Origin of the sequence: Thauera sp. K11 (assembly GCF_002354895.1) — a bacterium.
In the GTDB taxonomy this organism is placed as follows: domain Bacteria; phylum Pseudomonadota; class Gammaproteobacteria; order Burkholderiales; family Rhodocyclaceae; genus Thauera; species Thauera sinica.
The window spans coordinates 4,559,472-4,674,211 of the sequence record NZ_CP023439.1 but is presented as its reverse complement, the minus strand read 5'-3'; the positions used below and the strand labels follow the sequence as shown (position 1 = coordinate 4,674,211).

At 66.7% G+C, this 114,740-nt stretch carries 94 protein-coding genes, 1 tRNA gene and 3 pseudogenes (1 of these 98 only partly in view); 43 read left to right on the top strand and 55 right to left on the bottom strand.

Going from position 1 to position 114,740, the window contains the following annotated elements; translation table 11 throughout:
* The 4 genes from CCZ27_RS20460 to CCZ27_RS20445 form a co-directional block, all read right to left on the bottom strand.
* On the bottom strand, positions 1-944 hold the 5' portion of the coding sequence (locus tag CCZ27_RS20460; RefSeq protein ID WP_198363209.1) for a CaiB/BaiF CoA transferase family protein. The gene continues 238 nt to the left of window position 1, outside the view; the window shows 944 of its 1,182 coding nt (coding positions 1-944); the start codon lies at positions 942-944; its stop codon lies off the left edge, out of view.
* Between the two features lie 81 nt (positions 945-1,025).
* The gene (locus tag CCZ27_RS20455) at positions 1,026-1,595 is read right to left on the bottom strand and encodes a hemerythrin domain-containing protein (RefSeq protein WP_096451285.1); all 570 of its coding nucleotides are present in this window, start codon (positions 1,593-1,595) and stop codon (positions 1,026-1,028) included.
* Positions 1,596-1,690: 95 nt separating this feature from the next.
* Positions 1,691-2,938, bottom strand: coding sequence for an NAD(P)/FAD-dependent oxidoreductase (locus CCZ27_RS20450; RefSeq protein ID WP_096451283.1), 1,248 nt, complete (start codon positions 2,936-2,938; stop codon positions 1,691-1,693).
* A 9-nt stretch (positions 2,939-2,947) separates the two neighbouring features.
* Entirely contained in the window at positions 2,948-3,274 is a 327-nt protein-coding gene (locus CCZ27_RS20445) for a non-heme iron oxygenase ferredoxin subunit (protein ID WP_096451281.1), read from the bottom strand.
* A 328-nt stretch (positions 3,275-3,602) separates the two neighbouring features.
* On the opposite strand from CCZ27_RS20445, the gene CCZ27_RS20440 reads away from it, so the two are divergent.
* Entirely contained in the window at positions 3,603-4,103 is a 501-nt protein-coding gene (locus CCZ27_RS20440) for a methyltransferase family protein (RefSeq protein WP_096451279.1), read from the top strand.
* 122 nt (positions 4,104-4,225) lie between these two features.
* Here the strand turns inward: CCZ27_RS20440 and CCZ27_RS20435 are convergent, their stop codons facing one another.
* From CCZ27_RS20435 to def, 12 genes and pseudogenes are all read right to left on the bottom strand, one after another.
* Positions 4,226-4,729, bottom strand: a complete 504-nt coding sequence (locus CCZ27_RS20435) for a TlpA family protein disulfide reductase (protein ID WP_096451277.1) — start codon at positions 4,727-4,729, stop codon at positions 4,226-4,228.
* Between the two features lie 8 nt (positions 4,730-4,737).
* On the bottom strand, positions 4,738-6,120 hold the full coding sequence (locus CCZ27_RS20430) for an FAD-dependent oxidoreductase (RefSeq protein WP_096451275.1): 1,383 nt from the start codon (positions 6,118-6,120) through the stop codon (positions 4,738-4,740).
* A 289-nt stretch (positions 6,121-6,409) separates the two neighbouring features.
* The gene (locus CCZ27_RS20425) at positions 6,410-6,802 is read right to left on the bottom strand and encodes a DsrE family protein (RefSeq protein WP_096451273.1); all 393 of its coding nucleotides are present in this window, start codon (positions 6,800-6,802) and stop codon (positions 6,410-6,412) included.
* Positions 6,792-7,268, bottom strand: a complete 477-nt coding sequence (locus CCZ27_RS23765; RefSeq protein ID WP_157748665.1) for a glycine cleavage system protein H — start codon at positions 7,266-7,268, stop codon at positions 6,792-6,794. Before CCZ27_RS23765 ends, CCZ27_RS20425 begins: the two co-directional genes overlap by 11 nt.
* Before the next feature lie 226 nt (positions 7,269-7,494).
* Complete coding sequence (selA, locus tag CCZ27_RS20415) at positions 7,495-8,928, bottom strand: L-seryl-tRNA(Sec) selenium transferase (protein ID WP_096451269.1); 1,434 nt, start codon at positions 8,926-8,928, stop codon at positions 7,495-7,497.
* Positions 8,929-8,940: 12 nt separating this feature from the next.
* Positions 8,941-9,963, bottom strand: a complete 1,023-nt coding sequence (fdhE, locus tag CCZ27_RS20410; protein ID WP_198363208.1) for a formate dehydrogenase accessory protein FdhE — start codon at positions 9,961-9,963, stop codon at positions 8,941-8,943.
* Positions 9,960-10,586, bottom strand: a complete 627-nt coding sequence (locus tag CCZ27_RS20405; RefSeq protein ID WP_096451267.1) for a formate dehydrogenase subunit gamma — start codon at positions 10,584-10,586, stop codon at positions 9,960-9,962. Before CCZ27_RS20405 ends, fdhE begins: the two co-directional genes overlap by 4 nt.
* Positions 10,583-11,476 (bottom strand): formate dehydrogenase subunit beta, encoded by an 894-nt coding sequence (gene fdxH, locus CCZ27_RS20400; RefSeq protein ID WP_096451265.1) that lies wholly within the window; start codon positions 11,474-11,476, stop codon positions 10,583-10,585. The genes CCZ27_RS20405 and fdxH overlap by 4 nt, the downstream gene beginning before the upstream one ends.
* 10 nt (positions 11,477-11,486) lie before the next feature.
* Positions 11,487-14,558, bottom strand: a complete 3,072-nt coding sequence (gene fdnG, locus CCZ27_RS20395) for a formate dehydrogenase-N subunit alpha (protein WP_157748664.1) — start codon at positions 14,556-14,558, stop codon at positions 11,487-11,489.
* Positions 14,559-14,791: 233 nt separating this feature from the next.
* Positions 14,792-15,636 (bottom strand): annotated as a pseudogene (gene htpX / locus CCZ27_RS20385) (zinc metalloprotease HtpX).
* A gap of 61 nt (positions 15,637-15,697) precedes the next feature.
* Positions 15,698-16,654 (bottom strand): methionyl-tRNA formyltransferase, encoded by a 957-nt coding sequence (gene fmt, locus CCZ27_RS20380; protein ID WP_096451259.1) that lies wholly within the window; start codon positions 16,652-16,654, stop codon positions 15,698-15,700.
* A gap of 51 nt (positions 16,655-16,705) precedes the next feature.
* Positions 16,706-17,209 carry a peptide deformylase gene (def, locus tag CCZ27_RS20375; RefSeq protein WP_096451256.1) on the bottom strand — a complete coding sequence of 168 codons (504 nt, stop codon included), beginning with the start codon at positions 17,207-17,209 and terminating at the stop codon, positions 16,706-16,708.
* A 213-nt stretch (positions 17,210-17,422) separates the two neighbouring features.
* Here def and CCZ27_RS20370 point away from each other — a divergent pair, with 213 nt between their 5' ends.
* From CCZ27_RS20370 to CCZ27_RS20355, 4 genes are all read left to right on the top strand, one after another.
* Positions 17,423-18,457 carry a LysM peptidoglycan-binding domain-containing protein gene (locus CCZ27_RS20370; protein WP_096451254.1) on the top strand — a complete coding sequence of 345 codons (1,035 nt, stop codon included), beginning with the start codon at positions 17,423-17,425 and terminating at the stop codon, positions 18,455-18,457.
* A 20-nt stretch (positions 18,458-18,477) separates the two neighbouring features.
* Complete coding sequence (gene dprA, locus CCZ27_RS20365; RefSeq protein WP_096451252.1) at positions 18,478-19,629, top strand: DNA-processing protein DprA; 1,152 nt, start codon at positions 18,478-18,480, stop codon at positions 19,627-19,629.
* 81 nt (positions 19,630-19,710) lie between these two features.
* A complete protein-coding gene (locus CCZ27_RS20360) occupies positions 19,711-20,181 on the top strand; it encodes a Smg family protein (RefSeq protein WP_096451250.1) in 471 nt (156 codons plus the stop codon).
* Between the two features lie 117 nt (positions 20,182-20,298).
* Complete coding sequence (locus tag CCZ27_RS20355) at positions 20,299-22,872, top strand: DNA topoisomerase III (RefSeq protein WP_096452834.1); 2,574 nt, start codon at positions 20,299-20,301, stop codon at positions 22,870-22,872.
* A 251-nt stretch (positions 22,873-23,123) separates the two neighbouring features.
* On the opposite strand, the gene CCZ27_RS20350 is transcribed toward CCZ27_RS20355, so the two are convergent.
* Positions 23,124-23,594 (bottom strand): Dps family protein, encoded by a 471-nt coding sequence (locus tag CCZ27_RS20350; protein ID WP_096451248.1) that lies wholly within the window; start codon positions 23,592-23,594, stop codon positions 23,124-23,126.
* 146 nt (positions 23,595-23,740) lie between these two features.
* Complete coding sequence (locus tag CCZ27_RS20345) at positions 23,741-24,679, bottom strand: hydrogen peroxide-inducible genes activator (RefSeq protein WP_096451246.1); 939 nt, start codon at positions 24,677-24,679, stop codon at positions 23,741-23,743.
* A gap of 181 nt (positions 24,680-24,860) precedes the next feature.
* On the opposite strand from CCZ27_RS20345, the gene CCZ27_RS20340 reads away from it, so the two are divergent.
* Together CCZ27_RS20340 and CCZ27_RS20335 are read left to right on the top strand one after the other, a co-directional pair.
* Positions 24,861-26,888 carry a TonB-dependent receptor plug domain-containing protein gene (locus CCZ27_RS20340; RefSeq protein WP_232516480.1) on the top strand — a complete coding sequence of 676 codons (2,028 nt, stop codon included), beginning with the start codon at positions 24,861-24,863 and terminating at the stop codon, positions 26,886-26,888.
* Positions 26,889-27,029: 141 nt separating this feature from the next.
* Complete coding sequence (locus CCZ27_RS20335; RefSeq protein ID WP_096451244.1) at positions 27,030-28,523, top strand: DegQ family serine endoprotease; 1,494 nt, start codon at positions 27,030-27,032, stop codon at positions 28,521-28,523.
* A 106-nt stretch (positions 28,524-28,629) separates the two neighbouring features.
* Here the strand turns inward: CCZ27_RS20335 and CCZ27_RS20330 are convergent, their stop codons facing one another.
* On the bottom strand, positions 28,630-30,252 hold the full coding sequence (locus tag CCZ27_RS20330) for a methyl-accepting chemotaxis protein (protein ID WP_096451242.1): 1,623 nt from the start codon (positions 30,250-30,252) through the stop codon (positions 28,630-28,632).
* 232 nt (positions 30,253-30,484) lie between these two features.
* Between CCZ27_RS20330 and CCZ27_RS20325 the strand changes: the two genes are divergently transcribed.
* Positions 30,485-30,949, top strand: a complete 465-nt coding sequence (locus tag CCZ27_RS20325) for a c-type cytochrome (RefSeq protein WP_096451240.1) — start codon at positions 30,485-30,487, stop codon at positions 30,947-30,949.
* A gap of 107 nt (positions 30,950-31,056) precedes the next feature.
* Here CCZ27_RS20325 and CCZ27_RS20320 read toward each other — a convergent pair whose 3' ends face one another.
* Positions 31,057-31,755 (bottom strand): cytochrome b/b6 domain-containing protein, encoded by a 699-nt coding sequence (locus tag CCZ27_RS20320; protein ID WP_096452830.1) that lies wholly within the window; start codon positions 31,753-31,755, stop codon positions 31,057-31,059.
* A gap of 49 nt (positions 31,756-31,804) precedes the next feature.
* Positions 31,805-37,441, bottom strand: coding sequence for an excinuclease ABC subunit UvrA (uvrA, locus tag CCZ27_RS20315; RefSeq protein ID WP_096451238.1), 5,637 nt, complete (start codon positions 37,439-37,441; stop codon positions 31,805-31,807).
* A 169-nt stretch (positions 37,442-37,610) separates the two neighbouring features.
* Between uvrA and CCZ27_RS20310 the strand changes: the two genes are divergently transcribed.
* Together CCZ27_RS20310 and CCZ27_RS20305 are read left to right on the top strand one after the other, a co-directional pair.
* The gene (locus CCZ27_RS20310) at positions 37,611-39,275 is read left to right on the top strand and encodes a magnesium transporter CorA family protein (protein ID WP_096451236.1); all 1,665 of its coding nucleotides are present in this window, start codon (positions 37,611-37,613) and stop codon (positions 39,273-39,275) included.
* A 197-nt stretch (positions 39,276-39,472) separates the two neighbouring features.
* Complete coding sequence (locus tag CCZ27_RS20305) at positions 39,473-39,727, top strand: type II TA system antitoxin, ParD family (protein WP_096451234.1); 255 nt, start codon at positions 39,473-39,475, stop codon at positions 39,725-39,727.
* Between the two features lie 209 nt (positions 39,728-39,936).
* Here the strand turns inward: CCZ27_RS20305 and efp are convergent, their stop codons facing one another.
* The 3 genes from efp to CCZ27_RS20290 all read right to left on the bottom strand — a co-directional run bounded on the left by efp (position 39,937) and on the right by CCZ27_RS20290 (position 42,799).
* The gene (efp, locus tag CCZ27_RS20300; RefSeq protein ID WP_096451232.1) at positions 39,937-40,494 is read right to left on the bottom strand and encodes an elongation factor P; all 558 of its coding nucleotides are present in this window, start codon (positions 40,492-40,494) and stop codon (positions 39,937-39,939) included.
* Positions 40,495-40,561: 67 nt separating this feature from the next.
* Positions 40,562-41,731 carry an elongation factor P maturation arginine rhamnosyltransferase EarP gene (earP, locus tag CCZ27_RS20295; protein ID WP_385961078.1) on the bottom strand — a complete coding sequence of 390 codons (1,170 nt, stop codon included), beginning with the start codon at positions 41,729-41,731 and terminating at the stop codon, positions 40,562-40,564.
* A gap of 342 nt (positions 41,732-42,073) precedes the next feature.
* On the bottom strand, positions 42,074-42,799 hold the full coding sequence (locus CCZ27_RS20290) for a pseudouridine synthase (protein ID WP_096451228.1): 726 nt from the start codon (positions 42,797-42,799) through the stop codon (positions 42,074-42,076).
* Between the two features lie 60 nt (positions 42,800-42,859).
* On the opposite strand from CCZ27_RS20290, the gene CCZ27_RS20285 reads away from it, so the two are divergent.
* Together CCZ27_RS20285 and CCZ27_RS20280 are read left to right on the top strand one after the other, a co-directional pair.
* On the top strand, positions 42,860-43,333 hold the full coding sequence (locus CCZ27_RS20285; protein ID WP_096451226.1) for an SRPBCC family protein: 474 nt from the start codon (positions 42,860-42,862) through the stop codon (positions 43,331-43,333).
* 72 nt (positions 43,334-43,405) lie between these two features.
* Positions 43,406-44,398, top strand: coding sequence for a recombination-associated protein RdgC (locus CCZ27_RS20280; RefSeq protein ID WP_096451224.1), 993 nt, complete (start codon positions 43,406-43,408; stop codon positions 44,396-44,398).
* 377 nt (positions 44,399-44,775) lie between these two features.
* On the opposite strand, the gene CCZ27_RS20275 is transcribed toward CCZ27_RS20280, so the two are convergent.
* From CCZ27_RS20275 to CCZ27_RS20260, 4 genes are all read right to left on the bottom strand, one after another.
* A complete protein-coding gene (locus CCZ27_RS20275) occupies positions 44,776-46,383 on the bottom strand; it encodes a peptide chain release factor 3 (RefSeq protein WP_096451222.1) in 1,608 nt (535 codons plus the stop codon).
* A gap of 155 nt (positions 46,384-46,538) precedes the next feature.
* The gene (locus CCZ27_RS20270) at positions 46,539-46,958 is read right to left on the bottom strand and encodes a PAS domain S-box protein (protein ID WP_096451220.1); all 420 of its coding nucleotides are present in this window, start codon (positions 46,956-46,958) and stop codon (positions 46,539-46,541) included.
* Positions 46,959-46,975: 17 nt separating this feature from the next.
* Positions 46,976-48,382, bottom strand: a complete 1,407-nt coding sequence (ccoG, locus tag CCZ27_RS20265) for a cytochrome c oxidase accessory protein CcoG (protein WP_096451218.1) — start codon at positions 48,380-48,382, stop codon at positions 46,976-46,978.
* Positions 48,383-48,626: 244 nt separating this feature from the next.
* On the bottom strand, positions 48,627-48,866 hold the full coding sequence (locus CCZ27_RS20260; protein ID WP_096452828.1) for a YMGG-like glycine zipper-containing protein: 240 nt from the start codon (positions 48,864-48,866) through the stop codon (positions 48,627-48,629).
* Between the two features lie 226 nt (positions 48,867-49,092).
* Here CCZ27_RS20260 and CCZ27_RS20255 point away from each other — a divergent pair, with 226 nt between their 5' ends.
* The 7 genes from CCZ27_RS20255 to CCZ27_RS20225 all read left to right on the top strand — a co-directional run bounded on the left by CCZ27_RS20255 (position 49,093) and on the right by CCZ27_RS20225 (position 56,392).
* On the top strand, positions 49,093-50,043 hold the full coding sequence (locus CCZ27_RS20255) for an AEC family transporter (protein ID WP_096451216.1): 951 nt from the start codon (positions 49,093-49,095) through the stop codon (positions 50,041-50,043).
* 159 nt (positions 50,044-50,202) lie between these two features.
* Positions 50,203-52,011 (top strand): bifunctional diguanylate cyclase/phosphodiesterase, encoded by a 1,809-nt coding sequence (locus CCZ27_RS20250; RefSeq protein WP_198363207.1) that lies wholly within the window; start codon positions 50,203-50,205, stop codon positions 52,009-52,011.
* A 181-nt stretch (positions 52,012-52,192) separates the two neighbouring features.
* Positions 52,193-52,277: transfer RNA gene (locus tag CCZ27_RS20245), tRNA-Leu, on the top strand.
* A gap of 225 nt (positions 52,278-52,502) precedes the next feature.
* Entirely contained in the window at positions 52,503-54,740 is a 2,238-nt protein-coding gene (locus CCZ27_RS20240; RefSeq protein WP_096451212.1) for an NADP-dependent isocitrate dehydrogenase, read from the top strand.
* Between the two features lie 155 nt (positions 54,741-54,895).
* Positions 54,896-55,432, top strand: a complete 537-nt coding sequence (locus CCZ27_RS20235; protein WP_096451210.1) for a flavin reductase family protein — start codon at positions 54,896-54,898, stop codon at positions 55,430-55,432.
* A gap of 79 nt (positions 55,433-55,511) precedes the next feature.
* Complete coding sequence (locus CCZ27_RS20230; protein WP_232516479.1) at positions 55,512-55,898, top strand: DUF6152 family protein; 387 nt, start codon at positions 55,512-55,514, stop codon at positions 55,896-55,898.
* Between the two features lie 20 nt (positions 55,899-55,918).
* Complete coding sequence (locus CCZ27_RS20225) at positions 55,919-56,392, top strand: hypothetical protein (RefSeq protein WP_096451208.1); 474 nt, start codon at positions 55,919-55,921, stop codon at positions 56,390-56,392.
* Here CCZ27_RS20225 and CCZ27_RS20220 read toward each other — a convergent pair.
* From CCZ27_RS20220 to CCZ27_RS20195, 6 genes are all read right to left on the bottom strand, one after another.
* Positions 56,383-57,057, bottom strand: a complete 675-nt coding sequence (locus tag CCZ27_RS20220; RefSeq protein ID WP_096451206.1) for a hypothetical protein — start codon at positions 57,055-57,057, stop codon at positions 56,383-56,385. The two genes, CCZ27_RS20225 and CCZ27_RS20220, sit on opposite strands and share 10 nt — an antisense overlap.
* A gap of 124 nt (positions 57,058-57,181) precedes the next feature.
* A complete protein-coding gene (locus CCZ27_RS20215) occupies positions 57,182-58,678 on the bottom strand; it encodes an AarF/UbiB family protein (protein ID WP_096451204.1) in 1,497 nt (498 codons plus the stop codon).
* Between the two features lie 130 nt (positions 58,679-58,808).
* On the bottom strand, positions 58,809-60,647 hold the full coding sequence (locus CCZ27_RS20210) for a PHA/PHB synthase family protein (RefSeq protein WP_332460885.1): 1,839 nt from the start codon (positions 60,645-60,647) through the stop codon (positions 58,809-58,811).
* Positions 60,648-60,685: 38 nt separating this feature from the next.
* Positions 60,686-61,825: an ABC transporter permease gene (locus tag CCZ27_RS20205; protein ID WP_096451202.1), complete on the bottom strand. Its 1,140-nt coding sequence runs from the start codon at positions 61,823-61,825 to the stop codon at positions 60,686-60,688.
* A 15-nt stretch (positions 61,826-61,840) separates the two neighbouring features.
* Positions 61,841-64,612: a ribosome-associated ATPase/putative transporter RbbA gene (gene rbbA / locus CCZ27_RS20200; protein ID WP_096451200.1), complete on the bottom strand. Its 2,772-nt coding sequence runs from the start codon at positions 64,610-64,612 to the stop codon at positions 61,841-61,843.
* The gene (locus CCZ27_RS20195) at positions 64,609-65,673 is read right to left on the bottom strand and encodes an HlyD family secretion protein (RefSeq protein WP_096451198.1); all 1,065 of its coding nucleotides are present in this window, start codon (positions 65,671-65,673) and stop codon (positions 64,609-64,611) included. Before CCZ27_RS20195 ends, rbbA begins: the two co-directional genes overlap by 4 nt.
* Before the next feature lie 155 nt (positions 65,674-65,828).
* Here CCZ27_RS20195 and CCZ27_RS20190 point away from each other — a divergent pair, with 155 nt between their 5' ends.
* The 6 genes from CCZ27_RS20190 (at position 65,829) to CCZ27_RS20165 (ending at position 71,753) form a co-directional block, all read left to right on the top strand.
* A complete protein-coding gene (locus CCZ27_RS20190; RefSeq protein WP_096452822.1) occupies positions 65,829-66,494 on the top strand; it encodes a TetR/AcrR family transcriptional regulator in 666 nt (221 codons plus the stop codon).
* Positions 66,491-67,624: an MlaE family ABC transporter permease gene (locus CCZ27_RS20185; RefSeq protein ID WP_096451195.1), complete on the top strand. Its 1,134-nt coding sequence runs from the start codon at positions 66,491-66,493 to the stop codon at positions 67,622-67,624. The genes CCZ27_RS20190 and CCZ27_RS20185 overlap by 4 nt, the downstream gene beginning before the upstream one ends.
* Positions 67,621-68,409 (top strand): ABC transporter ATP-binding protein, encoded by a 789-nt coding sequence (locus tag CCZ27_RS20180; RefSeq protein WP_096452820.1) that lies wholly within the window; start codon positions 67,621-67,623, stop codon positions 68,407-68,409. Before CCZ27_RS20185 ends, CCZ27_RS20180 begins: the two co-directional genes overlap by 4 nt.
* A gap of 1 nt (position 68,410) precedes the next feature.
* A complete protein-coding gene (locus tag CCZ27_RS20175; RefSeq protein WP_096451193.1) occupies positions 68,411-69,352 on the top strand; it encodes an MlaD family protein in 942 nt (313 codons plus the stop codon).
* A complete protein-coding gene (locus tag CCZ27_RS20170; RefSeq protein ID WP_096451191.1) occupies positions 69,349-70,011 on the top strand; it encodes an ABC-type transport auxiliary lipoprotein family protein in 663 nt (220 codons plus the stop codon). The genes CCZ27_RS20175 and CCZ27_RS20170 overlap by 4 nt, the downstream gene beginning before the upstream one ends.
* 101 nt (positions 70,012-70,112) lie before the next feature.
* Positions 70,113-71,753, top strand: a complete 1,641-nt coding sequence (locus tag CCZ27_RS20165) for a methyl-accepting chemotaxis protein (RefSeq protein ID WP_096451189.1) — start codon at positions 70,113-70,115, stop codon at positions 71,751-71,753.
* A gap of 10 nt (positions 71,754-71,763) precedes the next feature.
* On the opposite strand, the gene CCZ27_RS20160 is transcribed toward CCZ27_RS20165, so the two are convergent.
* Positions 71,764-72,849, bottom strand: coding sequence for an FUSC family protein (locus CCZ27_RS20160; RefSeq protein ID WP_096451187.1), 1,086 nt, complete (start codon positions 72,847-72,849; stop codon positions 71,764-71,766).
* 190 nt (positions 72,850-73,039) lie between these two features.
* On the opposite strand from CCZ27_RS20160, the gene CCZ27_RS20150 reads away from it, so the two are divergent.
* A complete protein-coding gene (locus tag CCZ27_RS20150; protein ID WP_096451183.1) occupies positions 73,040-74,125 on the top strand; it encodes a toll/interleukin-1 receptor domain-containing protein in 1,086 nt (361 codons plus the stop codon).
* Positions 74,126-74,163: 38 nt separating this feature from the next.
* On the opposite strand, the gene CCZ27_RS20145 is transcribed toward CCZ27_RS20150, so the two are convergent.
* Positions 74,164-75,030 carry a methylated-DNA--[protein]-cysteine S-methyltransferase gene (locus CCZ27_RS20145; protein WP_232516478.1) on the bottom strand — a complete coding sequence of 289 codons (867 nt, stop codon included), beginning with the start codon at positions 75,028-75,030 and terminating at the stop codon, positions 74,164-74,166.
* Positions 75,031-75,197: 167 nt separating this feature from the next.
* Positions 75,198-75,842 carry an RluA family pseudouridine synthase gene (locus CCZ27_RS20140; protein ID WP_096451181.1) on the bottom strand — a complete coding sequence of 215 codons (645 nt, stop codon included), beginning with the start codon at positions 75,840-75,842 and terminating at the stop codon, positions 75,198-75,200.
* A 230-nt stretch (positions 75,843-76,072) separates the two neighbouring features.
* On the opposite strand from CCZ27_RS20140, the gene gpmI reads away from it, so the two are divergent.
* A complete protein-coding gene (gpmI, locus tag CCZ27_RS20135) occupies positions 76,073-77,713 on the top strand; it encodes a 2,3-bisphosphoglycerate-independent phosphoglycerate mutase (RefSeq protein ID WP_096451179.1) in 1,641 nt (546 codons plus the stop codon).
* Positions 77,714-77,865: 152 nt separating this feature from the next.
* A complete protein-coding gene (locus CCZ27_RS20130) occupies positions 77,866-78,255 on the top strand; it encodes a hypothetical protein (protein ID WP_096451177.1) in 390 nt (129 codons plus the stop codon).
* 66 nt (positions 78,256-78,321) lie between these two features.
* Here CCZ27_RS20130 and CCZ27_RS20125 read toward each other — a convergent pair whose 3' ends face one another.
* The 5 genes from CCZ27_RS20125 to CCZ27_RS20105 form a co-directional block, all read right to left on the bottom strand.
* Positions 78,322-78,786, bottom strand: a complete 465-nt coding sequence (locus CCZ27_RS20125; RefSeq protein WP_096451175.1) for a bacteriohemerythrin — start codon at positions 78,784-78,786, stop codon at positions 78,322-78,324.
* 181 nt (positions 78,787-78,967) lie between these two features.
* The gene (locus CCZ27_RS20120) at positions 78,968-79,228 is read right to left on the bottom strand and encodes a hypothetical protein (RefSeq protein ID WP_096451173.1); all 261 of its coding nucleotides are present in this window, start codon (positions 79,226-79,228) and stop codon (positions 78,968-78,970) included.
* Positions 79,229-79,826: 598 nt separating this feature from the next.
* The gene (locus tag CCZ27_RS20115; RefSeq protein WP_096451171.1) at positions 79,827-80,585 is read right to left on the bottom strand and encodes a class I SAM-dependent methyltransferase; all 759 of its coding nucleotides are present in this window, start codon (positions 80,583-80,585) and stop codon (positions 79,827-79,829) included.
* 364 nt (positions 80,586-80,949) lie between these two features.
* Positions 80,950-81,468, bottom strand: coding sequence for a GNAT family N-acetyltransferase (locus tag CCZ27_RS20110; protein ID WP_096451169.1), 519 nt, complete (start codon positions 81,466-81,468; stop codon positions 80,950-80,952).
* Positions 81,465-81,746 (bottom strand): type II toxin-antitoxin system TacA family antitoxin, encoded by a 282-nt coding sequence (locus CCZ27_RS20105; protein ID WP_096451167.1) that lies wholly within the window; start codon positions 81,744-81,746, stop codon positions 81,465-81,467. Before CCZ27_RS20105 ends, CCZ27_RS20110 begins: the two co-directional genes overlap by 4 nt.
* 206 nt (positions 81,747-81,952) lie before the next feature.
* Between CCZ27_RS20105 and CCZ27_RS20100 the strand changes: the two genes are divergently transcribed.
* A complete protein-coding gene (locus tag CCZ27_RS20100) occupies positions 81,953-82,717 on the top strand; it encodes a fimbria/pilus outer membrane usher protein (protein ID WP_096451165.1) in 765 nt (254 codons plus the stop codon).
* A 520-nt stretch (positions 82,718-83,237) separates the two neighbouring features.
* On the opposite strand, the gene CCZ27_RS23760 is transcribed toward CCZ27_RS20100, so the two are convergent.
* The gene (locus tag CCZ27_RS23760) at positions 83,238-84,164 is read right to left on the bottom strand and encodes a DUF6236 family protein (RefSeq protein ID WP_157748663.1); all 927 of its coding nucleotides are present in this window, start codon (positions 84,162-84,164) and stop codon (positions 83,238-83,240) included.
* Positions 84,165-84,369: 205 nt separating this feature from the next.
* Positions 84,370-84,990 (bottom strand): tyrosine-type recombinase/integrase, encoded by a 621-nt coding sequence (locus CCZ27_RS20095; RefSeq protein ID WP_096451153.1) that lies wholly within the window; start codon positions 84,988-84,990, stop codon positions 84,370-84,372.
* A gap of 490 nt (positions 84,991-85,480) precedes the next feature.
* On the opposite strand from CCZ27_RS20095, the gene CCZ27_RS20090 reads away from it, so the two are divergent.
* Entirely contained in the window at positions 85,481-85,921 is a 441-nt protein-coding gene (locus CCZ27_RS20090; protein ID WP_157748662.1) for a hypothetical protein, read from the top strand.
* A 958-nt stretch (positions 85,922-86,879) separates the two neighbouring features.
* On the opposite strand, the gene CCZ27_RS20085 is transcribed toward CCZ27_RS20090, so the two are convergent.
* The 8 genes and pseudogenes from CCZ27_RS20085 to CCZ27_RS20055 all read right to left on the bottom strand — a co-directional run bounded on the left by CCZ27_RS20085 (position 86,880) and on the right by CCZ27_RS20055 (position 92,742).
* A complete protein-coding gene (locus CCZ27_RS20085; protein WP_096451161.1) occupies positions 86,880-87,317 on the bottom strand; it encodes a response regulator in 438 nt (145 codons plus the stop codon).
* Between the two features lie 2 nt (positions 87,318-87,319).
* Positions 87,320-87,667, bottom strand: a pseudogene (locus CCZ27_RS24790) (ATP-binding protein); the annotation flags it as partial.
* Between the two features lie 67 nt (positions 87,668-87,734).
* On the bottom strand, positions 87,735-89,513 hold the full coding sequence (gene tnpC, locus CCZ27_RS20075; protein ID WP_096449805.1) for an IS66 family transposase: 1,779 nt from the start codon (positions 89,511-89,513) through the stop codon (positions 87,735-87,737).
* A 22-nt stretch (positions 89,514-89,535) separates the two neighbouring features.
* Entirely contained in the window at positions 89,536-89,895 is a 360-nt protein-coding gene (gene tnpB, locus CCZ27_RS20070; RefSeq protein WP_096449807.1) for an IS66 family insertion sequence element accessory protein TnpB, read from the bottom strand.
* Positions 89,895-90,212 carry an IS66 family insertion sequence element accessory protein TnpA gene (gene tnpA / locus CCZ27_RS20065; protein ID WP_096449809.1) on the bottom strand — a complete coding sequence of 106 codons (318 nt, stop codon included), beginning with the start codon at positions 90,210-90,212 and terminating at the stop codon, positions 89,895-89,897. Before tnpA ends, tnpB begins: the two co-directional genes overlap by 1 nt.
* Positions 90,213-90,291: 79 nt before the next feature.
* On the bottom strand, positions 90,292-90,654 hold the full coding sequence (locus tag CCZ27_RS23755; protein WP_157748661.1) for a histidine kinase: 363 nt from the start codon (positions 90,652-90,654) through the stop codon (positions 90,292-90,294).
* Entirely contained in the window at positions 90,641-91,543 is a 903-nt protein-coding gene (locus tag CCZ27_RS20060) for a restriction endonuclease (RefSeq protein WP_096451157.1), read from the bottom strand. Before CCZ27_RS20060 ends, CCZ27_RS23755 begins: the two co-directional genes overlap by 14 nt.
* Before the next feature lie 248 nt (positions 91,544-91,791).
* Entirely contained in the window at positions 91,792-92,742 is a 951-nt protein-coding gene (locus CCZ27_RS20055; protein ID WP_096451155.1) for an IS5 family transposase, read from the bottom strand.
* A gap of 232 nt (positions 92,743-92,974) precedes the next feature.
* On the opposite strand from CCZ27_RS20055, the gene CCZ27_RS20050 reads away from it, so the two are divergent.
* From CCZ27_RS20050 to avs3b, 3 genes are all read left to right on the top strand, one after another.
* A complete protein-coding gene (locus CCZ27_RS20050; protein WP_096451153.1) occupies positions 92,975-93,595 on the top strand; it encodes a tyrosine-type recombinase/integrase in 621 nt (206 codons plus the stop codon).
* Positions 93,596-94,335: 740 nt separating this feature from the next.
* The gene (gene avs3a, locus CCZ27_RS20045) at positions 94,336-100,638 is read left to right on the top strand and encodes an AVAST type 3 anti-phage nuclease/ATPase Avs3a (protein ID WP_198363205.1); all 6,303 of its coding nucleotides are present in this window, start codon (positions 94,336-94,338) and stop codon (positions 100,636-100,638) included.
* The gene (avs3b, locus tag CCZ27_RS23750) at positions 100,604-101,299 is read left to right on the top strand and encodes an AVAST type 3 anti-phage protein Avs3b (RefSeq protein ID WP_157748660.1); all 696 of its coding nucleotides are present in this window, start codon (positions 100,604-100,606) and stop codon (positions 101,297-101,299) included. The genes avs3a and avs3b overlap by 35 nt, the downstream gene beginning before the upstream one ends.
* A 380-nt stretch (positions 101,300-101,679) precedes the next feature.
* Here avs3b and gyrB read toward each other — a convergent pair.
* The 3 genes and pseudogenes from gyrB to dnaA form a co-directional block, all read right to left on the bottom strand.
* Positions 101,680-104,180: pseudogene (gene gyrB / locus CCZ27_RS20035) on the bottom strand (DNA topoisomerase (ATP-hydrolyzing) subunit B).
* 82 nt (positions 104,181-104,262) lie between these two features.
* Positions 104,263-105,372 (bottom strand): DNA polymerase III subunit beta, encoded by a 1,110-nt coding sequence (gene dnaN, locus CCZ27_RS20030; RefSeq protein WP_096451147.1) that lies wholly within the window; start codon positions 105,370-105,372, stop codon positions 104,263-104,265.
* Between the two features lie 45 nt (positions 105,373-105,417).
* Positions 105,418-106,914 carry a chromosomal replication initiator protein DnaA gene (gene dnaA, locus CCZ27_RS20025; RefSeq protein ID WP_096451145.1) on the bottom strand — a complete coding sequence of 499 codons (1,497 nt, stop codon included), beginning with the start codon at positions 106,912-106,914 and terminating at the stop codon, positions 105,418-105,420.
* 283 nt (positions 106,915-107,197) lie between these two features.
* On the opposite strand from dnaA, the gene rpmH reads away from it, so the two are divergent.
* The 10 genes from rpmH (at position 107,198) to CCZ27_RS19975 (ending at position 114,576) form a co-directional block, all read left to right on the top strand.
* The gene (gene rpmH / locus CCZ27_RS20020) at positions 107,198-107,332 is read left to right on the top strand and encodes a 50S ribosomal protein L34 (RefSeq protein WP_002926183.1); all 135 of its coding nucleotides are present in this window, start codon (positions 107,198-107,200) and stop codon (positions 107,330-107,332) included.
* A complete protein-coding gene (gene rnpA, locus CCZ27_RS20015) occupies positions 107,271-107,696 on the top strand; it encodes a ribonuclease P protein component (protein WP_443081516.1) in 426 nt (141 codons plus the stop codon). The genes rpmH and rnpA overlap by 62 nt, the downstream gene beginning before the upstream one ends.
* Complete coding sequence (gene yidD, locus CCZ27_RS20010) at positions 107,693-107,902, top strand: membrane protein insertion efficiency factor YidD (protein ID WP_096451141.1); 210 nt, start codon at positions 107,693-107,695, stop codon at positions 107,900-107,902. Before rnpA ends, yidD begins: the two co-directional genes overlap by 4 nt.
* Before the next feature lie 33 nt (positions 107,903-107,935).
* Positions 107,936-109,600: a membrane protein insertase YidC gene (gene yidC, locus CCZ27_RS20005; RefSeq protein ID WP_096451139.1), complete on the top strand. Its 1,665-nt coding sequence runs from the start codon at positions 107,936-107,938 to the stop codon at positions 109,598-109,600.
* Positions 109,572-110,924 (top strand): tRNA uridine-5-carboxymethylaminomethyl(34) synthesis GTPase MnmE, encoded by a 1,353-nt coding sequence (mnmE, locus tag CCZ27_RS20000; RefSeq protein WP_096451137.1) that lies wholly within the window; start codon positions 109,572-109,574, stop codon positions 110,922-110,924. The genes yidC and mnmE overlap by 29 nt, the downstream gene beginning before the upstream one ends.
* A 346-nt stretch (positions 110,925-111,270) precedes the next feature.
* Complete coding sequence (locus CCZ27_RS19995) at positions 111,271-112,575, top strand: tyrosine-type recombinase/integrase (RefSeq protein WP_096451135.1); 1,305 nt, start codon at positions 111,271-111,273, stop codon at positions 112,573-112,575.
* 17 nt (positions 112,576-112,592) lie between these two features.
* Entirely contained in the window at positions 112,593-112,913 is a 321-nt protein-coding gene (locus CCZ27_RS19990) for an immunity protein CdiI family protein (RefSeq protein ID WP_157748659.1), read from the top strand.
* 87 nt (positions 112,914-113,000) lie between these two features.
* Positions 113,001-113,279 (top strand): hypothetical protein, encoded by a 279-nt coding sequence (locus tag CCZ27_RS19985; RefSeq protein WP_096451131.1) that lies wholly within the window; start codon positions 113,001-113,003, stop codon positions 113,277-113,279.
* Positions 113,280-113,321: 42 nt separating this feature from the next.
* Entirely contained in the window at positions 113,322-113,774 is a 453-nt protein-coding gene (locus CCZ27_RS19980) for a hypothetical protein (protein ID WP_096451129.1), read from the top strand.
* Between the two features lie 94 nt (positions 113,775-113,868).
* Positions 113,869-114,576, top strand: coding sequence for a hypothetical protein (locus tag CCZ27_RS19975; protein ID WP_096451127.1), 708 nt, complete (start codon positions 113,869-113,871; stop codon positions 114,574-114,576).
* The last annotated feature ends 164 nt before the right edge of the window (positions 114,577-114,740 follow it).

The following is a 114,740-nucleotide window of genomic DNA, read 5'->3' as shown; positions in this document are numbered from 1 at the left end:
GCCTCGATCATGTCCAGCACGGGCGTGCAGCAGGCATCGCTGCCGTCGAAGACCGCGGCCCATTCGTCCCGCGTCTTTTCCATGAAGCGGCCTGCGATCCGCGTCCTGGTGTCCTGCCAGGTGTCCTTCCGCCATTGGTCCGACGGGGACACGCAGCCGATCTCCAGCAGGCCGAGGAATTGCCTGTAGAAGGGGGGCTCTATCGCCCCCACCGCCATGAACCTGCCGTCCGCGCAGCGGTACGTGCAGTAGAACGGCGCGGCGCCGTCGAGAAAATTGGCCTGGCGTTCGTTGCGCCAGTGATCGGCGCCGAGCATGGCGTAGATCGGACTCATCAGCAGGGCCGCGCCATCCGTCATCGCCGCATCGAGAACCTGCCCCCGCCCCGAACTGCGCGCCTCGAGCAGGGCGCAGACGATGCCGTAGGCCAGGAGCATTCCGCCGCCGCCATAGTCCCCCACCAGGTTCAGCGGCGGCGCCGGGGCGCGGTCGGCATCTCCCATCGCGTGGAGCGCCCCGCTCAGGCCGATGTAGTTGATGTCGTGCCCCGCCGCGCTGGCCAGCGGCCCCGTCTGGCCCCAGCCGGTCATCCTCGCGAAGATCAGCGCCGGATTGATCCGCCGGCAGGCTTCGGGACCGAAGCCCAGTTTCTCGGCGACGCCGGGGCGAAAGCCCTCGATCAGCACGTCGGCCCTGCGTACCAGCCGCATGAGGACGCCGATGCCGGACTCGTGGCGCAGGTCGATCGAGATGGATTCCCGCCCCCTGTTCACCGGGCCGTCGGAGATGTCCTGCAGGCCGTTTCCGGTCCCTGCGGGCGGGCGGTCGACGCGAATCACGCGCGCGCCCATGTCGGACAGCAGCATCCCGCAGAACGGCGCGGGGCCCAGCCCCGCCAGTTCGACGACCGTGATGCCGTCGAGCGGCTTTTTCGTTTCGTTCAATGTTCTTGCCTCTTTCAGCAGATTCCGGGGAGATCCCTCGACCGGAGGAACCGGAAAATCGTCCACAGCCGGCCGGATTCGTCAGCCGAGCCCGATCGGCCCGGGTGCCGTCGACACGATCAGCCTGAACATTTCATCGAACCTGGACTTGTTGTCCCCCCGGAAGCGGGGGTCTCCGTTTTCGCCGAATGCTTCGGCGATGCGGTTCCAGTCGGCGTCATCCAGATGTTTCTCCGCGAGCGGAAGGAGCAGCCGTTCTTCCTCCGCCATGTGCCGCCACTGGAGATCGGCGAAACGATCCACGCTTGCGCAAAAGCGCTCCGCCGCCCCTTCGGCGCCGGCTTCGAGGTCCTGCAGTTGCGCTCGCAGGCTTGCGGTCAATGCCAGGTCGTCGGCATGTTGCGCGTTCAGATTCTCGATCAGGGCGCCGGCTTCCGGGCTTCGCGCGCGCAGGGCGGAGAAGATGTATTTCTCTTCCTTGATGTGATGGAGCTTTTGCGGAAACTGCTCGATGTAGTCGAGCATCGTCCGGAGCAGCGGAAGGCTGGGCGCTTGCCGGCCGGCTTCCCTGGCGAAGTGGAGCAGCCCGTGGACGACGGCGCCTATCGCGCGGTGCTCTTCATGGATCTGCAGAATCGCGGTGTTCTTCATTCTTCGCGGTACCTTTCAGGAGAACGATCTGCCATCGGCCGGACGATGGCTTTCATCGAACGGCGAGGCTCCCTGGAACGGGCCGTTTCGGCCTGCTAGCGCAGCAACGATTTGAGTTCGAACCCGGCGTCCCGGAGCATGTCGTCGGGAACGGGAATCCTTCTTGCGATCAGCCGCTCGACGGTTCGCCTTTCCCTGCCCATGTTGACGAGGGTCGCGGCCGCCAGCGCGTCGCCATCCTTCTCGAAGAGGGCCCACTTCCCGTCGGCGGGATCGCCTCTCGTCACCTGGCAGTTCCGATCGGAGGTATGGCCGAGGAACTGGACGTTGAGGTCGTATTGATCGGTCCACACCCACGGCACCTCCTGATGGCGCTCGTCCGCACCGCACGCGTTCCGGCCCGCGATCCCGCCCATCGTGCGCGCGGCCTGCCAGTGCTCCATCCTCGCCGTCCGCGGCACGCCGGCCTCCGCCATGCACGCCACGTCGCCGACGGCGTAGATCGACGGATCGCTCGTCCTGCAGCATCCATCCACCAGGATGCCGTTCGCGCAGGCAAGCCCCGCCTCGTGCGCGAGCCCGTCGTTGGCAATGGTCCCGATGCCCACGACGATCGCATCCGCGGGCAGGGATTCTCCGTCGGCAAGCGTGACCTGCAGCCCTGCCCCGACGCGCGCGATCCCGGCTGCCTGGGCCTGCAGGAGGAATCTGACGCCCTCGCGCTCGTGGCGCTGCCGGAGGAATTCGGCCACGGGCCCGGATGCGCCTCTTCCCACCACCCTGGGGCCGGCCTCGAGGACGGTGACATCGCAGCCGCACCGGATCGCGGCGGCGGCGACCTCGAGCCCGATGAACCCCGCGCCGATGATGACGAGGCGCAGCGCCTCGCCCTTCGCCAGGCTCTCTCTCAGGGCCAGGGCATCGCCGAGCGTCCTCAGGTGGAAGACCGCGGCCGCCGGCCCTGCATCTAGGATCGCCGGGTCCAGCTCTCGCGCCCGGGAGCCGGTGGCCAGGATGAGGCTGCGGTAGCCGACGACCGAATCGTCCGACAGGCGCACCGTCTTGTCGTGCCGGTCGATGCCGGCGGCTTTCGTCCCGTTGCGCATGGTCAGCCTGGCGTTCGCCCGGACCTGGTCCGCCAGCAGGCCGATCTCTTCCGGCTGCGCCCGGGAAAGCAGCACTTCCTTCGACAGCGGAGGACGGTCGTAGGGCAGCCATTCCTCTTCGTTGATCAGGAGGATGGTCCGTGCGTCGTCGCATGACAGGACGGCTTCCGCCGCGCTCGCTCCCCCGACGCCGGCGCCGATGATGATCACGTCGTAAATTGCGGTCGGTATGCTCATGATCTTCGATCAGCCTTCCGGGAAAACTGTGTAGAGGGCGCCGCCGTCTTCGATGGCCTCGTAGGTCTGCAGCTTCTTCACACAGGGCCGGTCGACGGCTTCCCCCGTCCGTATGTCGAAGGAGCCCGCATGGAAGGGGCAGATGACGAGGCCGCCTTCGACGTCGCCGTCGCACAGGGATGCGTTGCCGTGAGTGCACGTGTCGTCGGTCACGAAACATCGTCCCTCGAGGCGGAATACGGCGAGCGGCGGACGCTCGGGCAGGACCACCTGCAGCGCCCCGCCGTCGGGAACGTCTTCGATGGCGCAAAGCCGCGTAAGTGGATGTCGGGACATGGGTTCCTCCGCTGCAGGGCGCGAGTACGGTGATCTCCATGCGGAGCCGTCTCCGCAGGGCCAACGCTTTATATCAAGCAAGCGCTTGATATAAAGCTTAACAAACCCGAACCCCGTTCGCAATGCTTCGGTAGCGACCCGGCGTGAGGCGGGCAGGCGGCGCGCAGCCGAACGGCCCGCCCGCCGGGTCGCCCGGGTTGCCGCGGTGCTCCCCGAAGGCAGACTTCGTCCGCGGGCTCTACCATGTGGGAGAGAAAGCGGGCGACGCGGTGCGGGATCGCGCCGCCGACCCGCAACGTCGACCGCCTCTTGCAGATGGACCCGGACCATGAACGACCAACCAACCCGCCACCCGTGGTGGAAAGGCCGGCGCGGCGAGTGGTACGTCGCCGCGCAGGGCCTGCTCTTCGCGCTGGTCGCGTTCGGCCCGCGCAGCGCCTCCGGCCTGCCGCCATGGCCCGAGCCGGCCGCCGCCCTCGCCACCGCCGCCGGCATCGGGCTGCTCGTGCTCGGGGCGGCGATCTGCGCCGCCGCCGCACTGCATCTGGGCAGCAACCTGACGCCGCTGCCGCACCCCAGGGACGATGCCACCCTCGTCACCACCGGCCTGTACCGCTACGTCCGCCACCCGATCTACTGCGGCGTGCTGCTGCTGGCCTTCGGCTGGGCGCTGTTCGTGCAGGGCTGGCTGACGCTGGCCTATGCCGCCCTGCTGTTCGCGTTCTTCGACCTCAAGTCGCGCCGCGAAGAGACCTGGCTGATGGCGCGCTTTCCCGACTACGCCGACTACCGGCGGCGGGTGCGCAGGCTGATCCCCTTCCTGTACTGACCGGCACGGCGCGCGCGGCCCGCATCGAACCCGCGCCGCCGCGCCCTCCGTTCCCCGCCCGGGCGATCTCCTTCGCCGTCAGCGCGTATCCGGGTCCAGGCTGTCGAAGCGCCGGCGGCGGTTCATTCGGTTCGTCCTTCCGATTCGCCGGCGGCGAGGGCGCGCACGCGATCCTGCAGGGCGGCGTCGCGCCAGTCGGCCTCGCCGACCACGCGGTAGCGCGGCTGGTGGCGGGCGTCGAGCACATAGGTGGTGGGGATCATGCGGGCGTTCCACGCCCGCGCGATGCCCTGGTCGGGATCGGGAACGACGACGGTGTTCCCGATCAGGTGGTCGGCGAGAAAGCGGCGGGTGTCGGCGGCACGGTCGGCCACCGCGACGGTGACCAGCGCCACGCCGGGCTCGCGCTCGTCGAGTTCGACCAGCGCCGGCATCTCCTTGCGGCAGGGCTCGCACCAGCTCGCCCAGAAATTCACGATCACCGCCTTGCCGCGCACCGCGTCGAGCACCTGCTGCAGCGCGGGCGGGGCCGGCGGCAGCCCGGGCGCGGGCTCCAACCCGGCGGCCGAAGCTACGGGCACGGACGCCGCCAGCGCCGCGCCCAGCAGCGCGGCGCTGGCATGCATGGCCGCTCTCACGCGAACATGTCTTCGTAGATCAAGCGCGCCCAGTTGAAGTCCTCGCCCACGGTTTCGGGCTTGCGCTCGTTGTAGTCGATCTGGGTCTGTTCGATGACGCCCTTGCCATTGACCTTGTAGTCGAACTGCACCGAGATGCCGACCTGCGGGTTGCTGTCGACCATCATGAAGCACAGGTTGTCCGGCAACTGGTAGGTCGGTTCGCGGCCGGCCTCGCGTTCGGCGATGTACCTGGCAACGATGCGCGCGTGGCGGTTGGCGACATGGCCGGCCTTCGGGTAGAAGGCGAATTGCTCGGACACGAAGCCCACCGCGTCGCCGATCACGAACACGTCCTTGTCCTTGCGGTCGTGCAGGAACAGCGGATCGACGTCGGCCCAGCCGCCGCCGGGCTTGCCCTGGCCGGGCGGCGGCACCACGCCGGCCTTCCACGCGAGGTCGCCGGCCTGGTGCGGCGCCATCAGGATGGCGTGGTCGAAGTCGAAATCGCCCGCCTCGGTGCGGATGTGCTTCTTGAACGGGTCGATCTCCTCGACGCGCGCATTCGGCACGTAGGTGATGATGTCCTTGTACAGCTCTTCGAACGCGGCGCGGAAGCCGGGGCCGATCGGGCGCACGCCGTCCTTGTGGTCGAGGATGGTGATCCGGCCGGGAATCTTCTTGTTCCTGAACATCGACGCGATCAGGCAGGCGCGCTCGTAGGGGCTGGGCGGGCAGCGCTGCGGCGGTGGTGGCAGCGTCATGACCAGGTGCCCGCCCCTGAAGTCCTGCAGCGCGCGCTTGAGGTGGAAGTGTTCCGCGCTCGGGATGTAGGCCGCCGGAAAGCGTGCGCGCGTGGCTTCGGCCATGCGGCGGTCGTTGGCGAACCAGGCTTCGTAGTTGTAGCGGATGCCGGGCGACAGGATCAGGTAGTCGTAGTGCAGGCCGCCGGCCGCGGTGACGACCTGCTTGCGGTCGCGCTCGATCTCCAGGATCTCGGTCTGGATGAAGCGGTAGCCGTACTTCTCCGACACGCCGAGGTAGTCGTGGGTGAGGAACTGGGTGTCCACCACGTCGACCAGCCACTTGTTGCTCATCGGGCAGGAGAAGAACACCGGGTTGCGCTCGAGCAGCACCACCTCGAGGTGGGGGGCGAGCCGGCGTAGGTACTTGGCCGCGGTGACCCCGCCCCAGCCGCCGCCGCAGATGACCACCCGCGGCACCTTGCCGCGCGGGATCAGCGTGTCGGTGGAACGGCCGATCAGGTAGGGCAGCCCGCCGGCCGCGGGCGGATTCGGCGCCGAGCCCTGGGCGAGTGCCGGCGGGGCGGCGGCCCCGGCAGCCAGTGCGCCGGCCGACGCCAGAAAGCGCCTGCGCGAGGCGCTGTGGTCGTGTGTCATCGATGTCTCCCGGTCAAACACAGCCGCCCCGGTGCGGGATGCCGCCGGGGCTTAAGCACCCGGCCTCGCGGCCGGGCTGATGGGTGGCGGATGAAGACCGCCGGTCCGGACGGCCGATATGCGAATCGGCACCCTGTGTCCGGGTATTCGGGTGGCGCGGCGCGGACGGGCTGCGCCTGCCTGGCGGGGCCGAGGTCCGCACGACGGGGAGCGGACCGGCGCCCCGCGCCGGATCAGACTACAGGCGACCTGTTTTGTCCAGGGTAGCGTCCTCCGGACGAAGGCGCGCTCAGAAGCCCAGGGTTCGCCATGCCGTATCCAGGGCCCGGCCGAGGTAGGCCGCCGCGCCGGCCTGCCCCGCGACTTCGGGGATCAGCTCCGCGTCCGCGATGCCGTGGCTGACCATCGCCGCGGGGCAGGCATACAGGCGGACGCCCAGGGCCAGCGCGTCGCGCCGGAAATCGGCCACCGACCTGCCGCTGCCGGCGGCGGCTTCGATCGCCTCCGCGATGCCCTTGCGCAGCAGCTCGACCGAACGGGCGGTGAAGTACATCTCCACCTCGGCATCCATCGCCGCCGCCGCCGCGGCGAAGTAGAAGGGCGTAGCGCACAGTTCCGGCCGGCCGGGGTCGGCGGCCCATACGAGGATGGCGAGCTTTTCGGCGCGCGTCTCAGAAGTCACGGTCGTCCTCGTGGAACAGCGGCGCGGCGAAATCGGCGAGGTCGCGGAAGGCGTAGCGGTCCATGATCCGCTCGATCTGCGCACGCGCCTCGGGCCAGCGCAGCAGCAGGTCCTGCGGCAGCGGGGCGAGGCTTTCGAGGTCGACGAGCCACGCGGCGAAGGGGTCGCGGTTCATCTCCCGCGCGGACGGATCGAGGGCCGCATTGGCGCACGCCAGCCGCGCGGCGAAGGGGGTCTTGACCGGAAAGACCGTCTTGCCGGCCTCGAGCAGGCCGAAGCCGCGCCCCGCCGCCAGTTCGACGCCCACCGGCTTGGGGGTGAACAGCAGAATCTCGCCCGACAGGGCGACGCCGAAACGGGTGACGCCAACCCGGAAGCGCCCGGCGCCCAGGGGCGCGAACCACAGGTGGCTCTCCGGGCGGTAGAGGAGCCGGTCCGGAAACTCGCAGCCGCGCAGCAAGGGCATGGGGATCGCTCGAGGTTGAAAGCCGCAATCTACCGCAGCAAGACCGCACCCGACTGGCGCCCGCCGCGACGGCCGGGACCATGAGCGCCTCCGCCCGGTCGCCCGCAGGAGGCACTCCGCTCCCTCCGGGAGGGTGACGCAGGAATCTCGCGGAGCATCGGTCCGCACCTGCAAGACGGCCCGGCGATGCAAAGCCGGCCTTCCGTTGCGCAGCAGCGAAGGGCCGTCAGCATGGTCCGATCCCGGCGCGGAACTGGGCGACGAAGGCAGGCTCGTCCTCCGCCTGCAGGCAGCGCAGGTCGAGATGCAGCGCATTGTCGGCAACGCGGCCGATGACCGGCAGCGGCAGGCCGCGCAATGCCGCCTCGAGCCGGTTCAGCACCCCGCCCTTGCGGCCCGCCGGGCGGAAGACCAGGCCGGCGGACGGCAGGCGATCCACCGGCAGGCTGCCCGAGCCGATCTGCGACAGCATCGGCTCCACGCCCACCGCGAGCGGCCAGCCGGCCACCGCCGCGGCGACCGCCGGACGCAGCCGCTCGGCCTGGGCAAGGATCTCGTCGCACGGCCGGGTGAGCAGGCGCAGCGTGGCGAGGCGCTGCGGCAGGCTGTCCGGGTCGCGGTACAGGCGCAGCACCGCCTCCAGCGCGGCGAGCGTGATCTTGCCCACGCGCAGTGCGCGCTTCAGCGGATTCTTCTTGATCTTCGCGATCAGGTCGCGGCGCCCGACGAGGATGCCGGCCTGCGGGCCGCCGAGCAGCTTGTCGCCGGAAAAGCTCACCAGGTCGGCACCGGCGGCGATCGCCTCGCGCGGCGTGGGTTCGTGCGGCAGCCCCCAGCGAGTGAGATCGGTGAGCGTGCCGCTGCCCAGGTCCTCGACGAAGGGCAGGCCGCGGGCATGGGCGATGCGGGCCATGTCGGCCGCGGCGACGCTGGCGGTGAAGCCCTCGATCGCGTAGTTGCTGGTGTGCACCTTCATCAGCAGGCCGGTGCGCGGGCCGATGGCGTCCTCGAAATCGCGCGCATGGGTGCGGTTGGTGCAGCCGACCTCGACGAGGCGGGCGCCGGCGCGCTTCATGATGTCGGGCACGCGGAAGGCGCCGCCGATCTCGACCAGTTCCCCGCGCGACACGATGACCTCCCGGCGGGCGGCGAGCGTGTTCAGCAGCAGGAAGACGGCGGCGGCGTTGTTGTTCACCACCGTGGCGGCCTCCGCGCCGGTGAGTTCCCGCAGCAGTTCGACGACGACGTCGTCGCGGTCGCCACGCCCGCCGGAGTCCACGTCGTATTCGAGCGCGCAGGGCGAGCGTGCTGCCTCCACCATCGCCGCGATCGCTTCGTCGGGCAGCACGGCGCGGCCGAGGTTGGTGTGGAGCACGGTGCCGGTGAGGTTGAAGACGCGCCTGAGGCGCGGCGCGGCGCGGGCGGCGAGGCGGGCCTGGGCATCCTGCAGCAGGGCGGCATCGTCGGGGCAGGCCGCTCCCGCGCCGATCCGCTCGCGCGCCGCGGCCAGCGCTTCGCGCAGCGCGCGGGTGGTTTCGTCGTGCCCGTGGGTCTCGACCAGCGCCCGTGCCGCGGCGAGCAGGCGGTCCATGCCGGGCAGGGCGCGGTAGGCGGTGTTGTCGTCGGCTGCGGACGTGGTGCCATGGACCATGGACGCCATCGTTGAACGCTCCTAGGGCATGAACAGGAACAGGTTTCTGCCGGCGCGGTGGAAGCCGGCTTCGTCGACCAGCATGTCAAGCGCGAGGGTGGCGAGGTCGTCGGCGAAAGCGTCCGCCATCGGGTCCTTTTCCATCGACACGATCTTGAGGCTGCCGCGGCATTCCGGACAGGTCTCGGCCTTGACCGCCGGATGCAGGGCGCCGGCTCCGCCTTCGAGGTTCAGGTAGGCGATGCCGCGGGTGTTGTGGCAGGGCACGCACTTGATGCGGGTGACGTGCCATTCGCAGGCGCACAGGCTGCAGGTGGCGTAGCGCACGCCGTGGCCGGCGTCGCCGATGCGCACGATGGAGGCGACCGGGTGCGAACCGCAGGCGGGGCACAGGCTGTCCTCGAAGCCGGCGGGCAGGTCGCCGGGCTGCAGCGCCAGCGCACGCGCCGTCCACAGCACCTGCAGCGCGGCGCCGGCCAGCGGCGCGAGCGCCAGTTCGAGCGGATCGGCCAGTTGCTCGTCGGCGCGCAGGATGGCGCGGGCCAGCGCCTCGATGCGCGCCGCCGGCACGGCGCGCAGTTCGCCGACGGCCTGCTGCAGGCCGGCCGGCGCGTGCGGCGCGGCCTCCGCCGCCAGAGCCAGCAGGACGTCGCGCCAGTCCGCCGGCAGCGGCGCGCCCTGCGCGTCGAGGGGCGGCATGCCGTGCTGCCGGCAGCGTCCCAGCCAGGCGGAATCAGGAGGCGCCGCGGGCGGCCGCCGGTCCAGCAGGGTTTGCTGGGCCTGGGCCAGGCGCGCCGCGAACAGCAGGAAGTCGCCCATCGCATGCCCTTCCGCCAGGGTGCGCAGGCGCGCGGCACGGTCGGCGAAGACGCGCGCGGCGGGCAGGCGGTTGGTGCTGCCTTCGCCGCTCGCGGAGACGGCGATTTCTTCCGGGGAGAGCAGTTTCTGCATGTCGGTCCAGAAAGACAGGGCCTCGCCGGCCCTGTTGCGGGGAAGGTCCTGCCTGCCCGCCGGTACGCGGGCGGGCAGGCCGTCGGCGCTCACTTGCCGGTCATCTGGCGGTACCAGGCGCGGTGGTGCTGCTTCGCCCACGCCCGGGTGACGGTGCCGTACAGCATGGCGCGGATGGTGCCACGGACCCAGATCGCGGCATACACGTGCACGATGATGGCGATGATCATCAGCACCGCGAATGCCGCGTGCAGCACGGCGCCGAGGCGTACCGCGCCGATCGGGAAGTAGGCCGAGAAGTAGGCGCGCCAGATCACGATGCCGGAGACGAAGAGCACCAGCATCGCCAGCCCGAGGAACCAGAACAGCAGCTTCTGGCCGCCGTTGTACTTGCCCTGGATCGGCATGTTGTGGTCGTCGCCATCGACCATCTCCCTCGCCCGCTTCACCCATTCCCAGTCGGTGCCGGTCATGCGGTTGAGATGCCGGAAGCGGAAGAACATCACCACGAAGAACAGCATCATCACGACGCCGATGAAGGGGTGCAGGATGCGCGTCCACGTCCCGCCGCCGAACAGGTAGGTGAGCGGAAACAGCGCCGGATGGAACAGGGCCAGCCCGGACAGCGCGAGCAGGATGAAGCAGATGCCCACCACCCAGTGGTTGGCGCGCTCCGAAGCGGTATACCGCTGCAGGTCGGACGGATCGCGGATCATTTTTCGCCCTCCAGTTCCTTGTCGACTTCGGCCTCGACTTCCTTCGACACTTCGTTCGGGCCCTTCATCACGTAGTGGAACAGGCCGCCCAGCGCCGCGGCGGCGATGCCGGCCATCGCCAGCGGCTTGGTGATGCCCTTCCACAGCGAGACGGCGGACGAGATCGCCGGCTCGGCCGGCAGGCCGCTGTACAGGCCCGGCTGGTCGGCGTGGTTGAGCACATACATGACGTGCGTGCCGCCCACGCCGGGCGGGTCGTAGAGGCCCGCGTTGACGAAGCCGCGCTCCTTGAGTTCGGCCACGCGTTCCCCGGCCAGTTCGGTCATGTCCTCCTTGGAGCCGAAGCCGATGCAGCCGGTGGGACAGACCTTGACGCAGGCGGGCTCCAGGCCGACCGCGACGCGGTCGGAGCACAGCGAGCACTTGTACGCCTTGCCGTCCTTCTTCGAGATGCGCGGGATGTCGAACGGACAGCCGGTGATGCAGTAGCCGCAGCCGATGCAGTTCTCCTGGTGGAAGTCGACGATGCCGTTCGAGTACTTGATGATCGCCCCGGGCGACGGACAGGCCCGCAGGCAGCCCGGATCCTCGCAGTGCATGCAGCCGTCCTTGCGGATCAGCCATTCGAGGCCGCGGTCGGTCTCGGCTTCCGCGTAGCGCATGACGGTCCACGACTGGTCGGTCAGGTCGCGCGGGTTGTCGTAGGTGCCGGCACAGGTGCCAATTTCGTCGCGCAGGTCGTTCCACTGCATGCACGCCACCTGGCAGGCTTTGCAGCCGATGCACCTGGAGACGTCGATGAGCTTGGCGACCTCGGTGGTCCTGCGTGCCTGGGGCGGCTCGGTGGTCGTGGCCGAACGCTTGGCGATGTCCAGCGATTGCAGTGCCATGGCGATCTCCTCAGGCTTTCTCGACGTTGACGAGGAAGGACTTGAACTCGGGCGTCTGCGTGTTCCCGTCGCCGACGAAGGGCGTCAGCGTGTTGGTGATGAAGCCGTTCTTCGCCACGCCCTTGAAGCCCCAGTGCAGGGGAATCCCGACGTGGTGCACCGTCTTGCCGTCCACCGTCAGCGGTTGCAGGCGCTTGGTGACCACCGCCACCGCCTTGATGTAGCCCCGGTTGGAACTGACCTTGACGCGGTCGCCCGCCGCGATGCCCTTTTCCGCCGCCAGCACCTCGCCGATCTCGACGAACTGCTCGGGCTGGGTGATGGCGTTGGACTCGACGTGCTTGGTCCAGAAGTGGAAGTGCTCGGTCAGGCGGTAGGTCGTCGCCGCATAGGGAAACTCGCTGGCCCGGCCGAAGGCTTCCATGTCGCCCTTGAACACCCGCGCGGCCGGGTTGGAAGTGGCCCTGGGGTTTCCCGGATGCATGGGATTGACACCGATGGGGGTCTCGAAGGGTTCGTAGTGCTCGGGGAACGGTCCCTCGTTCATCATGCCGCGGGCAAAGAAGCGCGCCACGCCCTCGGCATTCATGATGAAGGGCCCCATCCCTTCCTCGGGGGCGGAGTCGGGCTTGAAGTCGGGCACGTCCGAACCCGCCCAGCGGCCCTGCGCCGCGTCCCACCACACCTGCCCGCGCTTCGGGTCCCACGGCTTGCCGGCGGGATCGGCGGACGCGCGGTTGTACAGGATGCGCCGGTTGGCCGGCCAGGCGAACGCCCAGCCGAGCGTCTGGCCGTTACGGTAAGGATCGGCATTGTCGCGGCGGGCCATCATGTTGCCCTTCTCGGTCCACGCGCCGGAGAAGATCCAGCAGCCGCAGGCGGTCGAGCCGTCGTCCTTGAGCTGGGCGAAGCCGTCAACCAGTTCGCCGGCCTTCTTCAGTACCCTGGCCGGGTCCTTCGGATCGGTCTGGTCGGCCAGCGCCTTGCCGTTGTACTCCTTCGCCAGCTCCTCGGAAGTCGGCTGGTGCGCAACCTTGTAGGGCCAGACGAGATCGAGGATCGGGTCGGGGAAGGCGCCGCCGTCCTTGCGGTACATCTCGCGCATGCGCAGGAAGATGCCGGCCATGATCTCCGGATCGGACTTCGCCTCGCCCGGCGGCTCGGCACCCTTCCAGTGCCACTGCAGCCAGCGGCCGGAATTGACGATGGCGCCGTCCTCCTCGGCGAAGCAGGTGGAGGGCAGGCGGAACACCGTGGTGGCGATCGCGGCCGGGTCCACGTCGTTGAACTCGCCGTGGTTCTGCCAGAACTCCGAGGTTTCGGTGGCGAGCGGGTCGATGATGACGAGGAACTTGAGCTTGGCCAGCGCGGCGCCCACCTTCGCCTTGTTGGGGAAGGAGTTGAGCGGGTTGAAGCCCTGCGCGACGTAGCCGTTCATCCTGCCCTGGTGCATCAGCTCGAAGACCTGCAGCACGTCGTAGGTCTTGTCGAGCTTGGGCAGGTAGTCGAACGCCCAGTCGTTCTCCTTCGTCGCCGCGGCGCCGTACCACGCTTTCATCAGGCTGACGTGGAACTTGCCGTAGTTCTGCCAGTAGGAGAGCTGGCCGGGCCGCATCGGCTTGGGCGCGCGGCGGGCGATGTACTGCGCGTAATCGGTTTCCTTGTCGCCCGGCAGCGTCAGGTAGCCGGGCAGCAGGTTGGACAGCAGGCCGAGGTCGGTCAGGCCCTGGATGTTGGAGTGGCCGCGCAAGGCGTTCACGCCACCGCCGGCACGGCCGATGTTGCCCAGCAGCAACTGCACCATCGCTGCGGTGCGGATCATCTGCGAACCGGTCGAATGCTGCGTCCACCCCAGTGCGTACAGTATGGTCATCACCCGGTCCGGCGTGTGGGTCGATGCGAGCAGTTCGGCGACCTGCAGGAACTTGTCCTTCGGCGTGCCGCAGATCTTCTCGACCATCTCGGGCGTGTAGCGGCTGAAGTGCGCCTTCATCAGGTTCCAGACGCAGTGCGGATGTTCCAGCGTCGGGTCGGTCTGGACGTAGCCGTCCGCGCCGATCTCGTATTCCCAGCTCGACTTGTCGTACCTGCGCTTTTCGGCGTCGTACCCCGAGAAGAAGCCGTCCGCGAACGCGAACTCGTCCTTCACCACATAGCTCATGTCGGTGTAGGACTTGATGTAGTCCATGTGCACCTTGCCGCCAGCGATCAGGTGGTTGATCACCCCGCCGAGGAAGGCGATGTCGGTGCCGGTGCGGATGGGCGCGTAGAGATCCGCGAGCGCGGCCGACCGCGTGAAGCGCGGGTCCACCACCACCAGGCGGGCCTTGTTCTTCGCCTTTGCTTCGGTCACCCACTTGAAGCCGCAGGGATGGGCTTCGGCGGCGTTGCCGCCCATGATCAGGATCACGTCCGCATTCTTGATGTCGGTCCAGTGATTGGTCATGGCTCCACGGCCGTACGTCGGGGCAAGACTTGCCACCGTCGGGCCGTGTCAGACACGCGCCTGGTTATCGAATGCGAGCATCCCCAGGCTGCGCACCACCTTGTGCGTGATGTAGCCCGATTCGTTGCTGGAGGCCGAGGCGGCCAGGAAACCGGTGGTGAGCCAGCGATTGACGGTGGCGCCATCGTCGTTCCTGGCGATGAAGTTGGCGTCGCGGTCTTCCTTCATCAGACTGGCGATGCGCCCGAAGGCTTCGTCCCAACCGATCCGCTTCCATTCGCGGCTGCCCGGTTCCCGCACTTCCGGATATTTCAGCCGGTTCCTGCTATGCACGAAATCGAGCAGCCCCGCGCCCTTCGGACACAGCGTGCCGCGGTTGACCGGGTGATCCGGATCGCCCTCGATGTGGATGATGTCGGCATGGACGTTCTTGGCCTGGTCGCCCAGGCTGTACATGATGATGCCGCACCCCACCGAACAGTACGGACAGGTGTTGCGCGTTTCGGTGGTGCGCGCGAGCTTGAAGGTGCGGACTTCGGCGAGGGCCGCGGCGGGCGAGAAGCCCATCGCGACCAGGCTCGATCCGGTCAGACCTCCGGCAGCCACCTTGAAGAACTGGCGTCGTGACAGTTTCATGTCGACTGATCTCCGGTTGCGTATGGCGGGAAGACCCGCGCCACCCCGATGGCGCGGCCGCAGCAAACCCGCCCGTTGGACGGCACCGGTCGACGGTGCAAGTTCCGTACCTTGGCGGAATCGCGCGGATCAAGGGCTTTCCGGTCCATTCCAATGAAAAAAGGCGGGACAGATTGTTCCGTTTCGAAACAGTCTGTCCCGCCATCGAGGCAGGCTGCGGGCGGCGCCCGGCGTCAGGTGCGGCGCATCGCACGCAGCCTGGCGATCCGCTCCTCGGTCGCCGGGTGGGTGGAGAACAGGCTGCGCAGGCCGCCCCCGACAGCGGGTTCATGATCATCATCTGCGCGGTTTCCGGATGCTGCTCGGCGGTGTGCATCGGGATGCCGCGGGCGTAGGCGTCGATCTTGGCCAGGGCACCGGCGAGCGCCTCCGGATCGCCGGAGATTTCCGCGCCGCCGCGGTCGGCACCGAACTCGCGCGTACGGCTGATCGCCATCTGGATCAGCATGCCGGCCAGCGGCGCCAGGATCATCATCGCGATCGACACGATCGGGTTCGGGCGGTCCTCGCCGCCGCGGTTGCCGAACAGCATGCCGAAGTTGGCGAGCATCGAGATGGCGCCGGCGACGGTGGCGGAAATGGTCGAGATCAGGATGTCGCGGTTCTTCACGTGCGCGAGTTCGTGCGCCATCACGCCGCGCAGTTCGCGCTCGGACAGCATGCGCATGATGCCGCTGGTGGCAGCGACCGCGGCGTGCTCCGGGTTGCGGCCGGTGGCGAAGGCGTTGGGCTGGTCCTCGTCGATGATGTAGACCCTGGGCATCGGCAGGCCGGCGCGCTGCGCCAGATCGCGGACCATGTTGTACAGGTAGGGCGAGGTCGTGGCGTCGACTTCGCGCGCGTTGTACATCTTCAGCACCATCTTGTCCGAGAACCAGTAGGCCCAGACGTTCATCGCGCCACCCAGCAGCAGGGCGATGAGCATGCCCTGCTGGCCGCCCATCGCCGCGCCCATCGCGCCGAACAGCGCGACGATGCCGGCCATCAGTATCGAGGTCTTGATCCAGTTTCCGAACATTGCCTTCTTCCTTGCGGGTTGGTCCTTTCAGCACCCCACATGGGGTCGCCGCGCCGCGATATCAAGCGGCGGGCACTTCGCCGGTGGCGAAACACTCGCCGACAGAGACCGCGAAACCGCGCAGGAATTCCCCGGCGGGCAGACGCCGGCTGCCCGGACGCTGCAACACGGTGCAACACAGCGCGCCCCGGCCGCAGGCCACGACGATGCCGTCGTCGTCCGCGGCGAGCACCGTCCCGGGCACGCCCCCGGCGTCGACGACACCAGCCGACCAGAACTTGACGACCGTGCCGCGCAGCGATGACGCGAGGCCGGGAAAGGGGTCGAAGGCGCGCATCATGCGTTCGAGGTCGGCGGCCGGGCGCGTCCAGTCCGCGGCCGCCTCGGCACGGCCGATCTTGGCCGCGTAGGTCACCCCTTCGGCCGGCTGCGGCGTCGCCGCCAGGCCACCCGCGGCCAGGGCCGCCAGCGCCTCGACGATGCACTCTCCGCCCAGCGCGGCCAGCCGGTCGTGCAGGCTGGCGGTGGTATCGGCCGGCAGGATGGGCTCGGCACGCCTGAGCAGCATCGGCCCGGTATCCAGGCCCGCGTCCATCTGCATGATGGTGATGCCGGTCTCGGCGTCGCCGGCCTCGATCGCGCGGTGGATGGGCGCCGCGCCGCGCCAGCGCGGCAGCAGCGAGGCGTGGATGTTGAGGCAGCCCAGGCGCGGCAGGTCGAGCACCGCCTGCGGCAGGATCAGGCCGTAGGCGGCCACCACCAGCACGTCCGGCGCACAGGCGGCCAGCCGCGCACGCTGCTCGTCGGTGCGCAGTCTCTCGGGCTGGTCGACATCGATGCCGCGCGCCAGTGCGAGCTGCTTCACCGCGCTCGGGGTCAGCTTCATGCCGCGGCCGGCCGGGCGGTCGGGCTGGGTCAGGACGAGCGGCACCGCATGGCCGGCATCGAGGATGGACTCGAGCGCGCGCGCAGCGAACTCGGGCGTACCGGCAAAGGCGACGCGGAGCGGGGAATTCATCGGCAGGTCGGGGAAAAGATGGCGGCAGGGGCCGGCGGCGGCGCGGCCGCCCTAGGCGGTGATGCGCGCCTTCTTCGCCAGCTTGGACTTGATGCGCGTCTGCTTCAGCGCGGACAGGTATTCGACGAAGACCTTGCCGTCGAGATGGTCGAGTTCGTGCTGGATGCAGACCGCGAGCAGGCCCTCGGCCTCGAGTTCGAAGGGTTCGCCCTGCTCGTCGAGCGCCCTCACCTTCACGCGCTCGGCGCGCTTCACGCTCTCGTAGATGCCGGGCACCGACAGGCAGCCTTCCTCGCATATCTGCTCGCCGGAGCGCTCGACGATCTCGGCGTTGATCAGCGCCAGCAGGCCCGACTTGTCTTCCGTGATATCGATCACGACGACGCGTTTATGCACATTGACTTGCGTGGCGGCCAGTCCGATGCCCGGAGCCTCGTACATGGTTTCGGCCATGTCCTTGATCAGTTGGCGGATTTCGTCGTCTACGGCAGCCACCGGCGCCGCCCTGGTGTGAAGGCGGGGGTCGGGGTAGCGGAGGATGGGTAGGAGAGCCATGAATGCTTGCCGCGTTAAGCCTTTGAGTGCAGAATTTCAAGCGATTTGACATGCATTTGCATGTACTGCGCCGCGTCGTGGCGGGGAGGATATGCCACGCACCGGGCCGGTTCAAACGATCGCGTTTTTTACAGGTTTCGACTCGTGCCGGCCGACGGCGTTCCGGAGCGGCCCGGACGATCCCGGGTCGCCCCCACCAACCGGAAACGAACAATGATGCGAATTATATTCCCTCTCCTCGTCGGCATCGCGGCACTGTTCGCCGGGAATGCGGCAGCGCAGGGCGCGACACTGAGGAGCGACGCACCCGACAGCCATACCGTGGTGAAGGGCGACACGCTGTGGGGGATCTCCGGCCGCTTCCTGAACGAACCCTGGCGCTGGCCGGAAGTCTGGCGCATGAACCGCGACCAGATCCGCAACCCGCACCTGATCTATCCGGGGCAGGTCATCCTGCTCGACCGCAGCGGCCCCTGGTTGAGCGTGGGCCGGCGCATCGGCGGCGGCACGCGCGACGAGAAGCTGCAGCCGCAGGTATACAGCGAGCCGCTGGGCGAGGCGGTATCCACCATCCCGCTGCAGGTGATCGAACCCTTCCTGACCAAGCCACTGGTGGTCGACCAGGCGCGCATCGACGGCGCGGCCACCATCGTCGCCACCGAGACCAGCCGCGTGCTGATGGGTTCGGGCGACACGGTGTTCGCCAAGAACGTGCGCGACGACGTGCAGGTCTGGCAGATCCTGCGGCCCACGCGCCCGCTGGAAGATCCGGTGACGCACAAGGTGGTCGCCTACGAGGCGAACCACCTGGGGACGGCGCGGGTCGCCGAGTTCGGCACGCCGGCCACGCTCGAGATCGTGTCGGCGGTGGAAGAGATCGAGGTCGGCGACCTCATGGTGCCGAGCGAGCGCCCGTCCGTCTTCGCCTATGCGCCGCACGCGCCGGCGCAGGAAATCGACGGCCGCGTGATGTCCATCTACCGCGGCGTCACCGAGACCGGCCGCCTGCACGTGATCGCGCTCAACATCGGCGAACGCGACGGCCTCGAGCGCGGCCACGTCGTCGCGCTGCACCGCAACCGCGGCGTCGCCGAGTTCAAGGGCGAGGATGGCAAGGAGACCTTCGCGCTGCCCGACAAGCGCTACGGCCTGGGCGTGGTCTTCCGCGTGTTCGATAACGTCGCCTATGCGCTGGTGATGGAATCCGACGGGCCGGTGGTGATCGGCGACATGGCGCGCAAGCCCTGAACCCGGGTGATCCGCACCGCTTGACGCTCCCCGACGACCTCGCCGACTGGCTGCGGCTGACGTCCATCCCGGGCATCGGCGGCGAAACGCAGCGGCGGCTCCTGTCCGCCTTCGGCCTGCCCGGCCGGGTCTTCACGGCCGGGCGCGGCGCCCTGGCGGGCGTGATCGGCGGCGAGGCCGCCGAACTGCTGCTTTCGCCCCCCCGCCAGCAGGCCATCGATACGGCGCTGGCCTGGGCCGCCGAACCGGACAGCCACATCCTGACGCTGGCCGACACCGACTATCCGCGCACGCTGCTGGACATCGCCGATCCGCCAGTGCTGCTCTATGTGAAAGGCAACCCGGCGATGCTGCAGCGCCCGGCGATCGCCATCGTCGGCGCACGATCGGCCACCGCGCAGGGCGAAGCCAACGCCGAAGCCTTCGCCCGCGCCCTCAGCGAGCACGGGCTCACCGTCATCAGCGGCCTGGCGCTCGGCATCGATGCCGCCGCGCACCGCGGAGCGCTGGCCGCCGGCGAAGGTGGCACCATCGCGGTGGTCGGCACCGGCGCCGACCGCATCTACCCTGCACGCAATGCTGCCATCGCGCGCGACATCGCCGCGCACGGCGCCATCGTCAGCGAACTGCCGCTCGGCACCAACGCGCTGCGCCACAACTTCCCGCGCCGCAACCGCATCATCGCCGGCCTCGCGCAGGGCGTACTGGTGGTGGAGGCGGCACTCGGCAGCGGCTCGCTGATCAGCGCCCGGCTGGCCGCGGAAAGCGGCCGCGAAGTGTTCGCCATACCCGGCTCCATCCATTCGCCGCTGGCGCGCGGCTGCCACCGGTTGATCCGCGAGGGCGCCAAGCTGGTGGAGACCGCCGAGGACGTGCTGGAGGAGTTGCGCGGCCGCCTCGGCTGGCCGGCGTCAAGCGGTCGCGCGCATCCCGCCGGCACGGCCCGCGCGGCGGAGCAGGGCGCGGCGCCTGCGGCACCGCGGCAGCCCGCGCTGCCGATGGAAGACGACGCGGCCCGGGTGCTCCGGGCAATGGGTCACGACCCTGCCGACATCGACCAACTGGCATCCCGCTGCGGCTTGACGGTGGACGCCCTGTACGCCATCCTGCTGTCCTTGGAACTGGATGGACACATCGCCCGCCTGCCGGGCGGCCGCTTCCAGCGCGCCTGAACGGCGCGGCAACGCCCGCCCTGTCAGGCTTGCAGACGGGTACCGTCACGCTCCGGCCTGGCGGCAATTCAGGAGCCTCCCTTGTTCGACATCCTCGTCTACCTTTTCGAAAGCTACATCCACGCCGATGCCTGCCCCGAATCCGAACAGCTCGCGCGCAAGCTCGCCGCCGCCGGCTTCGAAGACGAGGAGATCTCCGAGGCGCTCGAATGGCTCTCCGGCCTGCGCCGCATCGCCTGCGAACTGCGGCCCGGCATCGCTCCGGCAGAGGATTCGGTGCGCCTGTACTCGGACGACGAATGCACTCGCCTGAGCCCCGAATGCCGCGGCTTCCTGGCCTTCCTCGGCAGTTCGGGGGTGCTGGACGCCGCCAACCGCGAACTGATCATCGAACGCGCGACGGCGCTGGAGGGTTTCACGATCACGCTGGAACGGCTCAAGGTCATCGTGCTGATGGTGCTGTGGCAGCGGGAGCAGCCCATGGACACGCTGATCATCGACGAGCTGCTCAACGATGACGGCGGAGACGGCTTCCAGCCAGTGCTGCACTGACCGGGCGCCCCCCCGCAGGCCCGCCCTCTTGCCTGGCTGCCGGGCCGCTCCTTATCATCCGCCGCTTCCGAACCCCTATGCGGGATGCCCCCGGGCATCTCCACGCTGGCCCCGAGCATGAGCAAGCAACTGATCATCGCGGAAAAACCTTCCGTCGCGCAGGACATCGCCCGTGCGCTGGGCGGCTTCACCAAGGAGAAGGACTACTACGAGTCCGAGCACTACGTGCTGTCGTCGGCCGTGGGCCACCTCCTGGAACTCGCCGTGCCGGAGGAATTCGAGGTCAAGCGCGGCAAATGGACCTTCGCCCACCTGCCGGTGATCCCGCCGCACTTCGCGGTGAAGCCGATCGAGAAGACGGAAGACCGGCTCAAGCTGCTGACCCGGCTGATCAAGCGCAAGGACGTCACCGGCCTCGTCAACGCCTGCGACGCGGGCCGCGAAGGCGAGTTGATCTTCAACTTCATCGCCCAGCACGCCGGCACCAGGAAGCCGACCCAGCGCCTGTGGCTGCAGTCGATGACGCCGCAGGCCATCCGCGACGGCTTCGCCCACCTGCGCACCGCACAGGACGTCGAGGGCCTGCGCAACGCCGCGGTGTGCCGCGCCGAATCCGACTGGCTGATCGGCATCAACGGCACGCGGGCGATGACCGCGTTCAACTCCAGGACGGGCGGTTTCCACCTCACCACCGTCGGCCGCGTGCAGACGCCGACGCTGGCGCTGGTGGTCGAACGCGAGGAGAAGATCCGCAAGTTCAGGCCGCGCGACTACTGGGAACTCGAAGCCACCTTCGGCTGCACCGCCGGCCGCTACGCCGGGCGCTGGTTCGACGAGAAGTTCCGGAAGCCCGAAGGCGACGAGCATGCCACCGCATTCCGCCTGTGGGACAAGGCCAGGGCCGAGGCCATCCGCGCCAAGTGCGACGGCAAGCCGGGCGTGGTCACCGAGGAAGCCAAGCCTTCCACCCAGTTGTCGCCGCTGCTGTTCGACCTCACCAGCCTGCAGCGCGAGGCCAACGGCCGCTTCGGCTTCTCCGCCCGCGTCACGCTGCAACTGGCGCAGGCGCTGTACGAGAAGCACAAGGTGCTGACCTACCCGCGGACCGATTCCCGGGCGCTGCCCGAGGACTACGTCGGCACGGTGAAGGACGTCATGCGCACCCTGCCCGACCAGTACGCCCCGTTCGCCGGCGAAATCACCAGGCAGGGCTGGGTGAAGCCCAACAAGCGCATCTTCAACAACGCCAAGATCTCGGACCACTTCGCCATCATTCCCACCGGCACGCTGCCGAAGAGCCTGTCCGAAGCCGAGCACAAGATCTACGATCTGGTGACGCGCCGCTTCCTGTCGGTATTCTACCCGGCCGCCGAGTACCAGATCACCACCCGCATCACCCGCGTCGAGGACGAAGCCTTCAAGACCGAAGGCAAGGTGCTGGTCAATCCGGGCTGGCTGGCGGTGTATGGCAAGGAAGCCACCGCCGAGGCGAAGGACGACAAGGAAGGCGGCAGCCCGCAACTGGTGCCGGTGAAGCAGGGCGAGACGGTATCCACCGAGGAGATCCTGCTGAAGGCGCTGCAGACCAAGCCGCCGGCGCGCTTCAACGAAGCCACGCTGCTGTCGGCGATGGAAGGCGCGGGCAAGATGGTCGACGACGAGGAACTGCGCGCGGCGATGGCCGAGCGCGGCCTGGGCACCCCGGCCACGCGCGCGCAGATCATCGAGGGCCTGATCACCGAGCAGTACATCCACCGCGAGGGCCGCGAACTGATCCCCAGCGCCAAGGCTTTCTCGCTGATCACCCTGCTGAAGGGTCTGGGCGTGACCGCGCTGACCTCGCCTGAACTCACCGGCGGCTGGGAATACAAGCTCGCCCAGATGGAACACGGCAAGCTCAGCCGCGAAGCCTTCATGCAGGAGATCGCGGAGATGGCGCGCGAGGTCGTCGAGCGCGCCAAGCGCTACGAATCCGACACCGTGCCGGGCGACTTCGTCACCCTGCGCACGCCATGCCCGAAGTGCGGCGGCGTGGTGAAGGAAAACTACAAGAAGTTCGCCTGCCAGAGCTGCGACTGGAGCACCTGGAAGATCGTCGCCGGCCGCCAGTTCGAGATCGACGAGATCGAGACCCTGCTGCGCGACGGCAAGGTCGGTCCGCTGTTGGGCTTCCGCAACAAGATGGGGCGCCTGTTCAACGCCGACATCGTGCTCAACGACGACAAGCAGCCGGCGTTCGACTTCGGCCAGCCGAAGGAAGGCGAGGAAGCGGAGGCGGTCGATTTCTCGGAACAGGAAGCCGTTGGCGCCTGCCCGAAATGCGCCGGCCGCGTGTTCGAGCACGGCATGGCCTACGTCTGCGAAAAATCCGTCGGCCCGGCGAAGAGCTGCGATTTCCGTTCCGGCAAGGTCATCCTGCAGCAGCCGATCGAGCGCGAGCAGATGGCCAGGCTGCTCGCCGAAGGCAAGACCGACCTGCTGAAGGGCTTCGTGTCCGCGCGCACCCGGCGCAAGTTCTCCGCCTTCCTGGTGCGCGGCAAGGACGGCAAGGTCGGCTTCGAATTCGAGGCCAAGGCACCCAAGGCAGCCGCAGGGAAGACGGCCACCGCGGCCACCGAACCCGCCGGCGCATCCGCCGCGGAAGAAGAGAAGAAGCCCGCCCCCCGCAAGCGCCCCGGAAAGGCGTCCTGATCAGCTTCGCAATACGGCCTCTCAGCCGAACAGGCCGTGTTTCCGGGGCGGGGGCGTCCCTGCAGGGGCGAGGACTGTCCGAGCCAAGCGCAGCGAAGGCGAGTTCCGCAGCCCCGGAAGGAATGCCCCCGCCCCGGAAACACTGAAGCCCGCCAGCGCTGCAGACGCCCCCTCAGCGCCGCACCGCAGCCGACTGCCAGGCGAACGGCTCTACCCCGTGCGACGCGGTCGCTCCGGGGCAGAGCGCGCCGTCATTCCTCCAGCAGGCTGCGCAGCATCCAGGCGTTCTTCTCGTGCGTCTGCATGCGCTGCGTCAGCAGGTCCAGCGTCGGCTCATCGCCCACCTTGTCGGCCAGCGGCACCACGCTGCGCGCCGTCTTGACCACCGCCTCCTGGCCCAGCACCAGTTGGCGGATCATGTCCTGCGCGTTCGGCACGCCTTCCGGTTCGGCCATGCTGCCGAGCTTCTGGAAGTCCTTGTACGTGCCGGGCGCCGGGAAGCCCAGCGCGCGGATGCGCTCGGCGATCAGGTCCACCGCCAGCGCAAGCTCGGTGTACTGCGTCTCGAACATCAGATGCAGCGTGTTGAACATCGGCCCCGTCACGTTCCAGTGGAAGTTATGGGTCGTCAGGTACAGCGTGTAGCTGTCGGCCAGGAGGCGGGAGAGCCCTTCAGCGATCTTGGCGCGATCCTTCTTGTTGATGCCGATGTCGATTTCCATGTGCGTCCTCCTGTTCCGTACGGGTCGTCGATGTGCGGCAGGAAAATGCCGCTGTAAATCAAATCGAATGCTATGCCATGCACTGCTCTGGAGCCAATCGAATATCCAGACCCCCCTCATGAGGAAGGGCTATCGCCGGGCGGCGGTCAGGCCGCCTCGCGCGCCGGCACCCGCCCGACCGGGCGCACGCCGGGCAGCCCGCTCTCCATGATCGCGGTACGCAGGATGTCGATCGCCCCGCTGCGCGGATAGGTCACCCGCCAGGCCAGGGCGACGCGGCGCGCGGGCTCCGGCTCGGAGAACGGACGCACCGCCACCAGCGGATTCTGCGCCGTCAGCTCGTCGGCCGCCGAACTGGGCAGCACGGTGACGCCGAGGCCGGTCGCGACCATGTGGCGGATCGTCTCCAGCGAACTGCCCTCCAGCGTGCGCTGCAGCCCGCCGACGTTCCGGCAGCTCGGGCACACCTCGAGCACCTGCTCGCGGAAGCAGTTGCCCGCCCCCAGCAGCAGCAACTGATCGTCGGCGAGATGTTCCGGATCGATGCGCGTCTCCGCCGTCCACGGATGGCCGGCGGGCAGCAGCACGCGGAACGGCTCGTCATAGAGCGGCTGCGCCACGACGCCGGGCTCCTCGAACGGCAGGCTGATGATGATGACGTCCAGCTCGCCGCGCTTGAGCGCCTCGGCCAGCCGCGCGGTGTAGTTCTCCTGGATGATCAGCGGCATGCGCGGCGCCAGTTGGTGGACGCGCGGGATCAGGCGCGGCAGCAGATAGGGCCCGATGGTGTAGATCACCCCCAGGCGCAGCGGTCCGGCGAGGGGGTCCTTGCCGGCGGCGGCGATCTCCTGGATCTGGCTCGCCTCCATCAGCACCTTCTCGGCCTGCTGGACGATGCGCCGGCCGGTCTCGGTGATCTTGACTTCCGAGGCGCTGCGCTCGAAGAGCTGGATGCCGAGTTCATCCTCGACTTTCTTGATCGCCACCGACAGGGTGGGTTGCGAAACGTGGCATTTCTCCGCCGCACGGCCGAAATGACGTTCGTGGGCCAGCGCAACGAGGTAGCGAAGATCGGTGAGGGTCATGGGATGCTCCGTATTTTCGCTGTGCAACGATCGGCACGAATCAAGCGACGCATGTTACCCCTTCGGGGCAGTCCTGCGTACGGCCGCCCCTCGGCTATACTCGGCAGCCGCCACGAAGCACGAACGCTTGAATCCCGACATGCCGTTCCTCCCTGCATTGCACCGCGCGACAGCATGCTCGATGCTGAGCCTGATCGCGCCCCTGTGCACGGCGATGCAGGACGAAGACCCGTTCCTCGAGCCGCTGCCCGTGGTGCTCAGCGTTTCGCGCCTGCCGCAGCCCGTGCAGGACGCGCCCGGCGCCATCACGGTGATTGATGCAGACCTGATCGCCGCCACCGGCTATCGCGACCTCGGCCGCCTGCTGCGGCTCGCTCCCGGCATGCAGGTGGGGCAGGAACGATCCAACACGCAGTGGTTGACCTACCACGGCCTCGGATTCGAAGTCCCTGCCCAGTTGCAGGTACTGGTCGACGGCCGCTCGCTGAACCCCCGCTCGCTCGGCGTCGGCGCCAATTTCGGATCGCTGAGGAACATCGAGCGCATCGAGGTCGTGCGCGGCTCCAACTCGGCGGCCTATGGCTCCAATGCGTTCCTCGGCGTGGTGAACATCATCTCCCGCCATACCGGCGCGGACGAGGGCAGCACGGTGGCGCTGAACATGGGCGACCACGGCATTGCCGACCTCGATGCGCGCTTCGTCAGCCGCCAGGGCCCGCTGGGGCTGCGGCTGACCGCGCGCCACTTCGGCGACGACGGCTTTGCCGGGCTGCACGACGGCCGGCAGGCGAACGTCCTGAACCTGCGCGGCGACCTGCGCGTGAGCGAAACCGACGAGATCGATTTCACCGCCGGCATCGGCGAGGAACGCGGGAAGCAGGGCTATCCTGGCATGCTGTTCGAAACCGACCGCGAACGTTCCTCGCGGCACACCGACACTGCGCTCCACCTGCGCTGGCGCCATGCGCCGAGCGCCGACGAAGAATGGTCCCTGTCCTGGTACCACACGCGCAACTCGTTCCGCGACGAGTGGTTCGTCGAATCGCGCGCGAACCTGCCGCCGGCGCTGGCAGCCTACGCGGCGGCTCTGCCGGCGATGCGCATCGCGGTCGGCGACAGCATCGAAACCGCGCGCAACAACGTCGAGCTGCAGCATCGCTTCCTCGCCGCACCGGACCTGCGCCTGCTGTGGGGGGCGGAGTGGCGCGGCGAATCGACCGATTCGCGCTTCTTCTTCCACGGCGCCGGCCGCCGCAAACGCGAGGAATGGCGCGTGTTCGGCAACCTGGAATGGCGCAGCGCGCCGCAATGGCTGTGGAACCTGGGCGCACTCGCCGAACGCATCGACGACGGGCCGACCCGCATCGCGCCGCGCTTGTTCCTGAACTGGCAGCCTTCGACGGCGAACACCTGGCGCATCGGCTACTCCCGCGCCTGGCGCCAGCCCTCGTTGCTCGAGAGCGCAGTCGATCTGCGCATCATCGACGAGACCCACGGCCTGCTGCAGCAGCGCTTCCTGCCCAATCCCGATCTGCGCCCGCCGCGCATCGACGCGTTCGAGCTGGGTTTCGTCGGCGCCCTGCCGCAACTGGGCGGCAGCCTGGACGTCAGGCTGTTCCACGAGAACATCCGCGACCTGATCGTGCGCCGCATGGTCGACGTGACCCTGGACGCCGGCGACAACACGCTCGCCGATCCCAACCTGGTCCAGCGCCTGCTGCGCGCCACGCGCTGGCAGAATGCCGCCGACGCCGTGCGCCTGAGCGGCATCGAGTACCAGTTGCGCACGAGGCCCTGGACGGGGGGCGAATTCATCCTCAACCATGCCATCGTGCGGGCGGCCGCGAAGGACGCGGACATCGAGCGCAACGTCGCACCCTACAGCGCCAGCCTGACCTGGCTGCAGCGCCACGGTGCGTGGCGATCGGCACTGACCCTGCTGCGCATGGGTCCGATCGACGCGGGATTCGGCTTCACCCCGACCTTCCGCTACACCGTTCCGGCGTATACGACGCTCGACGCCAGCGTGGCGCGCAGCTTCCGCTTCGACCACCAGCCGGTGGAAATCCGCCTGACCGCGGTGAACCTGCTCGGCCGCCACCAGGAATACGCCAATCGCCCGCTGCAGCAGTCGTCCCGCTTCGGCCGGGACAGGCCGGCGAACGAGGTCGGCCCGCAGGTCTGGCTGTCGATCGGCACCCGCTTCTGACGGGACGGCCGTCGGCACGGCCTCTTGATACCGGCGAAAACATCCTTATCTTGCAGGCGTGCATCCGCCCGGGAACGGTACGGATGCGATCGCGTCCACCGACCATCCTTTTTTCCATCGTCTTTCTTGACCGGGATTCTCATGCGCAAAGCCGTCGCCACTCGTGCCCTGACCGCCGCCCTCGCGGCCTGCCTGCCCCTCGGGGCCATTCCGAGCACCGTCCATGCCGCCGACGCCCAGCCGGCGCCGGCACTGGTGTCGCCCAACCGCTACGGCCTGCCGGATTTCGGCGATCTGGTCGAGCAGGTCGGTCCGGCCGTCGTCAACATCAGCGTCGTGCAGCGGGTGGCGCAGCCGCAGATGAACGGCGACAACCCCTTCGCCAACGACCCCTTCTACGATTTCCTGCGCCGCTTCGGGGTGCCGGTGCCGGGCATGCCCGGAGCACCCGGCGGCGGCGGGCCGCGCGTCAACCGTGGCATCGGTTCGGGCTTCATCGTCAGCGCCGACGGCTACGTGCTCACCAATGCCCACGTGGTCGCCGGCGAGCCCGGTGGCAACAGCGGCGGCACGGTGGCCTCGGACGTGACCGTCACGCTGATCGACAAGCGCGAATTCAAGGCCAAGGTGGTGGGCATAGACCGGCGCACCGACGTCGCGCTGCTGAAGATCGATGCGCACAGCCTGCCCACGGTGAAGATCGGCAACGCCGACCGCAGCCGCGTCGGCGAATGGGTCGTGGCGATGGGCTCGCCCTTCGGCTTCGACAACACGGTGACGGCCGGCATCATCTCGGCCAAGGCACGCCGCCTGCCGGACGAGAACTACGTGCCCTTCATCCAGACCGACGTCGCCATCAACCCGGGCAATTCGGGCGGTCCGCTGTTCAACCTCGCCGGCGAGGTGATCGGCATCAACTCACAGATCTACTCGCGTTCGGGCGGCTTCATGGGCATCTCGTTCGCGATCCCGATCGACGTGGCGATGAACATCAAGGACCAGCTCGTCGCCCACGGCCGCGTGCAGCGCGGCCGGCTGGGCATCGCCATCCAGGGGCTGGACAAGGATCTGGCGCAGTCCTTCGGCCTGCCCGACGAGCGCGGCGCGCTGGTGGCGAGCGTCGATCCCGGCGGCCCGGCGGAGAAGGCCGGCCTGAAGCCGGGCGACGTGGTGCTGAACCTGGACGGCACGCGCATCAACGACTCCGCCGACCTGCCGCGCATCATCGGCGAAAAGCGCCCCGGCACGCGCGTGCGCCTGGACGTGTGGCGCGACGGCCGCAGCCGCGAGCTGGTCGCCACGCTGGAAGAACTGAAGGCCGAATCCGCACCGGCCGCGTCGGCCACCCCGGACGGCGGCGAAAGCATGGGCGCCAAGCTCGGCCTCAGCGCCCGCCCGTTGAACCCGCAGGAAGCCAGCCAGCTCGGCGTGCGCGGCGGCCTCGTGGTGGAAGGCAGCAGCGGCGCGGCGGCGCGCGCCGGCGTGCAGCGCGGCGACGTGATCCTGGCGCTGAACAATCAGGCGGTGACCAGCGCCGCCCAGTTCCGCGAACTGCTGGAGCGCGCCGGCAACCGCTTCGCCCTGCTGATCCAGCGCGGCGGGGCGCGCATCTTCGTGCCGGTGCGGATCGAATGAGCGGCCGGGCGGGCGCCACGGCGCCCGCTGCACGATTCTCCCGCCGCTGCCGCGACGTCCTTTCCGAGTAAGGAAGAGCATCCCCCCAGGCGACCGGACGGGGTGCTCACACGCGAAAGCGCGACACCGATTCCTGCAGCCGCGCGGCAAGCTGTTCCAGTTCGTACGCGGCAGCCACCGTCTGCTCGATGGCGGAGTCGTTGTCGGCCGCCATCGCGGCGATCGCATCGATGCTCGAGGTGACCGACTCGCTGGCCTGACGCTGCTCGCGCGTCGCACGGCCGATGCGGTCCAGCCCTTCGCCGACCTCGGCCACCGCGGCATTGGCCGCGCCGAGCACGCCCGATACCCGGTCGGCCATGTCGCGGCTGGACTGCAGGTGCGACATGCCGCTGGCGATCGACTCCTGCACCGAAGCCGAACGGCGGCCGATCTCGCGTGTGATGGCGTCGATCTCGCCGGCCGAGCGGGCGGATTTCTCCGCCAGCTTGCGCACCTCGTCGGCCACCACCGCGAAGCCGCGCCCCTGCTCGCCGGCACGCGCCGCCTCGATCGCGGCATTGAGCGCGAGCAGGTTGGTCTGCTCGGCGATCTCGCGCACTTCCTGCGTCATGCGGGTGATGGCCTCGGTCGACTCGACGAAGTCGCCCACCGCCGCCGCCATCTGCTGCACCGCGGTCCCCACCTCGCCGACCTCGCCGATCAACTGCCGCAGGCTGCGCTGCGCCTCTTCCGAACGCGCCAGGCTGTCGTGCGAGCGCTCGCGTACCGCCTCGGTGCTGTCGGCGATGTGCGTCGTGTTGGCCATCAGGCCGTCCACCGCCTGCGCGGCGCTCACCGAGCTTTCGTTCTGCCGGTGCGAGCGCTCGGCCAGGCTGGCCGCACCCGCGCTCAAGGCCCGCGCCGAGGCGTTCACCGCCGCCGCCGCGTCGCCGACCTGGCGCACCAGCGCGCGGATGGTCCCCATCATGTCGTTGAAGGTGCCGGCGGTGCGGCCGATCTCGTCGTCGCCCTCGCCGCCGAGCCGCCGCGTCAGGTCGCCCCCGCCCTGCGCGATCTCGGACAGGCTGCCGGCCAGATGCGACAGCGGCCGCGTGACGAAGCGGCGGATGAAGAGGTAGACGAAGGCCAGCAGCGGCAGCGACACCAGCACCGCGAACAGCACGCTGCGATTGCGGAAATCCGCCACCGCGGCGTCGACGCGGTCGAGCGAGATGCGCATGCTGACCGCGCCGAGCGGCGTGCCCTCGGCGACCTGGTGGCAGGACAGACAGTCCTTGCCGAGATAGCTCTTCGACGCGCGCGCCGGAAAGATCACGCGCAGATGCTCGCCGTGCCCTTCGTCCCGTTCGATGCGCAGCAGCGCCGGCCCGCCGGCGAGGACCTGCCGTTCCTCCGCGTCCGGCTCCGGCCCGGCAATGCTGCCGGGGCCGAACGCCTTGCTCACCGCCTCGCCCCTCAGCACCCTCAGGTCGCGCACCACGGACAGTTCCTTGATCTGGTCGAGGAACACGTCGCGCTGCGCCACCGTGCCGGTGATCATCATGCCGGTGAGGCCGGCCATGGTCATCTCGTTGACCGCAGCGGCGAAATCCTTCGCCTGCCCGATCGCGACGGAGCGATTGGCACGGGTTTCCCACGCGATCATGCCGCCCCATGCGAGGACGAGCATCAGCCAGATCGCTCCGGTCAGCCGAACCCAGATCGGCGTGTCCGCCAGACGGCGCATGTCAGGTCTCCTGATCCGCAGGGCGGATCGCTGTTTCGCCACGATGAGGGAGTCTACGGCCCGGCGGCGCGCGATCTTGACCCGAATAGCGCGGATTTCCCGCCCGGATCCGCGCATCCGGCCGCGGTAATGATTCGTGCATGGGCGAACGGATAGACTGTCCGGCTGTCGCAGACAGGTCCGGACGCTTCATCCACCGGACTTCCGATTCACTCCGATCCATGAGGAAAGCATGAAGAAAACCATCGCTCATACCATTCTCGGCATGCTCGCGCTGTCGCTGGCCACGGCCGCTTCGGCCCAGGTCAAGCCCGAGGACCAGATCAAGTACCGCCAGGCCGGCTACCGGTTCATGAGCTGGAACATGGGCAAGATCAAGGGCAACCTGGAAGGCAGCTACAACAAGGACCAGGTCGCCGCGGCCGCCGACGCCATCGCGGGCATCGCCAACTCCGGCATGGGCGCGCTGTACGGCCCGGGCACCGACAAGGCCATCGGCAGCGTCAAGACCCGCGTCAAGCCCGAATTCTTCAAGGAAGGCGAAAACGTCGGCAAGCTCGCGCGCGAATTCAACGCCGCGACCAACGACCTGGCCAAGGCCGCCGCAGGTGGGGACGCCGCCGCGGTCAAGACGGCCTTCGGCAAGGTCGGCGAGTCGTGCAAGGGCTGTCACGACAAGTACCGCGAGTCCGAATAAAGGACGGGACAGGCCCCGGCGGCCCGCCGCCGGAGCATGGGAGCCGCCCGCCCGGGCGGCTTCTTGCGTTTACCCGCCGGGCGCGCGGCGTCCCGCCGGCGGGCACATCACCAGGCGGGCGCCGCCTCGGCGGGCGGCGGCGGGGGTGGCGGCGGAAGCAGGCCGCCGCTGGCCGCCCAGGCCGCGGCCAGCGCGATCGCCAGTGCGAGCGCGAAGGCCAGCGGCCCGCCCCCTTCGGCCGGTCTGGCATCCGGTTCCGGGACCGCCTTGACGCCGGTGATCATCGGTTTCACCAGGTTGTCCTTCTTCGCGTGGGCGTAGTAGAGGATGGCCAGCACGTGCAGGACCACGAGCACGATCAGCACCCAGAAGTTCTGCCGGTGCAGCCCGGTCAGCCAGTCGCTGGCATCCTTGCTGACGAGCGCGTAGAGCGGGCCTTCGAAGGCGATGTCGTCGTTCGACACCAGGCCGCTGCCGGCCTGGAAGGCCAGCACCAGCAGCAGCGCCAGCACCGACAGCGCGCCCAGCGGATTGTGGCCCAGGCCGCTCCATCGGCCGCGCAGGTGGGCCCACAGGTGGGCCGGACCGGGCACGAAGTCGGCAAAGCGCGCATAGGTGGAGCCGATGAAGCCCCACAGCAGCCGGAAGGCCAGCAGGCCGGTGATTGCGATGCCGGCGCGGCCGTGCCACTCGATCAGGTTGCCGCCTATCCAGCCGGTCGCGAAGGCGGCGACGACGAGGACGAGCAGGGTCCAGTGGAAGATGCGGGTGGGCAGGTCCCAGACGCGGACGATGCGTTCGTTCATGTTCATTCTCCCTGCGGGCGGCGGGCTCCGGCCGCGACCGCTTCGATTGTCATGTGGATCGGCTCCGCGCGGAGAGGAACTCGCGCAGGTGCCGGCCGGTATGGGAGGCCGGCGTCGCCATCGCCGTCTCCGGCGGACCTTCGGCAACCACCCGGCCGCCGCCGTCGCCGCCCTCCGGGCCGAGGTCGATCAGCCAGTCGGCCTCGGCCATCACGTCGAGGTCGTGCTCAATCACCAGCACCGTGTGGCCGGCGTCGGTCAGCCGGTGCAGCACGTGGATCAGCTTGTCGACGTCGGCCATGTGCAGGCCGACGGTCGGCTCGTCGAGCACGTACAGGCTGTGCCTTTCGGCGGGCAGCGGCATGCCGCCGGTGTCCTCGGCATCTCCCGGGCGGCGCCGCACCTTGGCGAGTTCGGTCACCAGCTTGATGCGCTGCGCCTCGCCGCCGGACAGGGTCGGGCTGGGCTGGCCCAGGGTCAGGTAGCCGAGGCCGACGTCCTGCAGCAGTTGCAGGGGATGCGCGATCTGCGGATGGGCGGCGAAGAACTCCACCGCCTCGTCCACCGGCATCGCCAGTACCTCGGCCACCGTCCTGCCGCGCCAGTGCACCGACAGCGTCTCGGCGTTGAAGCGCGCGCCGCCGCAAGCCTCGCACGGGGTCTTCACGTCGGGCAGGAAGTTCATCTCGACCGTCGTCTGCCCGGCGCCGTCGCACACCGGGCAGCGGCCCGCACCGGTGTTGAAGGAAAAGCGCGATGCGTTCCAGCCGCGCGTGCGGGCCTCGAACGTGTCGGCGAACAGCCTGCGGACCGCGTCCCAGAAGCCGACGTAGGTCGCCGGGCAGGAACGCGGCGTCTTGCCGATCGGCGCCTGGTCGACTTCCAGCACGCGGCCGACCTGCTGCCAGCCGCGGATCGCGCGGCATCCGACCAGCGGCTGGTCCACCTCGTCGGGCTGGGCGCGGCCGCGGCGGCGCGCGCGCGCCGCTTCCGGATCGCCCAGCCGGGCGCGCAGGTTGGCGTGGATCACGTCGCGCGCCAGGCTGGACTTGCCCGAGCCGGACACGCCGGTCACCACGGTGAGGCGCGCGAGCGGGATGCGCACCGTGATGTCGCGCAGGTTGTGCAGCGTGGCGCCTTCGATGCGGATCGCGGGGTGGTCGTCCGCCACCGCGCGGCGGGGCCGCAACGGATGCTGCAGCGGATGGCGGAAGCACGCGCCGGTGGCGGATTCGGGCGCCCGTAGCAGGTCGTCGAGCACGCCTTCGGCCACCACCCTGCCGCCGCGCACGCCCGCTCCGGGGCCGAGGTCGACGACGTGGTCGGCGCGGCGGATGGTGTCTTCGTCGTGCTCCACCACCAGCAGGGTGTTGCCGCGGTCGCGCAGGGCTTCCAGCGTGTCGAGCAGCAGGCGGTTGTCGCGCGGATGCAGGCCGATCGTCGGCTCGTCGAGGATGTAGCACACGCCGCGCAGGTTGGAGCCGAGCTGCGCGGCGAGCCGGATGCGCTGCGCCTCGCCGCCGGACAGCGTGGGCGCGGCGCGGTCCAGCGCCAGGTAGCCGAGGCCGACGTGCTGCAGGAAGGCCAGCCGGCCGCGGATCTCGCTCACGAGATCGCGCGCGATGTCGGTTTCGCGCTCGTTCAGCGCCAGGTCGGCGAAGAAGTGCGCGGCCCGGTCCACCGGCCAGGCGGCGAGCTGGTGCAGGCCGAGGTCGCGGAAGCGCACCGCGCGCGCCACCGGGTTGAGCCGCGCGCCGCCGCAGGCGGGGCAGGGCTCGTCGCCGGCGACCACGTCCTCGGCGTCGCCGAGGTCGAGCGCATCCGGATCCTCGATGCGCGCCGCCGTCTTCAGCCCGGTACCGTAGCAGCTCGGGCACCAGCCGTGCTTGGCGTTGTAGGAGAACAGGCGCGGATCGGGCTCGGGAAAGCCGGTGCCGCAGCTCGGGCAGGCGCGCAGCGTGGAAAAGGTGACCGGCTCCGCGCCCAGCCTGCCGAGTTCCAGCACCTTGATCACGCCCTTGCCGATCTCCAGCGCCTGGCGCACGAATTCGCGCAGCGTCGCTTCATTGTCGGGCTGCACCACCGCCATGCCGGTGGGCAGCTCGATGTTGTGTTCCTTGTAGCGGTCCAGCCGCGGCCATCCGGTGGTGGGCAGGTAGGCGCCATCGACGCGCAACTGGGTGTGGCCCTTGCCGCGCGCCCACTTGGCGAGATCGGTGTAGAGGCCCTTGCGATTGACCACCAGCGGCGCCAGCACCTCGACCGAGGCGCCGCGCAGCTCGCGCTGGATCTGCGCGACGATGGCCTCGAAGCTCTGCGGCGTGACCGGCACGTTGCAGTCCGGGCAGAACTGCGTGCCCAGCTTCACGTACATCAGGCGCAGGAAGGGGTGGATCTCGGTCAGCGTCGCCACCGTGCTCTTGCGGCCGCCGCGGCTGGTGCGCTGTTCGATCGCCACCGTCGGCGGGATGCCGAACAGGCCGTCGACGTCGGGCCGGCTGGCCGGCTGCACGAACTGGCGGGCGTAGGCGTTGAGCGATTCCAGGTAGCGGCGCTGCCCCTCGCCGAACACGATGTCGAAGGCGAGTGTCGACTTGCCCGAGCCCGACAGGCCGGTGATGACGGTGAAGCGGTCGCGCGGGATCTGCAGGCTGACGTTCTTCAGGTTGTGCTCGCGCGCGTGGCGGATCTCGATCGCCGGCGCGGCCACCGCGCGGTACTGCGCCCGCGGCTCGGCCGCGGCCAGCGGCGCGGCGCGCGTCTTCGCCAGCGCCTCGGCGTATTCGCGCAGCGCGGCGCCGGTGTGCGAGGCGGCATGCGCGCGTACCGTCTCCGGCGAGCCTTCGACGACGATCGCGCCGCCGCCTTCGCCGCCCTCGGGGCCGAGGTCGATGATCCAGTCGGACGCGGCGATCACGTCGAGGTTGTGCTCGATGACGATCAGCGAGTGCCCGGCCTGCAGCAGCTTGTCGAAGGCGCCGAGCAGCTTCGCCACGTCCTCGAAGTGCAGGCCGGTGGTGGGTTCGTCGAACAGGAACAGGAGGCCGGGCCCGGCGGCGCCATCCGCGCCGGCGGGCCCGGCCCTGCGCGCGGTCTTGCGGTTCGCCGCCTGCGCCAGGTGGCCGGCGAGCTTCAGGCGCTGCGCCTCGCCGCCCGACAGCGTCGGCACCGGCTGGCCGAGGCGCAGGTAGTCCAGCCCGACGTCGGCCAGCGGCGCGAGCGCGGCCAGCACCTTGGGATGCTCGCGGAACACGTCCAGCGCTTCATGCACCGTGAGTTCGAGAACGTCCGACACCGAGCGGCCGTTCCATTCCAGCTCGAGGACTTCCGGCCGGTAGCGCTTGCCCTGGCAGTCCGGGCAGCGCAGCCAGACGTCGGACAGGAACTGCATCTCGACGTGCTCGAAACCCGAGCCGGTGCAGGTCGGGCAGCGGCCGTGGCCGGCGTTGAAGCTGAAGGTGCCGGCGGTGTAGCCGCGCTGCTTCGCCTCCGGCAGGTCGGCGAACAGGGCGCGGATCGGATCCCACGCGCCGACGTAGCTGACCGGGTTGGAGCGCGAACTCTTGCCGATCGGCGACTGGTCCACCATGACCACGCCGCGCAGCCCCCCGGTGCCTTCGAGGTGGTCGAAGAGGCCGGGGGATTCGGCCGCTTCGCCGAAGTGCTTGGCCAGCGCCGGATACAGCACGTCCTGGATCAGCGTCGATTTGCCCGAGCCGGATACGCCGGTCAGGCAGGTCATGCGCTGCAGCGGAAAGGCGACGGCGAGGTCGCGCAGGTTGTGCTGCCGCGCGCCGGCCAGGACCAGCCTGGGCGTGGCGGCGTCGACCGGCCGCGGCGGACGGTCCACGTCGATGCGCTTCCTGCCCGCCAGCCAGGGGCCGGTCACCGAATCCGCGTTGGCCGCGATCTCGGCCGGCGTGCCGCGCGCGACGATGTTGCCGCCGCGCTCGCCCGGTCCAGGGCCGATCTCGAGCAGTTCGTCGGCGGCGACCATGACCTGCGGATCGTGCTCGACCACCACCAGCGTGTTGCCGGCATCGCGCAGCCGCGTCATGACGCCGAGGATGCGGCCGATGTCGCGCGGATGCAGGCCGATGGAGGGCTCGTCGAGCACGAACAGCGTATTGACCAGCGAGGTGCCGAGCGCGGTGGTGAGGTTGATGCGCTGCACCTCGCCGCCGGACAGCGTGCGCGACTGGCGGTCCAGCGTCAGGTAGCCCAGTCCGACGTCGGCGAGGTAGTTCAGCCGGCTGCGGATCTCGCCCAGCACCAGTTCGGTGGCCTCGTCGGGCACGCCGGGGATGCGCAGCGAAGCCACCGCCTCGCGGATGCGCTCGACCGGCAGGGCCATCAGCTCATGGATGGCGAGGCCGCGCGCATCGCCATGCCCGGCCGGCAGCCGCCACAGCAGCGCCTCGGGCTTGAGCCGCGCGCCGTGGCAGGCCGGGCATTCGGTGTAGCTGCGGTAGCGCGACAGCAGCACCCGGATGTGCATCTTGTAGGCCTTGCTCTCCAGCCAGTCGAAGAAGTGGCGCACGCCGTACCAGTGGCGCGGCCACGAGCTGTCCCAGTTCTTCCACTTCGGGTCGCCCTCGAACAGCCAGTCGCGGTGCTCCGGCGGCAGGTCGCGCACCGGCACGTCCATCGCCACGCCGTACTTCTTCGCCATCTTCGCCAGGTCGTCCTGGCATTCGCGGAAGCTCTGGGTCTGCCACGGCTTCACCGCGCCTTCGGCCAGCGTCTTCGATTCGTCGGGCACCACCAGGCCGTAGTCGACGCCGATCACGCGGCCGAAGCCGCGGCAGGTCTCGCACGCGCCGATCGGCGAGTTGAACGAGAACAGGCCGGGCGTGGCATCGGCGTAGTGGATGTCGCAGTCGGCGCAGTGCAGGCCGGAGGAATAGCGCCATGCCGCCTCGCCTGGCGCGGTGCCGCCGGACACGCCGTCGCCGGACGCATACACCGACAGCCGGCCGTGGCCGCGCGCCAGCGCGGTTTCCAGCGCCTCGGCCAGCCGCGCGGCCTCGGCGTTCGACGCGCGGAAGCGGTCCTGCACCACCTGCAGCACGTCGTTGCCGCCCTCCGCACCGGCGATGCGTTCCTGGATGCGGGTATAGCCCTGCGCGTTGAGCAGGCCGGTGACCTCTTCCTCTCTGAAGTTCGACGGCACCGTCACCGGGAAGCACACCGCCAGCCGCGGATCGCCCGCCGCCGCGGCACGCCGGTGCAGGTCGGCTGCGATGCTGTCGGGCGAGTCGCGCCGCACCGGCGCGCCGCAGCCGCGGCAGTGCAGGCGGGCGGCGCGCGCGTACAGCAGCTTGAAGTGGTCGGCAAGCTCGGTCATCGTGCCGACCGTCGAGCGCGAGGTGCGCACCGGATTGGTCTGGTCGATCGCGATCGCCGGCGGCACGCCCTCGATGCGGTCGACCTGCGGCTTGTCCATGCGGTCCAGGAACTGGCGCGCGTAGGGCGAGAAGGTTTCGACGTAGCGGCGCTGGCCCTCGGCGTACAGCGTGTCGAACACCAGCGAGGACTTGCCCGAGCCGGACACGCCGGTGACCACCGTCAGGCGGTTCAGCGGCAGATCGAGGGAGAGGTTGCGCAGGTTGTTCTGGCGCGCGCCGCGGATGCGGATCGCATCGGGCAGGTTTTCGGCACGGACGTTGTGGTCGGCAGCGGACATGGTGGAAGAAGGGTTCGCACGAAGCGACATTCTAAGGGCGGACCGCCATCGGACCGAGTCCGCGGCGGTGCGTTCCGCCGCGGGGCGGGCGCACCCGCGGATTCGTCGGCGCCGCTACACTTCGGGACGGACGACAAGAATCCGGACGAGACGACAAGGGAGACAGGCCATGGGCGAATCCGTCGACGAGCCGATGGTGAAACACTTCCGCCTCGCCCTGCTGTGGCCGCTGCGCCTGCTGCCGGTGCCCGGCGCGGCGGGGCCGCAGCAGCGGCCGTGGCAGGTGCTGCGGGACATGGGCGGGGCGTCGCCGTGGCACGAGGTCGAACACGACATCGAACGTGAGGGCAGCACCTTCGAGGAGCGCCACTACAGCGAATTCGTCACCTTCCTGCCCTACGTGCAGCAGTTCCTGTACGGCGAGGGCCGCTCCCAGGCTGGCGGCGAGGACGACGCGGGGCCGCCGATGCGCGTGTTCAGGCGCCGCGACATCGCCCGGCTGCGCATCGCCGCGCGCGAACACGACGAAGCGGTGACGCTGGACGTGGTGCATGTGCATCTGTACTTCTTCTTCGACGTCGACGTGGTGATCCTCAACGTCGAGGTCAAGGGCGGCGACATGCCGCTGTCGCGGGTGCAGGAGCTGATGTACCGCATCGGCCGCGCCTATCCGTCGGGCTGGGACGAGGACGGATTCGCGCTGCACAGCCTGGCGGTGTCCGAATGGCTCGCCGCCGACGGCAGCGTGCTGGCGCGCACCGACGCGCACGACCGGCAAGCTTTCATGACCCACGTCAGCCGCCACCGCTCGCCGCGCATCGCGGCGCACTGGGCCTTCCTGCTGCGTCCGCTGGCAAGCGCCCACGCCGAGGAAGGAGGCGCGCTGCGCTATCGCCAGATCGAGTACCACCGCATGCCGCTCGCCGCCTACCTGGCGATCGACGATCCGCTGGCGCTGACGCGCAGCGACTTCATCCGCCTGGGCCTGGTGACCGGCGCCGGACCCGCGGCCGAGCATGCCGGCGGCAGTGCGCTACCCTACGGCGAACCCCATCTGGCCGACTTCGAACGCCGCTACTGCTACGACCGCTTCTGGGGCGCCGGCGGCGCCGCGCCCCACACCCGCTACCTGTGCAGCGGCCACGCGCTGGTGGTGGTCGGCGATGCGCGCTCGGCTTTCTTCACCGACCGCCTGCGCGGCGTGCTGGCGCAGTTCCGCCACCAGCATTTCCTGCTCTTCCTGATCGCCCACTTCCAGAAGGCGGCGCTGCTGACCTTCTCGGAACGGCTGGTCGAAGCGCTCAAGCAGTTGCGGGTCAGCGACCCGGCCAGCGTGCGGCGCTTCAAGCGCGCGATCCGCGCCAGCTTCGAGGGCTTCCTGCGCTTCACCCACCGCTACTGGTTCCACGACATCGCCGAGCAGGCGCAGACGCGCGCCCTGTTCCGCATGACCACGGAGCATCTGCAGATCGATCCGCTGTATGCCGAAGTCAAGGAGCGCACCGCCGACATGAACGGCTACCTGGACGCCGACGGCCTGCGCCGCCAGGCCAATACCGTGGTGCGGCTGACCGTGGTGACGATCTTCGGCCTCATCGGCACCATCACCACCGGTTTCCTCGGCATGAACCTGCTGGCCGAGGCGAATTCGCCGCTGGCCGAGCGGCTGGCCTATTTCGCCGTGGTGTTCGCGGTCTCCACCGCACTGACGATCTACACGATGGTGAAATCGAAGCGCCTGTCGGACTTCCTCGACGCGGTGTCGGACGAGCGCCTGTCGGCCTGGAACAAGCTGAAGGCATTCGCCGCGGTCTGGCGCAGCCCCGGCGAGTGAGCCCCGCATTCCGGCCGCTGATGTGGCCGCTGCGGTGGAACGTTTCCTCGATGTTCGACACGTCCCGCGGCAGTGCGATGTCGGGCACCTGGCACAGCCCGATACCTTTTCCAGGGTTCCGGCAAGACGCCCTACTTTCCCACAAACCCACATTTGTGGAAAACTGGACATCCAGCCATCCACCTTGGAGAACGATCATGAGTCGCCTGACCATCGACGTAACGGAGCAGCAGCATCAAGCCCTCAAGGCCATGGCCGCGCTGGAGGGCAAGACCATCAAGCAATATGCGCTCGAACGCCTTTTCCCCGCCGCCTCACAGGATGAACAGGCAATGCAGGAACTGAAGACACTGCTTGCAGAGCGCCTTGCCGAAGCCCGGCGCGGCGAAGTCGTGGAAGGCAGCATCACCGACATTGCGAACGATCTGCTGCGCGGTGGGCGCACGGGGTGAGGCGCCCCTATGCCCTTACCCGGGGCGCTGCCGCCGATTTGCGCGGCATTGTCCGCTACACCGTCGTGGCCATCCTGCATGAACGAATGGATCTCATGGCCCGACTCAAGAACAGGCTGGGCTGACACTCGGCCACCTGCTGCGCGACGACTGCCCGCACAAGCAAAAGGCCCCGCAGGGCCTTTCTCACGACGCCGGGCCGAACCCCGTCACTTGACGCGGTTGCGGTATTCGTCGGTGCGGGTGTCGATCTCGATCTTGTCGCCGATCTCGACGAAGGCCGGCACCTGCAGCTCGAAGCCGGTGTTGATCTTGGCCGGCTTCAGGACCTTGCCCGAGGTGTCGCCCTTGACGGCGGGTTCGGTATAGACGACCTCGCGCACCACGCTGTTCGGCAGTTCGACCGAGATCGCCTTGCCGTTGTAGAACACCACCTCGCAGACCATGCCGTCCTCGAGGTACTTCAGCGCATCGGTCATGTTCTCGGATTCGACCTCGAACTGGTTGTACTCGGTGTCCATGAACACGTACATCGGGTCGGCGAAGTAGGAGTAGGTCACTTCCTTGTGGTCGAGCACCACGACCTCGAACTTGTCGTCGGCCTTGTACACCGACTCGGACGGTGCGCCGGTCAGCAGGTTCTTGAACTTCATCTTGACGACCGCGGCGTTGCGGCCGGACTTGTTGTATTCGGCTTTCTGCACCACCAGCGGGTCGCTGCCGACCATGATGACGTTGCCCGAGCGGAGTTCCTGAGCGGTTTTCATGCGGTTTCCTGGAAGATGAAAGGCGCGGCGAATGCCGCATGTCCTTGAAAAATTTAGGCGCGGGATTCTACCCCGCCGGCGGCAGAATGTCGAAACAGAATTCTGTCAAGCGGGTCGACAGATCCGCCTGCCCCGCCAGTCCGCCGCACCACGCCGCGGCATGCGCCTCCAGCGCGGGCAGCACGGCGGCGAAGGCGTGCCACGTTCCGGCCAGCCCGCGCTCCTCGTTCCACGCCAGCCAGAACGCGCGCAGCGCCAGCGCCGCCTCGTCCGGCAGCCCCGCCTCGTAGCGCGCCAGGAAGGCGTCGAGCTTGTCGCGATGCACGCCGCCCTGTTCGTGCTGGGGATAGATCTGCCACACGAAGGGCCTGCCCGCCCACTGCGCGCGGACGAAGGAATCCTCGCCGCGCACGAAGTTCAGGTCGCAGCTCCACAGCAGGCGATCGTAGCCGGGCTGGTCGGTGAAAGGCAGCACGACCACCTCGAGCCGCCCGTCCCGCACGCGGTCGCCGGCGGCCAGCCCGTCCCGCCCCAGGCCGCGCGCCACGTCGGCCAGCACCCGGCCTTCGGGCACCAGCGCCACCACCGGCCGGCCGCCGCTTCGCCATGCCTGCATGAGCGAGGGCAGATCGGGCTGCTCGTAGGCGAACAGGGACAGCAGCAGCGCATCGGCGGGCAACGCGGACAGGCCGTGCCCGGCCAGCCACCGCGCGCGGCCGCCGGGCTCGCGGCGGAAGGCGTCGCGCTCGGCCAGCAGGCCGGGCTCACGCAGCAGGCCGCCGGTGCGATCGTCGAAGCCGGGAAAGAAGAAATGCTTCACCAGCGGCAGGCGCGGATGCGGCGAAGCCATCGCATGGCAGCCGCCCACCCATGCCTCGGCCGAAAGATATTCGAGGTTGATCCACACCGGCCTGACCGCGCGGGCGGCCATCGCCTGCAGATGCGTTTCGGGAATCTCGCAGGCGAAGGCTTCGATCACCACGTCCGCCGGTTCCACCTCCGCAAACGGCTCCGCCCAGCGCCTCACCTCGACGCCCCGGTGCTCGAAACCCCGTTCCGGGTCTGCCCCGGAGGCTGCCGGACACAGGCGGACGAAGGACGGCCAGTCGTCCACCCACAGGCGGACGCGGCAGCCGTGGTTCTGCGCCAGATCCCGCGCCAGCCGCCAGCACACGCCGATATCCCCAAAGTTATCCACAACCTGGCAAAAGATCTCCCACCGGGCGGGAAACGGCATCGAAGCTTTTTTCATTTGGATAGCAGTGTTGGACAAATCTGCAGATTCAGGCTTGAAAGCTTGTGGACAAGCGCCTTTTCTCGGGAAACGGGAAAAAGCATGGACATTCGGTGCACAGGAATCACAGCCTCCATCAACCGGGTTGTCCTTGCGGCAAAACGGCATGGCTGTTGGGCATGGTGAAGTTATCCACAGTTTGCGGGGCACTGTTTACATCTTTATCTTTTAAATAAAAAGAAAAACAGAAAAACGAAACCCGGACCCGCGGACAGGGCTGCCTCCTCGGCAGCGAACACGTTTTCCCTCCCGAAAAAAATCCCGCTCGAGCGGGATTCCCTGAGTTCAGTCGGAGCTGGAAAGCGCCTCGAAGTCGGCGGGTTCGAGCCAGCGCCATTCACCCGGCTCGAGATCGGGGTCGAGGGTCAGGCCGCCCACCCGGCTGCGATGCAGGGCGACCACCCGGTTGCCGACGGCGCCGATCATGCGCTTGACCTGGTGATACTTGCCCTCGCCCACCGTCAGCCGCAGGGAAAGCTCCGCGGTCCGTTCGCAGGCCAGCGCAGCGACCGGTGCCGGCTCGTCGTCGAGTTGCACGCCGTCGAGCAGCCGCTGCACGGCGGCATCGTCGATCGGGTCGGCCAGCGTCAGCTCGTACAGCTTGGGCGTGCGCTTCTTGCCCGAACTCCAGCGATGGATGAACTGGCCGTCGTCCGACAGCAGCAGCAGGCCGGTCGTGTCCTGGTCCAGCCGGCCGACGCACTGCACGCCGCGGTTCGGCAGCGGGTCGGGCAGCAGGCGGAACACCGAAGGATGGAAGGTCGGCTTGTGCGAGCACTCGTAGCCCGCCGGCTTGTGCAGCATCAGGTAGGCCCGCGCGCGAAAGCGCCAGGGTTCGCCATCGACTTCGAAGGCGAGGCCCGGCGCGCCATCCGTGCTGCCGGGATCGAAGTCGGTGGCGGGATTGTCACAAAGGGTGCCGGCGACGCTGACGAAACCGGCATGGATGAGGGCACGACATTCCTTGCGGCTGCCGAAACCCTGGGCATGGAGCAGGCGTTCGAGTTGCATGGCCGCATGGTATCCCGGGTCGCGGTAAACTGCGCCCTCGCCTGTTCAGGAGAAAAATGCTTGAAATTCGAACACCTGATCGAGGTGAACGACCTCGCCAACCCGCTGCAGGCGCCGCTGACCCGGGAGGAACTGTGGTTCGGCCTGCTGTGCCGGGCGGAAGATGCCCGTGCCTTCCTGCCGGGGCTGGACGCCTGCCGCATCGTCGAGCGCAGCGACGGGCATCTGCTGCGCGACCTGCATTTCGGCGGCGCGGTGATCCGCGACCGGGTGACCTTCCGTACGCTGGACTGGATCTGCTTCGAGTCCGAGGCCAACGAGGAACACGCCGGCGGCAGTCTCAGGATCACCATCGAGGAACCGCAGCAGGGCGCGCTGTTCCTGCGCTTCCAGTACCAGACCACCCTGCCGGAAGGCGCCGGCAGCGAAGACGGGCAGTACGCCGGCTTCGTGCGTTCGGCCTACCACCAGTCCGACATCGACACCGTGCGCGTGATCCGCATGATCGCCGAATCCGGCGGATTGCAGCAGTAATCCCGACTTCACCCGGCGCCCGCCGCGACCACGGCGGGCGCGCATTCGTTCACGACGAGGAAAACACGCTCCATGTGGTTCAAGAATCTGCAGATCTATCGCCTGCCCGCCAACTGGGACATGACGCCCGAACGCCTGGAGGAACAGCTCGCGAAGAAGCCCTTCCACCCCTGCGGCAGCCAGGACATGGAAAGCCGCGGCTGGCTGTCGCCGCTCGGCAACGACGTGCTGGTGCATGCGGTCGGCCGCCAGTGGCTGATCGCGCTCGGCTTCGAGCACCGCCTGCTGCCGTCCGCAGTGGTCAAGCAGGAAGCCGACGAGCGCGCGGAGGAACTGGCCGAGCAGCAGGGCTACAGGCTCGGCCGCAAGCAGATGAAGGAGTTGCGCGAGCACGTCACGCAGGAGCTGATGCCGCGCGCCTTCACCCGCCGCCGCCGCCTGCATGCGTGGATCGATCCGGCCGATGGCTGGCTGGTGGTCGATGCGGCCAGCCAGAGCAAGGCCGAGGACGTGCTCGAGCAACTGCGCCACACCCTCGACGGCTTCCCGCTGACGCTGCTGCGCACCGAGAAGTCGCCGATGTCGGCGATGGCCGACTGGCTCGCTGGCAACGAAGCGCCGGCCGGCTTCACCATCGACCAGGATTGCGAACTGCGCTCGGTCACCGAGGACAAGGCGGTGGTGCGCTATGTGCGCCATCCGCTCGAAGGCGACGAGGTGAAGGGCCATCTGGAAGCGGGCAAGCTGCCGACGCGCCTGGCGCTGACCTTCGACGACCGCATCAGCTTCGTGCTGACCGAGAAGCTGGAGATCAAGCGGCTGGACTTCCTCGACGTCGTGCGCGACCAGATCGACGGCGAGCAGCAGGACAAGGAAGCACTGTTCAACGCGGAATTCGCGCTGATGACCGGGGAACTGGCGAAGCTGCTGCCGGCCGTCGTCGAGGCCCTGGGCGGCGAGATCCGTGCCGAGGCGGCGGCGGTGACTGCCCAGCCTGCAGCGGCCGGTGCCCCGGCATCCTCGGCGCAGACCGATACGGCGCCCGCCTACGATCCGCCGTTCTGATCGGCAGGCATGCCCCGGCGCCTGTCGCAGGGGCATGCTTCTGGGTGTACACAGATTCTTGATAATAAAAAGAATATAAAGATAATGTACGCCCGCTTTTTGTGGATAACGTGGTTTTCGCCTTCCGGAACAGGGACTTGAGGCATGCGGAAAGTGGTGGACAAGATGCCCCGGAGCGAGGGGAGGGATTGTTGATGAAAATCCGCCCGGTGCCCGAAACCGTCCTTGTCCACAAATGCTGCCACCACGGCATCACAGCTTGTCCCCCGCGCTTCGGCCGCGGCGATGCCTGACGATCGGCAGGCTTGCCAGGTGGAAACGGCCGCCTGAGGCGGGTGCCGCGGATGGCCCGCAGCGGCCGCAGGCGGCCGTCAGGGTCAGACGAGGACCTGGCCGTGCTCGCGGGTGGCATGGAAGGCCACCTTGGGCCATTTCTCCATCGTCACCTCGAGGTTGTAGCGGCTGGTGGCGAGGTACACCGGGTTGCCGTCGACGTCCTTGCCCAGGCGCAGCGCCTGCTCGCGTTCGAAGTTGCGGCGCGTGAGGTCGTCGGGGAAGGTGAGCCAGCGCGCGGTGTGGATGTCGGCGGGCTCGAAGATCGCATCCACCTTGTATTCGTCCTTCAGGCGCTGGGCGACGATCTCGAACTGCAGCACGCCGACGGCGCCGAGCAGCATCTGCCCGCCCTCGAGTTCGAAGACCTGGATGGCGCCCTCTTCGCCCAGCTCCTGCAGGCCCTTCTGCAGCTGCTTGGACTTGAGCGGGTCGCGCAGACGCGCGGCGCGGAACAGTTCCGGCGAGAAATAGGGGATGCCCTTGAAGCCGAGGTTCTCGCCTTCGGTGAGCGTATCGCCGATCTGCAACTGGCCGTGGTTGTGGATGCCGATGATGTCGCCGGCGACGCCGTCTTCCATGATCACGCGCTCGTTGGCCATGAAGGTCAGCGCGTTGGCGAGCTTCATGTCGCGGCCCGCGCGCACGTGCTTCACCTTCATGCCGGAGCTGTAGCGGCCGGAGCAGATGCGGAAGAAGGCGATGCGGTCGCGGTGCTTCGGGTCCATGTTGGCCTGGATCTTGAACACGAAGCCGGAAAAGGCCGGTTCGGCCGGCTGCACCATGCGCACGCCGGCATCGCGCACCTGCGGCGGCGGCGCCCAGTCGAGCAGGGCCTGCAGGATCTCCTGCACGCCGAAGTTGTTGATGCCGGAGCCGAAGAACACCGGCGTCTGCTGCCCGGCGAGGAAGTCGTCGAGGTCGAACGGCGGCGACGCGCCGTCGATGAGTTCGACGTCCTCGCGCAACTGGCCGATTTCCAGCGGGAAGCGCGCATCCAGTCCGGGGTTGTCCAAGCCCTTGATGATCTCGCCGTCGGTGCGGCGCTCCTCGCCGGGGGTGAAGGTCAGCACTTGGTGCTGCAGCAGGTGATATACGCCGCGGAAGGCTTTGCCCATGCCCAGCGGCCAGGTCACCGGTGCGCAGGTGATCTTGAGCACGTCCTCGATCTCGGCGAGCAGGTCGAAGGGTTCGCGCACTTCGCGGTCGAGCTTGTTCACGAAGGTGATGATGGGCGTGCTGCGCAGGCGGCAGACGTTGAGCAGCTTGATCGTCTGCGCTTCCACGCCCTTGGCGGCGTCGATCACCATCACCGCGGCATCGACCGCGGTCAGCACGCGGTAGGTGTCTTCCGAGAAATCCTCGTGGCCCGGGGTGTCGAGCAGGTTGATGGTGTGGCCCTGGTATTCGAACTGCATCACCGAGCTGGTCACCGAGATGCCGCGCTGCTTTTCGACCTCCATCCAGTCCGAGGTGGCGTGGCGGGCGGATTTGCGCGCCTTCACCGTGCCGGCGAGCTGGATCGCGCCGCCGAACAGCAGCAGCTTTTCGGTCAGCGTGGTCTTGCCGGCGTCGGGGTGGGAGATGATGGCGAAGGTGCGGCGCTTTTCGACGTCGCGCAGCAGTTCGGGCGGGAAGGGAGTGGTGGTCATCAGCGCTCGTCAGCAAAAAGAAAAGCCGCCAGCCCGGGGCCGGGCGAGGCGGGACAAGCGCAATTATATCAAGTGATTAGCGAGATGCCGCGGCGCGCAGGAAGGCGCCGGGCGACGGTGCCGCCAGGCGGGCCGGTCCGCCCCGCCCCCTCCGTTCAGCGCGATGCCTGCTGGGCGGCCTTTTCGCGCTCCACCTTCTCGGTGACGTCGCGCGCCACCGCGACGGAACCCAGCACCGACTCCGCATCGGCGACGAGCGCGAAGCTCATCTCGACGTACAGCCTGTGCCCGGCGCGGTGCAGCGCGCGCGTCAGCGTGGGGCGGCCGTTGAGGCGGGTGCGGCCGCTTTGCACCGCGGCGTCGAAGCCGCGCCAGTGAGCCTCGCGCAGACTCTCGGGGATGATCAGGTCCAGGCTCCGGCCGAGCGCCTCGGCCGCGCTGAAGCCGAAGAGCTGCTCCGCGCCCCGGTTCCAGCGCCGGATGATGCCGTCGCGGTCGGAATAGACGAGGGCCTCGGCCATCTGGTCGAGGATGCGTTCCGCGAGCGCTGCTGCCGCCAGGGTGTCGTCTTGCATGCCTGCCTCCGGGTTGCTCAGGGGATCCAGAACTTGGCTTCTTCGCTGACCGTGACCGAGGGGTCGGCGGCGTCGGATACGGTGAAACGGACCGGATGCGGTCCCGACGCCGCCGATCCGGGTTCCACCCTGACCTGCGCCGTGGCGGAGGCGGCCGCCGCGGCCGCCACGCGGACTTCCACCGGCTGGGCGAGGTGGATGCCGTCCAGGCCGGCGACGCCGATCCGGTAGGTGCGCGACTGCTCGCTGGCGTTGATCAGTTGCAGGCGGAAGGTGTTCTCGATCGCGCCGTCGGCGGTCTCGGTGGCGAGCGCGGCGCGGTCGCGCTGCACGTCGACCTTCAGCGGCACGCGGGTCGCCAGCGACCACGCGGTGGCGCCCAGCAGCAGCAGGAAGACCGCGCTGTAGACCAGCACCCGCGGCCGCACGGTGCGGCGCAGGATGGCCGCGCGCGCGAACTGCTGCTTGACCGCGTTCTCGGTCGAGTAGCGGATCAGGCCGCGCGGATAGTCCATCTTGTCCATGACCTGGTCGCAGGCGTCGATGCAGGCGGCACAGCCGATGCACTCCAGTTGCAGGCCGTCGCGGATGTCGATGCCGGTGGGACAGACCTGCACGCAGATGCTGCAGTCGATGCAGTCGCCCAGCCCCTTCCCGCCGGCGTCGGTCTTCTTCGAGCGGCCGCCGCGCGGTTCGCCGCGCTTCTCGTCGTAGGCGACGATCAGTGTGTCGGGATCGAACATCACGAACTGGAACTGCGCGTACGGACAGATGTACTTGCACATCTGCTCGCGCATGAAGCCCGCGTTGCCGTAGGTGGCGCCGGCGTAGAACAGTATCCAGAAGGTTTCCCAGCCGCCCGGCGACAGGGCGAGGACCGCCTGCGCGAGTTCGCGGATCGGGGTGAAATAGCCGACGAAGGTGAAGCCGGTCCACAGCGACACGAGGAACCACAGCAGGTGCTTGGTGCCCTTGGTGGCGAGCTTGCCTGCCGACCACGGAGCGGCGTCGAGCTTGATGCGCTTCGGGCGGTCGCCTTCGACCTTCCTCTCTATCCACAGGAAGATTTCCGTGTAGACCGTCTGCGGACAGGTGTAGCCGCACCACAGCCGCCCGGCCACGGTGGTGAACAGGAACAGCGCGAGCGCCGACAGTACGAGCAGCACCGCGAGATAGATCGTGTCCTGCGGCCACAGCACGAAGTCGAACACGTAGAAGCGGCGCGCATCGAGATCGAAGAGCACGGCCTGGCGGCCGTTCCACGGCAGCCAGCACAGACCGTAGAAGACGAGCTGGGTCAGCCAGACGAAGACCCAGCGCCAGCGCTGGAAAAGCCCCTGCACGCTGCGCGGATAGACCTTGGGCTCGGCGGCGTAGAGCGGCTGGATGGGGATGACGCGCTGTGGTTTGGAAGGCTCTGACATGGGGCGTGCCGTGGCGGACACGGCAGCGGCGGAGTGCTTCGCCGCGCGGCCGTGTCTTAAAGATGTATTTTTTTTGCCACTTTAACCGGCAGCCTGTCCGGATTCAAGAAAATTGTTTTGCAGGAATTCATTCGACCCGTGCCGGCGCCGGACCGCGCCGAAAGCGGAGAACCCCGCGCGGGGCGGGGTTCTCCGGTGTGGCAATCGCATCGGCGCGTACCCGGCCGCGCCGGGAAACGGCAGATCAGCGGCGGCGGTTGCGGTCCTTGCCGACCTGGTCGCCGATCACGCCGCCGATCGCGGCACCGCCGACCGTGCCGAGGATGCCGCCGTCGGTGATCACCGCCCCCGCCACGCCGCCGACCGCGGCACCGGCGGCGGCGCTCTTCTCGCGCGAGGACATGTGGTCCCAGGTGGCGCAGCCGGTCGCGCCAAGCGAGGCGGCGGCGATCATCAGGGCAGGAATGAGCTTGCGCGTGTTCATGGTGTTCTCCTCGTCCATCGTTTCACCGGTCGGGCAGGAACGGTTCGCGTTCCCCTGGTTGCCGGAAGTGTGAGTACGTGCCCGGTACGAAAGCTCCCGCCGGCCATGGCGGCTTTGTTTCCTCGTATGTCGCCCGCGGCGCGGCCCCGTATCTGCCGCAATTGTCTGGTCCCCTACCGCGGCATAGAGTCCTGCCTTTGCATCAGCTTGCGGGACGATTGCGCGGATGTCGGGATTTCTGGCGATTCTGGGGTTCTCACTGTCGGTCACCGGGCCGATCTTCGTGATTCTGGCGCTCGGCGTCGCCCTGCGCCGCACGGGCATGCTCAGCAACGGTTTCGTCGACAGCGGTTCGAAACTCGTTTTTACGATTGGCCTTCCCTCGCTGCTGTTCCTGAGCATCGCCAGGACGCGGATCGGCGAAACGGCGAACCTGCCGCTGATCGCCTTCGGCCTGGCGACGACGCTGGTCGCCTTCGTGGTGCTCGAATGGCTGGCGTCGCGCTACGTGCATCCGGAGCAGGACCGCGGCGTGATGGTGCAGGGGGCGTTCCGTTCGAACATGGGCATCATCGGCCTGGCCTACATGGTGAATGCCTACGGCGAGGCCGGCCTGGTGGCGGCATCGCTGTACGTCGGCCTGGTCACGATCCTCTTCAACGTGCTGTCGGTGGTCACGCTCAGCCGCTCGCTGCATCGCAGCCAGGGGGTCCGGCGCATGGCGAAGGGCATCGCCACCAATCCGCTCATCATCGGCATCCTGCTGGCGCTGCCGGTGTCGTGGCTGCAACTGCCCCTGCCGCCGGTCGCGCTGCAGTCGGTGGAATACTGCGCCGACATGACCCTTCCGCTGGCGCTGCTGTGCACCGGCGCATCACTGGATTTCCGCAGCCTGCGGCTGGAACTGCGCAGCGCGCTGCTGGCGAGCGGCAGCAAGCTGGTGGGCATGCCGCTCCTCTTCACGCTCGGCGGTATCGCGGCGGGCTTTCGCGGCATCGAACTGGGCGTGCTGCTGCTGATGTCCTCTGCGCCGACCGCCGCCGCCAGTTATGCCATGGTGCGGGCCATGGGCGGCAATGCGGCGCTGGCGGCCAACATCGTCGCGCTCACCACGCTGGGTTCCATCCTCGGCACCGCACTGGGCATCACGCTGCTGCGCGCCCTGCAACTGATGTAGATGGAGTGTCATGCAGCGTGACGGCGGCGCGGTGTAGCATCGCGGATTCCGGCGCTTGGCCGGCCAAGGATGGTGCGCCGGTCCCGCGCGGGGCCGGATCTACCCGAGACTAACCGGAATCGGCAGGCGTCTTTGCTCACTCGGATCTTTCACCGGCAGATGCAGCAGCCCCTGCGCGCGATTCGTGTGGCCATCGTCGTCGTCAGCGCCTTCGCCCTCGCCGTCGGCTGGTACGACACGGTGACCGGCCTGCGCGAGGCGGAGCGGGATGCGATGGAGCGGCTGCGCATCCAGGCGATCATCCAGGCGCGCGCCGCGGGCGAGGCCGTGGAAGGCGCGATCGGCCGCTTCGACGTCGCGCTGAGGATGCTGCAGTTGGGGGGCCTGGAGTCGGCTGCCCGGTTCCCGGTGCAGGGGCGCATCGTCACTGCCGCGATGTCGTCGGATCTGCTGCTGCAGGCTTTCGTGGTCGGCAGCGACGGCTACCTCGCCTATTCGTCGCTGGGCGAGGCCCCGCGGAATTTCCTCGGCGACCGGGAGTACTTCCGCGCGCTGGCGGCTTCCGACGACGACCGCCTCTTCATCAGCAGGCCGGTCATCGGGCGGCTGACCAGGAAGTGGTCCATCCAGCTCGTCCGCGCCATGCGCCGCAACGGACGTTTCGACGGCGTGGTGGCCCTCGCCGTCTCGCCCGAGGTGTGGTCGCGCAAGCTGCTGCGCTTCGGGGTGCACCCGCTCGACACCCTGACCCTGCTCGATGGCGACGGCCACGTGCTGCTGCGCACGCTCGACGGCAACGAGCATCTGGGCAAGCAGGCCCCCGCCGAGCGCGAATACCGGCTGTATCCCGAGCGCCGGGAGGGGCACTACGTCGCCCACGCTTCGCTGGACGGCGTGCTGCGCATGTACGGCTGGACGCGGCTGTCCTCGGGGCTGGTGATGCTGTCCGGCATCGCGCTGGAACCGGCGCTCGAGCCCATCCGCGCGCTCAGGAGCCGGACCGTGATGTCGGGCGTGGTCTCGTCCGGCCTGTTCGTGTTCGTCATCGCCGCGCTGCTGATCGCGCTCAGGCGCTACGAGCGCGCGGTGCAACGCCTCGGGGAGCGCGAGGAGCACTACCGGAGCCTGCTCGAGCACATGGCCGAGGGGCTGGTCGTGCTGGATGCGGAGAATCGCATCGTCAGCGTCAACCCGGCCTTCTCGGCGATCACCGGCTTCGGGCGCAGCGAGGTGATGCAGCGCCCGGTTTCGATGCTGTCGAACGGCCGCACGCTGGACCACGTCATGACCGAGCTGTCGGATCCGTCGGGTTCGGGGCATTGGGAAGGGGACTTCGACGGCGTGCGCCCGGGCGGCGAAGGCTATACCGGGCACGCGGTGATTTCGTCGCTGCGCGATGCCAACGGCGCCGTCAGGCATCGCGTCGCCCTGATCACCGACGTGACGGAGCGTCGGCGCAGGGACGACGAGATCTGGCGCCAGGCCAACTTCGACCGCCTCACCGGCCTGCCCAACCGCGCCCTGCTGACCGATCGCCTCGAGAGCATGCTGCGGCACGCGCGGCGCCAGCGCTCGGGCGTGGCCGTGCTGTTCATCGATCTGGACCGTTTCAAGCCGGTGAACGACGAATTCGGCCACGACGTGGGCGACCTGCTGCTGCGCCAGGTGGCGCGCCGCCTGCAGGGGGTGTTCCGCGACGAGGACACGGTGGCACGCATCGGCGGCGACGAGTTCGTCGCCGCCATGCAGGGCGAGGACTGCGCTGCAGGCAGCGAGCGCGCCGCGGCGGAAGTGGTGGCGCAGTTGTCGCAGCCGTTCTTCGTCGAGGACCGCCGGCTGCTGGTGGGCTGCAGCGTCGGCATCGCCTGCTTTCCGGCCGACGGGGATTCGGCCGAGAGCCTGGTCAATGCGGCCGACCGCGCCATGTACCGGGCCAAGAACGGCGGGCGCGGGCGCTGGAGCCGCTAGCGGCAAAGCCGCGTTGGGCCGGCCGGTGCAGGCCGGCCGCCGGCCCCATGGCGGCGCGGCGCGTCCTCATCTTGACGGGCGCCGCATCTGCGAGGCTATAATCCGCGCCCTTTCGCACCCGCAGCGTCTCCGACGCACGATGGCCCCGGCGCAACGCCGGTCGCGCCGGCCGGGTGCCGAAGCCTTGGTGGTGAAATTGGTAGACACGCTATCTTGAGGGGGTAGTGGCGAAAGCCGTGCGAGTTCGAGTCTCGCCCAAGGCACCATTCTTCAGTCGATACCGGCCGCCCTCGCCGCGGCTGCCACCGGCCCGCGCCGGATCTCCTGGGCCGGGTCGCCGGCCGCACGGGTTTCGCTGCGGCAGCCCCGATGCCTGGTATGGCGTGGTATGTTCCGGGCGACCGCAAGAGCGCGTGGCCGTGCATCGCGCTTGGGCGATAATACGCGTCGCCACCGAGTCGCTACTACAAGACCAGAACCGAGGGGAAACAATGGTTGCCGGGAAATCCAAGATCATCTACACGCTCACCGACGAGGCGCCGCTGCTGGCGACGTGCGCGTTCCTGCCCATCATCCGGACCTTCACCGGTCCCGCGGGCGTTGACATCGAGAAGGTCGACATCTCGGTGTCGGCCCGCGTGCTGGCGGAATTTCCCGAGTACCTCGCCGAGGAGCAGCGCGTGCCGGACACGCTCGCCGAACTCGGCCGCAAGACGCTCGAGCCGGACACCAACATCATCAAGCTGCCCAACATCAGCGCCTCGGTCGCGCAGTTGAAAGCCTGCATCAAGGAACTCCAGGCCAAGGGCTACGCCATTCCCGACTATCCGGAAGACCCGAAGACCGAAGAGGAAAAGGCGATCCGGACCCGCTACGGCAAGTGCCTGGGTTCGGCGGTGAATCCGGTGCTGCGCGAAGGCAACTCCGACCGCCGCGCGCCGGCCGCGGTCAAGAACTTCGCGAAGAAGCATCCGCACTCGATGGGCGAGTGGAAGCCGTGGTCGCAGACCCACGTTTCGCACATGCACGGCGGCGACTTCTACCACGGCGAGAAGTCGCTGACGCTCGACCGCGCGCGCGACGTCAAGATGGAGTTGATCACCCGGTCGGGCAAGACCATCGTGCTCAAGCCGAAGGTCGCGCTGCTGGACGGCGAGATCATCGACTCGATGTTCATGAGCAAGAAGGCGCTGTGCGAGTTCTACGAGAAGGAACTCGAGGACTGCCGCGAGGCCGGCATCCTGTTCTCGCTGCACGTGAAGGCGACGATGATGAAGGTCTCGCACCCCATCGTCTTCGGCCACTGCGTGAAGATCTACTACAGGGAAGCCTTCGAGAAGCACGGCAAGCTGTTCGACGAACTGGGCATCAACGTCAACAACGGCATGGTCGACCTGTACGAGAAGATCAAGACCCTGCCGGAATCCAAGCGCGACGAGATCATCCGCGACCTGCACGCCTGCCAGGAGCACCGCCCTGCGCTGGCGATGGTGGATTCGGCCAAGGGCATCACCAACTTCCATTCGCCCAACGACGTCATCGTCGACGCGTCGATGCCGGCGATGATCCGCGCCGGCGGCAAGATGTGGGGCGCCGACGGCAAGCAGTACGACTGCAAGGCCGTGATGCCGGAATCGACCTTCGCCCGCATCTACCAGGAGATGATCAACTTCTGCAAATGGCACGGCAATTTCGACCCGCGCACGATGGGCACGGTGCCGAACGTCGGCCTGATGGCGCAGAAGGCCGAGGAGTACGGCTCGCACGACAAGACCTTCGAGATCCCCGAGGCCGGCGTCGCCAACATCACCGATCTGGCCACCGGCGAAGTGCTGCTGTCGCAGGACGTCGAGGAAGGCGACATCTGGCGCATGTGCCAGGTCAAGGACGCGCCGGTCCGCGACTGGGTCAAGCTCGCCGTCGCCCGCGCGCGCAACTCCGGCATGCCGACGGTGTTCTGGCTGGACCCGTACCGTCCGCACGAGAACGAGCTGATCAAGAAGGTGCAGACCTACCTGAAGGATCACGACACGGCCGGCCTGGACATCCAGATCATGTCGCAGGTGCGTGCGATGCGTTACACGCTGGAGCGCGTGATCCGCGGCCTGGACACCATTTCGGTGACCGGCAACATCCTGCGCGACTACCTGACCGACCTGTTCCCGATCATGGAACTGGGCACCTCGGCCAAGATGCTGTCCATCGTGCCGCTGATGGCCGGCGGCGGCATGTACGAGACCGGCGCCGGCGGTTCGGCGCCCAAGCACGTGCAGCAGCTCACGCAGGAAAACCACCTGCGTTGGGATTCGCTGGGCGAGTTCCTCGCGCTGGCGGTGTCGCTGGAAGACCTCGGCATCAAGACCGGCAACGCCAGGGCCAAGATCCTCGCCCGGACGCTGGACGAGGCCACCGGCAAGCTGCTCGACGAGAACAAGTCGCCCTCGCCCAAGACCGGCCTGCTCGACAACCGCGGCAGCCAGTTCTACCTGGCGACGTTCTGGGCCCAGGCCCTCGCCGCGCAGACCGAGGACGCCGGACTGGCGGCGCACTTCGCCCCGCTGGCCGGCACCCTGGCCGAGAACGAGCAGAAGATCGTCGCCGAACTGTCCGAGGTGCAGGGCAGGCCGGCCGACATCGGCGGCTACTACAAGGCCGATTCCGAGAAGTGCAAGGCGGTGATGCGCCCGAGCGCGACGCTCAACGGCATCCTGAAGACGGCAAGCGCCTGATCTGCCGTACCGGAGCGATCGGCCTTGCCGATCGCGGCCGGCGGGCGGGTTCCGGTCCGCCGGCCCGTCTTGCCGGGTTCGTTTCTTTCCACCCGTAGTGGCGCCATCGCCGCCGGTTGCGATGCCCGCCCAGCCGCAGGACGGAGGATGCAGCCGTGGCCAAGATCCCGCTCCCGCTGGCCGAGGTGTATTCGCTGCTCGAGCCCGGCCCGGTGGTGCTGCTGACGACGAGCAGCGCCGGCGTGCCCAACGTCATGACCCTGTCGTGGCAGACGATGCTCGAGTTCGAGCCGCCGCTCGTCGGCTGCGTGGTCAGCAGCCGCAACCACAGTTTTGCCGCGCTGGATGCCACCGGCGAATGCGCGATCAACATCCCGACGGCGCGGATCGCGGATGCCGTGGCCGGCTGCGGCAATACTTCCGGCCGCAACACCGACAAGTTCGCCGCCTTCGGCCTCACGCCGCAGCCCGCCTCCCGCGTCCGCGCGCCGCTCATCGCGCAGTGCTTCGCCAGCCTCGAATGCCGGGTGACGGACCGCTCGCTGGTGCCGCGCTACGACCTCTTCGTGCTCGAGGTGCTTGCCGCGTGGACCGATCCGGAACTCGCCGATCACCCCACCCTGCACCATCGCGGCTACGGCGCCTTCATGCTGGCGGGCGAGACGATCCGGCTGCCGTCGAAGATGCGCTGACGGGCCGGCCTGCCCCGATGGGCACTCGCGGCGCACACCACGGTCTATCGACAGGCGACGTTCGCCGAGGAGATCCATCATGAATCCGTTCCTGCATCGCGTGCGCTGGTTCATGCTGCTGTTCATGGTTCCGCTGCTGTCGATCGCCCTGCAGGCGCAGGCGCATCACGGCTGGGCCTGGGCCAGCGACGAGGAATTCGAACTGACCGGCGTCATCGTCGCGGTGCGGCTGGGCAATCCGCACGGCGAGATCACCCTCGACGTGAAAGGAGAGCGCTGGGTGGTCGAAGTCGGGCAGCCGTGGCGCAACGAGCGTGCCGGCCTCACCGACGACATGTTCGCCGTCGGCCGCAGCGTGACGGTGCACGGCCACCGTTCGGCGAGGCCCGGCGAGCGCCTGATGAAGGCGGAGTGGCTGACGATCGACGGCAAGCGCCACGATCTCTATCCCGACCGCCGCTCCTAGGGCCGCGGGCGCCGGCCGACGTGGTCGAATCCTGGTTTGCCGCCCTCGAGGCGCTGCCGCTGGCGCGCGCGCTCAGCCGGTCGGCCTGGCTCTATCCGCTGGTCAATGCGGGGCATCTGCTCGGCATCGCGCTGCTGCTGGGCGCCATCGTGCCGCTCGACCTGCGGCTGCTCGGCGCTTGGCGCGGCCAGCCCCTGGTGCCGCTGTGGTCGGTGCTGGGACGGACCGCCGCCTGCGGGCTTGCGCTGGCGGTCGTGTTCGGCGGGCTGCTGTTCATCACGCGCGCCACCGAATACATGGAGTCGCCGGTGTTCGTGGTGAAGATGGCCTGCGTGGCGGTGGGAACGGCCAATGCGCTGAGCCTGCGCCGGCGGGCGGGGAATCCGGCGCGCTGGCCCGCGCGGCCTCCGCTGCACGTGCGTGTGGCCGCCGTGGTGTCGCTGGCGGCCTGGATCGTGGCGATGGGGCTGGGGCGCTGGATCGGCTATACCTGAGGCGGCGGCATCGACCGACGCGCCGCGCCCGCCGCCGGCCAGTGCGGGATCGCCGCCGGCAGCAGGGTGCGCAACCCGTCGCGGATCTCGCCCTCGCGTTCCAGCACCGCCGCGAGCCGGGCGACGTGATCCCACACGCCGGGCCGGCGCAGGGCTTCCTCCGCCTGCGCCAGCGCGCCGGCGAAGGCGTCGCGTTCGGTGAGCAGGCGGCACAGTGCCGCCGCCCGGGCGACGTCGCCGAGGTCGGTCCGGCCGTGCAGGTCCCCTTTCTCGCCGCTGTGGATCCGCTCGGCGACGGGGCCGCCCAGCAGGCCGGCGGCGTGGGCGCGGATCTCGCGGCGATGCGCGGCCGAGAAGCCTTCGAGCTGCGCCTGGCCGACCGGCGTGTCCAGCACCGCTTCGAAGCCCCTGCCATCCGGGTGCAGGGCGCCCTCGCTGCCCAGCCAGCGCAGGAAAGGGCGGGGAAAGACGAGATCGGCCTTTTCGCACAGGCCCCACAGGTCGGTGCAGCAGCGTCCGGTGCGGATGTCGGTGCGCCAGCCGTCGGCGCCCTCTGGCGCCACCGCCAGCTTGAGTACCGGTATGCCGCCGAGCGCGAATGCCACCGCGTGGCCGGCCTCGTGGAAGCAGGTCTCGCGCCGGAGTCCGGCGGTCAGCCTGCGCATGTCTTCGGGCCTCGCGCAGTCGCTGCCCCGGCGCCGCGGCGGTATCGGGCCGGTGTCGCCGGGCCGTGCCGCACGGGGCGCCGGGCCGAACCGGAAGCGGGGCACGGCGGGTGATCCCGGCGCATCACGCGTTCCCCAGCAGACGCGACCAATAACGCATGCCGGCGGGCCAGGCTGCGCCGGCGAGCGCGATGAGATCGGCGGTCGATACATGCGTCGAGAAGGCGCGCGAGTCGGCGCGTGAAAGCATGCGCGCCGGCATTTCGGCGAAGAATCGCTGCAGTCCGATGCTCACCAGCGGCAGGTCGGCGGCGGGGCCGGTGTCGAGGTCGCGCAGCACGCCGGCGAGCGACAGCCAGCTCTTGCGGAAGACCGCGAGTTCCGCGCCGAAACCGGTGGCTCCCTGCAGCGCCAGCCGGTCGAGCAGCCCCACCAGCCAGTCGAAACCGACGGGCCGCGCGCTGCGCACCAGCGCGTCGAGGGCCTGCGCCACCGTGCGTTCCGCTTGCGGGCAGCCTGCATCGCGCATGCCCAGCCGCGCCAGGCCGTCGCGGATCTGCTTTTCGTCCAAGGCCATCGCGCCGAGCGCGATGGCGACGACCGCCTCGCGCTCGGCCTTGGCGAGGCGGGCGGTGAGGCTCCAGTCGAGTACCGCGAGACGGCCATCGTCGGCCAGCAGCAGATTGCCGCCGTGCAGGTCGCCGTGGAAGATCGCCGGGTCGGCCTGCGACCAGAACGGCCGCGCCAGCAGGGCGCCGACCATCTCGTGGCCGAGCATGCGGCGCCGCGCCGCGGGTAGCGCCGCGTCGTTCACGCGGCCGCCATGTACGCGCTCCATCGCGGTGACGCCGGCGCTGCACCAGGGCAGCAGCCGGGGCACGAACACGGCGCCATCGTCCGCCAGCAGGGCGGCGGCGGCACGCATGTTGGCCTGCTCGACGTCGAGCCGGATCTCCTGCGTCAGCAGGCGCTGCACGCTGGCCAGGTGGCCGTGGTAATCGATGGCGGGCAGGCCGAGCCGGGCGCCGCGCGCGGCGAGGAAGGCGGCGAGCGCGGGCAGTACCGCGAGTTCCTGCGCCAGGTGTTCGGCGACCCGGGGCTTGAGGACCTTGAACACGCCGTCGCGCAGCCGGCCGTCCTCCCACCAGGCGAAGGGCAGCACGACGGCGACGCTGCCTTCGGCGAGTGCGGCGTCGGCGATCTGCAGCCGCGCGCCGGTGCCGGACTGCGCCCGGATGCGCTGCACGAGCGGAGCGACGGGCAGTGTCGACGGCATGGATTCCAGTTGCTGCAGGTGCCGGCGCAGTTCGGGATCGAGTTCGTGGTGGCGGGCCACGACCTGTCCCAGCTTGTGCAGCGTGGGGCAGTGCGCGAGCAGCGCGGCGGCACGCGCCGCGGCGGGAGCGTCGGCGGCGGCGAACTGTTCGGCGAGCAGGGCCGCGAGGCGTTCTTCGGGCAGGCGCTCGAGGAAGAAGGCCAGCGCCTCGGCCAGTAGCGGCCGCCAGGCTGCGAGCGAGGCGGGGACCAGGTCGTGCAGGCCGATGGCGCCGAAGAGATCGTCGTAGCCGGTGGCGGTATCGCTCGCGCCGGCGAAGGCGGCGGGCGGGGTGTCGAAGGTCATGCCCGAAACTCCTGCGGTCATCGTCCGTTCCGCCGGACTCGGCGGCAGCCGGACCGATCCGGAAACGGCGAGGCCGCCGATGGCCGGCCTGCGGCCGTACGGGCGCGCGTGCCGGCCATCGGCGGCCTCCCTACTTCTCCAGCACGTAGCTGCCCGGCGCGTCGCCCAGCAGCGGGTAGCCGCGCTCCGGCGCGCCGCTCGCCGGCGGAGCGGACGGTGTGCCCGAGCGCGCCGTCAGCCATGCCGACCATTCCGGCCACCACGAGCCTTCCTGGCGCGGCGCGAGGGCGAGCCAGTCGTCGGGCGGGATGTAGTTGCCGCCTTCTTCGCGCGTCATGGACTGGTAGTCGCGCCGCGGCCGCCCCGGTTCGCTGACGATGCCGGCGTTGTGGCCACCCTTGGTCAGCACGAAGTGGATCTCGACCGGGGTCAGGTAGTGCAGCTTGTGCACCGAGCGCCACGGTGCGACGTGGTCGGTCAGTGTGGCGACGCAGAAGACCGGCGTATCGATGTCGGACAGCGCCACCGGCCTGTCGTCCACCCGGTAGCGGCCCTCGCTGAGCGCGTCGTTGAGGAAGAGCTGGCGCAGGTACTGGCTGTGCATGCGCGCGGGCATGCGGGTGGCGTCGGCGTTCCAGGCCATGAGGTCGTTCATCGGCGCGCGTTCGCCCATCAGGTATTCACCGACGATGCGCGACCACAGCAGGTCGTACGAGCGCAGCAACTGGAAGGCGCCCGCCATCTGGCCGGCCGTCAGGTAGCCGACTTCCTCCATCTGCGCCTCGAGCAGGCTCACCTCGCTCTCGTCGATGAACAGCGCCAGTTCGCCCGGCTCGGTGAAGTCGGTCTGCGCGGTGAACATCGTCATCGTCGCCAGCCGGTCGTCGGCGTCGCGCGCCATCGCGGCGTTGGCGATCGCCAGCAGGGTGCCGCCCAGGCAATAGCCGGCGGCATGCACCTTGCGGCCGGGCACGATGGCATTGACCGCGTCGAGCGCGGCGAAGAAGCCGAGCCGGAGGTAGTCGTCCATGCCCATGTCGCGCTCGGCCGGGCCGGGGTTCTTCCACGAGATGCAGAACACGGTGTGGCCCTGGCCGACGAGGTACTTCACCAGCGAATTGTGGGGAGACAGATCGAGGATGTAGTACTTCATGATCCACGCCGGCACGATCAGGACGGGTTCGGGATAGACCCGTTCGGTGGTGGGCGAGTACTGGATCAGCTCCATCAACTGGGTGCGCAGCACGACCTTGCCGGGCGTCAGCGCGACGTCGCGGCCGACGACGAAGTTCTCGGTGCCGGCCGGGGGCTCGCCGGCGGCCAGGCGCTGCAGGTCTTCGGCCGCATTGAAGGCGCCGTGCAGCAGGTTGAAGCCGCCCGTCTCGAAGGTGCGGCGCAGCACGACGGGGTTGGTCGCCAGGTAGTTGCCCGGCGAGAACACGTCGAGCAACTGGCGCGCGGCGAAGGACACGACGTGTTCGTGGTGCTTGGATACGCCGGCGACGCAGGTGGTCGCCGCCTGCCACCAGTTCTCGGTGAGCAGGAAGGACTGGTGCATGAGGTTGAAGGGCCAGAGGTTCCATTCCTCCGCGGCAAAGCGCCGGTCCTGCGCCACCGGATCGACGCAGCGCGAGGCCGGGGCGCACGGCGTGGCGAGCGCGAGTTCGCCGAGGTATTCGACGATGCGGCGGGCGTGTTGCAGGGCGAGGTTCGTCAGCTCCAGCCGCTTGCCCGGCGAGCCCGCGAGGTGGCCCGCCCAGTCGATCATGGCCAGCAGTTGCGACATCGGCGACACCGACATGCTGGCGCGCGCGAGTGCGGCGTGGAACTTCAGGTCCAGCGGGCTGCGCGCCGGGGCGGGGGCCGAGCACATGTACTCGGGCACGGCCGGCATGGCCGCGGTGGGGGTCCGGGCCGGCGGGTCCGCGGGGGTCGTCGGTACCTTGGGCAGAGCTTTGCGCGGGATCATGCGCGATTCCTCCTCGTCGGGTTTGTCGTGAGAGGGCCTCAGCCCTGCATCGTTCCAATGGTGCGGCGCAGACGATGGTGAGCCAGTGCGAAGAAGACGACGCCGATCGCGGCCACCATCAGGAATTCCGGCCACACCACGTCGATGCCGGCATTGCGGAACAGCACCGCCTGGCCCAGGCCGACGTAGTGAGTGGTGGGGGCGAAGGACATCAGCCAGCGCACCACGTCCGGCATGCTCTCGCGCGGCGTCAGCGCGCCCGACAGGATCTGCAGCGGCAGCAGCACGAGGATGGACATGAGGCCGAACTGCGGCATGTTGCGCGCCAGCGTGCCCATGAAGATGCCGATGGAGGCGGCGGCGAACAGGTAGAGCAGGGTGCCGAGCCCGAAGAGCGCGGCCGAACCCGGCACCGTCACCTCCAGCACGCCCTTGACCACCACCTGCAGCGAGAACGACGAGGCCACCAGCACCACCACGCCCATCGACCACACCTTGGACAGCATGATCTCGAGCGGCGTCACCGGCATCACCAGCAGGTGCTCGATGGTGCCGTGCTCGCGCTCGCGGATCAGCGCCGCGCCGGTCAGCAGGATGCCGAGCATGGTGACGTTGTTGATGATCGCGGTGATGCCGGAAAACCAGCTCTGGCTCAGGTTGGGGTTGAACATCGCGCGCTCGACGATCTGCACCGGCTGCGGCGCCGGGCCGCGGTAGCGCTGCACGAAGGCGCGGATCTCGTCGTTGACGATGCTCTGGATGTAGCCGGTGCCGGTCTGCGCCTGGCTCTGGCGGGTGGCGTCCACGTTGAGCTGCATCGCCGGCGAACGGCCGGCGAGCACGTCGCGCTGGAAATTGGGCGGAATGTCGAGCACGAAGGTGTGGAGTCCGGCGTCCATGCCCTTGTCGATGTCGGCGAGCCCGATGCGTTCCGGGGTGATGAACTGGGGCGGCTGCAGCGCCGCGATGATGCGGGCGGACAACTGCGAGCGGTCTTCGTCGGCCACCGCGATGGAGGCGCGGTGCAGGCTTTCCGGCCGTGCGCGCGCATCCGAATACACCGAGATCGTGAACATGAACACGATCAGGAACAGCATCGTCCAGTCGCCCAGCAGGCTGTGGAACTCCTTGATGCCGAGGTGCCAGGCGTTGTGCAGGGTGCCGTTGCGCGTGCCCACGGTCGTCTCCTTCGCTCAGCGCGCCTGCTTCCTCAGCAGCAGCGCCGAGGCCAGCGTCAACACCGGGATCGCCACCAGCAGCGGCAGGAACGAGGCGCCGAGGTCGCCGAAGTCCAGCGCCTTGGCGAAGGTGCCGCGGCTGATGGTGAGGAAGTGGGTCGTCGGGTAGATGCGGCCGACCGCCGCGCCGGCGCCTTCGAGCGTGGACACCGGGTCGAGCATGCCGGAGAACTGGATCGCCGGCAGCAGGGTGCCGATGGAGGTGCCGGCCATCGCCGCGACCTGGCTGTCGGTCACGGTGGACATCAGCAGCCCCAGCCCGGTGGTGGCGGTCACGTACAGCAGCGCGCCGGCGCACAGCGCGGGCAGGCTGCCCTTGAACGGCACGCCGAACAGCGTGACCGCGAGCACGAACAGCAGCGCGAAGTTGAGCAGCGACAGGCCGATGTAGGGCAACTGCTTGCCGAGCAGGAATTCGAGCTTGGTCACCGGCGTGGTGTAGACATTGAGGATGGAGCCCAGCTCCTTCTCGCGTACCACGCCCAGCGCGGTCAGCATGGAAGGGATGAAGACCAGCAGCATCGGGATCACCGCCGGCACCATCGCCACGATGCTGCGCATGTCCGGGTTGTAGCGGTAGCGCACGGCGATGTCGGCGAGCGGCGCGGCGCGCGTGCCGCTCGCTTCCGCGGCGGCCTCGCCCAGGGTCTGCGCGTGCAGGCCCAGCACGTAGCCGCGCGCCACCTCGGCCCGCATCGGCATCGCGCCGTCCAGCCACACGCCGATCTCCGGTACGGCACCGCGCGCCAGGTCGCGGCCGAAGCCGGGCGGGATCTCGAGCGCCATCGCCAGTTCGCCGCTGCGCATGCGGCGGTCGATGTCGGCGTGGCTCTGCAGCGGCTCCCCTTCGGAGAAGTAGCGCGAACCGGCGATGCGCAGCGTGTACGACTCGCTGGCGGTGCTGCGGTCGAGGTCGAGCACGGCGTACCTGAGGTTTTCCACGTCGGTGCTGATGCCATAGCCCATCACCAGCATCAGCACGATGCTGCCCAGCAGGGCCAGCGTCAGGCGGAAGGGGTCGCGGCGCAGTTCGGTCGCCTCGCGGGCGCTGAAGCTGAGCAGGCGGGAGAGGCTGAAGCGGGCGAGGCGCGCGGCGTGCGCAGGCGCGGCGGGGGAAGGCGTCGCGCCAGCGCCGGACGCGACCGCCGGAGCGGGCGGTTCCGGCGGTCGCGGCGCGGCGGCGGGCGGCGCCAGGGCGATGCCGCTGGCTTCGGCCAGGTAGCCGACGAAGGCTTCTTCCAGGCTGTCGGCGCCGCGCGCCGCCACCAGTGCGGCCGGTGCATCGCTGGCGAGGATCTTTCCCGCGTGCATCAGCGAGATGCGGTCGCAGCGCTGCGCCTCGTTCATGAAGTGGGTGGTGATGAAGATCGTCACGCCGTCGCGGCGCGACAGATCGATGATCAACTCCCAGAACTGGTCGCGCGCCACCGGATCGACGCCCGAGGTGGGCTCGTCGAGGATCAGCACGTCGGGCCGGTGCAGCACCGCCACCGCCAGTTGCAGGCGCTGGCGCATGCCGAGCGGCAGCGCGTCGGGCAGCGCGTCCATCGCGGCGGAAAGGCCGAAGCGCCCGGCCAGTTCGGTGATGCGCCGGGCGCCCTCGGCCTCGGGCAGGTCGAACAGGCGCGCGTGCAGTTCCAGATTGCGGCGCACCGACAGCTCGCCATACAGCGAGAAAGCCTGCGACATGTAGCCGACGCGGCGGCGGGTGTCGATGTTGTGAGCATCCAGCACCTCGCCCAGCAGGCGCGCTTCGCCGCGGGTGGGCGGCAGCAGGCCGGTGAGCATCTTCATCGTCGTCGACTTGCCGCAGCCGTTGGAGCCCAGGAAACCGAAGATCTCGCCGCGGCGCACCTCCAGGTTTACGTCGTCGACGGCGATGAAGTCGCCGAAGCGCATCTGCAGGCTGCGTGCCTCGATCACGACCTCGCCGGCGGCGAGCGGCGGGATCGCCAGGCGGCGGTGGCCGGCGCGGCGCTCCTCGGGCAGCAGGGCGAGGAAGGCCGCCTCCAGCGTGTCGCTGCCGGTGCGCCCGCGCAGTTCGGCCGGCGTGCCGGTAGCGAGCACGCGCCCGCCGTCGATCGCGACCAGCCAGTCGTACTGCTCGGCCTCTTCCATGTAGGCGGTGGCGACGAGCACGCTCATGCCGGGGCGGCGGGCGCGCATGCGTGCGATCAGTTCCCAGAACTGGCGCCGCGACAGCGGATCGACGCCGGTGGTGGGCTCGTCGAGGATCAGCAGGTCGGGGTCGTGGATCAGCGCGCAGCACAGGCCCAGCTTCTGCTTCATGCCGCCCGACAGCTTGTTGGCGGGGCGGTCCTCGAAGCCGGCCAGGCCGGTGGCTTGCAGCAGTTCGGCGATGCGGCGCTCGCGCTCGGCGCGCGACTGGCCGAACAGGCGGCCGAAGAAATCGATGTTCTCGAACACCGACAGCGTCGGATAGAGGTTCTTGCCCAGGCCCTGCGGCATGTAGGCGATGCGCGGGCATACCGCGCTGCGGTGGCGGGCGCCGGCCATGTCGCCGCCCAGCACTTCCACCTTGCCCTGCTGGATGCGCCGCGCGCCGGCGATCAGCCCCAGCCAGGTGGATTTGCCGACGCCGTCCGGGCCGATGAAGCCGACCATCACGCCCGCCGGGATGTCCAGCGTGACGCCGTCGGCGGCGCGGGTCTGGCCGTAGCGGTGCGCCAGGCCGGCCAGGCGCACCACCGGGCCGCCGCGGTTCACGGCAGCCTCACCTGCAAGGTTGCCGGCCAGTCCTTGTCGGCCGCAATCCGCACGTGGGCCATGCCCGGCAGGCCGGTCTTGACCTGCTCGGGGTATTTCGCCAGCAGTTCGGGATCGATGCGCGCCTTCACGCGGAACACCATCTTCTGGCGCTCGCTCTGCGTTTCCACCGTCTTGGGCGTGAACTGGGCCACGCTGGCGACGTAGGACACGTTCGCCGGGATGACGTAGTGCTGGGCAGCGTCGAGCACGATGCGCACTTCCGTGCCGAGCGCCACGCGGCCGGCGGCGATCTCGGGCAGGAAGAAGGTCATGTAGACGTCGCCGATGTCGACCAGGCTCACCACCTTGCCGCCGCCGGCGATCACCTCGCCGGGCTGCACCACGCGGAACTGCACGCGGCCGCCGCGCGGCGCGCGCAGGACGCCGTCCTCCACTTCGGCCTGCAGGCGCGCGACCACCGCCTCGGCCGCCGCGATCCCGGCCTCGGCCTGGGCGACCTGCGCCTCGGCGGCGGTCGCCGCCGCCCTGGCGGCGCTGATCTGCGCCTGCGCCACCGAGACGTTGGCCTCGGCGTTGCGCGCGCGGGCGGCATCGCTGTCGGCCTGCTGCTCGGAGATGGCGTGGTCCTTGAGCAGCGATTGCGAACGGGCATTGGTGCGGCGCGCGACGTCGAGTTCGGTGCGGCGCTGCGTCAGCACCGCCTCGGCCATCACCACGTCGGCCCTGCGCTGCGCGACCAGGGCCAGCGCGGTCTCGCGCGCGCTGCGGGCATTGGCGACCTCGGCCCGGGCCTGGGCGAGCTGGGATTCGATCGTCTTCGTGTCCATGCGGGCGACGACGTCGCCCTGCCGCACGAAGTCGCCTTCGTTGACGAGGATCGCGGCAACGCGGCCGGCGGTCTTGGCGGCGACGTCGACCTCGGTCGCCTCGAGGCGACCGTTGCCCTGCGCGAAGCTGCCGTCGTCGGCCGGCGGCCTGAGCCACTGCCACGCACCGGCCGCCGCGACGGCCAGCACCAGGGCGGCCATGGCCAGCCTGTTCCTGAGTTCCGGATTCATGGATTCATTCCGCTGTATTGCAGCATCAGCCGTCCGCATTTCAACACTTGTTGAATATTATTGTCAAGGCGGGCACACGCATGGCATGCTGCACCGATGCCGGCGCCGCCGTACCATGGCAGCCCGCCAGCCCGCTTTCCGACGGATCGGCCCAGATGATCATCCACCACCACAAGCCCCGCGCGCGGGGACGCCCCCGCGGCCAGGATTCGACCTGCCGCGAGCGCCTGCTCGAGGCCGCACTCGCCGCCTTCGCCGCGCAGGGCTACGAGGCGGCGGGCCTGCGCGCGATCGCGGCGGCGGCCGGTTGCGACGTATCGATGGTGGCGCACTACTTCGGCTCCAAGGCGGAGCTGTGGACGGCGGTGGTCGACCGGCTGGAACTGCGGGTGCGCGAGGACATGCGCGAGATCGCCGCGCTCGGTACCGCCGGGCCGCTGGAAGCGCGCCTGGTCGCCGCGGTGGATCTGATGTTCGAGCATGCCGTGCGCAATCGCGAGATACTGCGCTTCATCGTGCGCGAAAGCGCCGAGCCCGGCGAGCGCTTCGACCGCGTCGTCGGCAGGCTCATCAAGCCGACGCTCGAAGCCTGCCTGCCGCTGTGGCAGGAGGCGATCGACGCCGGGCTGTTCTCCGTCAACAAGCCGCTGATCCTGCACAGCATGGTGTTCGGCGGGATGAGCTTCCTGATCTCCGCCGCACCGGTGATGTCGCGGGTCAGCCATACCGAGATGAGCGTGTCCGACGTGAAGGCGGAATTCTTGAGCGGCCTGTTCTCGTACCTCGAAGGGCGGTCGGCCTCCGCCGGGGCGCAGCGATGACGGCGCCGATGCCGGGCAGTGCGGAGCTTGCCGCCGGCGAAGCGGTGCTGCGCCTCGCCGGCGACTGGACGCTGGCGCATCACGCCGCGCTCGCTGCGCAGGTGGCGGCGCTGCGCGGGCGGCTCGGCGACGCCACCCGCGTGGATGCGGTGTCCCTGGGCAGGCTGGACACCGCCGGCGCGCGCCTGCTGCACGAGTTGCTCGGCGGCGGGCGAGTGGCGGATCTGGTGGCCGACGCCGCGGCCCTGCCGCCCGAGCGGCGTGCGCTGCTGAAGGTGGTGGCCGCGGCGCTCGAGGCGCCCGGCGCCGCACCGCCGGCGCGCGGCAGCGCCATCGGCGACGTGCTGGAGCACGTCGGCCGGACGATGGTGGCGTTCTGGCGCAACATGGTCGGCCTGGCGGGCTTCATCGGCGTCACGCTGGAGACCGCGCTGGGGCTGCTGCTGCGGCCGCGGCGCTGGCGCATCACCGCGCTCGCGGCCAATCTCGAGAAGACCGCGCTGGACGCGGTGCCCATCGTGGCGCTGCTGACCTTCCTCGTCGGCGCGGTGGTGGCCTTCCTCGGCGCGACGGTGCTGGCCGACTTCGGCGCCAGCATCTTCACCGTGGACCTGGTGGCCTTCTCCTTCCTGCGCGAGTTTGGCGTGCTGCTCACCGCGATCATCGTCGCCGGCCGCACCGCGAGCGCCTTCACCGCGCAGATCGGCTCGATGCGGGCCAACGAAGAGATCGACGCCATCCGCGTGCTCGGCCTCGATCCGGTCGAACTGCTGGTGCTGCCGCGGGTGGCCGCGCTGCTGCTGGCGCTGCCGATGCTGAGCTTCGTCGCGATGATCGCCGGCATCGTCGGCGGCATGCTGGTGTGCATGACGACGCTCGACGTGTCGCCGACCATGTTCCTGTCGCGCATCGAGAGCAACGTCGGGCTGCAGCATTTCATCGTCGGCATCGCCAAGGCGCCGATCTTCGCCTTCCTGATCGCCGTCATCGGCTGCCTGGAAGGCTTCCGCGTGGCCGGCAGTGCGCAGTCGGTCGGCGAGCACACCACCTCGGCGGTGGTGCAGTCCATCTTCGTCGTCATCGTCGTCGATGCGGTCGCCGCGCTGTTCTGCATGGAGATGGGGTGGTGACGAACATCGTCGAAGTGCGCGGCGTGCGCAACCAGTTCGGCGCCCAGGTGGTGCACGACAGGCTGGACCTGGACGTGCGCCGCGGCGAGATCCTGAGCGTCGTCGGCGGCTCGGGCACCGGCAAGTCGGTGCTGCTGCGCACCATCGTCGGCCTGAACCGGCCGGCGGCCGGCAGCGTGAGGGTATTCGGCGAGGATCTGCTGACCCTGCCGCCGGCGCGGCGCGCAGCGCTGGAGCGGCGCTTCGGCGTGCTGTTCCAGAAGGGGGCGCTGTTCTCTTCGCTGACGGTGGCCGAGAACGTGGCGCTGCCGCTGATCGAGCATGCCGGGCTGCCGGCGGCGGAGGCCGCCGGCCTGGCCGCGCTCAAGATCGCGCTCGCCGGCCTGCCCGCCGGCGCCGGCGACAAGTATCCGTCCGACCTCTCCGGCGGCATGGTCAAGCGCGCGGCGCTGGCGCGCGCCCTGGCGCTGGACCCCGACATCCTGTTCCTCGACGAGCCCACCGCCGGGCTCGACCCCATCGGCGCGGCGGCCTTCGACCAGCTCATCCTGACGCTGCGCGACGCGCTCGGCCTCACGGTGTTCATCGTCACCCACGACCTGGACACCATCCATACCATCACCGACCGCGTCGCCGTGCTGGCGCAGAAGCGGGTGCTGGTGAACGATCGCCTCGAGGTCGTCGCCGCCACCGACGACGCCTGGATCCGCGAATATTTCCACGGCCCGCGCGGCCGCGCCGCCGCGCAGGCGGCACGTACGACCCCTGCCCCGGAGGACGCCTGACATGGAAACCCGTGCCCATCACGTGCTGATCGGCCTGTTCACGCTGCTGGTGGTCGGCGCCGCGCTGCTGTTCGCCCTGTGGCTGGGCAAGACCGACAGCGACAAGCAGTACGACGTCTACGACATCGTGTTCGAGGAGGCGGTGTCCGGCCTGTCCCGCGGCGGCACGGTGGAGTTCAACGGCATCAAGATCGGCGAGGTGACCAGCCTGCGGCTGGACCCGCAGGACCCGCGCCGGGTGGTTGCCCGCGTGCGCGTCGACAGCGAGGCGCCGATCCGCAGCGACACGCTCGCCCGCCTGGCGTCCGCCGGCATCACCGGCATCTCGATGATCCGCCTGAGCAGCGGCAAGGACCCGGCCAGCACGCCGCTGCACCCCACGAGCGGCGAGATCCCGGTGATCGTCGCCAGCCCTTCGCCGCTCAGCCGGCTGCTGGCCGACGGCGAGGACGTGATCCTGAACGTCAACGAACTGCTGATCCAGGCGCGCGCGCTGTTCTCGAAGGACAACGTGGACAGCATCGGCCGCACGCTGCAGCACTTCGAGCAGGCCACCGGCAGCTTCGCCGCGCAGCGCGAAGAGATCGCGGCGGCGCTGCGCCAACTGACGCTCGCCGGCGAGCAGGCGAACAAGGCGATGGGCGAGGCGGAGCGCATGATGGCCGCGACCAACCGCATGATCGACGGCCCCGGCGTGCAGGCCCTGGAAGGCGCGCAGCGTTCGCTGGCGGCCTTCGAGCACGCGATGCAGACGGTGGACCGGCTGGTCGGCGACAACCGCAACCAGCTCGACAGCGGCATGCGCGGCCTCGCCGAGGTCGGCCCGGCGCTGGCCGAGCTGCGCGGTACGCTCGCCTCGCTGCGCAACATCACCCGCCAACTGGAAGACCGGCCCGCCGACTACCTGCTCGGCCGCGAACCGACCAAGGAGTTCCAGCCATGATTCCGATCCCCCTGCCCCCCAGGCCGGCCCGCGCCGCCGGCCGTTCCGCGGCGCCCGCCCTGGCCGCGGCCGCACTGTGCGCCGCGGCGCTGCTGCCGGCCTGCTCCGTGCTGCCGAAGGCGGAACCCGTCGACACCTACCAGTTGCCGGCCGCGGCGGCGCGCCCGGCTGCCGGGGCCGCCGCCCTGCCCTGGTCGCTGCGCGTGTCGCGCCCGGCCGGCGGGGTGCACCTGTCGGGCCAGCGCATCGTCGTCATGCCGGAGGAAGACCGCGTCAGCGTGTACAAGGGCGCGAGCTGGAGCGAACCCGCCCCGGTCCTGCTGCGCAACCGCCTGCTCGACGCCTTCCGCGCCGACGGCCGCATCGCCGCGCTCAGCAGCGACGACGTCGCGCTGCAGGCCGATTTCGAGATCGACGGCGATCTGCGCGGCTTTCACAGCGAATACCGCGGCGGCGCCGTCGAGGCGGTGATCCGGCTCGATGCGCGTCTGGTGCGGCCGGATACGCGCCGCATCCTCGCCAGCCGCACTTTCGAAGTGCGCGAGCCGGCCGCCGGCACCGCGGTGCCCATGGTGGTGCAGGCCTTCGGCCGCGCCGGCGACAGGCTGGCCGCGCAACTGGTGGCATGGACCTTCGACAGCGCGGGCGGCGACCGCTGACCTGCCCGCCCGCGGCGGCGGGCGGACGCTGTGGACGTGTCACGAAAACGTAGCCTTATCGTCATATTGTGCGAATCGTTTCCACGTCACGCCGCCCGTCGATGAGCATCCGCCGCCAACTGATCACGCTGCTCGTGGTCGCCGCCATTGCCCTCTCCTGCCTGGCCGCCGTTGCCCTTCACCAGTTCGGCCGCACGGCGTCGATCACCCGCCAGTTGACCGACCGCGCCATCCCGGCCCTTCTGGGAGCGTCCGAACTGAAGGCGGGGGTCAAGCTGCTGTACCTCTCGGCCGCGGGCGCCGTCGCCGCGCCCGACGACCACGCCGCAGCGACCTTCCGCGAAGGGCTCGATGCCGAGCTTGCGGCCTTGCGCCAGCAGCTCGACGAGCAGCGCGCCCAGGCCGACAGCGACACGCAGCGCGGCATCGTCGCCCAGGCGCAGGACAGCCTGCGGGCCTACGGAGAGGCCCTGGCCGACGTGGCGGGCCTGCGCAGCAGCGGGCAGGCGCTGCTGGCCGAAGCCGCCCTGTCCGGAACGGCCGGCCCCTTTTCGCGGGAACTCGAGCAGATCCTCGACACCCTGCTGGTCGAAAAACGCCGCTCCAAGGACGCAGCGCTGCAGGTCGTCGACGCGGCGCACCAGGATTCGACGCTGGTGATCCTCCTGTCGCTCGCGGCAACGCTGGCGGTGCTGATGCTGCTCGGCCACCGCCTCTACCGGCGCATCGTCGCCCCGCTGCGCGACATGGAAAGGACGATGGGCGCGATCGCGGCGGACCTGGATTTCTCGCAGCGCGTGCCGACGCACCGCGACGACGAACTCGGGCAGTCGATGCACGCCTTCAACTCGCTGATGGACGTCGTCCAGCGCAGCCTTGCCGAGATGAAGTCGGCCATCCGCAACAACGAAGCCACCGCCGCCGGCATGCAGCAGGCGGCCGCCGAACTGGCGCGCATCGCGGCCTCGGGCAACGCCTCCACGCGGGACATCCAGGCTGCGATCAAGGCCATCCAGCAGCAGATCGAGCGCATCGACGGCGACACGCGGGAGGCAGGCGGCCTCACCGCGCGCTCGGGCGAGCAGGCCACGGCCAACAGCGAGGTCATACGCGAGGCGGTCGCGCACATCCAGGCGCTGGCGCAGGGCGTGGGCGCGGCGGCAGACCGCGTCTATGCAATGGAGGCGGCGGGCACGAAGATCGCCGCCCTGGTGGGCGAGATCCGCGAGATCGCCGACCAGACCAACCTGCTCGCGCTCAATGCCGCCATCGAGGCGGCGCGCGCGGGTGAAAGCGGGCGCGGCTTCGCCGTCGTCGCCGACGAGGTCCGCAAGCTGGCCGAGCGCGTCGCGGCCGCCACGCGCTCGATCGCCGGGCAGGTCGGCGAGATCGACGTCACCGCGTCGGCTTCCACCGAACTGATGCGCCGCGTGGAGGCCGACCTGAAGCGGAACATCGAACTCACCGGCGCGGCCGGGCAGGCCATGCACGACATCGAGCTGTCGGCGCGCCAGGTCATCGCGGTGGTCGGCGAGATCGGCAAGCAGGTGCGGGTCGGCCACGATTCGGGCCGCGAGATCGTGTCGCGCGCCGACACCATGGAGGCCCTGATGGCCGAGGCCGCGCGCGCCGCCGAGCACACGCTGACGTTCGCCGACGGCGTGCGCAGCATGTCGGACAGGATGAGAGGGATCGTCGATCGCTTCCGCATCGACGAGGCGATGGCCGGTTCCGGGCGCTGAAGCGGCCCGCTCAGCGCATCAGCCGCGTCGGCGTCAGCCGGCGCAACTGCGTGCCGACCACGGTCCGGAAGCGCGGATCGTGCAGGCAGACGGCGCCCGCCAGGCCCACCACGCAGCCCAGCAGGGTGTCGAGGAAGCGCGCCTCGATCAGCGCCGCCGGCGAACCTTGTCCCAGCGTGGCCGCTTCGGCGAGGAAGAGGGTCAGCGGCGTGATGAAGATGACGGCGATGCCGTAGTGCCGCACCACCATGCTTTCGATGACGAAGGCGAGCGCGATCATCATCAGCGAGATGCCCCATTCATTCAGCGGCAGCATCAGCAGCGCCCACGACAGCAGCAGGCCGATGCCGGTGCCGAGCACGCGCTGCAACTGCCTGTTCCACACCGCGCGCAGCGTGGCGCCCTGGATCACCGCGAGGCAGCTCACCGGCACCCAGTAGGGCCGTTCGAGCTGCAGCACCTGCGCCAGCGCGAGCGAGATGCCGACGAAGGCGCCGATCACCACCGCATCGAACACGACGAAGTCGAAGGTGGGCGGGGGCAGCGGCGACACCGGCTGCGGCGCATCCAGGCGCAGGGCGTGGAGGCTGTAGAAGAAGGCGATCAGGCAGGCCAGCAGCGCGCCCATGGTCAGCAGGCCCACCTTCAGCGGTATCGCCTGCACGTCGCCCGGCGAATAGGCGCCGATCGCCGCCGCCATCACGAAGAACAGGCTGCCCGGCGGGCCGACGCGGTAGAAGCGGCACACCATGGTGACGAGGATGGCGATGAAGGTGATCACCCACATCAGCATCGCCGGGAAGAAGTGGCCCATCACGCCCAGCGCGTAGCACGCCGCCATGCCGAAGCCGCAGGCCATCAGCCACACCATGCGGTGCGACAGCGGCGTGTTCGGCGCGTACAGGAACACCAGCCCGCCGAGGGAGGAGACGAGGCCGTAGTCCATGTGGCCGAAGTACGCGCCCACCATCAGCGGCAGGCCGGTGGCGAGCGCGGCCGCGACCGGCATCTGCCAGCGCCGGTTGCTGGGGTTGATCGTCGTCAGGTGGCGCAGCTCGGTCTGCACCAATGTCTTCAGGCGTTGCCAGATGTGCATGGATGTCCTTGCGGTCGTGCGGAGAGCCGGCCTTGCGACGGGCAGGCTGGCGTTGCCGGGCGCGGCGTACGGCGACAAGGATACAGGCGCTGCCGCGGAGTGCTCCGCGGCGGCGGGGACCTTACAATTGCCGGCATCGTTGCAGGTCCAGCCGCAGTTGCCGCAGCCTTTCGGATGAGGTCGCCAGATCATGCCGGAACACCCCAGCATCCTCGTCGCCGGCACCACCTTCGCCGTCGCGCTGCCCTGCTACCGGCCGTTCAGGCGTCTTGCCGACATGGTGGGGCGCGAGCTGGCGCGCAGCGGCTTCGGTCTGCTGACGGGCAACACGCCCGGCGTCGACAGCGTCGCCGTGCGCGCCTACTGGGCGGAATGCCGGCGCCGCGGCGTGGCGCCGGAAGCGGCCTACCGGCAGTTGTGGCTGCCGCATTTCCGGCGCGGCTACTTCCTGCCGGGCGCGGGCTTCGCCGCGCCGCCGGAGTGCGTCGTCCGCCTTTCCGGCTACGACGAGTGGATCGAAGAGGCGATCGACCGCGCGGGCGCCGTGGTGATGATAGGCGGACGCGGCGGATCGCTCGCCATCGCGCGGCGGTTCATCGACGCCGGCAAGCCGGTGCTGCCGGTGCCGTTCGCAGGCGGCGAGTCGCGCAACGTGTTCCACGAGATCCTGCGCACCTGGGCCGAGGCGCCGGTACCGGGCCTGAGCCAGACGCAGTTCCTCAGCCTGGCCGTGCCCTGGATCAACGCCACCGGCCCGCTCGCCAACCTGCTGCTCGGCACGCTCGCGGCCAGCGCCGACATCTTCATCTCCTACCGGCGCGCGGACACCGGCATGGCCGCCGGCCGCCTGCGCGACGACCTCGTCGAGCACTTCGGCGCCCGCCGCGTGTTCATGGACATGCACGGCATCGTGCCCAGCGCCGACTGGCGCCGGACCATCGACGACGCGATCACCGCCTGCAGGGTCGCGGTGGTGCTGATCGGCCCCGGCTTCATGGCGGCCGGCGAGCACGGCCGCGCGCGCCTCCTGGCCGACGACGACGTGGTGCGGCACGAGCTGCGCACCTTGCTCGCCGCCGGCAAGACGCTGCTGCCGGTGCTGATCGGCGACGCGCAACTGCCGTCCCCCGAGGCCCTGCCCGAGGAACTGAGGCCGCTGCTGCGCTACCAGACGCCCAGGATCGACAACGCGAACTGGCAGGAGGCGACGGCGGCGATGGTGAGGGCGATCGAAATGGCGATCCGGCCCGCTGCGGCAGAGGCGCCCGCGGCCTGACGCCGGCCGGCGCGGACGGGTGTGCGGCTACCGGCGCACTAGCGGGCGCTGGCGTGCGACGCCGCCGCCTCCCAGCCGATCAACGCCAGCTTGCGATCGCTGCCCCAGCGGTACTGGCCGAAGTCTCCGCCTCCGCGGATCACCCGATGGCAGGGGATCAGGAAGCCGATGGTGTTGGCGGCGATCGCGCTGCCGACCGCGCGCGAGGCCCTCGGCTGGCCGAGCTGCCGCGCCAGTTGCTGGTACGAGACCAGCCTGCCGGGCTCGATGCGCAGCAGCGCCTCCCACACCTTGATCTGGAAGTTGGTGCCGCGCAGCACCAGATGCACCGTGCCGCGCGTCGGTGTCTGCGGGAAGATCCGGTCCAGCAGCGCATGCGCCTCGGCGTCGTCGCGCTGCAGCGTCGCGGCGGGCCACAGCGCTTCCAGCTCGGCGACCATCGCCGCCCCGTCGCCGACGTCGAAGGCGAAATGGCAGACGCCGCGCGTGGTCCAGGCCACCAGCACGCTGCCGAAGGGCGAGGGCCCGAAGCCGTAGCCGATGGAGAGGCCGCGGCCGCCCGACTTGATCTCGCCCGGCGTCATCGCCTCGCAGCTCACCATCAGGTCGTGCAGCCGGCTGGCGCTGCTCAGGCCGGCATCCTCGGCGACGGACAGCACGTCGCCCGCCCCGGCGAGCTGCTGGCGCGCATGTTCTTTCGTCAGGTACTGCAGGAAGCGCTTGGGCGAGATGCCCGCCCAGTCCGCGAACAGGCGCTGCAGATGGTGCGGGCTCAGGTGCACCGCGGCGGCGACTTCCTCCAGCGACGGCTGCGACCGCGCATGCACGCGGATGTAGGAGATCGCCTTGGCGATGGTTGCGTAGTGTCGTGAATCTGCCGTGTCGTTCATCTTGTCGTCGTTCATGGTCCGCCTCCTGCGCAGGGGCGTGGCGCCCTGCGGGAATACATGCCCGGCCCTATGTGCGGTGCCGGCGAGGGCCTGCGATGCCGCGCCTGCCGTCCTGCCAAGGTATGCGCGGGTGCGTGCGATGGCAATCCGATTCTTGCGCATCGGCCGGCCGCGGAAGCCCGTCAGAACGGAACCGCGCTGGCGAAGCTCATCGGCACCCGCGTCTGCGGATGCATGAAGGCGATGCGCTCCGCGTGCAGGTGCATGCAGCCGTGGCGCGCCGCGCTGCCGGGCGGGGCGTACAGCGGATCGCCGAGGATGGCGTGGCCGATGGACATCAGGTGCACGCGCAACTGGTGCGAACGGCCGGTGACGGGTTTGAGTTCCACACGCGACACGGCACCGTCGCCCGTGCCGCCGCGCGAGACCACCCGGTAGCGCGTCAGCGCGCGGCGGCCGCGCAGCGGATCCACGATCGTGCGCGGACGGTCGTTCGGGTCCGCGCGCAGCGGCAGTGCGATCTCGCCGGCATCGGCGGCGACGCAGCCGTGCACCAGGGCGACGTATTGCTTGCCGACCATCCGCTGCTCGAAGGCGAGGCTCATGCGCCGCAGCATCTCGGCGCCGCGCGCGAACAGCACCAGGCCCGAGGTCGCCATGTCCAGCCGGTGCACGATCAGCGCTTCGGCATGCAGCGCCCGGACGCGGGCGGCGAGGCAGTCCTGGCGGCCTTCGCCGCCGGCCGGCACCGACAGCAGGCCGGCAGGCTTGTCGGCGACGATCACGAAGTCGTCGGCGTACAGGATGGTGGGGGCGAGGTCGGCCATGGCACGCGAGTCTGGCCCGATGCCGCCCGGTCTGTCGAGCCCGCGGGCGGGCACGGGCCTTCGGCGGCGTCCGTGCGGGCGAGGCGCCGCAGGCGCACGGGCGAGCGACGGGCCGGGCATTTCCGGGATGCTGCGGTGCGGCGGTTAGTGCTATCTTTCGCCGCTGTTCGTCCGGTCCGCCCGCCCGTGCTCGCGGCCGGCCCCGCATCTCGTTCTTTCAGGAAGTGACCATGCTGCAGAAGTTCTCCGCCTTTGCCGGCGTGCAGGGCCCCGTCGTCGTGATCGTCATGGACGGCTACGGCATTCCCGAGCACACGGCCGGCAGTGCGATCGACGCGGCGCGCAAGCCGACGCTGGACCGCCTCTTCGCCCGCTACCCCAACATCCGGCTGCGCGCCCACGGCACGGCGGTGGGCATGCCGTCGGACGACGACATGGGCAACTCCGAGGTCGGCCACAACGCGATCGGCGCCGGCCAGGTCTATGCCCAGGGCGCGGCGCTGGTCGCCGACGCCATCGCCGACGGTGCGATCTGGCAGGGCGCGGCATGGAAGGAAGTCGTCGCCGGCGCCAGGGCGGGCCGCGGCGTGATCCACTTCATCGGCCTGTTCTCCGACGGCAACGTGCACAGCCACATCGACCACCTGAAGGCGATGGTCGTGCAGGCCAGGGCCGAAGGCGTGAACACGGTGCGCATCCATGCCCTGCTCGACGGCCGCGACGTGCCCGAGACCAGCGCGCTGGACTACGTCGTGCCCTTCGAGGCGTTCCTCGCCGAAATCAGCACCGGCGGCTTCGATGCGCGCATCGCCTCCGGCGGCGGCCGCCAGTACATCACCATGGACCGCTACGACGCCAACTGGCCGATGGTCGAGCGCGGCTGGCGCACCCACGTGCTGGGCGAAGGGCCGCAGTTCGCCAACGCCACCGAGGCGGTCGAGGGCCTGCGCGAGAAGCACCCCGGCACCATCGATCAGGACCTGCCCGAATTCGTCGTCGCCGAGGGCGGCAGGCCCATCGGCACCATCGAGGATGGCGATTCGGTGGTGTTCTACAACTTCCGCGGCGACCGCGCGATCGAGATCACCCGCGCCTTCGTCGACGACGATTTCGACAAGTTCGACCGCGTGCGCACGCCGCGCGTGACCTATGCCGGCATGCTGCAGTACGACGGCGACCTGCAGTTGCCGAGGCGCTTCCTGGTGGCGCCGCCGGCCATCACCGACACCTCGGGCGAGTGGTTCGGCAGGATGGGGCTGGCGCAGTTCGCCTGCTCCGAGACGCAGAAGTTCGGCCACGTCACCTACTTCTGGAACGGCAACCGCTCAGGCAGGTTCGACGGCGAGACCTGGCAGGAAGTGCCGAGCGACGTCGTGCCCTTCGAGCAGCGGCCGTGGATGAAGGCGGCCGAGATCACCGACGCGATGATCGCCGCGCTGCAGTCCGGCCGCTACAGGCTGCTGCGCTGCAACTACGCCAACGGCGACATGGTGGGCCACACCGGCAACTTCCGCGCCGCGACGATGGCGATCGAGGCGGTCGACCTCGCGCTGTCGCGCCTACTGCCGGCGATCGACGCCGCGGGCGGCGTGGCGCTGATCACTGCCGACCACGGCAACGCCGACGAGATGTTCGAACTCGACAAGAAGACCCGGCAGCCGGCGCTGAACAAGGACGGCAGCTTCAAGGCCAAGACCGCCCACACGCTGAACCCCGTGCCGCTGATCCTCTACGACAACGTCAGCGGCGGCAGGCTGGGCCTGGAGCAGACCGAGGCCGCCGGCCTCTCCAGCATCGCGGCGACGGTGGCGAACCTGGTGGGGCTGGAAAAGCACCCGAAGTGGGACGACAGCCTGCTTGTGGTGAAGTAGGCCGGGCCGATCCTTTCCATGCCCCGGCCCGGCTGCAACGATTGCTTACCGCTTTGCCGGTCCGGCAAGCGTGCGGCCGGGCAGGGCGCCGGCTTAGAATCGGCCATCTCCTCTGTCCGGGCCGCCCGCCCAGCAAAGAAAGGTTTGCCCGCATGATCCTCCCCCGGCTTGCGCTACTCGCCGTCCCGATGCTTCTGCTGTCGGCCTGCACCACCCGGCCGCCGGCGCCGCCGGCCGCCTCGGATGCCGGCGGCGTGCTGCGCAACGGCCAGTTCGAATTCACCCTGGCCAGCGGCGAATACCACTGCGAGCTGGGGGTCCGGCTGCAGATCGGCCGCGAGATGCGCGACCAGGTGAATCAGCGCATCCAGTTGGCGTGGAACGGCCGCAGCTACCAGCTTGAACGCGACCCGTCATATTCCGGCCTGCCGCGTTTCGAGGACGTCGCCAACGGCCTGGTGTGGATCGACCTGCCCTGGAAGGGCCTGCTGCTGGACGGCAGGACGCAAAAGCCGATCGCCAACGAGTGCCGTCCGGCCTGAGCGCTTCCGCTCCGCCGGCCGCAGGAGGCTCCTCCTCCCGCGAGGGATGTCCGGAAACGGACGGCCTCAGGCGGCGCGCCTGAAGAAGCGCCGGAACCAGCCGGCTCCCTGCTGCTCGCGCTTCTTGGCGATGACGTCGATCATGTTGGCCTTCACCGCGCCCACGTAGTCGGCATCTTCGCGCTTGATGTGATTGATCAGCCAGTTCGCGAGCAGCGCGTGCAGTTCGTGGCCGACGTCGTCGCCGAGCCGATGGCGCTCGACGTACTCGTTCACCCGGCGCACGAAGAGTTCATGCACCCGCTTGTGTGCCTTGCAGAAAACGTAGCCCGCCTCTTCCTGCAGGCTTTCCTCGAACGCGAAGTGCGACATCGTGTAATCGACGATGTCGTCGAGCGTGCGTCCGACCGCCTCGCGGTCGTGCCCGCCGTTGGCGGCCTCCAGGACGTTGATGTAGTCGACGATGCGCCGGTGCTGCTGATCGACGACGTCGATGCCGGTGTCGAGTTCGGGATTCCAGTTGATGGGCACGGTGCCGTTCCTCCGTCGAAGCCGCGGCCGCCGGTGGGCGGGCGAACGCCCGGAGCATAGGCCGGGCGACGGCGCGCCATCTTGAACTGCATCAAGAAATCCGCAGATCGCCCATCGCCTGCCGCCGGCTTGCGGAAAGCAGGCCGGCGAACGAGGGCGGCGCAGCCCGTCCTGCAGGCGGTCAGTGCCTGGACGAACCCACGGGCTGCTCGTCGAAGTCGCCGGCCTCGGCCAGTTCGTCCCTCACGTCGAGCAGGATATTGCGGGCCACGCGATGCTGGATGTGCCACAGCGGCGCGGCGGCCAGCGCTTCGGAAGCCGCCTCGACGGCGGCCCGCAGGCGTGCGTTCTCGGCGCGCAGCCGCGACTTCTCATCCTCGTCGATCCCGGCCGGCGAGCTGCCGTTTCCGATTCTGCGCAAGAGTTTGGCGATATCCATCATGAACAATGTCCTCGGTTGCCCGTCCAGCGACAGGGTGCTGCAAATCCACCTGGATATTGCACTGCAGCATAGCACTACGGTCGAACGATACAATGGAAAAGATCCACAAAATGCTTCCGCCCGACGAAACTGCGGATCATGACGGGCGGAATCCCGGGGCCGGGCGTGACGTCTGCCACGGAACGAACGCAATACCTGGAGCGCCTTTCAGGGGCCATGGCCCGGAAACCGGGCTCGGCCGGCATCGTGGCGACGATGCAGGAAGGATGGAAGGCATCAACGGCCAATAAGTAAATTAATGGCACGATAGAAATTTTCATCAGTCGAATTGTTGCGACGCACCATCCTTTCGTCTAATCTGCAGTTGTCTCCTCCACCCTCCTCCAAATGGTGTGGATTCAGCCCGGGCCCGAAAGAGCCCGGGCTCTTTTTTTGTGCGTATGCTGTCCGGCGGCGGCTCCGTCCGGGTGTTTCGCCTAGGCCTGTGGGCGCGACGTTCCGCGCGGAGGCACGTACTCTCCCAGGTGGGCGCGTCGCCGTCGGCGACCGTCGTCGCCGCAGCGAAAACCGGCCGCCGGCACGGAACCCTGCCGCGTGTTCAGATCCTTCCCACCCGCATGTTGAGGGGCCAGGTGATCGAACGCTTGATGCCCGCGTCGCCCCAGGCGTCCGCGAGTTCGTGCGCGAAGGACCGGAGGACGTCTTCCCGCCCCGCTTCCCGCGCACGGCGGACGGCCGACCACGTCGACACGTAGCCGAGCAGCTCGGCCAGATTCCAGTCCAGGCGGATGTCCATCCGGGGCGCGGACAACTCCTCGAACGGGAAGTCGATGGTCGCGTAGCCCGTATCGACCAGCCTGCGCTCGGCGGGCCAGTAAGGGCCGATCTCTTCCTGGTAGAAGCGGCCGAAGCGCTCCTCGAGACCGGGTTCGGACCTGGGCGCGCCGTAGCTGATCAGCGCAAGGATTCCCCCTGCAACCGCAACCCTGCGCACCTCCCCGTAGAAGACGGGCAGATCGAACCAATGCGCTGCCTGGGCGGCCGTGACCAGGCTCGCACTGCGATCCGGCAGCGGCAGCCGCTCCGCCGGGGCGCACTGATACCGGATGCGCTCGTGGGGAACGGCGTTCGCGATCTGGTCGGCGCTCGGGTCGACCCCGACGACCGCGGCAAAGTGACTGGCAAGTTGCAGGGTGAGCTGCCCGTTGCCGCAGCCGACGTCCAGGGCAAGGTCGTTGTCGGGGGCGATCGAGGACAGGAACGCGGACAGCCGGGCCGGATAATCCGGCCGGAAGCGTGCGTAGGCTTGGCCGCCCTGGTCGAACCAGTTCCTCGATGGCGTGGCGCTGCTGTACATCGCGATGTTCTCCCTGGCCTGGTCTGACGGGACACGAGATGTGCTTGGATCCGATTCGTTCGGATCAGGGACGTGGTGCATGGCGGCCTGCTTCCTCTTCAGACTGCATCTTTTCCTCCCTTGGACGTCTTCTTCCGGCCACTGAGCCGTTTCTCCACCTGTTCCAGCCCACGCTTGGGGTCAGCTCACGAAACGGGAAAATCGTACGCTAAGGGGACTGACGTGGCCTTCTCGCAAACGAAGGTCTGCGAGAAGGTTTGCTGAGAAGCCGAGCGGCACTCCAGTGCTAACGTGGCCGGGATGTTCTCGAAATTCGTTCTCGATTCACCCGAGGCGAAGCAACGAGTTTCGAGAATGGTTTGCCTCAGCGCGCTTTGTTGTCCGTTTTCCGTGAGGGCAGGACGGTGGCCAGCGGCAGGAACAGGGTGCGCGGCGAGTCGGGCAACGCGATGAAACCGTGATGCCGGTAGAAGCCCGCCGCCTCGTCCTTGGCATCCACCATCAAGGCGTAGGCGGCAATCTCCGAGCGGGCTGCGCGGTCGAGCGCATCGGCCAGGAGCGCACCACCTAGGCCGTGCCCCTTGAATGTCTGATCGACGGCCAAGCGGCCCATGCGAACCGTTGGCACTGTCGGGTAGCGCGGCAGCTTCTTGCCGATGCTGACCGGAAGATCGGCGAGCAGCAGGCTTGCCGACGCCAGGGTGTAGTAGCCCGCGATGTGCTGCCCATCAGCCAGCGCCACGAAGCAGGCGGCCACGCGGCGACGAACGTCCTGGGTGACTTGTTCCCGCAAGTAGCGGTCCAGCGGTTCCGAACCGCTGTTGAACGTGGCGCGGTCATACGCGGCATCGAGCTGCGCGAGCAGGAACGGCGTGCCGCTCATTCAGTACGCAGCAGCTTGCGGCGACGCGCGAAAGCACGCTCCAGAGCCGGCGCCGGTTGTGGCGGGGATAGCAGCGCCTGTGCAAAGCACTCCTGATCGGCCAGCGACAGGCGGATGATTTCGGCCTGCTCGATGGCGCGTTGCGCGGCGTCCTGGACGGCAGCGATCACGAAATCAGTCATCGTGCGTCCCTGAAGCTCGGCGGCGCGCTTGAGCATCGAATGCAGATCGGTACTGATCCGGGCTTCGAGGCGAGCGGTAGAAATAGCTGCGGGCATGGTATGGTCCTCCTGATGCAATAATACGGCAGATTGCCGTACATCGCCACAACCCTTGGCGTACGATTTTTCCCGTTTCGTGAGCTGGCCCCAAGCATGGGAATACCTCAACTCGCTCAACACCGGCCACCCGCACGTCGAGCGCCACCGGCAGCGATTCGGCCTTCTTCCTCGGCTATACGCGCAGCCTCGACTTCTCGACGCAGATTTCCGCCACCGCGAACCTGTCGCGCGGCGCCGAAACCGCGCGCTTGCAGATGAACGCCCAGCTCGACGAGCGCGCCGCCTACAGCATGGCCGTGGGCACCACGGGCGCGGAATCCGGCCGCGGCGAAGCGATGATCTCCGGCACTTACCGGGCCGACGCCGCGCGCATCGGCGGCGCGCTGGCGATCAGCGACGGCCGGCGCAGCACCACCGTGTCGGCCGGCGGCGGCGTCGTGCTGCACGAAGGCGGGCTGGGCTTCACCGCCAACCGGGTGACGGACACCTTCGCCGTGGTGAGCACGCCGCGCGTGGCCGGCGTGCAGATCCGCAGCCCCGCGGGCAGCCTGACGACGGACGGCAACGGCGACGCCGTCGTACCCTCGATGGCGCCGTTCGGCCGCTCGCTGCTATCGATCGACCCCGCCAGCCTGCCCGGAAACGTGGACTACCAGGGCGGGGTGACGGAGGTACAAGTCGCCCGCGGCAGCGTCGCCCGCATCGTGCTGCCCACGGTGCAGGTGGTGCGCGTGATGTTCCACGTGCGCGGCGCGAGCGGCCTGCGGGCTGGCGACGAGGTACTCGGCCCGGATGCTTCGCTGGTCGCTCTGATGGAGGACGGCGAGCGGTTCGTGGTGGAGGACTACAAGGCGCAACCGCTGACGATCAAGGCTGCCAGCGGTGCTGTTTGCCGTATTGCGCCGGCGGATGTGGTGCCTGATCCTGGGGCGTTTTATACGCGGGTGGAGGTGGCGTGTGGGGGGTGAGCGAGTGGCTGGGGTGTTGGTTGCTCAGGTGGGGGCAGGCCTGCGGATGAGAGGGGGGGCGCTGCCGTTTGCCGCGCATGGCGAGACGTTTCGCGGCAAATGGCGGTAGGGAATCGATGCAGGCCAAGGGTGATCATGCACGGGCTGAAGAGTTTTGCATGCGGAAGTCGCCCCGGTGAGAAGGGCAGCCGCCTTGTGCGGTGATGCTGCGCTCGGCATCCCTCTGACTTCTGGGATGTGACTGTTACTCGGCCGGAGCTGCCGGTGGCCTGATGGGCGGAGTCAGGCTGTAATATGTCAGTCACCGGCCGTTCGGCCATCAGGCGGCCGCGAACGTCAGCTTCCCCATCGCGCGAAATGGAACTACCGACCCATTGCAGCCGTTCAAGCGCTGTCGACCTATATCAGCTGTGCAGCAGTGCTGCCATCAAAACTGCGGCAATCTCAAACAGAACCAAACTGAAAATACCTGGTCGGTGAACGGGTTGCGCCTGCTCATCTCTAATTGATGCTGATTATCTCAGAGCCAATCGAGCTCTTCATGTAGATAACTGACGTATCTGAAAGGAGATCTCTGCAAATTTGTCTTATTTTTCAGTCCAAATGTACCTGTTACTTTTATGAAGGAAGGCAATGCTAAGCCCATCGAAATCAGAAGTGCCTGTAGACCATTGAAGTTGGGATTGGTGGCGAATGCGGCAGCGGCCGCAGTTGCTGAAACAGCGGCAGGACCATTGAATTCAAACGACATTGACAGGTCAGAGATACGGACTGGCATCTTCCTCTCGCGGCTAACGAGCAGTAAGTCTCTACATGCAGCATCGATGCGGTCTCTCTGTGTCGCGAACGTTTCTGCGCGATCTGTTGAGCTCGTGATCAGGCGTTTACAGTTGTCGAGTTCCGCTCGCAGTGCTAGAAGCTCTGCTTCTCTCTTTTCCCTGAATTCCAGTAGGTCATGCAACATCACGCTGCGAGTCGGAATAGGAATGGCTCGATGCAACGAGACGGTGATACCTCGGTCTGGCGCGATGTGCTCGCCTAGGAAAAATTTGATGTCCCACTCGGCTGTAGTCGATAAGCTCCACCGGCCTGGCTCCTTTGCGTCCAGATCCTGGTATGCACGAAAATAAGTTTCGGCCAAGCCTTTTCCCGGCGACTTTAGGTTCGGCACTAATACAGCTTCTGGTCTTAGCAGAACACCGGCACTACTTAGGAAATCCATATCAGCGTCGTTAGCACTAGAGAGGGAATATATGCTTGGCCACGCAATACGCTCCCAAAAACACAGTCCGAATCTCACTTGCTCTGCGTTCAATTGCGAAGCAGTTTGCAGCACAGAGCTTGTGCCGTCTTCGTGAAAGTCCGGAACTAGCATGATGCCCCGGCCGCCTTTAGGTCGTACTCCATATCCAGAGTCAGATATTTTGCGTTGTTTACTTTCGCCCATTATGTTGCCCTCTTCAATGAGTCGCAAGAAATACGGATAAGCATTTGACTATACAACAACATAATTATTACCGACTTTCTGCGAAGGCAGCCATCATGTTGGATTTCTTGGGCGACTGCTTCTGGCCGATAGTACCGTCTCGGCATCACCACCGTAAGCTGCCGCCCGCCGCCTCAAGGGTGCTTGGCGGGCGGCCCCTCCAGCGTCAGATCTCGATCTGCTCAGAGATCTCCAAGGCATCATCGACCTCGATGCCCAAGTAGCGCACCGTCGACTCGAGTTTGGAGTGGCCCAGCAGGAGCTGAACGGCCCTCAGGTTCTTCGTGCGCTTGTAGATCAATGTCGCCTTCGTGCGCCGCATAGAGTGCGTACCATAGGCGGACGGATCCAGGCCGGCCGCCGCCACCCAGTGCTCGACGATCCTCGCGTACTGCCGGGTGGAGACATGCGGGGATTCGTGCAGCCGGCTCGGAAAGAGGAAGTCTTCCGACTTCAGGCCCGCCTTCGCGATCCACGCTGCCACGGCCGTGCGCGTAGGCTCGGTCAGTTCGAACTGCACAGGCCGCTGCGTCTTCCGCTGCACGACCATCGCGCGTGAGAGCACCTGGTTTCCATGCGTCACGTCGCGCACCCGCAGGCTGACGAGGTCGCAGCCTCGAAGCTTGCTGTCGATCGCGAGGTTGAACATGGCGAGATCGCGCACCTCGTGCGCGTTCTGCAGATGGATACGGATAGCCCAGATGTCCTTGGCCTTGAGCGGTGCCTTCTGGCCAACCAGCTTCCCCTTGTTCCAGGCTTCCCGATGCGGATGTTCTCGGGTTTCCATGACAGACCCCTTGCTGTTGATCGGAGTCTGATTCTTGAACCGCCGGCGACCGGCGGCTATCGGGGAAGATGTCCAGAGCGTACTATCGGCCACAAGCTGCCGGTGACTGTTACATCGCACTTGCAGATCGATGGCGTTCGTCTATGTTGAAACAATTGCATGACGGGTAGCTCTTGTCGGCAAATAACTGCCTGTCGCTGTTTTACCTCATCTTTTTACATAGATACTTGCCGGTCCGGCGAAGTGACCTTAACGCCCTCTGCTAGATTTTGATACCGGTTTAAAAAATCGTTTTTACTGATGCGGGGTTTCCCGAGTTTACCCCAACCCCGTGGAGGAATGAGACCCGCAGATCTGTGGGGAAAAATGCGTTTGCGCCTCAGACTGACCCTCTTATAAGAGGATATCTATGTGCAAAGTTATTGTCGCTATTCTTTTACTCGTAGAGATTGGGTTGGCCGCCATATACTCATGCGCGCGCATCGTCGAGGTGAAAAATACCTACGAAAGTCCTTGCGTTAAGATTGCCGAACTAAAGACAGGGCAAGCTGATTGGACTCCAGCAATTCCATCGATGCAGAAGCAGAGCGAACTCCTACTTAGCTGGGCCATCGCAATCGTAGGGGGAATTGTCGCCTTGATCACGACAAAAAATCTGCATCATTTCAAAATGATCCGCTTTCTGTATCTAATTTTAGCACCGGCGCTCAGTCTCATTGCAGGCTCAATCTGGATCGCAGTAGAGTTTCAAAGTCGCTCTTCTTACCTTCTCCTAAATAAGTGTTCTGACTTCGAAGGCACTCTGAACAAGCTGCTTTTGGTGCAGACTGATCTTTTTAAATTCTCGTTAGCCGCACTGGTTCTGTTCGCCATAATTTGCTTGATCCAACTGACTCTCGGATACGTCAAATTTGGCGCCAATAAATCTTGAAGGGAGGCATGCCATGATTCCGCGTTTATTTTTTGTGTGGGCCGTCGCCATGTTCACTTCGACCGTTTTCGCCCAAGCGCAAACTTACGGCGAGATCCTCGGGAACGAAGGCGTGCAAAAGATCGTTCGAGAAGAGACCGATCACTTTGTAGAACAGTTCAACGCCATGACTGGGTTCGAAGCTATTTGGGTCGAAGAGGGCTTCTATCCTGCGGTTACGAAGCCCATTTTGTCCATTCGAGCTCCAGATCGTGAGACTGCTTATCGTTCCCTTCAGGTTGGCTTCGGTAGCTTTATGTCCGATCTTGCAGCTTTTCTGTCAGCTACGCAATCGAAGGTCGTGTTTGGAGCCGAGCAAGTATCGACGTACCTTGAGGTGTCGCGGAAAGTTCGGCGATGTGGCCGTATCCCATGTACAACAGGTTGTCCCCAGGCATGTGATGACGTATGTAACCCTTGCCGCAGGTAATCAACGATTGTGGCCCAACGACAGCGGCAACTCGGACTGGTTTTTCCGCTGCGCTTCAAAGCCGGCAGGTTACGCTGGTCGTTGAGTGACCGCTTTCCGCCACATCGATAGCTGCTTTGGGTCGGTAGTTCCATTTCGCGCGATGGGGAAGCTGACGTTCGCGGCCGCCTGATGGTCGAACGGCCGGTGACTGACATATTACGGCCTGACTCCGCCCATCAGGCCACCGGCAGCTCCAGCCGAGTTATACGCGTTGGCTGTCCGGCAGGTCTGTGACCGAAACGGCCTTTTCAACAGCCGCTCTGTCGAGAGGATGAGGGGCGGCAGTTGGCCGGACTGAGACTTCCAGGTCCGAACCTGCGTTGGGGGGCGCGGCAAACTGACGGTGGCTGTCTCGACCCGACCCAGAGCCGCCTGATGACATTCTCAAGCACGACCGGACAGCAGCATGCAGGTCATCACGCTGCCGCCGTCTGGCTGACCCAAAGCTCATGCATTATGGGTCGACGGATCGAAGCTGAGCACGTGATCGATTTCAGCCTTAAATGCCCGCGGACGCCCCTTTGTGATGTAAGTCGCCCCAAGTCTGTCAGTGACCAGTCGAACTTCTTCAATGTCATGCACTGAGTACACAATCACCTGCCGACCTCGATAGCCCATGTTACGCGCCTGCTCAGCAACATATAATCCTCGGAAGCTCTCGTAGGTATGCCCACGACTCTTTAGGAGCGAAAAGTACTCACCGGGAGCTGGAACGTTCAGGTCCAGAATCATCATGCGAAAAGCCACCTGAGAGTTAAGTGCCTTCATTGCCTCGGCAACATTCACGGCAAACGTGGCTCTGTAGTTTTTCGCCTCTATGTACTCGACCAACCAATCAAGTAAGTGCGGCTCGTCATCCAAAATGAGAATATCTGTGCTGCTCATTTCTATCTTTCCTTTATGAAGGCGCCAGGAATTCTGAGCTGAAAGTTGGCTAGTTGAGTGTGGGGCACGAATCTAGCGTGAATCGAACCCCTAAATAGTCGCTCGACTATCAGCTTGCAGATGTGCAATCCAAGTCCAGAACCGGACGACGTTTTGGCGGCGGCGCTCTTGCCTCGCACGCCGACTGCGAAGATATCTTCACTGCTGTCAAAAGGCGTACTAGCGCCAGACATGGTTACGATGAGATCACCAGACTTCCGCTGTATCCAGTGTTTCACTTCAACGGTAGATTCCGGAACTCCGTACTTGACGAAGTTATCGAAAAGATTCATGAAAACCTGCCGAAGGAGCTCGGGATCGCCTTGAACGGCATTTTGAGCGTAAGCGCTCCACGAACCCCATCCTTCCCCGAGCCCGCTACGCCGTGATCAACTGCTCAGCCTTGAGATTCCAGGGCAGGAGGGCCTCGAAATGTTCGACGGTGGTCGCAGCGGGCAAGGCGCGCAGCACGTGGCGCAGCCACAGATACGGCTCGAAGCCGTTGGCTTTGGCGGTTTCGACCAGCGAGTAGAGCAGCGCGCTGGCGCGCGCCCCGGCTTGGGTGTCCGAGAAGAGCCACGCCTTCCTCCCAATGACGAAGGGACGGATGGCATTCTCGGCCGGGTTGTTGTCGATCGGCAGATCGCCGCGCTCGAGGTACCGGATCAGGCGCGGCCACTGCCGATGCAGGTAGCCCAGCGCACCGCCGAGCACCGAGGTGGGCGGCACGGTGGGGAGCGCTTGATCGAGCCAGCGGCGCAGTTCGTCGATGACGGCGCGGCTTCTGCTCTGGCGTAGCACCAGGCGCTCGGCGTCATTGAGTCCGCGTGCGTCCTTCTCGATGGCGTAGAGCTTGCTGATCAGGGCCAGGGCTTCGTGGGCCCGGCCGCGCTTACCGGCGGGCAGCACCTTGCCGGCGTCGACGAAACGACGCCTCGCATGCACCCAGCAGCCGAGCCGGGTCACCCCTTCGGTGAAGGAGATCGCGCCGTAGCTCTCGAGCCCGTCGGCCATCAGATGCCCCTTCCAGCCTTCGAGCAGGCGTAAGGGCACCGCCTGCGCGCGGCTCGGATCGTACTCGAAGAGGACCACCGGCTTACCCGGCGGGCCGCCGCGCTGCACCCACATCTGGCTCTTGCTCGTGGCTGCCCGGCCAGGCTCCTTGAGCACCTGCACCGGGGTCTCGTCCATGTGGATGACGTCGTGCCCGAGCAGCACGTCGCGCATCAGGTTGGCGAGCGGCTGCAGCGCCCGGGCGGTGCCGATCACCCAGCGGGCCAGGGTCTGACGCGGCACGAGCACGCCCGCGCGAGCGAGCACGTACTCGAAACGCGCCAGCGGCAGCCCATCGACGTACTTGGTGACGAGCAGCATCGCCAGGAGGTCGTTGCTGGCGTTGCTCTTGGGCAGCACCTGCGCTGGGGCGCGGGCGGTGACCGGCGCCTGGTCGCCCTGGGGGCAGCCGTAGCGCTTGCGGATATGGCGCAGCACACGCACCTGCATCGGGACGATGTCGAGCTGTTCGCTGACGTCCTGGCCGATCTCGACCATGGGTGTGCCGCAGGCGCAGGTGCGCTCGGCTTCGGGGACGTCGTGGACGACGTCGATGCGCGGCAGCTCGACCGGCAAGGGCTTGCGCTTGCCGCGCGCCTTCTTCTTGCCGGTGTCGGCGGGCGTCTCCCCCGTCGTCTCGGTGGCCGGCGGCGGCAAGGTTGCGGTGTCGCCCGCCTCGGGCGCGGACTCGACCAGCGCCTCGGCCTCGTCGAAGAGCCACCCCTGGCCCGCGTGCGATTCGCTGCTGGGCCCGAACATGCGCCGACGCGCCAGACGCAATTGCTCGTAGAGCTCGAGGATGCGTGCCTCGAAGGCTTTGTGCAGTTCCGCCTCCCGCGCATCGAAGGCTCTTTGGCGTTCAAGCTCGCGGGCATCGAACGCTTTCTGAAGTGCGGCCTGCCGGGCATCAATGGCTTGCTGGAATGCGGCCTCCCGGGCCTCGAGGGCTGCCTGTCGTTCGGCTTCACGCGCCTCGAAGGCACGCTGCTGCGCCAGCAGCAAGACCTTGAGTGCAGTCGGATCGTCGGGCAACTGCGCGGGGAGGACGGATGCGCACACGCCAACGGCGGAGTTCGAGAGCGGGTCGGCGGGGCGGTGCGGCATGCCGCAATTATACCCGATTATGCTACGTAACTGATTGGTATTGCAGTGTTTTATGTGGCCTGGCCGCCCACAGATCAAAGCCCTCGAGCAACCATTCGAGCTCCTTCATCGTGAGTACGCAGGGGGGCTCACCGGCCTCGGTCGAAGGCCAGGCGAAACGCTCGGCTTCCAGCCGCTTGTACCAGAGGCAGAAGCCATTTCGGTGCCAGTACAGCGCCTTGAGCTTGTCGCGGCGGCGGTTGATGAACAGATACAGCGCGTCGCCGAACGGGTTCAGCCCCAGCTCCTGCTCGACCAGCGCCGACAGCCCGCCGATGGACTTGCGGAAGTCGATCGCCGGCCGGTACAGATACACCGCGCCGATCGAATGCCCCGGGTGCATCAGCGCCCCCGCTCGGCAAGGGCTGCCGACAGCGCGGCGAGCCAGTCGACGCCCGGCAGTGTCGCGCACTCGAGCCGCAACTGTGCATCGATCACCACCGTGCAGCCCGCGCGGGCCGCCATCGAGGGTTCGATCTGGATCGGGACGAATCCGCCAAGCTTGGCGCGGCTACCACGGCCACCGGCTACCAGGCGCTTGCGCCACTGATAGAGCGCCTGTGGCGACAGCCCTTCGCGCTCGGCGTACGCCTTTGTGGTAATGCCCTCGGCTTCGATTGCCGACAGGTGCGACAACCAGAACGTACTGCGCTCCGACATGCTCGTGCTCACTGAAAAAACGGAAGCCAAAGCATGCCGGCTCACCCGGGACTACATAAGGATGGGGTTCGTGGAGCGCTTACTTTTGAGCATGCCGATCTAGCACCTCGATACGCACTTTATTCGTGATGCCTTGCTCTTGAAAGAAGAGTGCAGCTTCAATCAGGAGTTGTGGAATTATGCATGTCTTGGTGCTTCTAAACCGTGGATCTGGAGTGGCGTCGGTACCATATTGGGCAAAGTAGGCAAGGTTTCGAATTAGCGAAACCGTATACTCGAGTTGCGCACGTGCGCTCTTGAGGCGCTGCTCTCTTCGTTGCCCCTCGATAGTTCCATCGATAATATTGTCCAGCGTACCAATAACGCCATTTAGCGGATTAATCGCTTGATGGGTTATGTTTGATATGAGAGCTAGAGTGTAATTGGAGTCAGATGTGTTCATTGATTATTTCGATCCCCTTGGCATTTTCCAGCAGTCTAATCGTGACGCAGCCCCAGAATGCGACTGTTCTAAGGTCATCGTGGAACGATGCGGCGGAAGGTAGGCTGCACAATACATTCAAAACTCTTCCGTCCGCAGTGGCCTGAATCCGTTCGTTGGTGGAGTGACACCGAACTAAGGCAAGTAAGGCGCGCATCACATATCTGTCAATCCGTGTCGATTCGACGGAATTGTTACTGTCAAGCCAGGGGTAACCGTCTTTACTAGCGACGAATGGCAGCTCCATGATTTTGCCATTGGTTTCGACTTCCTCAATTCTCGCCGATATAAGTTCTGCCAGCGCTTGTATGACTTCATCAATTCGGCCACGATCTTTGCCAAAAGTGGAGTGCGCACTACCAGTATTGGCGTATTTCGTGAGGACTTTTGTTAGTGGAAGAATTGAAACTGCGCTATCAGTGAGGGGGTTTTCGCTGAGACAGTACTTCACTAAGATTTGGGGGAAAAGTGATAGTCGGTTTAGCAGATCTTGTCCGTTCCAGAATCGAATAGTGAGACTACGTCGGTCCGCATTCCAGCGGTTTACCTCGTCGATTGCTTGCGGAGAGAGAGTCGAGCTTGTCACAATTAATAGTATGTCGGCACTATTCGAGTCAGCATAAGCAATTTTCTCCCATACTGTTGGCCAGCTTACTGCGTCACTGTAGCGCTTGCATTCGACGTACCAACTCTCCTTCCGAGTAAAGCCAGAAAAGTCAGCACCGAAAAATTCACCCTGAATGTCGCGCCCGCCATCACGACCAGGCGTTCTCCATACGCAGTTCTTAAGGCCGAGCAACTGCATCAGATCGAGCGTGAGGTTCTCAAACTGGCTGGGCGAGAGCGTCATTAGATCTGGCAACGGACAATTCCCTCGAAGAAGGTTTAACGATTTGTTGTCATCGAGGCATCTCCAATCCTCAATAACAGGGCAGAAAAGCTAGGGAACCCCTGATCAATTGATGTTCTGATCACGCTCACCCAAGCCAGCCATTTTTGCCGACTCCGATGATCGATTTCTCCGCTTCTAGCGCTGCGTTTCGGGGCCTTTCGAGCCCCGAGTCCCCGTTTGCGGGCACAGTGGGCGGATTTCGCCCATCAACTCATCAAGGCTCGCCTCGCCAAATAAAGGTTGGTCAGTCCGATCAGCGAGAACACCTGCGCGGCGTTCTTCGCGATCCCCTTGTAGCGCACCTTCGTGTACCCGAACTGGCGCTTGATGACGCGGAACACATGCTCGACTCGTGCGCGGATCGACGACATCCTGTGGTTGAAGCGCTTGTTCGCCTCGGTCAGCGGATGCGGCTTGCTGGCCTTGAGCGACACGCCCCAGAAGACACCGGCCTTGCGGGCCAGGCGCTTGAGCTTGTTGTTCACGTAGCCCTTGTCGCCGAACACCGCCTGATCATCCTCACGCACAAGGTGCGGCAGCTGGCTGATGTCCGAGGCGTTGGCCGGCGTGACCGAAACCGTATGGACGAGGCCGGAATTGACGTCGGCACCGACATGGACCTTCATGCCGAAGTACCACTGGTTGCCTTTCTTCGTCTGATGCATCTGCGGATCGCGCTTCTTGTCCTCATTCTTCGTCGAGGGAGGAGCGTGAATGATGGTCGCATCAACCATGGTGCCGCCCTTGAGCAGCAAGCCACGTTGTTCGAGCGTATCGTTGATGATGTTCATCATCTGCGCGCTCAGTCCGTGCTTCTCGAGCAGGTGGCGAAACTTGAGGATCGTTGTCTCGTCGGGCATCGCATCGTCGCTCAGATCCAGCCCGGCAAAGCGGCGCATCGACTCGATCTCGTAGAGCGCGTCTTTCATCGCCGGATCCGACAGCGCGTACCACTGCTGCAGGAAGTAGATCCGCAGCATCGTCGCCAGCGGCATCGGCGCGCGGCCACGGCGCCCTGTCGTCGGGTAGTGCGGCTCGATCACCGCCAGCAGCGCTGCCCACGGCACCACCGTCTCCATCTCGGCGAGGAAACGCTCCCGGCGAGTCTGTTTCTTCTTCCTATCGAAGGCCAGCGAGGCGAAGGTTGTTTGCTTCATGGTGGCTCTGCGATTTATAACCTCAATATTCTACCGATTATGAATAGATCAGAGATTCCCTAGCGGGCCGAATGTGCACTTAGCATAAACCATGCGGGCGGTGGATGTCCGCTTGAGGTACGAGGTTCAATGACCGCTTCTGGCCGATAGTACGCTCTGGACATCTTCCCCGATAGCCGCCGGTCGCCGGCGGTTCAAGAATCAGACTCCGATCAACAGCAAGGGGTCTGTCATGGAAACCCGAGAACATCCGCATCGGGAAGCCTGGAACAAGGGGAAGCTGGTTGGCCAGAAGGCACCGCTCAAGGCCAAGGACATCTGGGCTATCCGTATCCATCTGCAGAACGCGCACGAGGTGCGCGATCTCGCCATGTTCAACCTCGCGATCGACAGCAAGCTTCGAGGCTGCGACCTCGTCAGCCTGCGGGTGCGCGACGTGACGCATGGAAACCAGGTGCTCTCACGCGCGATGGTCGTGCAGCGGAAGACGCAGCGGCCTGTGCAGTTCGAACTGACCGAGCCTACGCGCACGGCCGTGGCAGCGTGGATCGCGAAGGCGGGCCTGAAGTCGGAAGACTTCCTCTTTCCGAGCCGGCTGCACGAATCCCCGCATGTCTCCACCCGGCAGTACGCGAGGATCGTCGAGCACTGGGTGGCGGCGGCCGGCCTGGATCCGTCCGCCTATGGTACGCACTCTATGCGGCGCACGAAGGCGACATTGATCTACAAGCGCACGAAGAACCTGAGGGCCGTTCAGCTCCTGCTGGGCCACTCCAAACTCGAGTCGACGGTGCGCTACTTGGGCATCGAGGTCGATGATGCCTTGGAGATCTCTGAGCAGATCGAGATCTGACGCTGGAGGGGCCGCCCGCCAAGCACCCTTGAGGCGGCGGGCGGCAGCTTACGGTGGTGATGCCGAGACGGTACTATCGGCCAGAAGCGGAATTCCGGATGATCGATACCAGCGTCGGCTTCAGGCTGGTAGCGGTCACCAAAGCCTGAGGCGTCGACGACTGCTATCGATGCATCGCGGACGTCGGATTACTGTGCCTGTTTGGCCATTTTTTTTACTAGTGGATTCCACCGTTCAACCCACCCACGCTGCCCCAGCGACGGCCGACAAACTGCATTGCAAGCTCCAACAGTCGAGACTGTGCAGCCCAACTTCGATCCTCGCTAGACAGCCCCCTGGCGGGAGCACCACCTTCTTCTCTGCGGGCCGGTATGGTGCGTCGACAGTTAAGCCCGGCGGAGATTGGGGTGGCGTCTGCGAAATGACGGCTTGTATGGCTTGTACAGTGGCATAATGACTGTATAAAAATGTAGCGTCAGCCGATAATCCCAATGTCGACACCGGAGCGTGCGCTAAGTCGGATTTGGTGGAAGCTGTAAACAGCAGCCGTTTCAAAGTTGAGCTGGCTCAATTAGTGAACTGCGGTTGAGCAAGTCTCGCGGACGTACATATAGCTCCCGACCGAACAGCGGGAAGCCGGTGGCACTGCGTCGTGACGCTCCGAAAGCAATCTTTCAGTCCTCATGAACTCAAAAACAACTACAGTTGGCGCCACAACCACCGACTCCGACTTGGTGCGAATGAGCAGAGACGGAGACCAGTTCCATTACCACTGGGCCGCGCGCCACTGCCTCTCGCTCTTGCCTGGTGTGAGCGACTTGGTCGCCATCTCTATTGAGGGCGCATCGGCTGCCGAAGGCCCTGGCTCAGCCAACGAAGGCGACGAACTCATCGACGTGGGGTTCTACTTTGGCAGCGAGTCCCTGAAGGACGCCCGCCTCGTTCGCTATGTGCAGCTGAAGCATTCCACGCAACGTGTGCAGAAGCCCTGGACAGCCAGCGGGCTGAAAAACACGCTTGAAGGCTTCTCCGAGCGGTTTGCGAAACTGCGTAAGACGTTCACCTGGAAGGAGCTTAAGGACAAGTTGCGCTTTACCTTCACGACCAACCGTCCTATCGATGAAAAAGTGGCTGAGTCGCTGGAGGACCTTGCAGAGGGGAAGCCAGCGAGACATTCGTCAGTCGCGAATACGCTACTTGGTTATGTGAAGGGGCTCGACAGCGAAACTGCAAACTTCTTCACTCTCTTCTCCGTTGAAGCAGGTGAGCCCGACCTGTGGAATCAACGCAATCTACTGTTCAAGGATGTAGGAAAATACTTGGCCGAGGCAGACTCGGACGCACCACTTCAGCTCAAAGAATTGGTTACTAAGAAGGCCACCTCTGAGCACGCCTCAAACCCGTCCATTCGTCGCCTCGATGTTCTGCGAGCACTTGGGGCCGACGAGGCGGACCTCTGGCCTGCAAAGTGTCTGATTGCTGAGCCTACCGACGGTGCATTTCCTCGCGAGCAGGAGCGAGAGATTCGCACGATTCTGGAGTCCACCACTCAATCCGTCGTCCTTCATGCCGAAGGAGGAGTTGGGAAGTCCATCCTCGCGTGGCAACTTTCCAAGTCTTTCCCTGAAGGTGCCGTAGCGGTGCTCTATGACTGCTTTGGCGACGGACTGTACAGAAGCTCCCAACACTTCCGGCATCGACAAAAAGACGCCCTCCCGCAGATTGCAAATGAGCTCGCTGCTCAAGGGCTATGCAATCCTTTGATTCCAATCCGCGGAACTGATAGCAAGCAGTACATGCGTGCGTTCGTTGCAAGACTGACTCAGGCCGTCGGTCTGCTCCGGGCTAAAACGCCCTTTGCCAATCTCTATTTGATAGTCGACGCTGCCGACAATGCCGTTATGGCAGCTACTGAGTTCAATGATACGGCCTTCGTGCCTGACCTCATTCGAACGGAGATGCCAGACGGCGTCAAACTGGTCTTTACTTGTCGGACCCATCGGCGAGACCATCTGCGAGCTCCGCCCGAAGCGACGCACGTTGAACTGCGCCCGTTTAGCCGTTTGGAGACAGCAAAGCACCTCAAAAAGTACTATCCGAACGCGACTGACAAAGATGTCGCCGACTTCGATTTCTTAAGCAGCTCCAACCCACGAGTTCAGGCGCTAGCACTTAGCCGAAAACTGCCGTTAGAAGGCATGTTGAAGGCGCTCGGACCATCACCCTCCACAGTTGAGCGGGCAATTGCCGAACTGCTGGAGCGCGCAGTCGAAAAGCTCAAGTTCCGAGAAGGCTCTATCGAAGCAGAACAGATTAACCAAATCTGCCAGGGCTTGGCCGTGCTGCGACCACTCGTTCCAATCGCGGTACTAGCTGATATTTCGGGAACTACTGAAAGTGCGGTACGAAGTTTCGCCTATGACTTAGGACGACCGTTGCTGGTCAAAGGTGGCAGTCTTCACTTCCTGGATGAGCCTTCCGAGACCTGGTTCCGCGAGCATTTTTGGCCAAACAAGGCAAAGTTGGCGACGTTTCTGGACCGATTGAAACCCCTAGCTGCCACCAGCTCCTACGTCGCATCAACAATTCCTCAACTGCTTCTTGCCGCGGGGCGAATGGATGAGTTGGTTGACCTGGCCCTTTCTGCTGATGGCCTACCTACGTCGAACCCACTCGAGCGCCGTGATGTGGAGGTCCAGCGCCTGACCTTTGCGCTAAAGGCCTGCCTGCAAGAGAAACGCTACGCCCCGGCGGCGAAGCTCGCACTTAAGGTGGCAGGCGAACTTGCCGGTGTCGAGCGACAGAATGACCTGATACAGGGGAACACGGACATCGCCTCTGCACTTCTTTCTCCAGACCGCATCGAAGAACTGGTGTCTCGACGCACATTCGGAGGAAGCTGGACAGGCGCACATCATGCCTATGAAGCAGGCCTGCTGGCGGGCCGTCCGGAATTCATTGCTGAAGCACGAAGCCGCCTAAGAATGGCGACAGATTGGCTGTATTCCTGGGCGAGGATGGCGCATGAAGAGCGCGAGGAAAAAAACGAGCGCGTCGAAACTAGCGATATGGCCGAACTCGCAATGGCCAAATTGCTTGCGGAAGGACCGGAGCACTCAGTCAGATTTCTCAGAGGGTGGACGCCTAGGTCTCTCTCGATGGCCGCCGGAGGCATCTTGGCGCGTCGGCTTGTGGACTTTGGTCGATACGACCTTCTTGACCAACTGGCGGAACACGGTGCGCAAGATGTATGGCTGATGCTAGGCCTGGTAGCGGAAGCGTGCGACGGCGGACACTCACTGCCTTCCAAGCCTGTGGAAAAGCTCATGCGTGCATTGAGTTCCCGTCGCATTCAACTGCAAGAACCAGGTGGTCATAGCGCTAAATGGAGCGTGCTAAATGGTGTCACGTCCGCTGTTCTACAAGCGCTGAGAGTGCTGCCACGTGATGACGCGACGTGGGCAAATGTCATACGCCGTTACTTGCCGGACCATCCCCCCCGAGACCTGGCGGAGCGGTACGCGTCCGACAAGTCTACGCTGCTGAGAGCGTACACGCTTGAGGCTGCCTTGTTGGGCAAGCAACTCGCGCTCATCGACTTGGCTCCAAAGGAAATCCGAGAAGAGCTGGAAAAGAAGCAGAGTCACTACAGCGTAAGTTCTGATGCCGAAGCGTTTAACAGGGGGACGGGCGGTGTCTTCGCTTGGTACCGACTGAGCGCGGAAATTGTCTGCGGCAGAACCTCGGCAGATTTCAGCGAGGCCGCACAGGAAGCACTCAAGGCAACGAACGCAGCTAGGTCCAAGGACTACAGCAACGTCTTCAATCTAGACCAAGTCACTGCACTGGAATGGATAAGGGCGCTACGCGATGCGTCGATTTCTGACGTCACTTCACTGGCTGCATATCGGGCCTGGTTTGAAGAGAAGGAGAAAGGTTTCTGGCCCGCCACCATGGCAGGTGTCTGTCGCTTGGCCGCCCGTACAAAGGTACTCGAGAGCTTTGCGCTCGAGGTGTCCGTCAAGGCCTACGAAGCTATAGAACAAAATCGCGAGCACGCGGAGTCCAGAGTCGAGTCCTACCAAATTCTGGCGCGTGCCGTTTTTCCGGCCAGCATAGCGGAGGCCCGCAACTACTTTGAGCGGGCAGTGGAGATGTCGAACCGCGTTGGGCAAGAGAACTTGGCCCGATGGGACGCGCTCATTTGCCTGGCCGAAGCGAGCGGAAGAGACAGTCACCCCCGGCCCGAGTCCGCCTACCGCCTGGCGCGAGGCACGGAGCTGGCGTACGAATATGTGGAAAGAGACAAGCACTTCGACTGGGGACGCACAATTGATGGATTGTTGAGCTTGTGCCCAGCCTCGACAATCGCCGCTCTCAGTCGCTGGAGAGACCGCAAGTTCGGTTATGCAGACAAGCTTCTAAGAATTGCAACCGACCGCCTTGTAAAGCGCGGTTTGCTTCCGCGCATCGCGCCAATTGCGCTGTGCCCGATTGGCGAAGAATGGGCGCGCGCCGAAGACCTGGTGAAAGCGGTTGAACACGAATCGAATAAGGAAGTACAGCGGAAAACGCTCAGCGTTGGCTACCGCTACCTAAGGGTCAGTTCGCCGTCGCTGGAGGAACTTGAAAGGGTTTCTGAGCTGGCACGCACTTGTAACTTCGTGGCTCCAGACATCGACAGGCTTCTCGCCCAAGCGAGGGTGCCTAAGCGTGAGGGTGGGAACTCCGCTCGGCAATACGCACCGGAGACGCCAAAGAAACGAAGCGACCCAGACTGGAATGTCCTATTCAAGGGGGTCGACCTAACAAGCTCCGCGGAACTACGTGCGGCGTATCTGCACCTTAGGACTTTCGACCCGCCTTATAAAACTGACGAGTTCTACCAAGAAGCACTACAACGATGCGGTTTAGGCCGAGCGGCCGAATTCTGTCTTGCTATTTCGCAGTGGCCAGAATTTGGGAGCTATGAGCTCAGGCAAATTTTCGGCGTGCTCGGAAAACAAAACATCAAGCCGGTTTCTCTGCGCAAAGCGATGGCAGAAGTGGTGCTATCCGTATGCCGAACAAATCCTGAATCGGCTAGGCGAAAAGGATGGTGGAGCTCGTTTCCGTACAATGAGATTATTGACGAGGGCATTGTTAGCGACGGCCAGATTGTGGACGCAGTGCTTGAAGGGTTTCTAGCCAAGGTCACAGTGCTAACAGCCGGCGAGCTCTTCCAGATGTTGGAGCCGTTGGCCTCTCGTTTGACAAACGATGAGGCGGACGACGCACTGCACTTTGGGTTATCTCTCCTCGAAAGTGACCTTCATCCTGACGATGGCGATGGACCCTGGAATGAGGGCATGAAGCCGCTCGACAGCTGCGAGGCTGCACTGGCTGGTTACCTCTGGGCAGCGTTAGGTTCACCAACCACTTCTGTACGTTGGGAGGCCGCACACGCCGTTCGAGCGACTATCGAGCTTGGCTGGAATCCGGTTGTGAATGCGCTTGCGAAATTCGCAGTCGTCGGTTCACCCGGAGCGTTCGTCGACAAACGGTTTGTCTTATACGAATGGCATTCCCGTCTGTGGCTCACCTTAGCGCTAGCTCGGTGTGCGGCCGAGCACCGAAACATGGTGAGCATGTTTGGCGAATTCCTTTTGATGTCCGCCAAGGAGGAGCACGTACTATTGCGCCATTTCGCAGCCTGCGCTTTGCACGAACTACCTGAACTCCTAGGTGAAATGACCGCGCTGGGCTCGCCTGAGAAAATCAACGCAAGTGAACTTCCACTCGTTGAGCATGACGCCTACAGGAGGCCCGAGGTAGAGACCCAGCCATCCAACGACTCGTCGGGCGATGTGGTAGATAAATACTACTTTGGCATTGACATTGGCCCATATTGGCTTGAACCTCTCGGTCGAGTTTTCGGCATCTCGCCGAGTGGCATTACTCGACGCGCCATCGAGGCTATCAGCGAACGTATCGGGGCTATCACCACCAAGCATTACGATGACATTCGTTATAAAAGGGGCGTGTTTCAACACGAGCAAACCAGCCACTCGCACGGAACCATGCCGAGAGTGGAAGACCTTCAGGTCTACAGCGCCTATCACGCAATGATGATAGTGGCAGCTAGGCTGCTTAAGACCCACTCAGTTGGCAAGGCGAGTTACAGCTTAGAGGATGAGTTTAGCGAGTGGCTTGAGCGTCATCTTTTGAAGTGCAAGGGTGGCATGTGGGCCGCCGATAGGCGCGACCCTCAGCTATCCAAGTCTCCACCCGTGTCCGAGCAATATGGTGACAAGGAGTGGCGCTGGCAGGTAACTGCTGAGCACCTTGATAGTCTTCTAGAGACTGACGAAGGGCTGCTGGTTGTAGCGGGGGATTGGACAAGTGGCCCCCAGGAGTCCCAAGAGGCTATTTCTGTGACCAGCGCGCTGGTGCCGAGAGCTACCGCGACAGCGTTTCTCGCTGCGGCGCAAACTTCCTCGAACCCAAACGACTATTTCTTCCGGTACGACCAAGAACAAGGGACTCCAAACGAGGAGGACATAACATCCGAAGGAGGTCTCCCTGAGCCCACATTGAAAGTGGGCTCTCATGGACAGTTCAACCTTCATCGTTGGATATCTGACCGAGGAGAATCCTACGGAATTGACGACTACGACCCATGGGGTGAACGCGTGAGCGTTCCGGGCGATGAGCCGAACGCTGCAACTATCTCGGCAATGGGCCTGACCTCGGCGGACGATGCGCGAAGATGGGTGACCAAGAGTGGTGCGCACGTTCGAAGTGAGACATGGACCCATTCGAATGGGTATGGCCGTGAGAAGGAAACGATTCCTGGTAACCGCTTGAGTGCTGACAGAGCGTTTCTGAAGGAACTCCTCACCGCCAATCCAGAGCATTGGCTTGTTGTCAGTCTTAGTCTGCGTCGACGGGGCTCGCAATACAGCTCAAGTGACGAAGATTTGGGCTCGTACGTACCACCTTATGTTCGCTACTACCTGATTAAAGAAGATGGAATCGCTAGAACGCTCAAGTGCAGTAATTGACCTCGGCAAGCAGCTCGTCACCCAGTTGAAGCTTGGGGATGATGAATCTGCTCAGTGGATGGCGCACGCGCTCGCTGCGCGAATCAAAGATGCAGAAAATGCCCCTCCTGAGAAACGAGTCGCAGCACAAAGCTCCTGCGCGGAACTGGTTTTTCAGCTGTGGGAGCGAAGATATAGCCTTCCCACTCAACTTCGCCCCTTGAAGAGTCTGGAGCCGCTTCTACGGACGCTCAATTCACTTGATACGACAAGCGGTCCGCGATTTCGCTTCATGCAGGAGCGGCCTGCCGACATGAAAGTCGATGAGGGTGTCGAGAAGACGCTCGACTTGGCCATGAAACTCGACGACGCAGCGCGGATTCTGGTGCAGTACTTCCTGGCCACAGCGGCAGAGCAAGCCTCGGAGGAGACGCAGCCTTGGATTCAGAGTGCCATTGACGCAGGAGCGGACGTGTCGTTAGAAGTCCGCGTTGTTAGATTTGTGGATAGTGGCCTTGACCGTTCCTCTGAAGCAGCGAAGATGGCCAAGGAAGCCTTGAATGACAAGATACAGAAGCTTGAGGTTTTTGTATCTCTTGCGGCAGCCCTCGCAAAGGACTTGAGAGCAAAGCACGGCCTGCTGACCGATGAAGCGGACGACGCCGAGCCAAATGATGAATGATCGGGTCCGCTGGCAATGTGGTGCGACAGGCTGAAGTCGACAGCTTTGTGGTGGTTGCGGTCATCCGTGACGCAGAAAAATACGTCTGCAATCGCTGCACAGCAGACATAGACCGGCCAACCCACGAATGACAACAGTGGGTCGGTACTTCGCGTTCGCCAAACCGAAAAGCTGCCATCCAACGCTATTCACTGCGGAACGGCTGGTGACCGGCACATGACCGACCTAGTCACGGCGCAGGCCCAATGACAGCAAAGGCCGAATAACAGACTAACAAAAATGAAGAAAGCCACCTTTCGAGGTGGCTTTCTTGGCTGATCGAATTCCCACGAAATCTAGACTTTTGGGAAAAATCTAGATCATCGCGGGATCCTACAACCTCAAACATCAATATTCTGCGCATACAACGCGTTCCCCTCGATAAACGCCCTGCGCGGTTCCACGTTGTCTCCCATCAGCGTCGTAAAGATCTCATCCGCAGTAATCGCGTCGTCGATCTGCACGCGCAGTAGCCGGCGCACCCCCGGGTCCATCGTGGTTTCCCACAACTGTTCGGGGTTCATTTCGCCCAGGCCCTTGTAGCGCTGCTTGGTGAGGCCGCGTTCGACTTCGTTGAGCAGCCAGCCGATGGCGTCGGCGAAGCGGGTGACGGGCTGGCGTTTTTCGCCGCGGCGGATTTCGGCGCCGGGGCCGATGAGGCCGCTGATGGCTTCGGCGGCGTTGCGGATGCTGCGGTAGTCGCCGGAGACGAGGAAGTCGTGCTCGATCCAGCCGAACTTGCGGTTGCCGTGGTGCATGCGTTCGATGGTGAGGCGCCAGCCTTCGGATTCGTCGTGGTATTCGGGGTAGATCGTGAGGCCGTCGGGCAGGTGGGCCTTGATGCGGGCGGCGGAGTCGCGCGCGGCGGCTTCGTCGGCGAGGCTGGCCTGGAGGTCGTGGGCGAGCATGACCTGCAGCACTTCGGGGTCGATGTAGCTGGCCAGGCGCTTGATGACGGCTTCGGCGAGCAGGTAGCTGCGGCGAGGCCGCCGAGGGCTTCGTCGATGATGGGGGTGGCGCCTTCGCGCGGGGTCAGGCTGGCGCCGTCGAGGGCGAGCTTGAGCAGGTGGCCGTTGAGTTCGTGGTCGTCCTTGATGTAGATCTCGGTCTTGCCGTGCTTGATCTTGTACAGCGGCGGCTGGGCGATGTAGATGTGGCCGCGCTCGACCAGCTCGGGCATCTGGCGGTAGAAGAAGGTGAGCAGCAGGGTGCGGATGTGGGCGCCGTCGACGTCGGCGTCGGTCATCAGGATGATGCGGTGGTAGCGCAGTTTTTCGGGCTTGTAGTCGTCCTTGCCGATGCTGGTGCCGAGCGCGGTGATGAGGGTGGCGATTTCCTGGCTTTGCAGGAGTTTGTCGAAGCGGGCCTTTTCGACGTTGAGGATCTTGCCCTTGAGCGGCAGGATCGCCTGGAACTTGCGGTCGCGGCCCTGCTTGGCGGAGCCGCCGGCGGAGTCGCCCTCGACGAGGTAGAGCTCGCACAGCGCCGGGTCTTTTTCCTGGCAGTCGGCGAGCTTGCCGGGCAGGCCGACGCCGTCGAGCACGCCCTTGCGGCGGGTCATTTCGCGCGCCTTGCGGGCGGCGTCGCGGGCGCGGGCGGCTTCGACGATCTTGTTGCAGATGGTGCGGGCGTCGATCGGGTTTTCGAGCAGGAAGTCGGCGAGCTTGCTGGCGACGACTTCTTCGACCGCCGGGCGGGCTTCGGAGGAGACCAGCTTCATCTTGGTCTGGCTGGCGAACTTGGGGTCGGGCATCTTGACCGAGAGGACGCAGGCGAGCCCTTCGCGCATGTCGTCGCCGGTGATCTCGACCTTGGCCTTCTTGGCGATCTCGTTTTCTTCGATGTATTTGTTGATGACGCGCGTCATCGCGGCGCGCAGGCCGGTGAGGTGGGTGCCGCCGTCGGCCTGCGGGATGTTGTTGGTGTAGCACAGCACCTGTTCGGCGTAGCTGTCGTTCCACTGCATGGCCACTTCCACCGACAGTTCGGCATCGGTGCCGTGGCCGGTGGGGATGCGGGTGGTGCCCGAGGCGTAGAAGACGTTGGGGTGCAGCACGGTCTTGGTGCGGTTGATGTATTCGACGAAGCCGCGCACGCCGCCGGCGAAGGCGAAGTCTTCTTCCTTGCCGGTGCGCTGGTCCACCAGGCGGATCTTGACGCCGTTGTTGAGGAACGAGAGTTCGCGCAGGCGCTTGGCGAGGATGTCGTAGTGGTATTCGATGGTGCCGAAGATCTCGTCGTCGGCGAGGTAGTGCACCCGGGTGCCGCGCTTGGTGGTGTCGCCGACGATCTTCAGCGGGCTGGTCTCGATGCCGTCGACCACTTCGATGACGCGGTCCTGCGGCACGCCGCGGTGGAATTCGATGAAGTGCTTCTTGCCGTCGCGCGAGATGGTGAGCTGCAGCCATTTCGACAGCGCGTTGACGCAGGACACGCCCACGCCGTGCAGGCCGCCCGATACCTTGTAGCTGTTCTGGTTGAACTTGCCGCCGGCGTGCAGCACGCACATGACGATCTCGGCCGCGGAGCGCCTGGGTTCGTGCTTGTCGTCCATCTTGACGCCGACGGGGATGCCGCGGCCGTTGTCGGCGACCGAGATGGAGTTGTCGGCGTGGATGGTGATGGCGATGTCGTCGCAGTGGCCGGCCAGCGCTTCGTCGATGGAGTTGTCGACGACTTCGAACACCATGTGGTGCAGGCCGGTGCCGTCGGAGGTGTCGCCGATGTACATGCCGGGGCGCTTGCGGACGGCTTCCAGCCCTTCGAGCTGCTGGATGCTGGATTCGTCGTAGGCGTTGGGATCCTGGGAAGGCTGGGCCGGCGTGTTTTGCGGTTCGGACATGGTCATCTCGGTGATTCGTAAAGAACGGGGTGCCGCGGTGAGTCTTGGCGGGGGCGGCGGGCCGCCCCTCGGGAGCGTCGGGTCAGATGCGCATCGGCATCACGACGTACTTGAACCTGTCGTTGCCGGGCAGGGAGATCAGCACGCTGGAGTTGCCGTCGTTGAAGCGCCAGTCGACGGTTTCGGAGTTCAGGTTGTTGAGCACGTCGAGCAGGTAGGTGACGTTGAAGCCGATGTCGAGCTTGTCGCCGCCGTAGTCGATCTCGAGTTCGTCCTGGGCTTCTTCCTGTTCGGCGTTGGTGGAGACGATCTTCAGGAGGCCGTCTTCCAGCACCATGCGCACGCCGCGGAACTTCTCGTTGGTGAGGATGGCGGCGCGCTGCAGCGCGCCGAGCAGCGGCTGGCGGTCGAAGCTGATGAGCTTGGGATGGTTCTGCGGGATTACGCGCTCGTAGTCGGGGAACTTGCCGTCGATGAGCTTGGTGACGAGTTCGATGGGGCCGAAGCGGAACACGGCCTGGTTGCCGGCGAGCAGGATCTCGAGCGGATCGTCGCTGTCGGCGAGCTGGCGCGCCAGTTCGAGCACCGTCTTGCGCGGCAGAATGGCCTCGGTGCGCTGGGCGACGGGGGCTTCGAGTTCGGAGGAGGCGTAGGCGAGGCGGTGGCCGTCGGTGGCGACCATGCGCAGCTCGGCGCCGTCGGCGATGATCAGGAGGCCGTTGAGGTAGTAGCGGATGTCCTGCTGCGCCATGGAGTACGACACCTGCGCCAACTGGCGCTTGAAGCTGCGCTGGCTGATGGTGAGCCGCGTGGCGTCGCTGTCGGGCAGGTTCATGCGCGGGTAGTCGGCGGCGGGCAGGGTCTGCAACTGGAAGCGGCTGCGGCCGGCCTTCACGGTGAGGCGCTTGTCGTCGAGCGTGAGGTTGATCTCGGCGCTGTCGGGCAGGGCGCGCAGGATGTCCTGCAGCTTGCGCGCGCCGACGGTGATCGAGGCGTCCTCGCCGCCGATGTGGCCGCCGGTGGTGGTGCGGATCTGGATTTCGATGTCGGTGGCGAGCATCGTCAACTGGTCGCCGTGCTTCTCGATCAGCACGTTGGACAGGATCGGCAGCGTGTGGCGCTTTTCGACGATGCCGGCAACCGACTGCAGCGGGGCCAGCAGCGCATCGCGGGTGGTGGAGAGCAGGAGCATGGCGTCAGATCGGATCTCTGGGTTGATCGGAAGGATTGGGAATGCTCAGCCCCGCAGGACCTGGGTGAGCACGTGGACGTCGTGGTTCAGTTGCGCGTCGCCGAGCCTGAGTTCGGTGATGGTGCGGCAGGCGTGCAGCACGGTGGTGTGGTCGCGCCCGCCGAAGGCTTCGCCAATGGCCGGCAGCGACATCGGCGTGAGTTCCTTGGCGAGCCACATCGCCACCTGGCGCGGCCGCGCGATGATGCGGGTGCGCTTCTTGGAGTGCATGTCGGCGACCTTGATCTTGTAGAAGTCGGCGACCGTCTTCTGGATGTGCTCGATGCTGAGCTGGCGGTTGTGTGCGTGCAGCAGGTCCTTGAGCGCTTCCTTGGCCACTTCCAGCACGATCGGGCGGCCGTGGAAGCGGGCGTAGGCGACGACCTTGTTCAGCGCGCCTTCGAGTTCGCGCACGTTGGAACGCAGGTTCTTGGCGATCAGGAAGGCGACGTCGTCGTCCACCGCCACGCGCAGCGCCTCGGCCTTCTTCTTGAGGATGGCGACGCGCATCTCCAGCTCGGGCGGCTCGATCTGCACGGTGAGGCCCCAGTCGAAGCGCGAGATGAGGCGGTCTTCCAGGCCCTGGATGTCCTTCGGATAGGTGTCGCAGGTGATGACGATCTGCTTGCGCGCCTCGGTGAGCGCGTTGAAGGCGTGGAAGAACTCTTCCTGCGTCCGGTTCTTGTTGTTGAAGAACTGGATGTCGTCGATGATCAGCATGTCGAGCGAGCGGTAGTAGCGCTTGAACGCGTCGAAGCTCTTCTGCTGGTAGGCGCGCACCACGTCGGCGTAGTAGTCCTCGACGTGCACGTAGCGGATCACCGCGCGCGGATTCTGCCTGAACACCGCATTGCCGATGGCGTGCACCAGGTGGGTCTTGCCCAGGCCGACGCCGCCGTAGATGAACAGCGGATTGTAGGAGGTGCCCGGGTTCTGCGCCACCTGCATGGCCGCCGCGCGCGCGAGGTCGTTGGCGCGGCCGGTGACCAGGGTGCCGAAGGTGAAGTCGGCGTTGAGCCGGGTCTTCTCGTAGGCGATGTCGAGCGCGGAGGTGGGCGCGGCAAGGGGCGCTTCTGGCTCGGGCCGCGGCGCGGCGATCGCCGGGGCGGCCGGGCGCGCTGCCGCGGCAGGCGGCGGCGCGAGGGCCGCGGCGGCGGTGCCGGCGGTTTCGGCGCCGTTCTCGACGGCATCTTCCTCGGTCACGGCCCTGGCCGCGGCGCCTGCCGCCGGCGCGACGGCGCGCGTGGCGCCGCCGGCGGGCAGTTGCAGTTCGATGGCCAGCGGGCCGGTGTGGAATTCCTCGCCCAGTTCGGCGATGCGGCGCAGGTAGCGCTCGCGCACCCACTGCAGCACGAAGCGGTTGGGGGCGTACAGCGTGAGGGCCGGACCGTCCGCGCGCTCGGCGATTTCGGCGCGCAGCGTCTTGATCCAGGTGTTGAACTGCTGCTGGGGCAGTTCCTGTTCAAGTCGCGTCAGGCAGAAAGACCAGAATTGTTGGATCACGGAGCGGCGTTTCGGTTGAGCGACACGCTACCCGCGCCCAGCCGCCGCGCAGGGCGGAAGCGACGGGCCACTCGTGGCGGTCGGGAACTTGTCGAGGGTCTCGATCGCCGACGGCTCCGGGATCGCGCAGGGCGATGAACCGGGGCTGCCGGCAAGACGTTCAGGGGCGTCATTCTAACCCCCGCGAGGGGACTTATCCACAGGGTCGGGCAAAAATTGTTATTGACAAACATGGGATTATCAATTTCAATCCACGGTTTGACCTAACACCGGCAATCCGATCATGAAACGCACCTACCAACCTTCCGTCGTCCGCCGCAAGCGCACCCACGGCTTCCTGGTCCGCATGAAGACCCGTGGCGGTCGTGCGGTCATCCGTGCTCGTCGCGCCAAGGGCCGTCATCGCCTCGCAGTCTGAGGTGGCAGAGCCCGCGAGTGCTGACCAGGGTTTCCGCAGCGCTCACAGATTGCACAAAACGGATGAGTATTCATCCGTTTTTGCTTTTCGGCGCGCACTTCGCGGGCGTTACTACATGTTGCACTACCGGCCCAACGGACTCGACACCGCCCGCCTGGGCGTGGTCGTGGCCAAGAAGCTGGCCAAGCGGGCCAACGTGCGCAATCTGGTGAAGCGCATCGCGCGCGAGTTGTTCCGCCGCCGGCGCGAAAGCCTGCCGGCGCACGATCTCGTGGTGAGGCTGCATGCGCCGGTGACCGATGCGACGCGGGCCGAGCTGAACCTCGACCTGCTCGCGCTGTTCCAGAGGCTGCCCCGAACATGAAGACGGTGCTGATCGCGCTGCTGCGCTTCTACCGGTATGCGATCAGCCCGATGCTGGGGCGCAACTGCCGATTCCACCCCACTTGTTCCGAATACGCGATCGAGGCGGTGCAGCGCCATGGCGCGCTGCGCGGCGGCTGGCTCGCGCTCAGGCGGGTGGGGCGCTGCCATCCCTTCCATCCGGGCGGGTATGATCCTGTTCCCTGACTCTGTCTCTTGACCAACGATAAGACCACTCCGATGGATCAACGACGCCTCATCCTCTTTCTCGTCTTCGCCTTTTCCATCGTCATGCTGTGGGAAGGCTGGGTCAAGCACAACCAGCCGGCGCCCGCGCCGACCGCGGCATCCGCCGGAGCCGCGTCGCCGGCAGCGGACGCTTCGGTGCCGACGCCGAGCGCAACCCTGGCAGCCCCCCAGGCCGGCGTGCCGGGCGAGCAGGCCGCCGCCGCGGTGGCGAGCGCCGCGCGCGTGGCGGTGGAAACCGACCTGCTGCGCGCCGAAGTGTCGGCCCAGGGCGGCGATATCGTCCGCCTCGAGCTGAAGCAGCACAAGCAGAAGGAAGACCACAGCAAGCCCTTCCTGCTGTTCGACGACGGCTCCGCGCACGTCTATACGGCGCAGACGGGCCTCATCGGCGAAGGGCTGCCGACGCACAAGACGCTGTTCGCGCTGCCCGGTGGCGAACTCAAGCTCAAGGACGGCGAGGATGCGGTGGTGCTGCGCCTCGAGGCGCCGGAGCAGAACGGCATCCGCGTGGCCAAGGTCATGACGTTCAAGCGCGGCAGCTACCTGGTGGACGTGGCGTATGACATCCGCAATGCCAGCGGCAAGGCGATCGAACCGCATGCCTATTTCCAGCTCACCCGCGACGGCCAGCCGGCGGAGACGCCGGAAGGTTTCGGCGGCGTGCAGACCTTCATCGGCCCGGCCTTCTACACCGACGGGGCAAAGTTCCAGAAGGTGAAGTTCTCGGAGATCGGCGAAGGCAAGGCCAAGTTCGCCAAGACGGCCCCGGACGGCTGGGTGGCGCTGGTGCAGCATTACTTCGTCAGCGCATGGCTGCCGGCCCAGGGCGTGCAGCGCGAATTCTTCGCCCGCGCGCTGGGCAGCGACATGTATTCCGCCGGCGTGATCCTGCCGGTGGCGCAGATCGCGGACGACGCCTCCGGCAAGGTGGAGACGCGCCTCTACGCCGGCCCGCAGGAGCAGGACAAGCTGCACGACATCGCGCCCGGGCTGGATCTGGTGGTCGACTACGGCTGGCTGACCGTCATCGCCGCGCCGCTGTTCTGGGTGCTGGCCTGGCTGCACAAGCTGACCGGCAACTGGGGCTGGGCGATCATCCTCGTCACCGTGCTGCTCAAGCTCGTCTTCTTCCCGCTGTCGGCGGCGAGCTACAAGTCGATGGCGAAGATGCGCGTGCTCGGCCCGCGCCTGCAGCGCATGAAGGAGCTGCACGGCAACGACAAGGTCAAGATGCAGCAGGAGATGATGAATCTCTACCGCACCGAGAAGATCAACCCGCTCGGCGGCTGCCTGCCGATCCTGGTGCAGATCCCGGTGTTCATCGCGCTGTACTGGGTGCTGCTGGGCAGCGTCGAGATGCGCCAGGCGCCGTGGCTGGGCTGGATCACCGACCTGTCGGCCAAGGACCCGTACTTCATCCTGCCGATCATCATGGGCGTGTCGATGCTGATCCAGATGAAGCTCAACCCGACGCCGCCCGATCCCATCCAGGCCAAGGTGATGATGGCGATGCCCATCGTGTTCACCTTCATGTTCCTGTGGTTCCCGTCCGGCCTGGTGCTGTACTGGGTGGTGAACAACATTCTGTCGATCGCCCAGCAGTGGCAGATCACGCGGATGATCGAGAGTGGAAACGCCGGCGGCAAGGCGGCCTGACACGATCGCCGCCATCGCCACGGCACCGGGCCGCGGAGGCATCGGTGTCGTGCGCGTCTCCGGCAACGGGCTGAGCGAGTTCGCCCGCACGCTGACCGGACGCGAACCAGAGGCCCGCGTCGCCCGCTTTGCCCGCTTCCTCGACGAAGCGGGCGAGGCGATCGACGAGGGCCTTTGTCTTTTCTTCCCCGCGCCGGCGTCCTTTACCGGTGAGGACGTCGTCGAACTGCAGGGGCACGGCGGCCCGGTGGTGATGCAATTGCTGCTGGAACGCTGCCTGCAGCTCGGCGCGCGCGTGGCCGAGCCGGGCGAGTTCACGCGGCGCGCCTTCCTCAACGGCAAGCTCGACCTGGCCCAGGCCGAGGGCGTGGCAGACCTGATCGAGGCTTCGACCGCCGCGGCGGCGCGTTCGGCGGTGCGCTCGCTGTCGGGCCGTTTCTCGGAAGAGATCCATCGCATCCGCGACGGGCTGATCGATCTGCGCATGCTGGTCGAGGCGACGCTCGATTTTCCCGAGGAAGAGATCGAATTCCTCGAACGCACGCGCGCCCTGCCGCGGCTGGCGGAACTGCGCGCCCGGCTCGAAGGCGTGCTCGACCGTGCCCGGCAGGGCGCCCTGCTGCGCAGCGGGCTCAACGTCGTGCTGGTGGGCGAACCCAATGTCGGCAAGTCCAGCCTGTTGAACCAGCTTGCCGGCGAGGACAGGGCGATCGTCACCGAGATCGCCGGCACCACGCGCGATGCGCTGCGCGAGACGATACAGATCGAGGGCATCCCGCTGCACATCATCGATACCGCCGGCCTGCGCGACACCGCGGACACGGTGGAACGGATCGGCATCGAGCGCACCTGGCGCGAGATCCAGCGCGCGGACGTGATCCTGCTGCTGGCCGACGCCAGTTCGGCGCAGGATGCGTCGTCCGGCATCGACGCGCGATTGCCGGCCGGGATCGAGCGCATCGTTGTGGCGAACAAGATCGACCTGGCGGGCCAGGCGCCGCAGCGCGCCGAGTCCGGGGGCAGGGTGCGCCTGTTCGTGTCGGCCAGGACCGGAGTGGGGGTCGACCTGGTGCGAGCCGAACTGCTGCGGGTCGCCGGCTGGCATGCGCATGGCGAGGACGTGATCCTGGCGCGCGAGCGGCACCTGCGCGCGCTGCGCGAGGCGCTCGGGCATGTGATCGAAGCCGGCGAGCAGGCCCGTGCGCTCGAACTCCTCGCGGAGGAACTGCGGCTGGCGCAAGACAGCCTTGGCGAGATCACCGGCGAGTTCACTGCCGACGACCTGTTGGGGGTGATCTTCTCGCGCTTCTGTATCGGAAAATAGTGAGCGTTCCGGCATAGTCCGGGTGCTTCCGCAAAAACCCTTGAAAGCCCGCGTAACTGCGGGCTTTTTGTTCTGTAATGGGCTTGCATGTTCCGATTGAATCCGCATAAACTTGTGCCCATGATTGTGCCCATGGCGGTGTTCTCCTTGAGGCCATGGGCACAAAGTCTGTGCCCAATGCCCAGCAGTAAGGGGCGGAGAAATCGGCTATTGATGGGCACAGGTGGCGGGCATGAACGGCTGAATTCTGCGCCAGACGCGGCATTCAGGCTGTGTGCCCAAGGGTTTCGAGTGTGCCCATGAAGCCGCACGATCATGGGCACACGCAATGGTGGAGGGTGGAATCATGGCACTGACGGATACGAAGCTGCGGAATCTCAAGCCCGGCGAGAAGGCATATCAGGAAGCCGACGAGGGCGGGCTGTTCGTGGAAGTGATGCCCGGAGGGGCGAAAGTCTGGCGGCTGCGCTACCGGCTCGCCGGGAAGCAGGAAAAGGTGACGCTGGGCGACTACCCCACTTATTCCCTGGGCGAAGCCCGCACCTGGCGGGACGACTGCAAGGCGCTGGCCGGGCGCGGCCTGTCCCCCATGGCCTTGAAGCGCGGCGATCCTGTCCCGGACGATGCCGCCCCCGCCGTCAAGGAAATGGCGCAAGCCTTCGTCCGCAACTGGTGCATGAAGGCCGTGGAGCGGGCGAAGGTGAAAGAGGCCGCCGACACCGTGGAAGCCTTCGCCCGGCGGTGGTATGCCGAGATTGTGGAGCCTGCCAACAGTAACCCGCGCAACGTGAAGCGGGTACTGGATAAGGACGTGATTCCGGCCATCGGCGCGAAGCAGGTTGCCGACGTGACCGTGACCGACATTCTGGCGATTACCGACAAGATCAAGAATCGCGGGGCCGACCAGATGGCCCTGCAAACCCGAAACGTGCTGAAACGGCTGTTTGCCTACGCCATTGCGCGGGAGAAAACCACGTTCAACCCAGCGGCGGCCATCGAGGCGAAGTTCATCGCACAGGCCAAGAGCCGCGACGTGGCCCTGACGCCAGAGGAAATCGGGCGGCTGTTGCGGGCCATCTACCAATCCAGCATGAAGCGGGCACACAAGCTGGCGCTGCATCTGCTGATCCTGTGCATGGTGCGAAAATCGGAACTGATCGAGGCCAAGTGGGAGGAAATCGACCTTGACCGCGCCGAGTGGTCTATCCCCGGCGAGCGCATGAAGAAGGACAAGCCGCACCTCGTTCCCCTGTCCCGCCAGGTGGTGGCGATGTTCGAGGAATTGAAGGGCTTGGCGAGCGGTTCCGGCTGGGTGTTCCCCAGCCGTGGTGACCTGAAACAGCCGATTGCGAAAAGCACCTTGAACGTTGCGGTGCGAGCGCTGGAAATCGAGGTGCGCGACTTCGTGATTCATGACTTCCGGCGCACGGCTTCCACCCATCTGCATGAAGCTGGCTTCAATAGCGACTGGATCGAGAAGGCGCTGGCCCATGAAACCAAGGGCATCCGGGGCGTCTATAACCGGGCGCAGTATGCCGACCAGCGGCGCGAAATGCTGCAATGGTGGGCCGACTTCGTGGATAGCCAGATTCAGGACGGGCGCGGCAAGGTCATCATCGGGCCTTTCGGCAAAGCGTATCGGGCGGCATGACCATGGGGGCGCAGTGGATGGAATACGACCGTGGCCGCTTGCGCGTCTGGCCTGATTGGGGAAGCAGCGGCATCTGGTATCCGCAAGCGGGCAGCGAGCCGGGGCAAGGGCCGGTAAGTATGGCGAGCCATGAAGCCCTGGGCCTGCCCGACTGGCTGGCGGAACGCTTCGCCCGCTGGATTGAATGGTATGACGACTATCTCCCGGAACGGCCTGATGCATTCCCCTGGGAGAGGTTCAAGGACGAGGGGCGGATGCTGGCTTTCGAGTTGGCCCGCTTCGTCGGGGATGAATACCAAGTTGAATACGACGGCCGCAAGGTCATCGTCTTTCCGTAGCCTGACGGTTTCAGGCAAGCGGGCCGCCGAGGTGCGGGAACACCTGGGCGGCCCTAACCACAATGCAACGACATAAAGGGGTGCATCATGGCTGACCAAGAGAATATCAAACCGCTGACCGACCACTTCGACGACGTCGCCATGCGGCTATGCCAGGCGCGGGCGGTATTGCGATCACTGACGGAGAACTGCCAGCAGGACGAGGAAGGTATCCACTTCGGGGACGTGATGTCCTTCGAGGAAGTGAGTAACACCCTATGGGCAATTGATGCTCTTTTGGGACAGGCAAAGGATTTCTGCAACGACGGTTTCAGGGCCGCGTGTGCGGTTCGCTTCCCGAATCTGGCAGCAGTCAAAGCCGCATGAACCGGGCCGCCTTCGGGCGGCTATTTGACAGGAGGGGGCACCATGAAGGTTATCCGTTTGCTACTGCTGGCCGGCGCAATCGCTGCTGGTGCTGCATTCGCTGAGCCTTACGGGGATCGGGTGGCCCGATGCCTGGCTGAACAGAAGGTCATGCCGGACGCCCCCGACTTCAACCAGCAGGCGGAACGGTGCGAGCGGATTTTAAAAATGGACGACGCCAAGGCCACGTGGCAAGTGTGCATGTGGCGAGCCGTTGCCTCGATGGATGACCGGGTTTCCCCGGCATCCGACATTGCCACGGCAACCGCCGACCAGTGCGGGCAGGAATACGAGGCGATGCTCGATGCTTCGACCCTCTCGCCGGAAACCCGCTACCGCTTGTATTCGGAACGCATGAAGGCAACGAAGGAACTGGCGGTCAAGCTGGTATTGATGCAGCGAGCCGAAGCAAATCGGCGGCAGCAGGCAACGCCGGCACCAAAGCCAAAAGAATGACGATCAAGCCGCGCCTAGCCCGACGGGGCGAACACCGGGAACCCTTGCCCGGCCGGCGCGGCACCCATTCAAGGGGCGAGCGTGAAGGGGCGCGATGATGGACAACAACGACGACTTAACCGTGGCGGCGCGCGTGAAGGGGTGGGACATATTCGCCCCCGATTGGGCCTATCTCGCCCAATACCCCGCGCTGGAATTGGGTTCCCTCTGCGCCCTGTCCGTGGGCCTGCACCCGGCCTTTGCTTCCCCTGGGTGGGTGCTGCAAGTTGCCATTCCTCATTTCAACGGCACGGATTCGGATGAACTCTATCCGCTTGAGGACGCGGCCGAAGGCGCGAAGCGGGCCTCCCTGCTGCATGATTTTTTGCAGCGTGTGGGCATTGCTGCCGGGAACCTCGCCCCTCGTGGAGTGCTACCGATTGCCGACGGCACGGCGAATGCCGAACGCACTGTGGTAAAGGTTGCCGACTTCGTGACCTGGGCGCGTGGTCTGGCCTGGGCCTTGCCGGATGAATTCCCCCGCCCCAATGCGGCGGGCGGCTATCCAGTGGCACCGGAAGGGCTGCGAGTTGGGGGCGGCGCCAAATGGCCGTGGGGGGATTACGAAACGGAACTGCTACGAAAGCTGGCAACGGCCGCCGACAGATTCTGGAAGCTCTACGATCCCGCCGACAACACGACCGCGCCCACGAATCAGCAGGTTATCGAGTGGCTGAAACAGCAAGGGGTATCGAATCGAACGGCCGAGGTTATGGCGACGATACTGCGGGCTGACGGCCTACCTACCGGGCCGCGCAAGTAATTCCCCGCGCCCTCGCGGCGCGAGTAGTGGCGCAGTCCCGGGACGATTTTTCGAGTTGTCCGCGCCCAATTCTCCGCATCGACTGAGGCTATTTCCCCTCGCTCGTGTGGCATTCAATCCGTGTCCATGCCGGTATGTTCCGGCGAGTGCTACGGAGTTACGAG

What these genes read in the sequence shown, in the direction of transcription:
- CCZ27_RS20455 (WP_096451285.1), bottom strand. Translation starts at nt 1,595, where the DNA reads ATGAAGAACACCGCGATTCTGCAGATCCATGAAGAGCACCGCGCGATA.
- CCZ27_RS20450 (WP_096451283.1), bottom strand. Translation starts at nt 2,938, where the DNA reads ATGAGCATACCGACCGCAATTTACGACGTGATCATCATCGGCGCCGGC.
- CCZ27_RS20445 (WP_096451281.1), bottom strand. Translation starts at nt 3,274, where the DNA reads ATGTCCCGACATCCACTTACGCGGCTTTGCGCCATCGAAGACGTTCCC.
- CCZ27_RS20440 (WP_096451279.1), top strand. Translation starts at nt 3,603, where the DNA reads ATGAACGACCAACCAACCCGCCACCCGTGGTGGAAAGGCCGGCGCGGC.
- CCZ27_RS20435 (WP_096451277.1), bottom strand. Translation starts at nt 4,729, where the DNA reads ATGCATGCCAGCGCCGCGCTGCTGGGCGCGGCGCTGGCGGCGTCCGTG.
- CCZ27_RS20430 (WP_096451275.1), bottom strand. Translation starts at nt 6,120, where the DNA reads ATGACACACGACCACAGCGCCTCGCGCAGGCGCTTTCTGGCGTCGGCC.
- CCZ27_RS23765 (WP_157748665.1), bottom strand. Translation starts at nt 7,268, where the DNA reads ATGCCCTTGCTGCGCGGCTGCGAGTTTCCGGACCGGCTCCTCTACCGC.
- selA (WP_096451269.1), bottom strand. Translation starts at nt 8,928, where the DNA reads ATGGCGTCCATGGTCCATGGCACCACGTCCGCAGCCGACGACAACACC.
- CCZ27_RS20405 (WP_096451267.1), bottom strand. Translation starts at nt 10,586, where the DNA reads ATGATCCGCGATCCGTCCGACCTGCAGCGGTATACCGCTTCGGAGCGC.
- fdxH (WP_096451265.1), bottom strand. Translation starts at nt 11,476, where the DNA reads ATGGCACTGCAATCGCTGGACATCGCCAAGCGTTCGGCCACGACCACC.
- fmt (WP_096451259.1), bottom strand. Translation starts at nt 16,654, where the DNA reads ATGAATTCCCCGCTCCGCGTCGCCTTTGCCGGTACGCCCGAGTTCGCT.
- def (WP_096451256.1), bottom strand. Translation starts at nt 17,209, where the DNA reads ATGGCTCTCCTACCCATCCTCCGCTACCCCGACCCCCGCCTTCACACC.
- CCZ27_RS20370 (WP_096451254.1), top strand. Translation starts at nt 17,423, where the DNA reads ATGATGCGAATTATATTCCCTCTCCTCGTCGGCATCGCGGCACTGTTC.
- CCZ27_RS20355 (WP_096452834.1), top strand. Translation starts at nt 20,299, where the DNA reads ATGAGCAAGCAACTGATCATCGCGGAAAAACCTTCCGTCGCGCAGGAC.
- CCZ27_RS20350 (WP_096451248.1), bottom strand. Translation starts at nt 23,594, where the DNA reads ATGGAAATCGACATCGGCATCAACAAGAAGGATCGCGCCAAGATCGCT.
- CCZ27_RS20345 (WP_096451246.1), bottom strand. Translation starts at nt 24,679, where the DNA reads ATGACCCTCACCGATCTTCGCTACCTCGTTGCGCTGGCCCACGAACGT.
- CCZ27_RS20340 (WP_232516480.1), top strand. Translation starts at nt 24,861, where the DNA reads ATGCTGAGCCTGATCGCGCCCCTGTGCACGGCGATGCAGGACGAAGAC.
- CCZ27_RS20335 (WP_096451244.1), top strand. Translation starts at nt 27,030, where the DNA reads ATGCGCAAAGCCGTCGCCACTCGTGCCCTGACCGCCGCCCTCGCGGCC.
- CCZ27_RS20330 (WP_096451242.1), bottom strand. Translation starts at nt 30,252, where the DNA reads ATGCGCCGTCTGGCGGACACGCCGATCTGGGTTCGGCTGACCGGAGCG.
- CCZ27_RS20325 (WP_096451240.1), top strand. Translation starts at nt 30,485, where the DNA reads ATGAAGAAAACCATCGCTCATACCATTCTCGGCATGCTCGCGCTGTCG.
- CCZ27_RS20320 (WP_096452830.1), bottom strand. Translation starts at nt 31,755, where the DNA reads ATGAACGAACGCATCGTCCGCGTCTGGGACCTGCCCACCCGCATCTTC.
- uvrA (WP_096451238.1), bottom strand. Translation starts at nt 37,441, where the DNA reads ATGTCCGCTGCCGACCACAACGTCCGTGCCGAAAACCTGCCCGATGCG.
- CCZ27_RS20310 (WP_096451236.1), top strand. Translation starts at nt 37,611, where the DNA reads ATGGGCGAATCCGTCGACGAGCCGATGGTGAAACACTTCCGCCTCGCC.
- CCZ27_RS20305 (WP_096451234.1), top strand. Translation starts at nt 39,473, where the DNA reads ATGAGTCGCCTGACCATCGACGTAACGGAGCAGCAGCATCAAGCCCTC.
- efp (WP_096451232.1), bottom strand. Translation starts at nt 40,494, where the DNA reads ATGAAAACCGCTCAGGAACTCCGCTCGGGCAACGTCATCATGGTCGGC.
- earP (WP_385961078.1), bottom strand. Translation starts at nt 41,731, where the DNA reads ATGCCGTTTCCCGCCCGGTGGGAGATCTTTTGCCAGGTTGTGGATAAC.
- CCZ27_RS20290 (WP_096451228.1), bottom strand. Translation starts at nt 42,799, where the DNA reads ATGCAACTCGAACGCCTGCTCCATGCCCAGGGTTTCGGCAGCCGCAAG.
- CCZ27_RS20280 (WP_096451224.1), top strand. Translation starts at nt 43,406, where the DNA reads ATGTGGTTCAAGAATCTGCAGATCTATCGCCTGCCCGCCAACTGGGAC.
- CCZ27_RS20275 (WP_096451222.1), bottom strand. Translation starts at nt 46,383, where the DNA reads ATGACCACCACTCCCTTCCCGCCCGAACTGCTGCGCGACGTCGAAAAG.
- CCZ27_RS20270 (WP_096451220.1), bottom strand. Translation starts at nt 46,958, where the DNA reads ATGCAAGACGACACCCTGGCGGCAGCAGCGCTCGCGGAACGCATCCTC.
- ccoG (WP_096451218.1), bottom strand. Translation starts at nt 48,382, where the DNA reads ATGTCAGAGCCTTCCAAACCACAGCGCGTCATCCCCATCCAGCCGCTC.
- CCZ27_RS20260 (WP_096452828.1), bottom strand. Translation starts at nt 48,866, where the DNA reads ATGAACACGCGCAAGCTCATTCCTGCCCTGATGATCGCCGCCGCCTCG.
- CCZ27_RS20255 (WP_096451216.1), top strand. Translation starts at nt 49,093, where the DNA reads ATGTCGGGATTTCTGGCGATTCTGGGGTTCTCACTGTCGGTCACCGGG.
- CCZ27_RS20250 (WP_198363207.1), top strand. Translation starts at nt 50,203, where the DNA reads ATGCAGCAGCCCCTGCGCGCGATTCGTGTGGCCATCGTCGTCGTCAGC.
- CCZ27_RS20240 (WP_096451212.1), top strand. Translation starts at nt 52,503, where the DNA reads ATGGTTGCCGGGAAATCCAAGATCATCTACACGCTCACCGACGAGGCG.
- CCZ27_RS20230 (WP_232516479.1), top strand. Translation starts at nt 55,512, where the DNA reads ATGAATCCGTTCCTGCATCGCGTGCGCTGGTTCATGCTGCTGTTCATG.
- CCZ27_RS20220 (WP_096451206.1), bottom strand. Translation starts at nt 57,057, where the DNA reads ATGCGCAGGCTGACCGCCGGACTCCGGCGCGAGACCTGCTTCCACGAG.
- CCZ27_RS20215 (WP_096451204.1), bottom strand. Translation starts at nt 58,678, where the DNA reads ATGACCTTCGACACCCCGCCCGCCGCCTTCGCCGGCGCGAGCGATACC.
- CCZ27_RS20210 (WP_332460885.1), bottom strand. Translation starts at nt 60,647, where the DNA reads ATGATCCCGCGCAAAGCTCTGCCCAAGGTACCGACGACCCCCGCGGAC.
- CCZ27_RS20195 (WP_096451198.1), bottom strand. Translation starts at nt 65,673, where the DNA reads ATGAATCCGGAACTCAGGAACAGGCTGGCCATGGCCGCCCTGGTGCTG.
- CCZ27_RS20190 (WP_096452822.1), top strand. Translation starts at nt 65,829, where the DNA reads ATGATCATCCACCACCACAAGCCCCGCGCGCGGGGACGCCCCCGCGGC.
- CCZ27_RS20185 (WP_096451195.1), top strand. Translation starts at nt 66,491, where the DNA reads ATGACGGCGCCGATGCCGGGCAGTGCGGAGCTTGCCGCCGGCGAAGCG.
- CCZ27_RS20175 (WP_096451193.1), top strand. Translation starts at nt 68,411, where the DNA reads ATGGAAACCCGTGCCCATCACGTGCTGATCGGCCTGTTCACGCTGCTG.
- CCZ27_RS20170 (WP_096451191.1), top strand. Translation starts at nt 69,349, where the DNA reads ATGATTCCGATCCCCCTGCCCCCCAGGCCGGCCCGCGCCGCCGGCCGT.
- CCZ27_RS20165 (WP_096451189.1), top strand. Translation starts at nt 70,113, where the DNA reads ATGAGCATCCGCCGCCAACTGATCACGCTGCTCGTGGTCGCCGCCATT.
- CCZ27_RS20160 (WP_096451187.1), bottom strand. Translation starts at nt 72,849, where the DNA reads ATGCACATCTGGCAACGCCTGAAGACATTGGTGCAGACCGAGCTGCGC.
- CCZ27_RS20150 (WP_096451183.1), top strand. Translation starts at nt 73,040, where the DNA reads ATGCCGGAACACCCCAGCATCCTCGTCGCCGGCACCACCTTCGCCGTC.
- CCZ27_RS20145 (WP_232516478.1), bottom strand. Translation starts at nt 75,030, where the DNA reads ATGAACGACGACAAGATGAACGACACGGCAGATTCACGACACTACGCA.
- CCZ27_RS20140 (WP_096451181.1), bottom strand. Translation starts at nt 75,842, where the DNA reads ATGGCCGACCTCGCCCCCACCATCCTGTACGCCGACGACTTCGTGATC.
- gpmI (WP_096451179.1), top strand. Translation starts at nt 76,073, where the DNA reads ATGCTGCAGAAGTTCTCCGCCTTTGCCGGCGTGCAGGGCCCCGTCGTC.
- CCZ27_RS20130 (WP_096451177.1), top strand. Translation starts at nt 77,866, where the DNA reads ATGATCCTCCCCCGGCTTGCGCTACTCGCCGTCCCGATGCTTCTGCTG.
- CCZ27_RS20120 (WP_096451173.1), bottom strand. Translation starts at nt 79,228, where the DNA reads ATGATGGATATCGCCAAACTCTTGCGCAGAATCGGAAACGGCAGCTCG.
- CCZ27_RS20115 (WP_096451171.1), bottom strand. Translation starts at nt 80,585, where the DNA reads ATGTACAGCAGCGCCACGCCATCGAGGAACTGGTTCGACCAGGGCGGC.
- CCZ27_RS20110 (WP_096451169.1), bottom strand. Translation starts at nt 81,468, where the DNA reads ATGAGCGGCACGCCGTTCCTGCTCGCGCAGCTCGATGCCGCGTATGAC.
- CCZ27_RS20105 (WP_096451167.1), bottom strand. Translation starts at nt 81,746, where the DNA reads ATGCCCGCAGCTATTTCTACCGCTCGCCTCGAAGCCCGGATCAGTACC.
- CCZ27_RS23760 (WP_157748663.1), bottom strand. Translation starts at nt 84,164, where the DNA reads ATGGGCGAAAGTAAACAACGCAAAATATCTGACTCTGGATATGGAGTA.
- CCZ27_RS20095 (WP_096451153.1), bottom strand. Translation starts at nt 84,990, where the DNA reads ATGGAAACCCGAGAACATCCGCATCGGGAAGCCTGGAACAAGGGGAAG.
- CCZ27_RS20085 (WP_096451161.1), bottom strand. Translation starts at nt 87,317, where the DNA reads ATGAGCAGCACAGATATTCTCATTTTGGATGACGAGCCGCACTTACTT.
- tnpC (WP_096449805.1), bottom strand. Translation starts at nt 89,513, where the DNA reads ATGCCGCACCGCCCCGCCGACCCGCTCTCGAACTCCGCCGTTGGCGTG.
- tnpB (WP_096449807.1), bottom strand. Translation starts at nt 89,895, where the DNA reads ATGCACCCGGGGCATTCGATCGGCGCGGTGTATCTGTACCGGCCGGCG.
- tnpA (WP_096449809.1), bottom strand. Translation starts at nt 90,212, where the DNA reads ATGTCGGAGCGCAGTACGTTCTGGTTGTCGCACCTGTCGGCAATCGAA.
- CCZ27_RS23755 (WP_157748661.1), bottom strand. Translation starts at nt 90,654, where the DNA reads ATGAACACATCTGACTCCAATTACACTCTAGCTCTCATATCAAACATA.
- CCZ27_RS20060 (WP_096451157.1), bottom strand. Translation starts at nt 91,543, where the DNA reads ATGACGCTCTCGCCCAGCCAGTTTGAGAACCTCACGCTCGATCTGATG.
- CCZ27_RS20055 (WP_096451155.1), bottom strand. Translation starts at nt 92,742, where the DNA reads ATGAAGCAAACAACCTTCGCCTCGCTGGCCTTCGATAGGAAGAAGAAA.
- CCZ27_RS20050 (WP_096451153.1), top strand. Translation starts at nt 92,975, where the DNA reads ATGGAAACCCGAGAACATCCGCATCGGGAAGCCTGGAACAAGGGGAAG.
- avs3a (WP_198363205.1), top strand. Translation starts at nt 94,336, where the DNA reads ATGAGCAGAGACGGAGACCAGTTCCATTACCACTGGGCCGCGCGCCAC.
- avs3b (WP_157748660.1), top strand. Translation starts at nt 100,604, where the DNA reads ATGGAATCGCTAGAACGCTCAAGTGCAGTAATTGACCTCGGCAAGCAG.
- dnaN (WP_096451147.1), bottom strand. Translation starts at nt 105,372, where the DNA reads ATGCTCCTGCTCTCCACCACCCGCGATGCGCTGCTGGCCCCGCTGCAG.
- rpmH (WP_002926183.1), top strand. Translation starts at nt 107,198, where the DNA reads ATGAAACGCACCTACCAACCTTCCGTCGTCCGCCGCAAGCGCACCCAC.
- yidD (WP_096451141.1), top strand. Translation starts at nt 107,693, where the DNA reads ATGAAGACGGTGCTGATCGCGCTGCTGCGCTTCTACCGGTATGCGATC.
- yidC (WP_096451139.1), top strand. Translation starts at nt 107,936, where the DNA reads ATGGATCAACGACGCCTCATCCTCTTTCTCGTCTTCGCCTTTTCCATC.
- CCZ27_RS19995 (WP_096451135.1), top strand. Translation starts at nt 111,271, where the DNA reads ATGGCACTGACGGATACGAAGCTGCGGAATCTCAAGCCCGGCGAGAAG.
- CCZ27_RS19990 (WP_157748659.1), top strand. Translation starts at nt 112,593, where the DNA reads ATGGAATACGACCGTGGCCGCTTGCGCGTCTGGCCTGATTGGGGAAGC.
- CCZ27_RS19985 (WP_096451131.1), top strand. Translation starts at nt 113,001, where the DNA reads ATGGCTGACCAAGAGAATATCAAACCGCTGACCGACCACTTCGACGAC.
- CCZ27_RS19980 (WP_096451129.1), top strand. Translation starts at nt 113,322, where the DNA reads ATGAAGGTTATCCGTTTGCTACTGCTGGCCGGCGCAATCGCTGCTGGT.
- CCZ27_RS19975 (WP_096451127.1), top strand. Translation starts at nt 113,869, where the DNA reads ATGATGGACAACAACGACGACTTAACCGTGGCGGCGCGCGTGAAGGGG.